Raw genomic sequence first — 111,005 nt, forward strand, 5'->3', positions numbered from 1 at the left:
CGAAGCCACGAAGCTGATCCACACCGAGGGTTCTTCCGGCAGCGACAGCCAGGCGGCGACCTTCCCGCCCAGCCCGACCCACGCCAGGTTGATCCACGCCGCGCACATCAGCCCGATGAAGAGCCGGTCGCCGCGGGTGGTGGCGATCGGCAGGAAGCCCTTGCGCAGCACCGACGGCGAGCGGATTTCCAGGATCGTCATGCCGACCAGCATCACCACGATGCAGCCAAAGAACACCGCCACCGGTGTGGTCCATACCATCCAGCTCAGCATTGGCGCCGTCTCCCAGCAAAGGCTTGCGTTAAACGCGGCCCATCGCGAAGCCCTTCGCGATGTAGTGCCGCACGAACCAGATCACGATGCCGCCGGGCACGATGGTCAGCACGCCGGCCGCGGCCAGCACGCCCCAGTCCATGCCCGATGCCGACACCGTGCGTGTCATGGTGGCGACGATGGGCTTGGCGTTGACCGAGGTCAGCGTGCGCGCCAGCAGCAGCTCGACCCAGCTGAACATGAAGCAGAAGAACGCGGCCACGCCCACGCCGGCCTTGATCAGCGGCAGGAAGATGGTCAGGAAGAAGCGCGGGAACGAGTAGCCGTCGACATAGGCGGTCTCGTCGATCTCGCGCGGCACGCCCGACATGAAGCCCTCCAGGATCCACACCGCCAGCGGCACGTTGAAGACCAGGTGCGCCAGCGCCACGCCCAGGTGCGTATCCATCAGCCCGATGGTGCTGTAGAGCTGGAAGAACGGCAGCAGGAACACCGCCGGCGGCGTCATGCGGTTGGTCAGCAGCCAGAAGAACACATGCTTGTCACCGATGAACTGGTAGCGCGAAAAGGCGTAGGCGGCCGGCAACGCGACGCCAATCGAGATCACGGTGTTCATCGCCACGTAGATCATCGAGTTCAGGTAGCCCGAATACCACGACGGATCGGTGAAGATGGTCTTGTAGTGCTCCAGCGTGAACTGGCCCGGCCACAGCGACAGCGTCGAGACGATCTCCTCGTTGGTCTTGAACGACATGTTGACCATCCAGTAGATCGGCACGATCGCGAACACCAGGTAGGCCAGCAGGAAGCCGGCGCGCCACCAGGCGGCGCGGTTGGCCTGCGCGGGGATTGCGGTGGGGATCACCGCAGGGACTGCCGAAGAGATCTCAGCCATGGGGCATGTCCTCGCTGCCGGCGGTGCCCGCGCGCTGCATCCAGTTGTAGAGGATGAAACACATGAGCAGGATGATCAGGAAGTAGACGATCGAAAACGCCGCCGCCGGGCCCAGGTCGAACTGGCCGACCGCTTTCTGCGTCAGGTATTGCGACAGGAAGGTGGTGGCGTTGCCGGGTCCGCCGCCGGTCAGCACGAACGGCTCGGTGTAGATCATGAAGCTGTCCATGAAGCGCAGCAGCACCGCGATCATCAGCACGCCGCGCAGCTTGGGCAGCTGGATATGGCGGAACACCGCCAGGCGCGAGGCGCCGTCGATCTGCGCGGCCTGGTAGTAAGCGTCGGGGATCGCGCGCAGGCCGGCGTAGCACAGCAGCGCCACCAGCGGCGTCCAGTGCCAGACGTCCATCACCAGCACCGTGATCCACGCGTCGAAGGCGCTGCCGGTGTAGTTGTAGTCGAAGCCCAGCCCTGCCAGCGCGGCGCCGAGCAGGCCGATGTCGGTGCGCCCGAAGATCTGCCAGATGGTGCCGACCACGTTCCACGGGATCAGCAGCGACAGCGCGATGATCACCAGCACCGCCGACGCCTTCCAGCCCCGCGCCGGCATCGACAATGCCAGCAGGATGCCGAGCGGGATCTCCACCAGCAGCACCGCCAGCGAGAAGCCGAGCTGGCGCAGCAGCGCGTCGTGCAGCTCGCCGTCGCGCAGCACGGTGCGGAACCATTCGGTGCCGACGAACACGCGCCGCTCGGGCGAGATGATGTCCTGCACCGAATAGTTGACGATGGTCATCAGCGGCAGGATGGCGGAGAACGCCACGCACGCCACCACCGGCAGCACCAGCAGCCAGGCCTTCTGGTTAACGGGCTTCAGAGGCTTCATGGCACCAGCTCCTCGTTGACGTAGTAGCAGGTATGCCGGTTGAACACCGACAGCCACGCGGTGTCGCCCGCGCGCAGGCCGGCCGCCTCGGCGCCCAGCCGCGCGCGCAGCGTGCCGGCCTGCGCGCCCGCCTCCTGCACCGTGCCGGTCAGCAGCCAGTAGGTGCCGATATCCTGCGCTCGCTGCACCTGCACCGGCACCGCCTGCGTGTCGCGCTCCGGCGCCAGTTGCAGGTATTCGGGGCGCACCCCGATGCGGAAGCTGCCGGCCGCGCGCAGCGCCGCTTCCACCGACGGCGACAGCGGCGGCATATAGCGCCGCCCGGCCACGTCGATGGCGCCGTCGCGCCATTGCCCCGACAGGAAATTCATGCCCGGCGAGCCGATAAAGTGCCCGACGAAGGTATGCGCGGGCCGCTCGAACAGCGCGTCGGCCGGCCCTACCTGCACCGCCTTGCCGCGCGACATCACCACCACCTGGTCGGCAAAGGTCAGCGCCTCGGTCTGGTCGTGGGTGACGTAGATCAGCGTCAGGCGAAACTCATGGTGGATCTCCTTGAGCTTGCGCCGCAGCTGCCATTTGAGCTGCGGGTCGATCACCGTCAGCGGCTCGTCGAACAGGATGGCCGACACGTCCTGGCGCACCAGCCCGCGTCCGAGCGAGATCTTCTGCTTGGCATCGGCGGCCAGGCCGCTGGCGCGGCGCCCGAGCGTTGACGACAGGTCCAGCATCTCGGCCACGCGCCCGACCCGCTCGCGCACCTGCGCCTCCGGCACGCCGCGGTTGCGCAGCGGGAACGCCAGGTTTTCGCCGACGGTCATGGTGTCGTAGATCACCGGGAACTGGAACACCTGGGCGATATTGCGCGCCTGCGGCGTGGCGCCGGTGACGTCGCGGCCGTCGAAGGCGATGGTGCCGTGCGAAGGCCGCAGCAGCCCGGAAATGCAGTTCAGCAGCGTGGTCTTGCCGCAGCCGGAGGGGCCCAGCAGCGCATAGGCGCCGCCGTCCTCGAAAGTGAAGCGCAGCGGCAGCAGCGCATAGTCGTCGTCGGTACGCGGATGGGGCACATACGAGTGCGCCAGGTCGAGGTCGATGCGCGCCATCTCAGCCTCCCGCCGCCGCGGCGCCGCCGGGCACATCAGCCGCGAGCCCGCCGGGCCGGCGCGGCGCATGGATGCGGCGGCCGTCGGCGTCGAACAGGTAGAGCTGCCCGGGCAGCAGGTGCAGCGTCACCGGCGCGCCCAGCTGCAGGTCGAGCACGCCCGCGAACTGCGCCACCAGGTTGCCAACCGCGGTATCGGCGTGCACGAAGGTGTCCGAGCCGGACAACTCGGCCAGCGCCACGCGACCCGGCACCGCGACCGCCCCGGTCTCGCTCGCCAGGCGCAACGCGGAGGCGCGCACGCCAAGCGTTATCGGCCCGTCCTGTGCCGCCACGCCGGGCACGGGCACTTCGATCGCTCCCGGCAGCGCCACTTTGCCGCCCTCAAGCCGGCCCTCGACCAGGTTCATCGGCGGATCGTTGAAGGCGCGCGCCACGCGCAGCGAATCGGGATAGTGGAAGACCTGTGGCGTCGGGCCGTACTGCAGCAGTTCGCCCGCATCGAGCACCGCGGTGTGCCCGCCCAGCAGCAGCGCCTCGCCGGGCTCGGTGGTGGCGTAGATCACGGTGGCGTCGCCGTGCGCGAACAGCTGGGTCAGCTCTTCGCGCAGCTCCTCGCGCAGCTTGTAGTCCAGGTTGACCAGCGGCTCGTCCAGCAGCATCAGCGGGGCTTCCTTGGCCAGCGCGCGGGCCAGCGCCACGCGCTGCTGCTGGCCGCCGGACAGCTCGGCCGGATAGCGCTCCAGCAGGTGGTCGATATGCAGCCGGGCCGCCAGCTCGCGCACGCGCGCGGCGATCTCGCCGGCCGCCGCCTTGCGCCGCAGCCGCAGCGGCGAAGCGATGTTGTCGAACACCCTGAGCGACGGGTAGTTGATGAACTGCTGGTAGACCATCGACACATTGCGCTCGCGCACAGGCATGCCGGTGACATCGTCGCCGTCGGCCAGCACGCGCCCGGCGCTCGGCCGGTCCAGCCCCGCCATGACCCGCATCAGCGAAGTCTTGCCCGCCTGCGTCGCGCCCAGCAGGATGGTGACCGCGCCTGGAACCGGGGCCAGCGTCATCGGATAGAGATACGCCTGCGAACCTGCCTGCTGTGCGACGCCTTCCAAACGTAGCTGCATCCGGTCTCCGTGTTCGATATGCTGCCGGCATCACGGCTTGCGTTCGATGCAGGCGCACCAATCTTGGCTTCACGCTCGTTTTAGCAACAAAACGAACAGAAAACAATAGTGCACCGCATCATTTTGTTTTCGTTTGTGTTTGAACTAGAATCCCCGCATGACCCTCAATCCCCGCCAGACGGCCCTGCTCGAAGAAGTCCGCACCCAGGGCTTTGCCTCCATCGACGAACTTGCGCGCAAGTTCGGCGTCACGCTCCAGACGGTGCGCCGCGATGTCAACATGCTGGCCGAGAACGGCATGCTGGCGCGCTTCCATGGCGGGGTGCGGGTGGAAGACTCCACCACCGAGAACATCGCCTACCGGCAGCGGCAGGTGCTCAATGCCGAGGGCAAGGCGCGCATCGCGCGCGCGGTGGCGGCGGCCGTGCCCGAGGGCTGCTCGCTGATCCTGAACATCGGCACCACGGTGGAAGAGATCGCGCGCGGGCTGGTGCACCATCGCGGCCTGCGCGTGATCACCAACAACCTGAACGTGGCCAACATCCTCGCCGACAACCCCGACTGCGAAGTCATCGTCGCCGGCGGCGTGCTGCGCTCGCGCGACCGCGGCATCGTCGGCGAGGCGACGGTGGAGTTCATCCGCCAGTTCAAGGTCGATATCGGGCTGATCGGCATCTCGGGCATCGAGGCCGACGGCACGCTGCGCGACTATGACTTCCGCGAGGTCAAGGTGGCGCGGACCATCATCGAGCATTCACGCGAGGTCTGGCTGGCGGCGGATGCCAGCAAGTTCAACCGCCAGGCCATGGTCGAGCTGGCGCATGTGTCGCAAGTGGACCGGTTGTTTACCGACGCGCCGCTGGCGGCGCCGTTCGATCAGATCCTGGCCGACAGTGGGGTGAAGTGTGTGGTGGCAGAGCGGGAGTGAGTGCGCCCGGATGCGATATCGGGCTGCCCCGCTGGCGCGGGCACGGCGGGCGTTGAGGCCTGCCTCGCTGATGCGGCAGGCCTGCCCCCTCCGCCGGCGCCTCCCCCACCAGCGCGCGAGGGAAGCAAAGCGGAGGGAAGAAGGATTACTTGAACACCACGGTCTTGTGGCCGTTCAGCAGGATGCGATGTTCGGCATGCCACTTGACCGCGCGCGCCAGCGCCACGCACTCGACGTCACGGCCGACGGCGGTGAGCTGGTCGGGGTCCATGCTGTGGTCCACGCGCTCGATTTCCTGCTCGATGATCGGGCCTTCGTCGAGGTCGGCGGTGACATAGTGCGCGGTGGCGCCGATCAGCTTCACGCCGCGGTCGTGCGCCTGGTAGTACGGCTTGGCGCCCTTGAAGCTTGGCAGGAACGAATGGTGGATATTGATCGCGCGGCCGGCCAGCTTGCGGCACAGGTCGTCCGACAGCACCTGCATGTAGCGCGCCAGCACCACCAGGTCGATCTTCTGCTCCTGCACCACGTCGAACACGCGCGCTTCCTGCGCGGCCTTCTGCTCGGCCGACGCGTTCATCAGCGGCAGGTGGAAGAACGGCACGTCGTACGACGCCGCCAGCTGGTAGAAGTCGCGGTGGTTCGAGACGATGGCCGCGATCTCTACCGGCAGCCCGCCCGCCTTGGCACGGAACAGCAGGTCGTTCAGGCAATGCCCGATCTTCGACACCATGATCATCACGCGCGGCTTCACCGTGGCATCGTTCAGTTCCCACTGCATGCCGAACTGGTCGCCCACCGGCGCGAACGCGGCCTTCAGCGTGGCCAGGTCGGGACCACCGGCGGCCGGGGTGAAATGCACGCGCATGAAAAAGCGGCCGGCGAACTCGTCCCCGTACTGGTCGGAATCGACAATATTGCAGCCGTGCTGGAACAGCAGGCCCGAGACAGCGTGGACGATGCCCGGCTGGTCAGGGCACGAGAGGGTCAGGATGAATCCGGTGTTGCTCATGGTGTGTGGTTCTGTCTGGGTGGCGCGGCGCAGGGCCGGAAAAGCCAGGGGGGCTCGGTCAGTGCAATGGTCGATACGGCAAGCAATACCGGGACAAGCGGCGATGGACCCTGTGGCGGCTCAGACGTGCTGGCCGACATCGAGCCAGCCACGCCGTCCAAGGGCATCCAGCGTCACCAGTGTCGCATCGACCGTCATGGCGCCGGCCGACATGATAGCAAGCAATGGCGCCAGCTCGATGCGCCGGTGCTCGCTGACCTCGCCGTCCTGGTTGCGCGGAATGAAGTCCGGCGGCAGCAGCAGGTCGTAGACGTAGAGCTGCTCCCACTGCACGCCTTCGGGCAGGTCGCGCAGTACCTCGATCATGCCGTGCGCCTGCACCTCCCGCGCCAGTTCGGGCGGGATGCCGGACTCTTCCTCGCACTCGCGCACCAGCGTCGCCAGCGGATCGCTGCCATGGGGCATGCCGCCGGCGACCAGGTTGTCCCACATGCCGGGGTCGACGGCCTTGGCCGGGCTGCGGCGCGAGATCCAAAGGGCCGGCGGGTCGCCCGCAGCGCCGTCGACGATGCCGTTCATGTGCGAGGCAAAGGTCAGCAGGCCCAGGAAGCGGGCCGCGGCGCGCTCGACCACCGCGACCGCGGGCGCGTCGAGCGCGGGCGTGACTGCGAACAGCTCGTCGCGCCAGCCGCGCACATGGCCGGCGTCGGCCAGCCGGCGCGCCAGCGTTTGCAGCGCGGCTGTGCGCGTGCCGAAATCGTCGCAGCCGGGCAGCAGGGCCACGGCCACGGAGCCATCGCCGAGCGCCTGCTCCGGGCCCAGCACGGCGCCGATGCCGCGCAGGATGCCGGCATGCGTGCGCGAAAGCCAGCCGACCTGCCGGCCAGCCGCCATCAGGCGCAGCTTGGCGGCGGCATCGAAGCCGCTGCGCGCCGCCAGCGAGGCGGCGATCCGTGCCGTGACCTCGGCGGCCGGCAAAGAAGACGTTTCAGCCATCAGGATTCCATGCACCGGCCACGCCGGCGCGCAATGTCATTGTCAGGATCGAACGCATGAACCAGCCCGCCGCGCAGGCGCAGCGCCCTGCCACGTCCCAGCTTCCCGCCGAGCCGCAATACGTGCTGGCGCTCGACCAGGGCACCAGCAGCTCGCGCGCCATCCTGTTCGACCGTGCCGGCAACGTGGTGCGCCTGGCGCAGCGCGAGTTCCGCCAATATTACCCACATCCCGGCCATGTCGAGCACGATCCCTACGAGATCTGGCAATCGCAGCTGGCGGTGGCGCACACGGTGCTGGCCGACGCCGGCATCGGCGCCTCGCAGGTGCGCGCCATCGGCATCACCAACCAGCGCGAGACCACGGTGCTGTGGGACCGCAAGACCGGCGAGCCGGTCGGCCGCGCGCTGGTCTGGCAGGACCGCCGCACCGCGCCGATGTGCGAGGCGCTGCAGGCCGCGGGCCACGGCGAGCTGTTCCGCGAGAAGACCGGCCTGGTCATCGATGCCTATTTTTCCGGCACCAAGCTGCGCTGGATGCTCGACAACATCGAAGGCGCGCGGGAGCGGGCGCAGCGCGGCGAGCTCGCCTTCGGCACCGTCGACAGCTGGCTGATCTGGCAGCTGACCGACGGCGCGCGCCATGTCACCGACGTCTCCAACGCCTCGCGCACGATGCTGTTCAACATCCACAGCTTCGAGTGGGACGACGCGCTGCTGGCGCTGCTCGACATCCCGCACGCGCTGCTGCCCGAGGTGGTGCCCTCCAGCGGCGAGGTCGCGCGCACCGCGGCGCGGCTGTTCGGCATGCCGATCCCGATTGCCGGCATCGCCGGCGACCAGCAGGCCGCCACCTTCGGCCAGGCCTGCCTGGTGCCGGGCATGGCCAAGAACACCTACGGCACCGGCTGCTTCCTGCTGATGAATACCGGCGCGCAGCCGGTCACGTCGCGCAACCGGCTGCTGACCACCATCGGCTGGCAGTACCGCGGCCAGACCCAGTATTGCCTGGAGGGCGGGGTGTTCATGGGCGGCGCCACCATCCAGTGGCTGCGCGACGGCCTGAAGATCATCCAGAGCGCGCCCGAGGCCGAGGCGCTGGCGCGCCAGTGCGACGACAGCGGCGGCGTGGTGCTGGTGCCGGCCTTTGCCGGGCTGGGCGCGCCGCACTGGGACGCCTTTGCGCGCGGCACGCTGGTCGGCATGACGCGCGGCACCGGCCGGCCGCAGATCGCACGGGCGGCGCTGGAATCGATCGCGCTGCAAAGCGTGGACGTGCTCGAGGCCATGCAGAAGGATGCCGGCATCGCGCTGGCCGAGTTGCGCGTGGACGGCGGCGCCTCGCGCAGCGACCTGCTGATGCAGATGCAGGCCGACCTGCTCGGCACCCCGGTGGTACGGCCGCGCGTGACCGAGACCACCGCCCTGGGCGCCGCCTACCTGGCGGGCCTGGCCACCGGCTACTGGAGCGACCCGGTGCAGATCGCGCAGCAATGGCAGGTGGAGCGGCGCTTCGAGCCCAACCTGTCGGCCGACGAGCGCGGCCACCGGCTCGCGCGCTGGCACCGGGCGGTCGAGCGCGCACGCGACTGGGCGCGCGAGGACGACTCCGGCCACGGCTGACACCGGCCGGTCAAACCCGTCCCGTGCCGCGCGCGGGCCACCTCAACACCTTAGCCAGCACCCACCACACACCAGCGTCATGCACAGCCTTCCCACCCCGATCCAGCCGCCCGGCCGCGCCGCCCTGCTCGCCACCCTGGAGCGCGAGCCGCGCTGGGACGTGATCGTCATCGGCGGCGGCGCCACCGGCCTGGGCACGGCAGTCGATGCCGCCTCGCGCGGCTACCGCACGCTGCTGGTCGAAGCCGCCGACTTTGCCAAGGGAACCTCGAGCAAGGCCACCAAGCTGGTGCATGGCGGCGTGCGCTACCTGGCGCAGGGCAATATCAGCCTGGTGCGCGAGGCGCTGCACGAACGCGGCCTGCTGGCGCGCAACGCGCCGCACCTGGTATGGCCGCTGGGCTTCGTGGTGCCGGCCTACCAGATGTTCGACCAGCCCTTCTACGGCATCGGCCTCAAGCTCTATGACATGCTGGCCGGCAACCTCAACCTGTCCGGCAGCCGCTGGCTGAACCACCGCGAGGTGCTGGAGGCCGCGCCCAACCTGGCCGAACACGTCGGCGGGCGCCCGCTGCGCGGCGGCAACCTTTACTTCGATGGCCAGTTCGACGATGCGCGGCTGGCGGTGACGCTGATGCGCACCCTGTTCGACGTCGGCGGCACCGCGCTCAACTACATGCGCGCGACCGGGCTGAGCCAGCAAGGCGGCGTGATCAGCGGCGTCACGGTGCAGGACGCGCTCGGCGGCGCCACCTTCCGGCTGCGCGCCGACTGCGTGATCAATGCCACCGGCGTGTGGGTCGATGCCATCCGCCAGATGGAAGACGGTCATGCGCGCACCATGGTCGCGCCCAGCCAGGGCGTGCATCTGACGCTGCCGCGCAGCTTCCTGCCGGGCGACCGCGCCATCCTGATCCCCAAGACCGATGACGGGCGGGTGCTGTTCGTGGTGCCCTGGAACGGACAAACCATCGTCGGCACCACCGACACACCGCGCCGCGACCTGCCGCTGGAGCCCGATGCAGGGGCCGACGATGTCGATTTCATTTTGGAAACGGCGTCGCGCTACCTGGCCAAGGACCCCACCCGCGCCGACGTCACCAGTGTCTGGGCCGGCTTGCGGCCGCTGGTGCGGGCCACCGGCGAAGCCTCCACCGCGTCGCTGTCGCGCGAGCATACGATCCTGGTGTCCAGGGCCGGACTGATCACCGTCACCGGCGGCAAATGGACCACCTACCGCAAGATGGCCGAAGACGTGATCGAGACCGCGATCCAGCGCCAGATGGTGCGCGCGGCGCCATGCGTGACCGCCGAGCTGCCGCTGCACGGCGCCGCCGGGTTGCCGGCCGACCTGCCGCCGCCGGATTCGGGCTCACCGGACCGCTACTACGGCAATGAACTGAGCCTGCTGCGCGCGCTGCCGGGACACGACCGCATGCTCGCCGGCGCGTCCGGCCTGACCGAGGCCCATGTCCGTTTTGCCGCCCGGCATGAGCTGGCGCGCCGGGTCGAGGACGTGCTGGCGCGCCGCAATCGTGCGCTGTTCCTGGACGCCCGCGCGGCCGTCGATGCGGCACCGGCGGTGGCCGCGATCCTGGCCGAAGAGCTCGCCGAGGATGAAGCCTGGCAAGCACGCGAGGTGGAAAGCTTCCGCGCGCTCGCCGCCGGCTACATGCTCGGCTGATCGCTGGGCGCAGCGGCGCTGCCTCGATCCGGCTCCTTCAACCCGAACACCGACTTTCGACCCGACCACGCCATGTCCGATCGCCTGATCCTGTCCCGCACCCGCATCGCTGTCCTGCTGGCCGTCCTCGGTGCCAGCACCGCGGCCCAGGCCGCCCGCGCGCCGGGCATCGACGGCGTGCGCTTTCCCGAGGTGCGCACCATGCGCTACCAGTGCGACGGCGGCAAGACGCTGACGGTGCGTTATTTCAACAGCCCGGACAACCAGGCCGCGGTGTTCCGCATCGACGGCAAGCCGGTGCTGGCGGTCAGCACGGTGTCGGCGTCCGGCGCACGCTATGTCGGCGGCCGCTACGAATGGTGGACCAAGGGCGAATCAGGCACGCTGCGCGACCTGATGCAGCCGGAAACCGCCGCGCCCGCGCTGGCCGGCTGCCACGCCGGGCCATAAGCGGCAGGGTGCCGGCAGGGTCGCGCCGTGCCACCTTTTGAAGCCGCGGCGTTCCGGGCGATAATGCGGGGATTGAATCAGGGAGAACACCATGGACGAGATTGAAGATCTGTCCGATCTGCCGATGCCCCGCTTTATCTGGGGCTTCGCCGTGATCGCAGGCAAGGGCGGCGAGGTCATGCACGACGAGTTCGAGTATCTGACCCACACCCGCAGCCCGCGCTTCACCTGCCGCGTGGTCGAGCTGGAGGACATGCCGGCCGAAAGCGAAGAAGATGCCATCGACGGCCGCATCGTCCATGATGACGACCCGAGCCGCATGTTCTACATCACCGATGCCGGCATGGCGCTGGTCAACTTCCAGCTGTTCGACAAGATGCCGGACAAGCAGAAGTTCAAGCGCATCTGCGACGAAGCCATCGCCAACTGGATGCTGCGCCGCGAATTCCTCGACGACGAGGAAGAGGACTGAGACAACCCCGGGCCAGCGGCGGCGCGGCCGCCGCGCGGCGCTCAGGCCTGGCCCTGCTCCGGCGGCAGCGCGCCGGCCAGCACTTCATTGAGCAGCCCGGTCATGCCGCCCGGGTGATCGGCGGCCAGCGCCTGCAGGCGCTTCACCAGCGCGCCGTCGAGCTTGCACGCGAACGGCACCAGACCCTGCTCCTGGTCCAGCCGGCGCTGTTCGCGCCGGTCCGGACGGGTCGCGGCACCGGGAATGCCGCCCCGCCCCGCCGCCGCCTGCTTCAGGCTGTTGGCGATCTTCAGGCCCTTGTTTTTTTCCAGGTCCGTTTTCTTCACGGCAGTATCCGAAAGTCTGTAGAGGGCGGTATTGTACGCAGCCGCGGCAACCTGCGGCGCGCGCGCCGCGGGGCATAGGCCCGTGGCGGCTCGTTCGTCGCGGTCTATTCGTCGCTGACTTCGATCAGCTCGGCCGCCACCCGCTGGATTTCCGCATAGACCGGAATCGCGTCCATCGGGCCGGTGCAGCCCACCGCCGTGGCCTGGCTGGCATCGGCGCCGGGCGGCAGGAACACAAAGGCCATGCCCGGCTGCCAGCCGGGATGCTTGCGCAGGCTGTCGTTAAGGATGTCGAGATACTGCGCGCGCGTGAAGACGTGCCTTGCCATCGCTACCTCCGGAATCCGCTGCCGATGCGCCGCGCGGGCGCGGGTGTCATGGCGGGGATCGTAGCATGGCAGGGGTGTCCGGCGTCACCGTGCGGCGCCGGGCGGCGCGCTGGTCAGCACTCGCCCTTCTTGGCCTGGCCGGGGGGGCAATGGTTGCCCTTATCGCCCTTGCCGCCCTTGTCCTGGTGGCCTTTGTTGCCTTTGTCCTTGTCCTTGTCCTTGTACCCGCCCTGATCCCAGCGGCCCGGCACCAGCACCCAGCCGTCGCGCGACTGGATCCAGCGCGGCGACTCATAGACATAGCCGGGGCGCTCGCGCTCCCAGCGTCCCTTCTTCCAGGCGTGCTTGCGGTGCTGATCGTCCCAGTCCCAGTAGCCAGGCATCCAGACGTAGCCGGCGCGCGCCGCGGGTACGGCCTCGTAGATCGGCGCCGGCGGCGGCACGCCGATGGCAATGTTGACCGACACCTGGGCCATCGACGCCGCACTGAGGGTCAGGCCCGAGCCAAGCAACGCGGCCAGCAACAGCGCCCTGGCCGGGCGAAGCGCGCAATCCGTCATGGGAGTCCTTTCTTGTGGAGGAACATGCCCATAGTCTAGTGCGCCGTGGACCGCCGGCAAGGCAAGAATCGATATCGGCCGGTTATGGATGCCGGCGCGCAACAGCCCGGTGCAGCCCCGCTTGTGCGCGGGCGGCGCTAGTGATCCTCAGCCATCGCCTTGAGCTGGGCCTCGCCGGCAACGCGCGCGGCATCGGAGGTGGTGAAGGTATCGTCCGACACGATCGCGCGCCTGACCTGCTGCGCGCTGAAATCCACCAGCGCGATGACCCACACGTAGCGCCCGGACTGGGGTGCGGTCTGCACGAAAGCCTTCAGGTTGTGGCGCGATTCATTGGCCATGATCCATCTCCGGTTGAGACGTGCCGCAGCACAGGGGTCAGGCAACTCTAGCACAAGGCCTGCAAGCTCACCGGCCGGCGGCCTCGGTGGCAAAGGCGCGCAATTCGCGCACGCGCGCGGCGGTCATATCCAGCAGGCAGGTCGCGCCGGCCACGCGCGCGGCGCTGCCGCCGGCAGGATTTGACACAAAAGCGCAATTGGCCTGGCGGTACTCGAGCCAGACCCGCTGCGCCACCCGCAACTGCCCGGTGCGCGGCGCCTCGAGCCGCCGCAGCAGCGACTGGTAAGCGCTGTTCAACGCCGTATCCTGGACCCGCGACTCCAGCGCGGCGCAGTTGAGCATGTCGGCGGTCGACACGGCCTTGCCCATGCAGCGGTTATAGTCGGCGCTCAGGCCGCCATTTTCCGCCGCGGCGGCGGGGATAGCCGCCACGGCCAGGCCGACGACGGCAACATATGCGAGAACGCGCATGGCAGCTCTCCGTTTGCGTGGTTGTGACAAGACGAATCGGACCCTGGCGTCGAGCGGGCGCGCTCAGGCGAGCCAGCGGCCCAGCGTCGCCACGGCGATATTGGCCAGCCCCAGCACGAGGTTGGTCCCTACCGCCTGCCGGATGCGGTTCAAGGCGGCACCGGCGCCTGGCCAGTCCTGCGCATCGACCGCCCGGCCCAGCACCCGATAAGGGCCGAACCACACGTAGCAGAAGATGCCGGCCATGACAACGCCGATGCCCAGCATCAGGTGCCAGTTCCGTGGAGCGCCCGCCATGCCCGTTGCCGCCATCATCGCGCCACCGCTCAGCAGGATCGCCACCACCGACGCCCACACCCATGGGAAGAACCGGGCAAACACGCCGCGCCACAGGCGCAGGCGCGGCGGCGGCTCCAGCAGGCTGCCGGCCACCGGCCGCAGGCACAGGTAGGCGAAGAACATGCCGCCGACCCAGACGGCGACGCCGGTCAGGTGCAGCAGGCGGAAAAGAGGATCGGCGGTCATGGCGGCAGGGGCGAGTTGGACGAGTTGGGGCGATGATCACATTCTAAGTGTTGTGTCCGCCACGGCGAAGCCTGGTATGCCGCCACAGCGGTCACGGCGGGGTTCAGGAAAACAACAGCGGGGCCGATAAACATTTCGTATCACGCCGCGCCACGAGCCGGTCTGCGCAGAACCCGCTCGTGCCGCCCGTTATCGCCCGATCCACCGCAAGGCCCGGACGCTTGACCGCCCGGAACCCGGCCCCAGACAATACGCGCGGCCAGACCACAACACGCAACCGGCCGCCACGCCCCCTTCGTTCCAGACCATGGCGCCTGCCCCAGCCAGCCCCCCGCCGATCCCGCCCGCTGCCCGTGCACGACCGCTGCTGCGCCGCGGCCTGACCGCGCTGTTGCTGGCCGTGACGCTGGCGGTGCTGCCGGCCATGCTGCCGCCCGCGGTGACCGCGCAACCCGCGCCGCAGCGGGCCGACCTGGTCGCGCGCGTGGTCATCAGCCTGCTCGGCTACGCGCGCTGGCCGGTGGAGCGCGATCCCGTGCGGCTGTGCGTGGACAACACCAGCCGCTATGCGGCCCGGCTGAGAGAAGGCGGCACGCTCGCCAATGGCCGCACCGTGCAGACCCGCCAGGTCGACGTGCTGGCCGACATGCTGCACCCGGCGTGCGATGCGCTGTACGTGGGCACCATGAACGAACCGCGCCGCAAGCGCCTGTCGGCCGAGCTGACCGGCCGCCCGGTGCTGGTCATCGCCGAAGAAGACTTCGAGTGCGAGGTGGGCAGCATGTTCTGCCTCAACATCCGCGATAACCAGGTCTCGTTCCGCGTCAACCTCGACACCCTCGCCCGCAGCGGCGTGCACATGCACCCCGGCGTGCTGCAACTGGGCCGCCGCAAGGGAGCCCCGTCATGAGCCAGCCCCAGCCGGTGCGCGGACCTGGCGCGCGCCCTACCCTCTACAGCGTGCTGCGCCGCATTCACCTGGGCGTGGCGCTGATCGCGGTATGCACGGCCGGCCTGGCGCTGACCGCGATCGGGGTCACCGCGCTGCGCGTCTACGCCGACCACAACGTGCGGCTGGTGGCGCGCTCCATCGCCTACACGCTGGAAGCGCCGGTGGTGTTCCGCGACCAGGCGGCGACGGCGGAGACGCTGGCCGCGATCGCGGCCTCGGAAGACATCGCCCGCGCCACCGTCTATGACCGCGACCACCACGTGCTGGCGGTGTGGCAGCGCCCCGGCCAGGCGCCGCTGACCGGCCTGCGCCACGCGCTGGTCGAATGGCTGGGCACCGATGCCGTCGAGCAGCCCATCCTGCACCAGGCGCAACAGGTCGGCATGCTGCGCGTCAGCGGCGACCCGCGCAACCTGCTGCATTTCCTGCTACGGGGCGCGCTGGGGCTGCTGGCCTGCCTGCTGCTGACCGCTGTTGGCGCCCACTACCTGGCCAGCCGGCTGCTGGTGCAGCTTATCGAGCCCTTGCGCAACCTGATGCGGGTGGCCCACGCGGTCCGTTCCCAGCGCGATTTCGCGCAGCGCACGCCGCCGGCCACCATCGCCGAGCTCAATGCCCTCAGCGAGGACTTCAACGGCCTGCTCGACGAGCTGCAGACCTGGCAGAACCAGATGCAGCGCGAAAACCGCTCACTCGCCCACCGCGCCAATCACGATGCCCTGACCGGGCTGCTGAACCGCGCCGCCTTCGTCGAAGCGCTGGAGCACGCGGTGCGCCACGCAGCCGCCAACGACGAATATGCCGCGGTGCTGTATCTCGACAGCGACGATTTCAAGCACGTCAACGATCGCCACGGCCATGCCGCCGGCGACGCGGTGCTGGTCGCGGTGGCCCAGCGCATCCGCGCCAGCCTGCGCAGCCGCGACACCGTGGCGCGCATCGGCGGCGACGAATTCGCCGTGCTAGCCACCGCGCTGCGCGCGCCGGACGATGCGATCCAGATCGCCGAGCATATCCTGCAGGCCATGGCCAGCCCCATCGACCTGCCCGACGGCGGCGCGGTGCAAGCCTCGCTCAGCATCGGCCTGGCCGTCTTCCCCGTCCACGCGCAAGGCAGCCAGGCGCTGCTGCACGCCGCCGACGCCGCCATGTACGGCGCCAAGCGGCGCTCCGGCGGCATCTGGCAAAGCGCCGAGCCGCGCCTGGACGTCACGCAGTGAGAAACCACATGCCTGCAAGCCGTTCTCTGGCCGACCACCGATTTCGCTGGCAGTCCTGGCTGGCCGCCGTCATGCTGGCCTGCCTGGCGCTGGCCGGCTGCCAGACCGCGCCGCCCGGCGGCCGGCTGTCGCCGGCGCAGCTGGCGGTGCTGCAGCAGGAGGGCTTCGCGCTGACTGGGGAAGGCTGGGAGCTGGGCCTCACCGACAAGGTGCTGTTCGGTTTCAACGAGGACCTGATCGAAGGGGACCGCGCCGCCAACGTGCGGCGCATCGGCCGCTCACTGAGCGGCGTGGGGATCGAGCGCCTGCGCGTGGACGGCCATACCGACGACGCCGGCCCTGCGGAATATAACCAGTCGCTATCGGTGCGGCGCGCCGAGGCGGTGGCCGCGCTGCTGGCCGATGCCGGCTTTGCCCGGCACAACATCGAAGTACGCGGACTGGGCAAGGCCCGCCCGGTGGCGGACAACCGCACTGCCGCGGGACGCGCCGAGAACCGGCGCGTCGCCATCATCGTTTCGGTGGACTAGCGCCCGTTCAGTCGCCGAAGGGATTGGGCGCGCGGTTCTCCAGTGCCTCGTTCAGGTCGAACTCGTCGCGCACCTTGTCGACCGCCGCGCGCACACTGGCCGCATAGCCGTGCAGCTTGTCGAAGTCCATGTCCCAGTTGCGGCCGCGCGCGTCGCGCGGATGGGGCTGCGGTGACGGCACGCGGATTTTGGCACCGTCTTCGCCGATTTCATCGATCTGCTGGATACGCCGGCTGACCTCGTCCTGCAAGGCACGCCGGCCGCGCTCACGCTTGGCCATGACTGACTCCTGGCTGAATCCCGATGCATCCTAGCACGCGTCGCGAGCGCCTTGCAGGCGCTTACAACGCCGCCTTGGCCGCCTGGTAAGCCGCATACAAGCGCGCGAACACCGGTCCCGGCACGCCCTTGCCGATCGGACGGCCGTCGATGCTGACCACCGGCAGCAATTCCTTGCTGGCCGACGACAGCAGCACCTCGTCGGCGGCAAACACCTCGTCCCTGGCGATCCGGCGCGACTCCAGCGCAATGCCCATCGCCTCACAGATCTCCTCCATGAAGCCGTAGCGGATGCCCTCCAGGATCAGGTTGTCCTTGGGCGGCGCCGATACGCGGCCATCGCGCACCACCCACACATTGGACGCCGACGCCTCGGTCAGCCAGCCGTCGCGGAACTGGATCGCCTCGGTCACGCCCTGCTCCACCGCGTGCTGCGCCGCCAGCACGTTGCCGAGCAGCGAGGTCGACTTGATCTGGCAATTCAGCCAGCGCCGGTCCTCCATGGTCACGCACGCGACGCCCTGCTCGACCATCTGCGCCGACGGCAGCGCCATCGGGTTGGTCATGATCAGCACCGTCGGCACCACCTCCTTCGGGAACGCATGCGTGCGCTTGGCCACGCCACGGGTCACCTGGATATAGACCAGCTGATCCGACAAGCCATTGGCCTTGACCACCTCGCCGACACGCTCCAGCCACTGCGCGGCGCTGTACGGATCGGGAATGCCGATGCCCTCCAGGCTCCGGTGCAGCCGCGCCAGGTGCTGTGCGCCGCGGAAAGGCTTGCCGTGATAGTACGGGATCACCTCATAAATGCCGTCGCCGAAGATAAAGCCGCGGTCCAGCACAGGGATGCGGGCCTCGGAGAGCGGAGTCAGGGTGCCGTTGAGGTGGACGATGGGGTCGGACATGGGATGCATCGGAGGCGTTCGAGAGAGATGCCCGATTCTTTCATGTGCGGCCCGGCAAGGTCATGCAATCTACGCATGAAATCGGCAAGGCGCCGGTCCCTCGTGCTCAGCCTGGCGCCAGCGCTTTGGATAGCAGCACCGTGGTAAAGCCGCTGTCCCAGCTTTCATCGGGATAGAAATCGATCTCGGCATATCCCTGGCGCCGATAGAAGGCGCGGCTCTGCTGGTTGAACGTGTCCGTTTCCAGCCTCGCCTCGCGATGCCCGGCACGGGCGATTTCGGCTTCCGCATGCGCGAGCAGCGCCCCGCCCAACCCCAGCCGCTGCCATGCCCGCCCGACATGCAGTGCCCAGATGAAATTGTTTTCCCAATCCACCATGGCGGCCGGCACGCCGTCCACGCAGGCGACATGGAATTCCTGCAAACGTGCTTCAACGTAGCTGCGGGTCTTGCCTTGCTGTTCGAAGGCGGCTGCGGCGGCCGGCGTCAGGTGCGGCTTCCAGGTGCCGACGTAGGTGTCGATGAGGATGGATTCCACGGCTTGCGCATCTGAAGGCAAGGCGGGGCGGATTTCGAAATTTCTGGCGAGTTTGTTCATGGGTCGAGAGCATAACCGGGACGGGACGGATCGACATTACCCATGGCAACCGGCGAGGGCCGGTTGAGAGACTGCGGACGCCTGCGGACGAAAAGCCCCGGAAAAACGGCAGGTTCGCTTGTTCTTGGGCGCTTCGTGGGCGCTCAGATAGTCTCGGGACCAGAAAGCCTCGCTGGCAGGTTACTTAACATGCGTTAGTCGAACCAAGAACCGTCACGCCGGTGTAGACGCCTGCGCCCCGTAGAACGGTAGGGTTAGTCCCCTAGCAAGATGGGCAGAACTGCCCCAAGTGCGCCTGGGTATCCCAAACGGATGTTGAACACCCCAGACGTAGCGCTGTCACTCCATTTCTCACCGGTGTAGACAACGGTGTACTCCTGTGAGGACGTTCCCACCGGGGCAATTACGCTAAAACGCGCGGTCGTTTCTGATCCAAGCCCGATCAAGTCGTTCCAGCCAGAGGGGCCCGGCGATGAAACGGTCTTGGTTACAGGCGTGTTGTGCTCGCTGATACGGTATCGTCCGATTTCTTTTGGTCCTTCGTACAAGATTAGGTAAGCACCTTGCCCCGACGCTTGCGGATAGATCCACTTAACGAAGAAATATCCAGTCAATTTCGCGGCAATTTCGAATGTTTGCCCCGGCTTGACCGCAGCGGGTCTCGTAACTTCGAGATGTGTCCTATAGACGCCAGCCGTGGCAGCCGACGCCGCCAGCACCAACGGGAGCAATGCCAATAATCTATTTCTTATTCGCATTTTGACTTAGTAGCGATGGTTTAATGTTGCCATGTTCCTCAATTGGTAATAACGATTTCCCGCAAATCCTCACCGTCGCCCCACTTGGTGCATTGATTCGCTCCATCGGCCGTGATCAACTTGTCTGAACTCATCGCCGTCAGCAGAAGAGCTATTTGCTGACGGCCCACGGACGAATTCTCATCTTTAATCATGAAGTACTGAGTGCTTACAGCGCACCCAGGCCGCCCGACCGCAGCGCCGCTTAACGTAAAGTAGACCAGCCCTTCACGAACGTTCAACTTCGTTACCTTTCCTACCGCAGTTCCAGCCATCGCGTGCGATACAATGCCAAATACAGCGAGTACTCCAACTGCAAGAGACTTCAATTTCATGTCGCCCTCAAATTGTAACGATCTGTAAGAGCTCAATACCATACATTGTTACACTGCGGCTGGCGATTTATTTTTTCTTATATCTGACGTCAACAATATTGTGTTCCGCAAGACTGCCTGTGCCGTCACGGGCGTAGCAAAGAAATCATTTGTGCCTTTGTCAGAACTCTTACCAAAGAACTCGCACGGCGCCGTCAGAGTGTAGCAATGACCATCGTTCGAGAGCGGCCTCAATGAAGAGCATGCTGCCGAAACATAGCGCTGGGACCATCACTATGTGATCGGCTGTGTCTGGAGAGTTTCGAGAATATGAAGAAAATTTCGGAAGGTCAGGCTGTCAATGGATCCTGCAGCTGATCAGAAAAAATTCAAGCGAAATAGGTGTTTTGCTGTGGATGCTGTCGAACGAGCCAAGCACGGAAATTTGACAGCGTCCTCCACACAAGCGTCTATGCATGCTTGTGTTGTACAGTACCTTGTCACAGATCTTTTGGCCCGGCCCTGAGGAAGGCCAACGCAGCTTAACACTCAATCCGAGCTCAAAAACCATGCAAAAACAAGCCTCAATTAGCACAAAATACTGCGATCTGCTAATTATTGACGAGATGTTGCCCTGCAATTTCTCAACATTCAGGCTACTGGAATATTCACATTATCTAAGGCATTTCAAATCCTCGATTCTCCTCACAACGGAAGGCTGGCACGGTGGTTACTCTAATCTCGGATTCTCATCGCAGCTGAGTGAGAGTAACTTGCCGGCGGAAGCGAAGTCACGCATTTTCAAGTTCGATGAACTTCGCAATATTGTCCCCAAGTTGGCGTACATTACGTTCTTGAACAACGCCGACCAACTACTCCCATATTTGGAAGAGCGCGCAGTCCCTTTTGTCTTGCAGCTTTACCCTGGAGGTGGCTTTGACCTGCATACGGACATTGCCGACGCCAGACTTCGCCGCGTCGTAAATTCACCCCTGTGCCGAAAAGTTATCGTCTCACAAAATGTCTCGCATACGTACGCGCTCGATATAACCAAGGCTCCACTCGAAAAATTCGAATTCATCTATGGCGGAGTGTACGAGACACACAATGGGTTCGATTTCCACCGAGACAAAAAATTTTATGGACGCAACAAAGATACCCTTGACATTTGCTTCGTCGCGCATCGATATGGCAACGATGTCAGAAAAAAAGGATATGACCAGTTCATTGCCATCGGAAAAGCCTTGGCCCCGTCGTTTCCGGACCTGCAGCTTCACGTCGTCGGTGACTATACGCCGGATCAGATTCCGCTTGATGGAATTACCGACCGCATTATTTTCCACGGCAAGCAACCGAATTCTTTCTTCAAAGAATTCTACCCGAGCATGGATATCATCCTGTCCGTTAACCGACCAGCAAACGAGGGCGGCAGCGGAGCATTTGACGGATTCCCGACTGGCGCGTGCATGGAAGCCGGCTTCAGCGGTGTACTCAACTGCATTAGCGACCCACTCGGCATGAACGTCGCCTTCACCGATGATGTCGATATTATTCTACTGGACTACGAAACGCAAAAATCAGCACAGAAAATATCGAAACTCCTACGAGACCTGGACAAGTTGTACGAGCTCGCCTACCGCAACTGGGAAAAGTATTTGGAAGTTTTTGATAAGAATCAGCAATTGTGGAAGCGCTGCCAACTCATCACCAATGAACTTCTCGCCGAAAAACAGCTGATCGTACGTCCGCCATCTCGGAGGAGTGACATGGACATGTCGCTTTTTAGCGAACTGACAGAAAAGCTAAGGCAGGCAGCAGGTAACCATTTGGACGCAGAACGGCGTCACGATAATCTTTTGGCCGAGTATCGAAAGCTCGCAAGCGGGTTCGAGAGCGTTGTAGAGGAGAACAAGAAGCTAGCGGCTCTACTTTTGGCGCAAGCGGAGGCCGTCGCCCCACCCCCGCCTTTCCCGATGCAGGCCCATGGGCGAGCCGAGGTCATGACGCTACGAGCGTTGCGATCGACGCCATTGAGGCGGGCCCGGGCGATATTCAACCGCATTGCCTCGCATTTCCGCCAGACCGTGAACTAATTCTTAAAAGATCATAAATAATGAAGCCGGCAGAATTCAAAGACTACGTGGCCATACTCGCCAACAATGCGGCTGACCGACATCAGCACAATCTCGTATTCACCAATGAACTAGCCGCATCCTTTGCCAAATACGGTATCGGCACAATCCCCATTGACTATATTGCTCATCCGCGCCAAGTGACAGAAGCAGCGCAAGACCCTCATTGTATATTCTTCGTGTGCTATAACGGTTTCGGCTCGGAGCTTCTTCTCAATGCTGGGCCCGGCGATTTGCGCTCCTTGTTTACCTGCTACAAAAAACAGCTCTTCGATTTGATGCACGATTGCCCAGCCCACGAGTCAATGTCCCACCAAGTCGCCTCTACTGGCGACTACAGGACGTTGCTTATCACTGACTATGGATATGCCAATGTCGCCAAGATGTTGGGAATTCGGCGCGTTTATTTTTCGCCTAGCATAACTTTTCCGCATGCCTCGCCGGATTACATCGAGCCCGTGCATTCAAGGGAGATCGATATTCTCCTGCCCATGGGACTTGCCAGTCCGGAGCTGGTACTCGATCGATATGGGAAGCCACGCAACCACAGACAACGGCTCTTTAGGGAAATTTTTCATGCGGTAACAGAAAAGGCAGTGGATCGACTTGATTGTGACCCGCTGCTCGAGATCTTCCGGGCCCTGTCCGACATGCGCGTGGCAACTACCGTTGACGACCCAGATACTCTCTTTCTCATCACAACAACGCTAGATTTTGTCAAGTTTTCAAGACGTCACAACCTGATCCACGCAATTCGGCACTTACCCGTAACAGTTATCTCCGATCGGAAAATTGACCTCCCTACTGGGGATGGCAGACTTCAGTTCATTGAGGAAAGGACATTTCCGCGACTCATAGAAACCATGGCACATTCCAAGAGTGTAATTTGCCCCCTGCCTCACTATAGCGGTTTTCACGAGCGCGCTCTGGCTGCGTTTACCACCGGAGCCGCGGTCATCGCGGCCCCAAACGAAATACTCGAGACTAATTTTGCTATCAATGAAGAGATGTTTCTATACCGCAGCCTGGAGGATCTGACATATTTTCTGGAGAATTCATTAGCAGGTCAGCACGATCTGCATAGCGTTGCGGAAAATGGCAGAAGAAAAGCAATCGACTATTACCACCCCTCACGCTTGACCAAATTGATGCTCTCTTTGCACGCGTCCATACAATAGGATCAAGAAAGCTCTTGCGTCCGCATCACCGGAGTAGACTCCAGCGACGCCTCTTGCTGGCTGCCGGTGGACGATGGGGCACGAATACGGACGAGCAGCAGAAGAGGTCCCCATGCTATCTCCGTCGAAACAGAAACAAAAAATGCCAGCCACACGGACGGCTTCGGATCACATCACAATGGTCCTGCAGAGAAGGGAGAGCGGCAGTTTTCTGCTGGCGTCGCCGGGAGCATGCGCAAATCAGAAGCACACGTCTAGCACACCATCCCCCGCGGTCACGCTGAGCCTCGGTGCACCAACATCCGCGCACTGCGCCGGTCCGGCATATTTGAGATCGACGCCGGTCACGTGCTTCAGGTACGGGCTCACACTCCACGGCACCGTCATGAGCGGAAACCCGAACTCGAAGCGCAGGCCATCAACCCCGGCATAGTTTGCCGCCTGGACGCGGCTCCAGTTCGCGGTAAGCCGGAAGCTGCCGACCGGGAGGTCCGCCTTAACCGAATCCGCAATCGCCCGGGCCAGCGCGGCGTCTCGCTCGCGCAACTCGTAAGCTTCTGTCAGCAACAGAGTGCCGGCCACGGCGTAGAGCGCAACCACCGCAGCCAGCCCTATGCCGCGCGTGCGCTGGACCAGTGCCGATGTGGCCCGGCCATAGACGAAGGCGAGCAGCAGTCCCGGCACCAAGGCCACATAGAACGAGCTGCGCAGCACCGGCCAGTAGTCCACGCCGACGAGGTTTAGCGGATCCTGAAGCAGCAGCACCAGGCAGCCAGCGAGGATGATGCACAGCACGCCGCGACGGCCGGCACGCACGGCCAGCGCGACATAGCCGAGCAGGCCGAGCACCAGTCCGGCGCCGACGTGGGCCCACTGGTACATCTCGCCCGGCGTCTGGAACAGGGCCAGCAGCGCGCGCGCATGCTCGTCCAGCCGGCGCGCCACCGCAGCGCTGTCACGATAGTCGAGGAACTTGCGCACCATCTCGACGCCAAAGTGGCGCTCGACGAAGCCCTTGACGACCATGTACAGGACCAGGCCGGCAAAAACGATTATGGCATCTCCCACCAGCCGCTTGCCGGTCTCGCGCACCGACATGCCGCCAGCGGCCTCGAACATGGCCTTCAGCACCGCCAGCACCACGATCATCACGGCTGCGGCCTGGTAGGTGGCGAACAAGCAAACGACTGCTGCGACCTGCAGCAGCGCGCGCGGCCAACCTTCGCGCATGTCCTCCAGCGCCAGATACAGGTAGCCGAAGACGAAGACCAGCAGCGCGTGGTGCGGCACCTCCCGGAACGACAGCACATCGAACATGGCCCCGCTGAACAGGAATGTAAAGGCGAAGACCGAAAACAGCGCCAGGGACGGCTCCAGGCCCAGGTACCGCAAATACAGTCGGCGCAGGAACAGCGCCACCATAGGCGCGGTCATGGCCACGTAGACGGGGTAGGTCTCGAACGGATCGAGCTTGACCAGCGAGGCCAGGTAGGCGCCGAGCCCGCTGACAAAGCGCCCCACGATCAACTCGTTGCCGATCAGCGAAAGGAAACGGTTGGGCGCCCCCAGGATCGCGAAGTAGTCCGGCGAATACAGCGGATACAGCAGGCACACCACCGCGAGGTAGACCCCTATTGCGACGGCGAGGAACGCGCGGCCTGATTTTTCCATTCTGCCTCCGCCCTATCGTCGATATGTCCAAAAATTGTGCAGCAGGAAGCTGCACGCCGGCACAGCGACGAGCACCGCCCCGGTAGAGAGCCAGAACCTTCCCGCGCCTAGCAAAGTCGGTAGGCCCGTCGAGATGAGCAGGCCCGCCAGCGACACCAGCATGAAACGCATGAACTGCTGCGGGCTCATTGAGCTGGAGAAGCTCCATAGGGTGTGCAGCACGTACGAAAAGACGTTAGCCACAACGAAGGCGATGCCATTCGCAACATCCGCACGCGGCGTCAGGAAGGAAAAGACCATCCACGCCACGGAGAAATGCACTGCGGTTGCGATGCCGCCGGAGATGCCGAATCTAACGAGTTTCTTCAGCATCCCGACGCTTTCCATACCGGCGCTGCACCAGATAAACCGGGCGTCCCTTCGATTCCATATAGATCCGGCCGATGTATTCTCCGACAATGCCGACGCTGATAAGCTGTACGCCGCCGAGGAACAGAACGACGGCGATCAGAGAGCTGTAGCCGGGCCAGTCGATGCCATGGACCAGGGTGCGGATCACGACGGCCGCAGCGTAGATGAAGGCCAGCAGAGAGACCACGATGCCAGCGTAGGTGGTGAGCCGCAACGGTGCAGTGCTGAAGCTGGTTATGCCTTCAATAGCGAAGTTGATCAGCTTGAGCCCGGAGAACTTGGTGTTGCCGGCCACGCGGCGGTCGCGGACATATTCGATTGTCGTCGACCGGAATCCGACCCAGGCGAACAGGCCTTTCATGAAACGTCGACGCTCCGGAAGCAGCTTCAGAGCGTCGACCACCATGCGATCCATCAGGCGGTAGTCGCCGACATTTTCGGGGATGGGCGTGTCGGAGAGGCGGTTGTGCACACGATAAAACAGCTCCGCGGTGCGGCGCTTAAGGTAGCCATCTGAGGAACGGTCGGCACGCTTGGCCAGCACCACGTCGAAGCCGGCGCGCCACTGCTCCAGCATCACCCCGATCAGTTCCGGCGGGTCTTGCAGGTCAGAATCAATTGGGATGATGACATCGCCGGTGGCTTCGTCGATGCCTGCTGTCAGCGCCGCTTCCTTGCCGAAATTACGGGACAGGTCGACGACCACGACGTGCGGGTCGCGCCGGCTCGTTTCTACCAGTTGGGTTAGGGTGTCGTCCTTACTGCCATCGTTGACGCAGACGATCTCGTAGTCTGTACAGCCAAGCTCGTCGAGGACCGTAGTGACCTTGGCGAAGAAATGCCGGATGGCGTCGGACTCGTTGTAGAACGGGGCGACTATTGAAACCCTTGGGTGCGGCTGGCGGGCTAGCATTTTTGTTCTATGGCGCACATTGATGCGCGCATGTTACAACAATGTCAGCCGGCCGATCTCAGCGTCCGTTACGGAACGCGACTGGTCGAGAACTTCGCAGAACCGAAGTCGCTACTCCCTCGAATTTCTCGAGGGATCTAACGGAAAATGATCAAGACCCTGATATGCCGAGGGGGAATCCGTGGCGGAGAGAGGGGGATTCGAACCCCCGATGGGCTATTAACCCATACACGCTTTCCAGGCGTGCGACTTAAACCACTCATCCATCTCTCCGGGAAGTCCGAGATTATAGCAGAGTTGCAAGGCGAATCCAGTACCTCGTGACCGCCCTACCCTACCCCTTGCGCAGGTAGGTCACCAGCCTGTCGATCACCGGCGCGTTGCGCGGCGTCAGCAGGCTGACCACGATCGCGACCGCGAAGCCGGCCGGGACCCCGAAGGCGCCGGAGGCGATGGGGTCGACGCCGAACCAGCGGTTGCCGAAGATGCCGGTCATGCGCGTGAAGAAGGGATAGTTGACGAAGATGTAGTACACCGCCACGCCGAGCCCGGCGACCATGCCCGCGACGGCGCCGGCGGCGGTGGTGCGGCGCCAGAAGATGCCGAGGATCAGGACCGGGAAGAAGCTGGAGGCCGCCAGCGAGAAGGCGGCGCCGACCAGGAAGAGGATATTGCCGGGCCGCAGCGATGTGACGTACGAGGCGAAAAGTGCTACGGCCAGCAGCACGATCTTCGCGGTGGTGACGCGCCGCTGGTGGCTCGCCTGGCGGTCGACCATGTGATAGAAGACGTCGTGCGAGAGCGCGTTGGCGATGGTCAGCAGCAGGCCGTCCGCGGTGGACAGTGCGGCGGCCAGTGCCCCGGCGGCGATCAGTCCGGATATGACGTACGGCAGGCCGGCGATTTCGGGGGCGGCCAGCACGATCATGTCGGGCTGCAGCAGGATCTCGGCCCACTGCACGATGCCGTCGCCGTTGACGTCGCGCATGCCGAACACCGGTGGATCGACCTTGCGCCATTGCACCACCCACTGCGGCAGGTCGGCGTACGAGGTGCCGACCAGGTGCTCGAAGAACTCGTATTTCACCAGCGCCGCGAGCGTGGGTGCCGAGACATAGAGCAAGGCGATGCAGAACACCGCCCAGGCCACGGAATTGCGCGTTTCCCTGACCGAGGGCGTGGTATAGAGCCGCGTCAGGATATGCGGCAGGCTGGCGGTGCCCACCATCAGGCAGAACACCAGCAGGACAAAATTCAGGCGCTTGGTCCTGCGCTCCTGCTCCGATGCCGCGGGATAGGGTTCGGTGGACGACATCGAATGGCGGCTGCGGGCCAGCGCCTCTTCGCGTTGCTGGTGCCATTGCTGCTGCGCGGCGGCGGCGTCGCGCGGGAATTCCAGCCGTTCGCGCTCCAGCGCCTTGATCTCGCGCAGCGGCGCATTGCGGGCACGCAGGTCTTGCAGCCGCGCGTCCAGCGCGTCGCGCTCCTGCGCGAAGGACTCGGGCAGTCGGGCGATGCGCTCCTGCAGCAGGATGGCCTGCTGCCGGTAGTAGTCGCGCACCGCCTGCTCCGCCGGTTCGCGCTCCAGTTGCTGTTCACGGGCATCCAGCTGCGTCAGCAGTGAACCATAGCTCAGTTGCGGCAGCGGCTCCTGGTGATGTTTCCACGCGATCATCGAGACCGTGACCAGGAATGCCACGATCATCATGATGTACTGCGCCACCTGCGTCCACGTGACCGCGCGCATGCCGCCCAGGAACGAACACACCAGGATGCCGGCCAGCCCGAAGAAGATGCCGACGGCAAATTCGACGCCGATAAAGCGCGTCACCACCAGCCCCACGCCCTGGATCTGCGCCACCAGGTAGACAAACGAGCAAAGCGAGGCGGCCAGCACCGCGATCGCGCGCACCGGCAGGTTGCCGCCGGGCTTGCCGTTGCCGTAGCGCGCGGCGAGGAAGTCTGGGATGGTGTAGCCGCCGTACTTGCGCAGGTATGGCGCCAGCAGGAAGGCCACCAGGCAATAGCCGCCGGTCCACCCCATCACATAGGCCAGCCCTTCGTAGCCGGAAGAAAACAGGATGCCGGCCAGGCCGATGAACGACGCCGCGCTCATCCAGTCGGCGGCAATCGCCATGCCGTTGAACATCGCCGGCACGCGCCGCGACGCGACGTAATACTCGTTGAGGTCCGAGGTGCGGCAGATCAGCCCGATGCAGGCATAGATCGCGATGGTGATGAACAGGAAGACGTAACCCAGCCACAGCGCATCGGCATTGGAGCGCTCCAGCAATCCCATCATGCCGACGAAGCCGAACAGCCCCAGGGTGAACAGGCCGTAGTAGAGCAGCAACCGTCGGCGAAAGCGCGACTGGGCTTCGGGCATGAGGGGACAGTCCGTGTCGGTGGGAAGCTATCGTAACAAACCCGCCGGCGCGCGGGTGCGCGGCGGCGGGTTCAGGTTGTGGCTCCGGCTTGCCGGATACCCGGCGGATTACTGCGCCTGCTTGAGCTGCTCGAGGATGGCCGGGTTCTCCAGCGTCGAGGTGTCCTGCGTAATCTCCTCGCCCTTGGCCAGAGACCGCAGCAGGCGGCGCATGATCTTGCCCGAGCGGGTCTTGGGCAGGTTGTCGCCAAAGCGGATGTCCTTGGGCTTGGCGATGGGGCCGATCTCCTTGCCGACCCAGTTACGCAGTTCAGTGGCGATCTTCACGGCCTCGTCGCCGCTCGGACGCGAGCGCTTGAGCACGACAAAGGCGCAGATCGCTTCGCCGGTCATGTCGTCCGGGCGGCCCACCACCGCGGCTTCGGCCACCAGCGGGTTGGCCACCAGCGCCGACTCGATCTCCATCGTGCCCATGCGGTGGCCCGACACGTTCAGCACGTCGTCGATGCGGCCCATGATGGTGAAGTAGCCGGTGTCCTTGTCACGGATCGAGCCATCGCCGGCCAGGTAGAGCTTGCCGCCGAGTTCCTCGGGGAAATAGCTCTTCTTGAAGCGCTCCGGATCGCCCCAGATGGTGCGGATCATCGCCGGCCAGGGGCGCTTGACCACCAGGATGCCGCCGCTGCCGTTGGGCACGTCATGGCCGGTCTCGTCGACGATGGCGGCCATGATGCCCGGCAGCGGCAGCGTGCACGAGCCCGGCACCAGCGGCGTCGCGCCCGGCAGCGGCGTGATCATGTGGCCGCCGGTCTCGGTCTGCCAGAAGGTGTCGACGATCGGGCAGCGCTCGTTGCCGATGTTCTTGTAGTACCACATCCACGCTTCGGGGTTGATCGGCTCGCCGACGGTGCCGAGCAGGCGCAGGCTCGACAGGTCGTACTGCTTCGGGTGGATCTTCTCGTCGGCCTCGGCGGCCTTGATCAGCGAACGGATCGCGGTCGGCGCGGTGTAGAAGATGCTGACCTTGTGGCGCGCGATCATGTCCCAGAAGCGGCCGGCGTTCGGGTAGGTCGGCACGCCCTCGAACACCACCTGGGTGGCGCCGGCGGCCAGCGGGCCGTAGGCGATGTAGGTGTGGCCGGTGACCCAGCCGATGTCGGCGGTACACCAGAACAGGTCGTCGGGCTTGATGTCGAAGGTCCACTTCATCGTCATCAGCGCCCACAGCAGGTAGCCGCCGGTGCTGTGCTGCACGCCCTTGGGCTTGCCGGTGGAGCCCGAGGTGTAGAGCACGAACAGCGGGTGCTCGGCGCCGACGGGCTCAGCCTCGCAGGTATCGGGCTGGTTGGCGCAGACGTCGTCGAGCCAGCGGTCGCGGCCCTCGGTCCAGCCGACATTGCCGCCGGTGCGGCGGTAGACGATCACGTTCTTCACGGCCTCGCAGCCGCCCAGCGCCAGCGCGTCATCGGCGATGGCCTTCAGCGGCAGCGCCTTGCCGCCACGCATCTGCTCGTCGGCGGTGATCAGCGCCACCGCGCCCACGTCGACCAGCCGCTCCTGCAGCGACTTGGCGGAGAAGCCGCCGAACACCACCGAATGCGTGGCGCCCAGGCGCGCGCAGGCCTGCATCGCGGCCACGCCTTCGACCGACATCGGCATGTAGATCACGACGCGGTCGCCCTTCTTGATGCCAAGCGTCTTCAGCCCGTTGGCCAGGCGGCACACCTTGGCGTGCAGCTCGCGGTAAGTGATGCGCGTCACCGTGCCGTCGTCGGCCTCGAACACGATCGCGACCTTGTCGGCGTTGCCGTTCTGCAGGTTGCGGTCCAGGCAGTTGTACGAGGCGTTGATCTGTCCGTCCTCGAACCACTTGTAGAACGGCGCGTTGCTCTCGTCCAGCACCTTGGTGAAGGGCTTGTGCCAGTGCAGCAGCTCGCGGGCGTGGCGGGCCCAGAAGCCCTCGTAGTCGCGTTCGGCTTCGTCGCACAGGGCTCGGTAGGCATCCATGCTGGGGATGGCTGCCTGGCTGGCAAACGCCTCGGGCGGGTTGAACACGCGATGCTCCTGCATCACCGATTCGATGGCGGACATGGACTGGTCTCCTGATTTTGGACTGGCTTTGGCTGCCACGTTACGCCCGACGGCTTACTTAAACCTGACGATAAATTCCGGCGACCGGCAGGACCAGACACTGCAACTTGTTGCAATGCAGCGGGAAGAATCGGGGGGCGCGCCGCGAAAGTGCAGCCTTCTCCATTAGGCTAGCACAGCTATAATGCCGCGAGCCTGATACCTGAATGCGACGCCGGCCCTTGCCGCGCGGCGCCGCACCGACCAGCACGGACACTTGCCCGTGCACCCCGCCGGCCGGTCGACCGGAAAGTCCCCAAGGCAAGTACCCGTGCCCGCCAACGCTCCTGTCTTCGCTCCCGTCTACGTGCTGTTCCTGGTTGCCTCGATGGCGCTGGTCGGCAGCAACGTCGGACTCGGCAAGTCGATCATCGCGCATGTGCCGGTGCTTCTTTTCGCGCTGCTGCGCTTTGTCATCGCAATCGTCTGCCTGGCGCCCTGGTACCGGCCCGCGCGCATGCGCCGGGTCTCGCGCGGGGAATGGCTGAACCTGTTCCTGCAGGCGTTCTTCGGCACCTTCTTGTTTACGCTGCTGATGCTCAACGGCGTGCGCTTGACCAGCGCCATGGCCGCGGGCGTGATCACCAGCACCATCCCGGCCACCGTGGCGCTGCTGTCCTGGCTGCTGCTGCGCGAACGGCTGTCGCGGCGCACGGTGGTGTCGGTACTGCTGGCGGTGGCCGGCATCGCCGTGCTCAACATCGCGCGCGGCGACTCCCACGGCGCCGGAGGAAGCAGCCAGGCGTGGCTGGGCAACCTGATGATCATGGGGGCGGTGGTGTGCGAGTCGATCTACGTGATCCTGTCGCGCCGACTGACGCAGACGCTGGCCGCGATCGAGATCTGCGCCTACACGCACCTGATCGGCGGCCTGCTGATGCTGCCGCTGGGACTGGTGCCGCTGCTGAACTTCGACGCCGCCGCGGTGCCGGCGCAGACCTGGCTGATGGTGCTGTGGTACGCGCTGTCGGCCAGCGTATTCTCGTTCTGGCTGTGGATGAAGGGCATCCGCCATGTGCCGGCGCAGCTGGCCGGGGTCTTCACCTCGGTGCTGCCGGTGGCCGCGGCCACTTACGGCATCGTCTTCCTGGGCGAGCAGCCGGGCTGGCCGCACGGCGTGGCGCTGGCGTGCGTGCTGGCGGGGATCGTGCTTGCCAGCTGGCCGGGACGGATCACGCGCGGCGCGTGGCGCGGCAAGGCGGCGGGAGCCGATCCGGGCGCGCGGGCCTGATTGGTCTTGCGGGGCAGCGGTTACCGCTGGTAACACAGCGCTGCCATGGTCGCTTGGTACAATCCACGCCGATTTTCAACTCGCCGACCCCGCCCCCCCCGCCATGGCTTCCAACCCGATTCCCAAGCCGCAGCCCCAGACCCTGCGGCCGATCCCGAGCATCATCTTCGCATCGCGCTGGCTGCAGCTGCCGCTGTACCTGGGCCTGATCGTGGCCCAGGGCGTCTACGTCTACCATTTCCTGATCGAAGTCTGGCATCTGCTCGCCCATGTGACCGAGTTCGACGAGAACAAGATCATGCTGGTGGTGCTGGGGCTGATCGACGTGGTGATGATCTCCAACCTGCTGATCATGGTGATCGTCGGCGGCTACGAGACCTTCGTCTCGCGGCTTGGCATCGACAACCATCCCGACGAGCCCGAATGGCTCGACCACGTCAACGCGGGCGTGCTGAAGGTCAAGCTGTCGATGGCGCTGATCGGAATTTCGTCGATTCACCTGCTCAAGACCTTTATCGACGCCGAGCAGCGCTCGACCCATACCATCATGTGGCAGGTGGCGATCCACCTGGCATTCCTGCTGTCGGCAGTGGCGATGGCATGGGTGGACCGCATGGTCACCCACCCTGCCGGCGCGCACGCCAAGCATTGATGGCGGCCCGCAGGGCCAACCCGCTTGTTTCGCCAACGACCGCGGCCATGTGCCGCGGTTTTTGCTTTTGGGCCGGCGCGGTCGCCGGCGGCGGCGTTTGCCGCACATTACGGGCTGTGGACGGATGTATGCAGACGGGCAGAGCGCCGCCGCTCAGTGTATGATTTCGGGCTGTGTTTCACCGCTGCCCACCCCACAAAATGACAGTCATCAAGCAAGAAGACCTCATCCAGAGCGTCGCCGATTCGCTGCAGTACATCAGCTATTACCACCCGATGGACTACATCACCAGCCTGGGCCGCGCCTACGAGCTGGAGCAGAGCCCGGCGGCCAAGGACGCGATCGCGCAGATCCTGACCAACAGCCGCATGTGCGCGGAAGGCAAGCGCCCGATCTGCCAGGACACCGGCATCGTCACGGTCTTCGTCAAGGTGGGCATGGACGTGCGCTGGGACGGCGCCACCATGGGCCTGACCGACATGATCAACGAGGGCGTGCGCCGCGGTTACACGCACCCCGACAATGTGCTGCGCGCCTCGATCGTCAGCCCGCCCGAAGGCGGCCGCAAGAACACCAAGGACAACACCCCGGCCGTGATCCACTATGAAGTGGTGCCGGGCAACACCGTCGACATCCAGGTCGCGGCCAAGGGCGGCGGCTCGGAGAACAAGTCGAAGTTCGTGATGCTGAACCCGTCCGACTCGATCGTCGACTGGGTGCTGAAGACCGTGCCGACCATGGGCGCCGGCTGGTGCCCGCCCGGCATGCTGGGCATCGGCATCGGCGGCACCGCCGAGAAGGCGATGGTGATGGCCAAGGAATCGCTGATGGAATCCATCGACATCCAGGACATCATCGCGCGTGGCCCGAAGGACTGGGTCGAGGAACTGCGCGTCGAGCTGTACGAGAAGGTCAACGCGCTGGGCATCGGCGCGCAGGGACTGGGCGGCCTGGCGACCGTGCTCGACGTCAAGATCATGGCCTGCCCGACGCACGCCGCGTCCAAGCCGGTGGCGATGATCCCGAACTGCGCCGCCACCCGCCACGTGCACTTCACGCTCGACGGCAGCGGCCCGGCCAAGCTGGAAGCGCCGGACCTGTCGCAATGGCCGAAGGTCGAGTGGGCACCTAACACCGAAACCTCCAAGCGCGTCGACCTGAACACGCTGACGCCGGAAGAAGTCGCCTCGTGGAAGCCGGGCCAGACCCTGCTGCTCAACGGCAAGATGCTGACCGGCCGCGACGCCGCGCACAAGCGCATTGCCGACATGCTGGCCAAGGGCGAGAAGCTGCCGGTGGACTTCAAGAACCGCGTGATCTACTACGTCGGCCCGGTCGATCCGGTGCGCGACGAGGCGGTCGGCCCGGCCGGCCCCACCACCGCCACGCGCATGGACAAGTTCACCGAGATGATGCTGGCCGAGACCGGCCTGATCTCGATGATCGGCAAGGCCGAGCGCGGCCCGGTGGCGATCGAGGCCATCAAGAAGCACAAGTCGGCCTACCTGATGGCCGTGGGCGGCGCCGCCTACCTGGTGGCCAAGGCGATCAAGGAAGCCAAGGTGGTCGGCTTCGAAGACCTGGGCATGGAAGCCATTTACGAGTTCGACGTCAAGGACATGCCGGTGACGGTCGCCGTGGACAGCGAAGGCACCTCGGTGCACAAGACCGGCCCCGCCGAGTGGCAGGCCAAGATCGGCAAGATCCCGGTCGCCGCGCTGTAAGCAGCCACGCTCCGGGACGGTAGAATCTGCCGTCCCGCTCGAAAAGCCGGGTTCCGACCCGGCTTTTTTCTGCACTGTTTCCTGTCATCCTCGCATCCCGTGAACCCCGCACCCATCGGCGTCTTCGATTCCGGCCTCGGCGGCCTGTCGGTGCTGCGCGAGATCCGCGCCCTGCTGCCGCACGAGCCGCTGCTGTACCTTGCCGACTCGAAGTACGCGCCCTACGGCGAAAAGCCCGAACGTTTTGTCGAAGCGCGCACGCTGCAGGCCTGCGAGTGGATGATCGGCCAGGGCTGCAAGGCGCTGGTGATCGCTTGCAACACGGCCACGGGCCATGCCGTGGCGTTGCTGCGCGAGCGGCTGCCGGTGCCGATCATCGGCGTCGAGCCCGGCCTGAAGCCCGCCGCCGCGGCCAGCCGCAGCAAGGTGGTCGGCGTGCTGGCGACCGCCAATACGCTCAAGAGCGCGAAGTTCGCGCGGCTGCTGGCATCGCTGGACGGCGAAAGCCGCTTCCTGTGCCAGGCGGGGCTGGGGCTGGTGACCCTGGTCGAGCAAGGCCAGACCGACGGGCCCGCCGTGCGCGAGCGCCTGGAGGCCTACCTTACGCCGATGCTGGATGCCGGCGCCGATACCCTGGTGCTGGGCTGCACCCACTACCCCTTCCTGGAAGGCGCGATCCGCGCCATCGCCGGCAACCGGCTGGCGCTGGTCGATACCGGCAGCGCGGTCGCGCGCCAGCTGGCGCGCAAGCTCGCCGAGCATGCGCTGGCCGCGCCGCCCGACGTCGCGGGGCGTGATCGCTTTCTTTCGACCAAGGATGCCGCGCATTTGCGCGCGATGGTGGCCGCGCTGCTGCAGTTGCAAGCCGATGCGGAGACCGTGGCGATCGAACCGGCGCCGGCGTTCTGACCGGCGCCTGCCATCAGCGCAGGAAGCCCAGCGGCCGGTGCTCGCGCACCTCGGGCTTGATCGCATGTTCCTGGCGCAACTGCGCCAGGAACTCATCGGGCGTCAGCGCCTCGCCCAGCAGCACGCACTGGCGCTTGACCGTGGCAAAGTCGCCGGGCGTCAGGCAATCCATCGCGTCGAGGTCCGCGCGCATGGCAGCGGTCAGGCCGGCGGAGTCGCCGTCGAGCGCCTCGTCGACAAACATCGCCACGCGTTGCGCCGGCTTGAGCGCCAGGAAGCGGATCTTGAACGAGAAGCGGCGCAGCGCGGCCTCGTCGATGCGGTCGAACAGGTTGGTGGTGCAGATGAAGATGCCGTTGAAGCGTTCCATGCCCTGCAGCATCTCGTTGACCTCGGAGATCTCGTAGTTGCGCACCGCCTGCTGGCGGCTCTGCATGAAGCTGTCGGCCTCGTCCAGCAGCAGCACCGCGCCGTCCTCTTCCGCGCGCGCGAACATCGCGGCGATCTGCTGCTCGGTCTCGCCCACGTACTTGCTCATCAGGTCCGAGGCACGGCGGATCATCAGCGGCAGGTCCAGCTCGGCCGCGATATGCTCGGCCAGCGCGGTCTTGCCGGTGCCGGGCGGGCCATAGAAGCACAGCGTGCCGCGCTGGCGCACGCGCAGCGCGTCGACGATCTTGACCACGTCGTAGCGGGTCTCGAGGTGCAGGTTCTCGAGCCGGTAGTGCGTGACCACCGGGCGCGCCTCGGCCTCGGGGCGCAGGCCCATGGCGCGGTCGGCATGCTCGAGCTGGCGCAGGATCAGCGCCTCCACCGGCTCTTCCACATTAGGCCGCGCCAGCTCGACAAAGCGCGCCGCCGATTGCACCTGCGCCGGCGTCAGTGTCTTGCGCCCGGCCAGCCCCGTGATAAAGGCATCGCTGACATCCAGCCCGCCCAGGTGCTTGCGGATGATGTTCTCGCGCACCAGCGGCGGCGGGATCTTCAGCTCGAGGTGGAACTGGAAGCGGCGCAGGTAGGCCGGGTCGATCTGCCGGATCGAATTGGAGATCCAGATCACCGGCACCGGGTTCTGCTCCAGTGTCTGGTTGACCCAGGCCTTGCCGTTGACCGACGCACGCGCGTCCTCCTGGCCGAACAGGCTCATCAGCTCGCGTGCGCTGCCCGGGAACACGTCTTCGACTTCGTCGAACAGCAGCGCGGTATGGGCGCGCCCGCGCAGGAACGCCTGCGACACCTGCAGCGAGCGGTAGCGGTCCTTGCCCGACAGGCTGTTGCCGTCGCGATCCAGGCAATCGACCTCATACAGCTCGCAGCCCGCCTCGCGCGCCAGCAGCCGCGCGAACTCGGTCTTGCCGGTGCCGGGGGGACCGTAGATCAGCACATTGACACCGCTGGCGTGCTGGCGCGTGGCATTGGCCAGCAGCGCGCGCAGGTAGCGCGCGTCGGTCTCCACATGCGGATAGTCGGCGGTGGTCAGCGTGGGCGGCGCGGCCGGGCGGGTGAAGACCGCCATCATCTCGGCCTCGTTGGCGTAGTTGCCGAGCAGCACGTGCAGCAGCCGGTCCGACAGCCGCATCAGGTCGCCCAGGTCGGTCACGCTGTTTTCCGGCAGCGGCTGCTCGATCAGGTTCAGCGTCTCCAGCCGCGAGCCGGGCCGCAGCGACGCCGCCACGTCGGCCGCGCCGGCGCCGGTCAGGCCGGCCAGGATCTGGAACGCCTCCTGGCTGTGCGCCACCTTGCAGTCGACCATCACCGCGCGCAGGTCGCGCTTGTACTTGGCCAGCGCGGCATACAGCAGCAGCTTGCGCTCATGGTCGGGCAGGTCCAGCACGTGGCTGAGCATGTCGATATTGCGCACCAGCAGCACGCGCTCGCCCTCGAGCCGCTGGGCGATGGCCGCGGCCGACGCGTCGAACACGGCGAACATGTCCTTGGCGTGGTGCTTGACGTACTCGTCAAGGTAATAGAACAGCGCGCTTTCGTCGAAGGCGCTGTTCCACTGGCCGTGGCGGTCGAGGAATTCTTCGGGGGTCAGGCGCGCCGCGCCCTTCCAGGCGGGCATGTCGGCGCAGCGCGCGGCCAGGAAGCGCTGCACGCGCAGCACTACGCCGTACGGCCACACCATCTCCTGCGCGCTGACGGTCAGGACATCGTTGATATTGCTGCGCAGGTTGAAGCGCGGCCCCAGCGCACAGACCACGCGCAGCGCAAACTGCGCGCACATCCAGTCCAGCGCCGAGCTTGACGATGCCCCGGGCATGGAGCGCAGCAGCGTCGATCGGTCATCTTCAGCAAAACGTGTGAAGTCCATGAACGGGTCCCCGAGCGCGCGATGCGCAATGGCGGGCCGCGACAGGCGCACCGCCACGTCTGCAGTGTCTTTCTATGCTAGCGCGCTTTCCTGCCCCGCGGGCGCGCCCGTGCGCGGCCGGCGCCGGCCATGGTGGCCTGGGGCACCGATGCGCGGCGCGGTGCGATGGCGTGCCAGCGCGCATGATTCAAGCGAATTGCCCCCTCCTGATTTGCCGCCGGGACTTGCCGGTATAACGCGCGCAGGCGGAAAATTCCAGTTGCGACGCACAAATCACAACAAATAAGAATCATTATCGTTTATACTCCGCAGCTGACACGCTGCCCCAGAGTGGCGCTCCCACGTCAACCCAGTTGAAGGAGCGTTTATCATGGAATTGCTGCTTAGCCTGCTGGTCGGTTGCGGCATCTCGCTGATCCTGTTCTACCGCAAGTGACGGCGCACGGCCGCCGCGGTGCCGCCGCCGGCAGACTTTTGTTGTTGACACATGTTCGACCAACGCTTCTTAAAGATTACGCTCGCCGTCCTGCTGTTCCACGCCGGCCTGCTTTACCTGATCCAGAGCGGCCTGGCCCGCAAGCTCACCGAGGCCGTGATCGCGCCGGAAATCATTGCGCGCATCATTCCGCTGGAGCCACCCAAGCAGGAGGCCCCGCCGGAGCCACCCAAGCCGAAGCCCAAGCAGGAAACCCCGCCCAAGCAGGTCAAGGTGACCACGCCCAAGCCGACGCCGCCGCAGCCCAAGCCGGCACCGCAGCCGGTCGCCGACCTGCCGCCGACGCCTTCGGCGCCTGAAGCGCCGCCGGCCCCGCCGGCGCCCCCGGCACCGCCCGAGCCCGCGCCGGCACCGGTGTCGGCCGCGCCGCGCGCCGTCGGCATCGGCGAAATCCAGTGCACGCCGCCGCAACCGAAGTATCCTTCCCAGTCACGCCGCATGGGCGAGACCGGCAAGACCGTGGTGCGGCTGACTACCGATGAAAGCGGCAAGGTCGTCAAGACCGCCGTGGTGTCGTCGAGCGGCTCGTCGCGCCTTGACCAGGCCGCGGTCGAAGCCGTGCAGGCCATGCGCTGCAAGCCCTATATGGACAACGGCCGCGCCGTTGCCGTCACGGCACAGCAGCCGATCGGCTTCGAGCTGAACTGACCACCCCCGATTTCCGATCTCTGATCTGACCTAAACCAAGCGAACTCACCAGGAAACCAACACATGCAGGACCTCGGACTCACCCACCTCTGGTCGCAAGGCGACTTCGTCATGCGTGCGACCGCCATCATTCTGCTGATCATGTCGCTCGCCTCATGGATCGTGATCCTGACCAAGGCGTGGGATCTGGTGCGCCTGAAGAAGATGGCGCAAGGCGCGGAAAAGCGCTTCTGGCACTCGGACGATTTCGACCACGCGCTGGAAACCCTGGGCGCCGGCGATTCCAACCCCTTCCGCACGCTGGCCATCGCCGGCAAGGAAGCCGCCCAGCACCACCGCGCCAGCCAGCCGCAGCTGCACGACGTGATGGATATCTCCGACTGGCTGACCCGCTCGCTGAAGAGCTCCATCGATGAATCGGTGGCGCGCATGCAGTCGGGCCTGGCCGTGCTGGCATCGGTGGGCTCGACCGCGCCGTTCGTCGGCCTGTTCGGCACCGTGTGGGGCATCTACCACGCGCTGATCGGCATCGGCGCCTCGGGCGTGCCGACCATCGACAAGGTTGCCGGCCCGGTGGGCGAGGCGCTGATCATGACCGCCTTCGGCCTGGCCGTGGCAATCCCGGCCGTGCTGGGCTATAACGCCCTCACCCGCGGCAACAAGTCGGTGATCTCGAAGCTCAACCGCTTTGCCCACGACCTGCACGCCTACTTCGTCACCGGGGCGCGCGTGCGCCCCACCGGTGCCCGCGCCGAGGACGGCACCGTGCGCCTGGCCACGGCACAGCGCTAAACCGCTAGCAAGGAAGTCATCATGGCATTCGGCACTCTCGAAGGGGACGACGACGAGGTGATGAGCGAAATCAACATGACGCCGCTGGTCGACGTCATGCTGGTGCTGCTGATCATCTTCATCATCACCATCCCCGTGATCAACCACGCGGTGAAGATTGACCTGCCGCGCGCCACCAACTCGCCGAACGACCCCAAGCCCCAGAACATCAACGTGTCCATTGATGCAAGCGGCAAGGTCTTCTGGAACCAGGTGGAAGTGGATCAGACCACGCTGGAAAGCAATATTGCGCTGGCCGCGCAGCAGCAGCCGCAGCCTGAGCTGCATCTGCGCGCCGACCGCGAGGTGCGCTACGAGCGCGTGGCCGAGGTCATGGCCGCCGCGCAACATGGCGGCCTGGGCAAGATCGGCTTCATCACCGAACCTAAACAGTAAACCGGCGCCTGCGGGCGCTCCGGGAACGACAAAGGGCACCTTCGGGTGCCCTTTTTGCCATGGTGCCGCCGGCTTGCACATGCGTGCCTGCTTGCGCGGCGGCGCCGGCCATAGTCGGTGCCTGAATCTTAGCGAGAGACTATTGTAATGATAACAATTCTCATTTAATATCTTTCCATTGACTGCGCCAGGCGCGGCATCGCCGCCCCGGATTGCACTTCCCTTACTCTCCTATCGCAGAACGGAGCCAGATGATGAGCACACTTTCCCTGCCGCTGTCGCAACCCCGTGAAGTCACTCGCCGCCGCCTGTCGCTGCGCCGCGTGGACGTGGCCGCGCAGCCGCGCCGAGACGCCGGCGCGAAGACCGCCCCGTCGGCGATCGCCTCGGTCAAGTCTGCCGTAGCCGCCCTGCCCGCGCGCCTGGAAGCGCTGGTGCGCGACAGCCTGAGCTCGGCACCCACCGGCGAGCCGGTGGCGCTGGAAGCCATCATGCGCGGCGCCAACACGCTGCCGATCCTGCACAACGGCGAGGTCTATACGCTGCGCGTGACGCGCTATGGGAAGCTGATCCTGACCAAATGATGCAGCCCCGCGGCGATTCCGCAGGGAGACAACCAAGGGGAAGCCATTCGAAACCCGCGCCAGGCGCGGACGCCACGAACGTGGCAGCAAAGACTTTTGTGGGGACCACCTCGGAACGAGGTGTTGGGCAGTAGCCAGGTATGCGTGCCGCAGGCGGGAGTCAGACCCCACGCCAGGCCGGCCGTACCCAGCCATGCCCTCTTTTATGCCGCCCCGCAGGCCGTGCCTGCGGGGCTTTTTCATGCGCCGGCGCCAGCGCCGGCGCGTGCCTTACAGGCCCAGCGCGGCGATGCCGGCACGCGCGACCTGCGCGTCCTCGGTCGACTTCACGCCCGACACGCCGACGGCGCCCACCACCTGCTCGTTGCAGACGATGGGCACGCCGCCCTCCAGCATGCCCTGCAGCACCGGCGCCGTCATGAACGAGTAGCGGCCGTTGTTGATCATGTCTTCGTAGACCTTCGACTCACGGCGGCCCAGCGCCGAGGTACGGGCCTTTTCCCCGGCGATATAAGCCGAGATCGGCGCGGCGCCGTCCAGGCGCTGCATGGCCAGCATATGGCCGCCGTCGTCGACCACGACGATCGACACGGCCCAGTGATGGTTCTTTGCCTCGGTTTCCGCTGCGGCCATGATCTTCTTCACGTCGTCTGCCGTCAGAACCGTCTTTTGCTGCATGCCACTCTCCTGATCATTGATTTGGATAGAGGCCGAAGTATAGCGCCGCACCTGCGCCACCGTCATGGCAGCCGGCCCGCCGTGCCCTGCTCACCATGCGCACCACGGCAAAATGGCCCGCGAGCGGGCCATTCGTCATGCGATGACTGCAGCGGTGCGGTCAGGCGCCGTCGGTGAACGGATCGGGCTTGCCCAGGCGGGCGCCGTCGGTGTAAGGGTCGGTCTTGCCGACACGCGCGCCGTCGGTGAACGGGTCCGGCTTGCCGACCTTGGCGCCATCGGTGTACGGGTCGACTGCGCCGACCTTGGCGCCGTCGAGATACGGGTCGACCTTGCCGACCGCGGCGAACGATGCGGTGGACGCAGTGCCCAGGAGCGCCAGCGCGGCGGCGGTAATCACGGCTTGTTTGATCTTCATGAGATTCCCCTTGCTTCTTGGTTGGTCACGGCATCGCACGCCAGATGAATCAGCGTCATCGCGATGTCACACAAGTAGTTTAGGGAAAACCCTTATCTTGATGCAGGTGATGCTTTGAGCAGTCTGTTCAAATATTTTGACCTCGATCAAATTGCGCCACTCAGTCCGGAACCAGCCCGGCACCGTTATGTCGCAATGCAGCGCCAAAAGAAAAGGCCCCAGTCGGGGCCCTTCCTTCATGACACGCTGGATCGAAGACAGCGCTCAATCGCGCCACCTGCCGTGACCATGCCCGTGACCATGCCCATGGCGATGGCCGCGGTGATAGCCCGGCGGGCCATAGTAGCCGCGGTGGCCGCCGTAATAGCGGGGCGGGCCGTAATAACCAGGCCCGTAGTAGACCGGGCGCGGCCGAACCACCACCGGCGGCGGACCGTAATAGACCGGGGCCGGCGCCACCACCACGGGCGGCGGGCCATAATAGGCCGGAGCGGGCGGATAATACGCCGGCGCACCGATCACCACGCCCGGAACGCCGACGGACACGCCAACGCTCACATGGGCCATGGCTGCGCCAGACGCCAACCCGGCGGCAATACCGCATGCTGCAAGCCACCAACGTTTCATATCCGCCTCTCAAAGTGGGATGTCTCGTAATGGATATTGTAGGGGTTCGGAAATTTCCAGGTGCAACGGCGCACACGACATTGTTACCAGCCGTAACAGTGTCGTCACTTTTCGCTCGAGGCTGGTCTGAGGGGTCGGGGGTTCGCGCCCCCTGCCCTTTCGTCTTCGCCGCAGCTTGCATCCGGGATGCGGAGCCACCACAATATCGGGCTTGCCGCGCGCTGCGCCAACCGGAGCCGGTCTGGCGCCAACCGAAAAAGACGCAGCGCTCGCGCCCGAGTGGTGAAATCGGTAGACACAAGGGACTTGAAAATTTGAGCCTTCGGGGGGAAACGCCCGAAGTGACGCCCGTCAAAGTCGGCGAACGCCCTGGATGCATGGCATCCGAGCCAACGCCGAGCCAAGCCCAACCGCCATGGTTGGGAAGGTGTAGAGAGCAGACGGCGGGCACCTACGGCCGCGAGGCTATGGTGAAGGCGTGCTCCAGCCCACGAACAGCGCCCGCGCTGGCGGCGAAAGCCGAAGTGGGAAGAAAATCCCTCGCCGCAAGGCGTGCCGGTTCGATTCCGGCCTCGGGCACCAATCCACGGCTGCCACCATTTGCGTGGCAGCAACATCCTGCGGACCGCCGGTCACTGCCGACGGCCGCCAGATTTGCAGCAAAAGAAAAAGGGGGCCATCGCCCCCTTTTTAGCCTGGCTCCTGACTGCTCCGTCACGCCATCGCGTAGCACATCAGCGCCCCCACCCCCATCAGGAACACGAACAGCACCCCGGCCAGGGCCAGCGGCTTGCGGCCGGCGCGCACCAGGTCGCCGATACGGGTGTGCAGGCCGATCGCCAGCATTGCGCAGGCCAGCAGCCAGTTGTCCAGCGCGATCAGCGGCGCCTTCCAGGCAGCGGGCACGGCCCCGGCCGAGTTCACCGCCATCACGGCGACAAAACCCACCGCAAACCACGGCACCGACTTCATGATGCCGCGCAGGCGGCCGGCACCGGCGCCGGACTGGGCCGGTTGCGAGCCGCCCTGCGGCCACAGCGCCATCACCAGCAGCAGCGGGCCAAGGGCCAGCACGCGCACCATCTTGGCCACCACGGCGGCGTCGGCGGTCGGTTCGCTGATCATCTTGCCGGCAGCGATCACCTGCGCCACCTCGTGCAGCGTCGCCCCGGTAAAGATGCCGAACATGCGCTCGCTGACGGCCCAGTGCCAGTGTCCGGTGGCCAGTTCGTACAGGTAGGGATAGAGCAGCATGCCGACGGTACCGAACAGCACCACCGTCGCCACCGCCACGGCAGTCTGCTTGTCGTCGGTGCGCACCACCGACGACACCGCGATTGCCGCAGCTGCGCCGCAGATGGCACTGCCAGAGCTGACCAGGATCGCCTCGCGTCGGCTCAGGCCGAACCAGGCCGTGCCGATCCAGGTGCCGAACAGCAGCGTGGCGACCAGCATGGTCAGCGGCACGGCGATGCCGGGCAGCCCCAGCGCAACGATCGAGGCGAAGGTCAGGCGCAGCCCGTACAGCGCCACGCCCAGCCGCAGCAGGTAATGCCGCGCCACCTGCATGCCGGGGGCCAGCGGCGCCAGCCAATGGCGCGGCAGCGTATTGGCCGCGACCATGCCGGCGCACATGGCCAGGGTCAGCGCGCTGAGTCCGTAGCGCGATACCGCCGGATGCTCGGCCAGCGCAATCGCCAGCCAGGCAATGCCGCCCAGCGGGAGCAGCGTCAGCAATCGCTGCGACCAGGGCGGCGGCAGGGCCGGCGCGGCGGCCGGGGTGGTGCGGGGGCTGGAGACGGAAGACATGGCAGGCTCGGGTCGGTGTGCTTTAGTGACTCAAGCGTAATGGCGCCCACCTAACCCGTAAAACGGGTAATATCGTTATGCCTTATTTATTTTTTCGATATGGACCCGCACCCCACACCACCGGCGGCACCGCGGCCGGAACAACGGCCGCTGCGCTTGACGCTGCGCCAGCTGTCGGTCTTCGTCGCGGTCGCCCAGCATGGCAGCACCATGGCGGCGGCGCAGGCACTGGCGATGTCGCAATCGGCCGTCAGCGCCTCGCTGGCCGAGCTGGAGCGCGCGCTGGACAGTCCGCTGTTCGACCGCATCGCCCGTCGACTCAGCATCAATGAGACCGGCCGGCAATTTTTTCCGCGCGCGCTGTCGCTGCTGGACCAAGCCCAGGAGCTGGAGCGTTTTGCCGGCCAGACCGGGGTCCAGTTGCGCATCGCCGCCAGCAACACCATCGGCAGCTACATGCTGCCCCCGCTGCTGGCGGGTTTCCGCCACTCACGCAGCGGGCCGTGCACGCTGGACCTGCGCATCGGCAATACCCGCGAGGTGCTGCAGTCGCTGCTGCAGTTCGAAGCCGACATCGGCCTGGTCGAGGGCGCCAGCCATGAACGCGACCTGCGCAGCGTGCGCTGGTGCGACGATGAGATGGTGGTGATCGTCGGTCCCTCACATCCGCTGGCCGCGGCGCCCCATGACCTGGTGGCCCTGCGCGATGCCGAGTGGATCGTGCGCGAGCCGGGCTCGGGCACGCGCGAGGTGATCGAGGAGCGGCTGGTGCCGCTGCTGGGTGAACTGCGCTTCGCGCTGGAACTCGGCAATGCCGAGGCCATCAAGCGCGCGGTGATGAGCGGATTTGGCGTCAGCTGCCTGTCGCTGCACGTGGTGCGCGACGAACTCGAGCGCGGCACGCTGGTGGCAATCCGCGACGGTCTGCCACGCATCGTGCGGCCCCTGCAACTGGTGGTGCACCAGGACAAGTTCCCGACCCAGGGGCTGCTGGCGTTTACCGAATACCTGCGCACGATGGCGCCGCGCATCGGCGCCTGAAGGAAGCCACTCAGGCCGGCTGGGGATCCGCGCCGCGGCTGCGGCGCGCGGTGTACACGTCGAGCATGTGGAACAGCACGGGATTGAGCATGATCGACAGCAGCGCGCCGGCCAGGATCAGCGCCTGGCCGCGCTCCGGCAGGATCTTCAGATAGACGCCCAGGCTGGCAAGGATGAACGAGAACTCGCCGATCTGCGCCAGGCTGACGGCAATGGTCATGCCGGTCTGCCCCGAATGCCCGAAGGCGCGCACGATGCCCAGCGCCGCCAGCGACTTGCCGACCACGATGATAAACACCGTCGCCAGCACGCCCCAGGGGTCGTTCACCAGCACCATCGGGTCGAACAGCATGCCTACCGAAACGAAGAACAGCACGGCGAAGGCGTCGCGCAGCGGCAGCGATTCCTCGGCCGCGCGATGGCTGAATTCGGATTCCGCCAGCACCATGCCCGCGAAGAACGCACCCAGCGCAAACGACACGCCGAACAGCGCATAGGCGCCATAGGCCACGCCCAGCGCCGTCGCCAGCACGCCCAGCCGGAACATCTCGCGGTTGCCGGTCCACACGATGCGCTCGAGCATCCAGGGGATAAAGCGGCGGCCGATCACCAGCATCACCGCGACGAACGCCGCCACCTTGCCCAACGTGGCGAAGATCGCCAGCACCACCTCGCCCGTGCCCGGGCCGGCGTCGCCGGAAGGCGCGCCCGCGCCGGCCAGCAGGCCCGCCATCGCCGGCAGTAGCACCAGCGCCAGCACCATCGCCAGGTCTTCGACGATCAGCCAGCCGACGGCGATGCGTCCCTGCGGCGATTCCACCAGGTTGCGTTCCTGCAGGGCCTTGAGCAGCACCACGGTGCTGGCCACCGACAGCGCCAGACCGTACACCAGCCCCTGCCCCCACGACCAGCCGAAGCCCCACGACACCAGCATGCCCATCAGCGTGGCGATGCCGATCTGCACCACCGCGCCCGGAATGGCGATGCGCTTGACCGCCATCAGGTCCTTGATCGAGAAATGCAGGCCCACGCCGAACATCAGCAGGATCACGCCCAGCTCGGCCAATTCCGGCGCCAGCGCCTGGTCGGCGGTGTAGCCGGGGGTATGCGGACCCACCACGATGCCCGCGCACAGATAGCCGATCAACGGCGGCAGGCGCAGCCGGCTGGCGACCGCGCCAAGGATAAAGGCCAGGACGATACCGCCGACGATGGTACTGATAAGCGGGGTGGCGTGATGCATGCGTGCGGGATTCCTCGTGTCAGGGCTGAACGGCTAACCCGCTCCCTTGCTCGGGCAAGGGGCACAGCGCATCCGGCGCGCACCAGCGGTCAGCGCGGGACAGTCGCCGCAACCATCGGCAGCAGCATCGGAACGGGGAAGAACGGGAAATGCCGCAGCGGCCCCGGACACGCCGGCGGCGTGTCACGGATCGGGATGGCGATTGACATGCAGCCCCGCGAGCCAAGCCGCGGAGCCCCCCGAAAAGCGTACGACAGGAGTAATGTAACATGCCCGCCACGTCTGGGCGGCGCAGCCGGTCCATGGAAGCGGTCCGGAAAAACAAAAGCGGCGCCAAGAGGCGCCGCTTTGCTTGCAACTGGAGGCGGAGGTCGGAATCGAACCGGCGTACACGGCTTTGCAGGCCGCTGCATAACCACTCTGCCACCCCGCCAGGTGACGTGCTGCTGGATTGTATCCGCATTCAGTCGAGGCTGCCGCAGCGCTTCGATGCGGCATGCCGCGGTGCGGCGATTCAACCCAAACAAAAAGGGAAGCGCTGCTTCCCTTTGGGGATTGGAGCGGGAGACGAGTCTCGAACTCGCGACCTCAACCTTGGCAAGGTTGCGCTCTACCAACTGAGCTACTCCCGCATACAACTTTCACTGCCAGCCCCGCACCGCGATGACCACGCTGCCGGACCTGATTTGACCTGGAGCGGGAGACGAGTCTCGAACTCGCGACCTCAACCTTGGCAAGGTTGCGCTCTACCAACTGAGCTACTCCCGCAGGGCACCACTAAAATCGAATCAAGGTGTTTTATGCTACAAAACGCCGATATCTCACAACATCTTGCGCCAAACCCACCTTATCTCGCTGCTTTCGCTTGCGTCGTCAGCAACGAGAATGAGATTATGCAAAGAACTGCCCTCCCAGTCAACAACTTTTTCGAATTTCTTTTCATTTCGGCGCGCCTGCGCGCGCCACCACGTTGCTGCGTTCGCGGATCTGCGGCCACGCCAGCTTCATGTAGTAGATCATCGACCACAGCGTCAGCACCGCCGCCACGTAGATCATCCAGGTGCCGAGCAGGTGGGCATTGAAGCCGAACAGGTGGTCGCTGAACAGCAGCAGCGGAATCGCCACCATCTGTGCGGTGGTCTTGAGCTTGCCGAGGAAATTCACCGCGACGCTCTTGGAGGCGCCGATCTGCGCCATCCACTCGCGCAGCGCCGAAATGGTGATCTCGCGGCCGATGATCACCAGCGCGATCAGGTCGGTGACCCGGTCCAGCGCCAGTAGCGACAGCAGCGCCGCGGTCACCATCAGCTTGTCGGCGACCGGGTCCAGGAACGCGCCGAACGACGAGGTCTGGTTCCAGCGCCGCGCGAGAAAGCCGTCGAGCCAGTCGGTCACCGCGGCGATGATGAAGAACGCCGCCGCGGTCAGGTTCTTGGTGTGCATCGGCAGCCAGGCGTCGGGCAGGTAAAAGACCCCCACCACCAGTGGAATCATGGCGACGCGAAGCCAGGTCAGCAGGATCGGGATATTGAAGGGCATGGAACTCGGACGGCGGGGGGACGGTAACCAATCCTGCGATTGTCGCCGATTTCGGGGCCAATCGAGCATTTCCGGCGATTGGCGTGCCGGCCCGCCGCGGGTCGCGGCGGACGCGGTCAGTGCAGCTGCCGGTAGATTTCCTCGGCAAGGCCGCGCGAAATGCCCTCGACGCTGGCCAGTTCGTCGACGCTGGCGGCCATCACGCCGCGCAGGCCGCCGAAGCGGGTCAGCAGCTTCTGGCGCCGGCGCGCGCCGATGCCCTCGATCTCTTCCAGCCGCGAGGTGGTGCGCGTCTTGGCGCGGCGCGCGCGCATGCCGGTGATGGCAAAGCGGTGCGCCTCGTCACGGATCTGCGCCACCAGCATCAGCGCGGCACTGCCCTGGCCCAGTTCCAGTGCGGGGCGGCCATCGGCGAACACCAGCGTCTCCAGCCCCACCTTGCGGCCCTCGCCCTTGGCGACGCCGACCAGCAGGCCGATATCCAGGCCCAGCTCCTCGAACACCTGCCGCGCCACCTCGACCTGGCCCTTGCCGCCATCGATCAGCACGATCTGAGGCACCAGCGCGGCGGCCTCGCTGCCTTCGATGCCGCCGTCTTCCTGGATCTGCTCGACCAGCTTCTGATAGCGCCGCGTCAGCACCTGGCGCATCGCCGCGTAGTCGTCGCCCGGGATGATGTCCTGGATGTTATAGCGGCGGTATTCGCTGTTCTGCATGTCGTGGTGGTGGTACACCACGCACGATGCCTGCGTGGCCTCGCCGGCGGTATGGCTGATGTCGAAGCACTCGACGCGCAGCAGCGCCAGGTCCTCAAGGTCGAGCCCGATGGTTTCCGCCAGCGCCCGCGTGCGCGCTTCCTGGCTGCCCTGCTCGGCCAGGCGGCGCGACAGCGCCAGCGCCGCGCCCTGCTGCGCCATCTCCAGCCAGATCTTGCGCTGGCCCTGCGGCTGGCGCACCAGCGTGACCTTGCGCCCGGCGTGCAGCGCCAGCGCCTCGAGCACCGCGCCATCGTCCGGCACATGGCTGACCACGACGATGGGCGGCGCCGGCTGCTCCAGGTAGTGCTGCACCATGAAGGCCGACAGCACGCGCGTGGCGATGCGGTCTACCGTCAGCGGCAGCGCGGCGTCAGTCTCCTCGACGCTGTCCTCGGCGCGCTCGTCGGCGTCCTCGACGATCATCGCCGCTTCATCCGCATGGGCCGGGAAGTAGGCCTTGTCGCCCAGGTGGCGCCCGCCGCGCACCATCGCCAGGTTGACGCAGGCGCGGCCACCCTCGACCGCAACCGCCAGCACGTCGATGTCGCGCGCCTGGCCGCCCACCTCTTCCACCGCCTGGCGCTTGAGCACGGTCGACAGCGCCGCGATCTGGTCGCGCACCGCCGCCGCCTGCTCGAACTCCAGCCGCTCGGCGTGCTGCTCCATCTTGCCCTGCAGGCCCTCCAGCACCTCGCTCTGGCGGCCCTGCAGGAAGCGCGCCGCGTTGGCGACATCGCGCGCGTAGTCGTCCTCGCTGATGGCGTTGACACACGGCCCGGTGCAGCGGTGGATCTGGTGCAGCAGGCATGGCCGCGTGCGGTTGTTGAAGACGGTGTCCTCGCAGGTGCGCAGCTGGAACACCTTCTGCAGGATCTGCATGCTCTCGCGCACCGCGTAGGCGCTCGGGAACGGGCCGAAGTACTGGTGCTTGCGGTCGGTCGCGCCGCGGTAGTACGCCATGCGCGGGAAGCGATGCCCGGTCAGCTTCAGGAACGGGTACGACTTGTCGTCGCGGAACAGGATGTTGTAGCGCGGCGCCAGCGCCTTGATCAGGTTGTTCTCGAGCAGCAGCGCCTCGGCCTCGGTGCGCACCACGGTGGTCTCGATGCGCGCGATGCGCGACACCATCATCGCGATGCGCGGCGACAGCTGGGTCTTGTTGAAGTAGCTCGCCACCCGCTTCTTCAGGTCGCGCGCCTTGCCCACGTAGAGCACGTTGCCGTTCGCGTCGAAATAGCGGTAGACGCCGGGCAGGCCCGGCAGGCGCGAGATGACGGGACGGGCATCGAAGGGCTCGGCCGGAGCCTCGGCAGGGGCTTCAGACTGCGTTTGCGCTGGCGCGGCAAAAGGCATCTCGGCGTGCGCCTCGGCCGGTACCTCGTCGGCGGGTTTCGGGGAATCGGGTTGCTGGTCTGACATGTGGGGACGGTGACCGCTGCGGACCGGCGCGCGTCAATGCCGCGCGGCCTCTAAAATCGCAAGTTTAGAGCAATTCAACCGCGCGCCCCGCCGGCCACCACCTCTCATGCCTATCCGCTCCTGGGACATCTTCTGCACCGTGATCGACAACTTCGGCGACATCGGCGTCTGCTGGCGGCTGGCCCGCCAGCTGGCGCAGGAGCACGGGCACGCGGTGCGGCTGTGGGTCGATGACCTGGCCAGCTTCGCCCGGCTGGCACCGGAGCTGGATACAGCCGCAGCGGTCCAGCACCTTGCCGGGGTGGAAATCCGCCCCTGGCATCCGTCCGCCGCGGCCGGCGAGGTGGACGGCGAGGTGGACGGCGAAGCGGACGGCACCGCCGGCGCCATGCCGCACGATGCCGTCATCGAAGCCTTCGCCTGCCACCTGCCGGCGACGTTCCTCGAGCGCATGGCGGCGCGTGCGCCCAAACCCGCGTGGATCAACCTGGAGTACCTGAGCGCCGAGCCATGGGTGCGCGAACATCACGCGATGCCGTCGCCCCACCCGCGCCTGCCGCTGGTCAAGCACTTTTTCTTTCCCGGCTTCGAGGCCGGCACCGGCGGGCTGCTGCGTGAATCGATGCTGGGCGCGCAACGCGCCGCCTTCCTCGACGGCGCGGCGGCGCAGGCGTCATTGTGGCACCGGCTGGGCGTGACGCCGCTGACCGACGCGCTGCGCGTGAGCCTGTTCGCCTACCGCAATCCGGCGCTGCCGGCGCTGCTTGAGCAATGGCGCGACAGCACCGAGGCCGTCCATTGCCTGGTGCCGGCCGGCCTGGCGGCAAGCCAGGTGGCAGAGTGGCTCGGCGCCCCGCTGCAGGTGGGCCGGCCGGTCGCGCGCGGCAGTCTGTGCGTGCAGGCCATCCCCTTCGTGCGGCAGGAACACTATGACGAACTGCTGTGGGCCTGCGACCTCAATTTCGTGCGCGGCGAGGACTCCTTCGTGCGCGCGCAGTGGGCGGCGCGGCCGCTGGTCTGGCACATCTATCCGCAGGACGACGACGCCCACCGAGCCAAGCTCGACGCCTGGCTCGACCTCTTCGCGAAGAGCGGCGTGGCGACGGAAGCGGCCGCGGCGCTGGCCGATTTCTGGCACGCCTGGAACGGCTACGGCAATGCGCCCGACTGGCCGCGACTGCGGGCGCAGCTGCCGGCACTTGCGGCGAGCGCGCCGCGCTGGGAGCGGCGTTTGCAGCATCCCGGCGACCTTGCCGCCAACCTGGTGGCGTTTTGCGAAAATCAGGTAAAATAACCGGTTGATCCAAATGGCGACCGGGCCGGAGAACCAGGGTCTTGCCGGGCGTGAAATCACCACGCGAGGCAACGGCCTAAAGCAAGCTGGGCACGGGGTCGCGAGCGCGTGGATCCTGGCTCTCGCGGGCTTACCGCGGGCACGCCGGCAGCGCGCCTTCGCCATTCCAAATTCCTAGACTTTATTTTTCAGGAAATCAGTTCAGATGAAAATCGCACAGGAACTCCGCGTCGGTAACGTGTTCATGATCGGCGGCGATCCGATGGTCGTGCAGAAGGCCGAGTACAACAAGTCGGGCCGCAACGCCGCTGTGGTCAAGATGAAGTACAAGAACCTGCTGACGGACGCACCGGGCGAGTCGGTGTTCAAGGCCGACGACAAGTTCGAAGTGGTGGTGCTCGAGCGCCGCGAATGCACCTACTCGTACTTCGCTGACCCGATGTACGTGTTTATGGACGCCGACTACAACCAGTACGAAGTCGAGAAGGACAGCATGGGTGACTCGCTGAACTACCTCGAGGACGGCATGAACGTTGAAGTCGTGTTCTACAACGACAAGGCCATCTCGGTCGAAATGCCGACCACGCTGGTCCGCGAGATCGTCTACACCGAGCCGGCCGTCAAGGGCGACACCTCGTCGGGCAAGGTGCTCAAGGGCGCCAAGATCAACACCGGCTTCGAGCTGCAAGTGCCGCTGTTCTGCAACATCGGCGACAAGATCGAAATCGACACCCGCACCGGCGAATACCGCAGCCGCGCCAACTAAGGCGCTGGTCTGGCCCCGCTTCAACGCGGGGCGGGCAAAAAAAATGGCAGCCTCGGCTGCCATTTTTTTTGCGCACGACGCGCGGCTCACGCGTTCAGGCGATCAGCCCGTGTTCCTTCAGCGTGCGCAGCGCGGCGCGGTACTCGCCCTCCTGCTGCAGCTTGTTCCAGTCGAGCGGCTTGCGGCGCGCGAACAGCTTGCGGATGCGGCGCTGCGAGGGCTTGTCGATCTCGACGTCGAGCTCGCTCAACAGCTGGTCGGCGCGGTCCGGGTGGTTGCAGATCAACACCATGTCGCAGCCCGCGCCCAGCGCGGCGCGCGCGGCCTCGGTGACGGTGCCCGCGACGCTGGCGCCTTCCATGCTGAGGTCGTCGCTGAAGATCACGCCCTCGAAGCCCAGCTGCGCGCGCAGCACGTCCTGCAGCCAGTAGCGCGAGAAGCCGGCCGGGCTGGGGTCGACCTTGGGATAGATCACGTGCGCCGGCATCACCGACGACAGCGACAGCCCCAGCCATTCATACGGGCGCGCGTCCTGGCCCAGGATCTGGTCCAGCGGGCGTTCGTCGACCGGGATCGCCACGTGCGAATCCGCCTCGACGTAGCCGTGGCCGGGAAAGTGCTTGCCGCAGTTGCTCATGCCCGCCAGCAGCAGGCCGTGGTTCAGGTGGCCGGCCAGCATCGACACCACGCGCGGGTCGGCGTGGAAGGCGCGGTCGCCGATCACGGCGCTGCGGCCATAGTCGAGGTCCAGCACCGGGGTGAAGCTCAGGTCGATATCGCAGGCGCGCAGCTCGGCGGCCAGCAGGTAGCCGCAGGCGACCGCCGCCTTGGTCGCGGCCAGCACATCACGTTCCCACAGTTCCCCCAGGCGATGCATCGCCGGCAGGTGGGTAAAACCGTCGGTCTTGCAGCGCTGCACCCGGCCGCCTTCATGGTCGATGCAGATCAGCACGTCGTCGCGCACCGCGCGGATCGCGCGCGTCAGCGCCTGCAGCTGCGCGCGCGACTCGAAATTGCGCGCGAACAGGATCACGCCGCCGGTGAGCGGATGCGCGATGCGGCGCGCGTCTTCCGCGTCGAGCTGCTTGCCGACGACATCGAGGACCACCGGGCCCGGCCGCTTGCCGGAATTCTTCTTGGACATGGAAGTGGTTGGGTTCACAAGGCTGTAGGTTGAGACGCCGCCGCGCCGCTGCGCTCGGCAATGGCGAAGGCGACTGCGTAATCATGTTCGTCACTGACACTGACCCGCACGACCAGCCCGCGTTCCGCCAGCCACGCAGCGAGCTCGCCATGGCACACCGCGGTGGGCTCGCCGGAGGGCAGGTTCATCAGTTCCATCGCGCGCCACGTCATCGGCCAGCGCATGCCCAGGCCGATCGCCTTGGAGAACGCCTCCTTCGCGGCGAAGCGCGTCGCCAGGAACGCCAGGCCGCGCTTTTCCGAACGCGCCTTGCGGGCATGGTACTTGGCCAGCTCGTCGGGGCCCAGCACCTTTTCGGCGAAACGGCCGTTGGTGCGCGTCATCACGCCCTGCACGCGGGCGATCTGGATGATGTCGGTGCCGACGCCGTAAATCACGCCGAGGTGCCCCCGGCCGGATATTGCGTGCCCAGGCGCGCGGCCACCATGATCGCCTTCATCTCGCGCACCGCATTTTCCCAGCCTGCGAATACCGCGTGCGCGACGATGGCGTGGCCTATGTTCAGCTCCTTGATGCCCGGCAGCGCCGCGATCGGCTGCACGTTGGTGTAGTGCAGCCCGTGGCCGGCATTGACCACCAGGCCGTGCTTCTGGCCGGCATCGGCGCCGTCGGCAATACGGCGGAACTCGGTGGCCTGTTCGTCAGGCGTATGCGCGTCGGCATAGCGGCCGGTATGCAGCTCGATCACGGGCGCGCCGCAGGCCGCGGCCGCGGCGATCTGGTCCACGTCCGGATCGATGAACAGCGACACGCGGATGCCGGCGCCGGCCAGCTGCGCGCACGCCACCTTCACCTGCTCGAAACGCCCGGCCACGTCGAGCCCGCCTTCGGTCGTCACCTCTTCGCGGCGCTCCGGCACCAGGCACACGTCCTGCGGGCGGATCTCGCAGGCGATGTCGAGCATCTCCTGCGTGATTGCGCATTCCAGGTTCATGCGCGTGGCCAGCTGCGGGCGCAGCGCATGCACGTCGGCATCGCGGATGTGGCGGCGGTCTTCGCGCAGGTGCAGCGTGATCAGGTCGGCGCCGGCCTGTTCGGCCAGCAGCGCGGCGCGAATGGGATCGGGGTACACGGTGCCGCGCGCGTTGCGCAGCGTGGCCACGTGGTCGATGTTGACGCCAAGGTCGATGACGCCCGGATTTGCGTGGAAGATCATGCGAGCAGGTGCAGGAGTGAGTCGGAGGTTCTTGTCAGAGGTACTGCAGGTCGATCAGTATCTGGCGCGTCTTCAGGGGTGCGCCTTGCAGATAATAATGCAGCAGGAAACGCATCAGCGCGCGGCTTTGCGCGGCGGTCTGCGCGCGGCTGTAGTCGTCCTGCGCCATGTCCAGCAGGGTCTGGCCCGACACCACCGGCCAAGTCGACGGATCGCTCGGCTGGGCGCGGCGCACGCCGCGCTCGGGCTGGTAGACATAGTCGAGGCCCGGCAGCACCCGCTCGCCGGTGCTCAGGCACTGGTCGAACGCCACCGCGAAACCGGTTTCCTGCAGCAGCACGCGCTCGAAGCCGCGCAGCACCAGCCCGGCCGGCTCGCCGTGCGCCAGCCGCGTCAACGTCGACAGGTAATGGCGGAACAGCACCGGATGGGCGTCCTCGCGCGGGCAAAAGCGCATCAGCAGTTCGTTCAGGTAGAACGCCGACAGCAGCGCGTCGCCGGCCAGCGGGGGCATGCCGCCGACCCACTCGGCCTTGGTCAGGGTCTTGACCTCGCCGCGGCCGCTCCATGACACCGAGACCGGATGGAAGTGCTGCAGCACCGCGCGCAGCGCCGAGTGCGGGCGCTTGGCGCCCTTGGCCACCATCGAGATGCGGCCGTAGTCGCGCGTGAACACGTCCAGGATCAGGCTGGTCTCGCGGTAGGGCCAGGCGTGCAGCACGAACCCCGGCTGCTCGGCCACGCGCGACTCGGGCCGCGCCGGCACGATGCGCATGGCACGATCCATCATCGCGCGTGCGGCGGCGTCGGCCATGCCGGGCAGCGCGCCGCTGTCGAGCAGTTCGGCGGCCTCGTCGACCACGGGGTCGGCGCGCCGGCCCTTGGGCGCGGGCGCGCGCGCGATGTCAGCGGTCTTGCTCACGGGGCGCTCGCTGGGGGCTCGCTGTCAGGTTGGGCGTCGGGACCGTTGCCGGGTTCACTCGTAGCCGTACGCGCGCAGGCCGGCTTCATTGTCGGCCCAGCCGCTCTTCACCTTGATCCACATTTCCAGGTAGACCTTGCCGTCGAACAGCTTTTCCATGTCCAGGCGCGCCTCGGTCGAGATCTGCTTGAGCTTGCTGCCCTTGTTGCCGATGATCATGGCCTTGTGCGCATCGCGCTCGACCAGGATGGTGGCAAAGACGCGGCGCAGGCGCCCTTCGGTCTCGAACTTGTCGATGATCACGGTGCTGGTGTAGGGCAGTTCGTCGCCGGTCCAGCGGAACACCTTCTCGCGGATGATTTCCGAGGCCAGGAAGCGCTCGCTGCGGTCGGTCATGGCGTCGGCGTCGTACATCGGCTCGCCTTCCGGCAGGTAAGGCCGGATGATGTCGAACAGCCGCGCGATGTGGTCGCGGGTCTTGGCCGACATCGGCACCACTTCGCGGAACGGGAACAGCTGGCCCATCTTTTCCAGGAAGGGCATCATCACTTCCGAGCGGTTCTCGCCGATGCGGTCGAGCTTGTTGGCCACCAGCAGCACCGGCGTGTTCTTCGGCAGCAGCGACAGCACCTTCTCGTCGTCGGCGCCGTAGTAGCCGGCCTCGACCACGAACAGCACCAGGTCCACCGACGACAGCGTGGACGTGACCGCGCGGTTCAGCGAGCGGTTCAGCGCGCTGGCATGGCGGGTCTGGAAGCCCGGCGTGTCGACGAACACATACTGCGCGTCATCGGTGGTCTGGATGCCGACGATGCGATGCCGCGTGGTCTGCGCCTTGCGCGAGGTGATGCTGATCTTCTGGCCGACCAGCGCGTTCATCAGCGTGGACTTGCCCACGTTGGGGCGGCCGACGATGGCCACGGTGCCGCAGCGGAACGCCGCGGCCGGGGTATCCGCCGCGTCTTGCTGCGGATGGGTAGATTCGGTCATTCCTTCAACCTGAGAGACAGCTGCGGGTCCTGCGGCTGGGGTTGCTTGCGGGTCTTGCCGGTACGCTCGGCGCGGCTGCGCTTGAGCAGCTGCGGCACCAGCTTCTGGACTTCGTCCAGCGCCAGCTTGGCGGCGGCCTGCTCGGCGGCGCGCCGTGACGCGCCGGTGCCGAACACCCGGACTTCCAGTTTAGGCACGGTGCACTCGACTTCAAACTGCTGGCTGTGCGCGGCGCCGTGTGTGGCGATTACGTTATATTGCGGCAGGGCAATCTTGTGGCCCTGCAGGTATTCCTGCAGCAGGGTCTTGGCGTCCTTGCCCAGCGTGCGCGGGTCGACCTGCTCCAGGATCGGGATATAGAGCTTGCGGATCAGCGCGCGCGCGGCATCGAAGCCGGCGTCGAGAAACACCGCGCCGACGATGGCTTCGAGCGCATCGGCCAGGATCGACGGGCGGCGGAAGCCGCCGCTCTTCAGCTCGCCCTCACCCAGGCGCAGGGTGTCGGACAACTGCAGCATCTGGGCGATCTCGTACAGCGCCTGCTGCTTGACCAGGTTGGCCCGCACCCGCGACAGGTCGCCCTCGTCGAGCTTGCCGAACATGCCATAGAGCATGTCGGCCACGGCGCAGTTGAGCACCGAGTCGCCGAGGAATTCCAGGCGTTCGTTGTGCTGGGCGCTGTGGCTGCGGTGCGTCAGCGCCTGTTGCAGCAATTCGGGCTTGCTGAATCGGTAGCCGAGTCGTTGCTGCAAGGCGTCGAGGTTCATATCAGTGCTGCGTTCCTGAATAGGTAATCAACAGGCTCAGGGGTCCGTAGACAGGCACCTCGGTGCGGTACGAGAAATCGACCGACTGGATGGTGCCGTTATCGTCTTCCCGGATCAGCAGGTTCTCGCCCTTGACCGCGGTAATGCGGTCGATGGCGGCCTGCTTCTCGAAGAATTCGACCACTTCACGTTTGTTGGCGGCGCGCTGCTTGGCATAGCCGGCGGCGCGCTTGACCGAAAAATATTCCACCAGGCTCGGGATCGCGCGCAGCGCCGGCAAGGCCACGCCGACCACGAACACCACGATCACCAGCAGCGTCCAGACGGAAAACCCGCCGGCGCCACCCCGGCGCCATGCCGGATGGTTTCCTGCCCCCACCTTCCCAAATCGACCCATCGCGCCTGCCCTCGTTTTGTTGAGTGTTCTTGCGCCGCGGAGATGCTTATTTAAACGATCCCACGCGTCCGAAATTGCCAAGGTTCATCCAGATCACGAACGCCTTGCCGACGATGTTCTGGTCCGGCACGAACCCCCAGTAGCGGGAATCGAGGCTGTTGTCGCGGTTGTCGCCCATGACGAAATAGTGACCTGCAGGTACCTTGCAAGTCACACCCTGTTGATTGTAGGTGCAGTTGTCCCGGTACGGAAAATCCGGATCCGCGCCGGCGATAAAGGCCGGGCGGTCGGCGTCGTTCAGGATGCCATGGTCGACGCTGCCCGGGAGCTTTTCGCGGAAATGACGCGAATAGGCCAGGCGCTCCTCGTCGAGGAAGTCAGGCAGCGTGGTGTACTCGGCCGGCTTGCCGTTGATGGTTAGCCGCTTGTTGGCGTACTGCACCACATCGCCCGGCACGCCGATCACGCGCTTGATGTAGTCGAGCGACGGATCTTTCGGGTAGCGGAACACCATCACGTCGCCGCGCTGGGGCTCGCCCATGTCCATGATCTTCTTGTTCACCACCGGCAGGCGGATGCCGTACTCGTACTTGTTGACCAGGATGAAGTCGCCGATCAGCAGCGTCGGGATCATCGAGCCGGACGGGATCTTGAACGGCTCGACCACGAACGAACGCAGCACGAACACCGCCAGGATCACCGGGAAGAAGCTGGCCGAATATTCGAGCCACCACGGCTGTCGCAGCTTTTCCTCGGCCAGGCGCTTGCGCGTGGCATCGGCATCGGCCGTGCCGAAGCTGCCCTGCAGGCGGCCCTGCTGCGAATCGAACTCGGCCAGCGCGAGCCGCGCCGAAGAGCGGCGCTGCCGCTCGAACACGAGCTTGTCGGCCACCCACGCCACGCCCGTAATCACCACCAGCACAAAAAGGATCAGTGCAAAATTCATGACGGCTTCTGGTTCTTGGAAATCCTGGTACAGCCTGTTCTGTCACCACGCCGGCAAGGCTGCAGGACATGGCCCTGCCCCTGCCCTGCGCGCGGCAATTATTTGTCGTCGACTTGCAGGATGGCCAGGAAGGCCTCCTGCGGAATCTCGACGGTACCGACCTGCTTCATCCGCTTCTTGCCCGCCTTCTGCTTTTCCAGCAGCTTTTTCTTGCGCGAGATATCGCCACCGTAGCACTTGGCCAGCACGTTTTTGCGCAGCGCCTTGACGTTTTCGCGGGCGATGATATTGGAGCCGATCGCGGCCTGGATCGCCACGTCGTACATCTGGCGCGGAATGATCTCGCGCATCTTGGCCGCGACTTCGCGCCCGCGGTATTGCGAATTGGAGCGGTGCACGATCACCGACAGCGCATCGACCTTGTCGCTGTTGATCAGGATATCGACCTTGACCACGTCGGACGGACGATATTCCTTGAACTCGTAATCCATCGACGCGTAGCCGCGCGACACCGACTTCAGGCGATCGAAGAAGTCCATCACGATTTCCGCCATCGGGATCTCGTAGGTGAGCTGCACCTGCTTGCCGTGGTAGCTCATGTTGATCTGCGAGCCACGCTTCTGCGTACACAGCGTGATCACCGAGCCCACATACTCCTGCGGCATATACAGATTGACCGTGACGATCGGCTCGAGGATCGCCTCGATCTTGCTGGGGTCCGGCATCTTCGCCGGATTTTCCACGGTGACCGTGGTGCCGTCGCGCATCTCGACCTGGTACACCACCGTCGGCGCGGTCGTGATCAGGTCCATGTCGAACTCGCGCTCCAGGCGCTCCTGCACGATCTCCATGTGCAGCAGCCCCAGGAAGCCGCAGCGGAAGCCGAAACCCAGCGCCTGCGACACTTCGGGCTCGAACATCAGCGAGGCATCGTTGAGCCGGAGCTTTTCCAGCGACTCGCGCAGCGCCTCGTACTGGTTGGCTTCGACCGGGTACAGGCCGGCGAACACCTGCGGCTTCACTTCCTTGAAGCCCGGCAGCGGCGCTTCGGCCTTGCGCTGCACGGTGGTGATGGTATCGCCCACCTTGGCGGCCTTCAGTTCCTTGATGCCGGCAATGACAAAGCCCACCTGCCCGGCGGTCAGCGCGTCGCGCTGGATCGACTTGGGCGTGAACACGCCCACCTGCTCGACCAGGTGCTGCGAGCCGGTAGCCATCAGCAGGACCTTGTCCTTGGGGCGCAGCGTGCCGTTGACCACGCGCACCAGCATCACCACGCCGACATAGTTGTCGAACCACGAATCGATGATCAGCGCCTGCAGCGGTGCGTCGGCATCGCCCTTGGGCGGCGGCACCTTGGCGATCAGCGCCTCGATCACGTCCTGCACGCCCTGGCCGGTCTTGGCCGAGCACGGCGTGGCGTCCTGCGCATCGATACCGATGACGTCCTCGATTTCCTGGATCGCGTTGTCCGGGTCGGCCTGCGGCAGGTCGATCTTGTTCAGCACCGGCACCACTTCCACGCCCAGCTCGATCGCGGTGTAGCAGTTGGCCACGGTCTGGGCCTCGACGCCCTGCGAGGCGTCGACCACCAGCAGCGCGCCTTCGCAGGCGGACAGCGAGCGGCTGACTTCATAGCTGAAGTCGACGTGTCCCGGGGTGTCGATCAGGTTCAGGTTATAGACCTTGCCGTCGCGCGCCTTGTAGCTCAGCGCGGCGGTCTGCGCCTTGATGGTGATGCCGCGCTCTTTTTCGATATCCATCGAATCGAGAACCTGCGCTTCCATCTCCCGATCCGACAGCCCTCCACAAAGCTGAATGATCCGGTCGGCCAGGGTGGACTTCCCATGGTCGATGTGGGCAATGATCGAGAAATTACGGATATGGTCCATCTAGTGTTCAGGGAAGCGCCGGCTGAAAGCCCGGGCGGCAACAAGCAGTGAAGCGGCCCGGCGCCGCGCGCCGCAAGGCGAGCGCGGGCGTACCGCGGGTTCGGGGGGTGCAATTTTTGCGCCAATCCGCAATTTTACCGGATTTTCAATGACTTCCGGGTCGTCATATGGTGGCGTGGCGCGGATGCCGGCGGCGTTCAGCGATCGGTGCGCGCGGCGCCATGTGCGGCAAGCCATACCCTTGTCGCCGCCTCGTCGAGGAAATAGTGACAAAGGGGCGCGGCATTCGCCGACGAGTCTGCCGACAAGTCCGCCGGCGTGCCGGGCATCAGCACCGGTACCAGCTCGCCAAAGCGCGCCTCCAGCGCGGCATCGGCGTCGACATCGACTTCATGAAGGATGAAAGAAAAATCGCGCCGGAGCGTCTCCAGCGCGACTTTCATGTCTTCGCAAAGGTGGCAGTACGCCCGGCCGTACAGCGTCAGCGCGGGCGTGCCAGCCATGGCGGATCAGCGCGCCGAGGCGGCGCCGGGTCGCAGCGTCAGCACCTGGGTGGCGTCGCCGCGCCGCACGAACACCGCGGCGATCCGGCTCTTGTCCAGGCCGCGCACCAGCTCGTTGAACTGGCGCGCGTTGGTCACGTCGGTGTCGCCCAGGCGCAGGATGATGTCGCCCGGACGGATGCCGGCCCGCAACGCCGGGCCGTCGGCCACTTCGACCTCGACGCCGGACTTGAGCTTGAGCTCCTTCAGGCGCGCCTCGGGCAGGTCGCTGACCACCAGGCCGAGCGCGTTGGGCTTGCCGGCCTGCGGCGCGCTGTCGTCCTTCGGCGTTGCCCCGCTGCGGGCGCGGGCCTTGCCGTCCGGCTCCAGCTCGGTGACGGTGATGCTGACCTCGCGGGTCGCGCCCTTGCGCCACAGCTGCAGCGGCACGCGCGTGCCGGGCTTGGTCTCGCCGACCATGCGCGGCAGGTCCGAGGCCCGCTCGATATCGCGGCCGTTGAACTTCAGGATGATGTCGCCCGCCTCGATGCCGGCCTTTTCGGCAGGACCGCCCGGCTCGACACTGCCGACCAGCGCGCCGCGCGCCCGGCCCAGGCCCAGCGAATCGGCAACTTCCTTGGTGACGTCGCCGATCGCCACGGCAATGCGGCCGCGCGTCACGCGCCCGGAGGACTTGAGCTGCTCCGACACGCGCATGGCCTCGTCGATCGGAATCGCGAACGAGATCCCCATGTAGCCGCCGCTGCGGCTGTAAATCTGCGAGTTGATGCCGATCACTTCGCCGCGCAGGTTGATCAGCGGCCCGCCGGAGTTGCCGGGATTGACCGCCACGTCGGTCTGGATGAACGGCAGGTAGTCGCCGGTGTCGCGGCCCTTGGCCGAGACGATGCCGGCGGTCACGCTGTTGTCCAGCCCGAACGGCGAGCCGATCGCCAGCACCCACTCGCCGGCGCGGACCTTGTTGGAATCGCCCAGCGGCAGGCGCGGCAGCCCGCTGGCCTCGACCTTGAGCAGCGCCACATCAGTGCGCTTGTCGGAGCCGATCAGCTTGGCCTTGAACTCGCGCTTGTCCGGCAGCGTCACGTAGATGGTCTCGGCGTCGGCGACCACGTGCGCGTTGGTCATCACATAGCCATCCTGGCTGATGATGAAGCCCGAACCCACGCCGCGGCTCTGCTCTTCCTGCTGAGGCGGCTGGCCGCGGCGCGGCGGAGTGCCCGGCGCCGGGGCGCCGGGCATCGGCACGCCGAAGAAGCGGCGGAAGAACTCGGCCATCTCGTCGTCGCCGCCCGGTACGCCGCGCTGGCGCACCAGTTCGGTGGTGCGGATATTGACCACGGCCGGGCTGGCCTTCTCCACCAGGTCGGTGAAGTCAGGCAGGTTGTAACTGGAGGCAGCGGCCTGGGCGTGGCTGACTTCGGCAACGGTCGGGCCGAGCAGCATCATGGCAGCCATGACCACGGCCCGCGCCAGGGCTGGAGATCTGAACATCATCGACAACTCCCGGGATTCAGCGAAAAGAAGAAAAACCGACTGGATGTGATCCCGTGGCGGGGGACCCCTGCGCAGGTTTCATGGAGCCGGCCTCGGACGAAATCCGGGCACCGGCTGCACCTGCTCACGCTCAGTGTACCGTCTTGGGCGGACGGTACTCTACGGCCGTCGCAAACTGGCGCACGGTGCTCGCCGGCACCTCGCCCACCACCGTGATCCAGAAATCGGCAACCCGGCGCACCACGACCTGGGTCGCGCCGAGCGCGGCCACGCCTTCGCGGCGCGCACGTTGCTCGGAAACTGGTTCAATGAAGACCGACAGGCCGGTCAGCCCGTCGCTGTAGACCACCTGCAGCACTTCGAACACCTGCCCGCGGGCATTGCCGGCAGCCGGGGCGCGCAACTCGCCGAGCGGGCGGCGCACCTCGCGGATCTTCTGGAACCCCTTGAGCGGCACCGCGATCGTCCAACCCTCGTCGGCGATGTTGGTGGGCTGGTAGGTCACCTCGTAGTGATTCCAGCTGCTGGAATTCTTGATCGCACCCAGGATGCGCTGCTTCTCGGACGGCACGCCGATCTGCACCTGCGAGAACGACACCTGCTCCAGCACCTTGCCGCCGTCGCCGATGGTCTGCGCGCGCATCAGCAGGCCGGAGTTCTTCTCCGCCCACAGGCGCACCGCGTAGCGCGCGGCATCGTGCGGTTCCAGCGCAAAGACCTCGCACTCCATGCCGGCCACGCGCTCGGCGGGCATCTTGCGCATGTCGTACAGGTCCAGCACATCGTTCTTGTTGGTGGCGAGCAGCGCCGGGAAGCGGTCCTTGGCTTCCTGCTTTTCCACCACCACCAGCTTGGCTTCGGGGATCAGGCTGTGGACCACGTCGTTCTGCCGCAGCACTTCGCGCGGCTTGCCGTCGAGGGTTTCCAGCCGCTCGTATTCGTTGTGGACGAGGTCGCTGTAATGCTGGATACGCGAGGCGTGCATGACGCTGCCGCGCTGATAGATCAGCGTGCCGACATAGTTCTCGCGCTGTGCGGCTTTATGGATCTTGTTGAGCCAGGCAGTGGCGTCGCGTCGGTTCAGCGTACTGTCCGCGGGCTGCGCGGTGGCCGCTGCAGCGCTCAGACACAAGGCCAGAAAAAAGGACCTACGCAGGGCCCTAATTCTCTGCGCGCCCGCTACATAGGCGGACGAACCTCCTTTATGCATGTCCGGCATTATTCCTGCGTATTTTCCTGAGTGAAGTTTGCACCGTTGGCAACCGTGCGCATGGTCGGCACGAAAGCATCCGTTGCCACTGAAGTGCGATGCGCACGCAGGTATTCGTCCAGGCGCGGGTCGCGGATCATCTGCGGCGCGTCCGCGGCAACCGTGACGATGCCGGCGGCCTGGCCGGCGGCCGGCTGCTCGGCACGGGCCACCACGGCGTCAGGCGTTCCGACCGTGGCCGGGCCGCGCATCTGCGGCACCACCACCCAGCTCACCGCGGCTACGGCGGCGGCGATCGCGGTGCCCGGCATCACGCGGCGCACCCACGACGGCCTGACCAGCAGGCGATGGCGGGCCCCGGCCTGCGCCACCGCCGGCACCAGCACGTGCGGCTCGGCTTCCAGGCGCGCGGAGAAACGCGAGAGAAAATCGGCGGTCGACCCAGCCTGCGTCAGGTCTTCGGAACGCAGCGCGTCGCCGATCAACTGGTATGTGGTCCAGTCGGAAAGGCCGGCCTCGCTCTTTGCGAGATCCAGCACGGCATCGACTTCGTGCGGTGCCAGTTCGCCATCCATCAATACGGAGATCTGCTCCGCTGCTTCCACTACATGAACCGACTGCTTATGAGCCTGACCCATTTCCCACCCCAAGACATTCCATTGAACACCGATAATCCCGTTACTGCTGTCGCTTATCGATGCAGGAATAGGCTGCAACGCTGGCCGCACGACATTCTTCTCTACAACCTGAACCGCCACTTACCACCGCTTGCCCTCTGCCGTTCCCAGCAGCGGGCGCAATCGTTCGGCAATCGCCTCGCGCGCACGGAAGATCCGCGAGCGCACCGTGCCGATCGGGCATCCCATCGCTTCGGCGATTTCCTCGTAGCTGAGGCCCTCGATCTCGCGCAGCGTGATGGCGGTCCGCAATTCTTCCGGAAGTGCTTCCATCGCGCGGTTCACCGTCTCGGCGACTTGCCGCGTGTGGAGCATCGACTCCGGCGTATTGATATCCCTTAGTTGTTCACCGTCCGCAAAAGTTTCAGCCTCTTCCGCATCGATGTCGCTGGACGCTTCCGGGCGGCGGCCCTGGGTGGCCAGGTAGTTCTTGGCGGTGTTGACGGCAATCCGGTACAGCCACGTGTAGAAGGCCGACTCCCCGCGGAACTGGGGCAAGGCGCGGTATGCCTTGATGAAGGCATCCTGCGCCACATCCTCGACTTCAGCGGGATCCCTGACCAGGCGCGAAATCAGGCGAATGATCTTCCGATGGTATTTGGTCACCAGAAGTTCAAAGGCCCGCTTGTCGCCCTGCTGGACGCGTTCAACTAGGAGCTGATCGGCTTCGCGTTCGCTCACGTATGGCTCACCTGCAGTGTATCTCTTGGTTTGGTCGTCACGACAAACGTTGTATTTTACCTACGATTCTCAGCCCGCCCGGTGAAGCAACGCGCATCCTGTGACCGCAAGCTAACAAAATCGTTCCCTGAGCCGGTACCAGGTTGCACCCGCAGTGCAACTCGTGCGGACCGTCGCAGCCATCGCGCCAGTTCGGGGCCGGCTGCCTGCCAGGGGAGAAGAATGACGCCGGGCATGGCGGGGCCGCCCGGGGCAAGGCACACCACTGTGGCGCCGCCGATCTGCCAGCACTGCCGCACGATGGCCTCGCGCCGCGCACCGCCCGGTGCCTCCAGCCAGATACGCAGAGGTCCTTCGGCGTCGGCGTCCTGCACGGCAGTACAGGTCCAGCGCAGGCCGCGCCACCATGCCGGCCAAGCGCGCAGGGTCGCCACGGCGGCCAGCGCGAGGCCCGCGCCCGCGGCGAGGTGCCACCACGGGAATCCGGCCCGGCTGCCGGCGATGGCGTCGGCCAGCGTGCGCGCCAGCAGCGCGAGCGCCAGCAATTCGCCGGCACAAAACACGAACAGGGCCCACCCCAGCGGGTGGACCCTGCCATGGCGCAGCCCGGTGCGGGCCCGCCTCAACCACGGATCAGGCGCGGCGGAAAACAAGCGTGCCGTTGGTGCCGCCGAAACCGAAGTTGTTCTTCACCGCCACGTCGATCTTCATCTCGCGCGCCGTGTTGGCCACGTAGTCCAGGTCGCATTCGGGATCCTGGTTGTCGAGGTTGATCGTCGGGGGCGAGACCTGGTGGTGCAGCGCCAGCACGGTGAAGACCGATTCCAGGCCACCGGCGCCACCCAGCAGATGGCCGGTCATCGACTTGGTCGAGTTCACCACCATCTTGTAGGCCTGGTCGCCGAATGCCGCCTTGATCGCATCGGACTCGTTCTTGTCGCCCAGCGGCGTGGAGGTGCCGTGCGCGTTCAGGTAGTGCACCTGGTCGGTGTTGATGCCGGCATCCTTGAGCGCGTTGACCATGCAGCGGCGCGGGCCGTCCATGTTCGGTGCGGTCATGTGGTAGGCGTCGCCGCTCATGCCGAAGCCGATCAGCTCGGCATAGATGCGGGCGCCGCGCGCCTTGGCCGACTCGTACTCTTCCAGCATCATCACGCCGGCGCCCTCGCCCAGCACGAAGCCGTCGCGGTCCTTGTCCCACGGACGCGAGGCCGCCGCCGGATCGTCGTTGCGCGTCGACAGCGCGCGCGCGGCGGCGAATCCGCCGATGCCCAGCGGCGACACGGTCGATTCGGCACCGCCCGCGAGCATGGCGTCGGCATCGCCGGCCTGGATCAGGCGGGCGGCGAGGCCAATGCTGTGCAGGCCGGTGGTGCACGCCGTCACGGCTGCCAGGTTCGGGCCCTTGATGCCGTGGATGATCGACAGGTGGCCGGCGATCATGTTGATGATCGAGCCCGGCACGAAGAACGGCGAAATCCGGCGCGGACCCCGCTCGCTCAACACGGCATGGGTATCCTCGATCATCGGCAGGCCGCCGATGCCCGAGCCGACCAGCACGCCGATGCGCTCGGCATTGGCTTCGGTCACTTCCAGGCCGCTGTCCTTCAGCGCCTGCGTCCCGGCCGCGATGCCGAAATGGATAAACGTATCCATGTTCCGGGCTTCCTTGGCCGGGATGTAGTCCTCGGCATTGAAACCCTTCACCTCGCCGGCGAAGTGCACGGACAGCGCGGAGTGATCGAATTTGGTGATGGTGGCGATGCCGGACTTGCCGGCTACCAGGTTGGCCCAGCCTTCGGCAACCGTGTTTCCGACCGGAGACACAAGGCCAAGCCCAGTGACGACGACGCGACGACGGCTCACTATGTTTTCCTACGGGTGCGTGAAACGGGAACGGAACGCGGAGTTGCCCGCCGCCGGCCCAGCAGGCCGCGCGGCGAGGCTCATTCCATTCTGCTTCTTCGAACAGACGAAAGCCACAGAAAACAGCAAGGCGCGGCCGCAACGGCCCGCCCACCTGCCTTCTGTGGCTCGGAATGCAGAGACGACGGGCTTAGGCCTTGACGTGCGCGGTGGCGTAGTCGATAGCCTGTTGCACGGTCGTGATCTTTTCGGCTTCCTCATCAGGAATTTCCATGCCGAATTCATCTTCCAACGCCATCACGAGTTCAACCGTGTCCAGCGAGTCCGCACCGAGATCGTTCACGAACGAGGATTCGTTCTTGATGTCTGCCTCGGCCACGCCAAGCTGTTCTGCCACGATTTTCTTGACGCGTTGTTCGATATTGTCCATGTAACCCTCCAGGGAAGTTCGACAAAAAGTGGGCGCATTTTAGCAGGTTTGGGACAACAGAAATGCTGCCTGCCAAGCTTTGCAAGAATCGCGCCCGATTGGTTCGGAAAACTACGACTTCCGGCAGCTTCTTCGGGCTTCTTGGCCGAAAAACCACGCCAGAAAACCATTAATTCATGTACATACCGCCGTTCACATGCAGGGTGGTGCCGGTGATGTAGGCGGCTTGCGGACCGGCCAGGAAGGCGACCGCATTGGCGATATCCTCGGGCTGCCCGAGCCGGCCCAGCGGGATCTGCGTCTTGAGCGAAGCATGCTGCTCTTCGGACAGCGCCTTGGTCATGTCGGTATCGATAAAGCCCGGTGCGACGCAGTTGACGGTCACGTTGCGGCTGCCGATCTCGGCGGCCAGCGAGCGGGTCATGCCGGCCACGCCGGCCTTGGCCGCGGAGTAGTTCATCTGGCCGGGATTGCCGACCGAGCCCACCACCGAGGTGATGTTGATGATGCGGCCCTGGCGCGCCTTCATCATCGGGCGCAGCACCGCGCGCGACAGCCGGAACACCGAAGTCAGGTTGGTCTGGATCACGGCCAGCCAGTCCTCGTCCTTCATGCGCATCGCCAGCTGGTCCTGCGTGATGCCGGCATTGTTGACCAGCACGCCGATGCCGCCGTGGCTCTTGACGATCTCGTCGATGAGCGCATCGCAGGCAGCGGCGTCGTTGACGTTGAGCACGGCGCCCTTGCCCTTCAGGCCTTCGGCGCCGAGGTAGTCGGTGATGCCGGCCGCGCCGGCTTCGCTGGTCGCGGTGCCGATCACGGTGGCGCCCTGCCGGGCCAGTTCCAACGCGATGGCGCGGCCGATGCCGCGCGAGGCGCCGGTGACCAGCGCAACCTGGTTGTCGAGTAGTTTGGTCATGCGGTTGTCCTGTTGCTTACTTCAGCAATGCCAGCGTGTCCTGCAGCGAGGCCGGATCGAAGATCGCGCCGCCGCTCAGGTTGCCGTCGATGCGCTTGGTCATGCCGGCCAGCACCTTGCCCGGACCGCATTCGATCACGTGGGTGATGCCTTCGGCGGCCATCTTCTGCACGCACTCGACCCAGCGCACCGGCGCGGCGGCCTGGCGTACCAGCGCATCCTTGATCGCCTCCGGATCGTTGGCGATGGCGACGTCGACGTTGTTCACCAGCGGGATCGACGGCGCCGAAAAAGCCAGGCCGGCCATGCGCTCGCGCAGGCGGTCCGACGCCGGCTTGAGCAGCGACGAGTGGAACGGCGCCGACACCGGCAGCGGCAGCGCGCGCTTGGCGCCCTTGGCCTTGGCGATTTCGCAGGCCTTCTCGACCGCGCCCTTGTGGCCGGCGATCACCACCTGCGACGGCGCGTTGAAGTTGACGGCTTCGACCACGCCCGCGGCCGACGCTTCGGCGCACGCGGCGCGCACGTCGTCATCCGACAGACCCAGGATCGCGGCCATGCCGCCCTCGCCCACCGGCACGGCTTCCTGCATGGCCTGCGCGCGGAAACGCACCAGCGGTACGGCGTCGGCAAACGGAATCACGCCGGCGGCAACCAGCGCGGAGTACTCGCCCAGGCTGTGGCCAGCCACCAGTGCCGGCGCCGGGCCACCGGCATCGAGCCAGGCGCGGTAGATCGCCACGGCGGCGGTCAGCATCACCGGCTGCGTATTGGTGGTCAGGTTCAGTTCTTCGGCAGGGCCTTCGGCGATCAGGCGGCCCAGATCCTGGCCGAGCGCAACCGAGGCTTCTTCCACGGTGGCGCGCACCACGGCGTTGTCAGCGAAGGCATTGAGCATGCCGACCGACTGCGAACCCTGGCCGGGAAATACGAAAGCGAATTTCATCGGATGGAAACCCTAACAAGAAATCGGGGGCCGGCGCCGGGGCAGGTCGTGCCTGCGCGGCACGCCCCGGCACCGGCCGCGTATTACATGCGCAGCAGCACCGCGCCCCAGGTGAAGCCACCGCCCACGCCTTCCATCAGCACGGTGTGGCCCGGGCGGATGCGGCCGTCGCGCACGGCGACGTCCAGCGCCAGCGGGATCGAGGCGGCCGAGGTGTTGCCGTGCTCGTGCACGGTCGCGACCATGCGCTCGGCCGGCAAGCCCAGCTTCTTCGCCGTGCCTTGCATGATGCGGATATTGGCCTGGTGCGGAATCAGCCAGTCGACCTGGTCAGGCGACACGCTGGCGGCTTCCATCGCTTCGCGCGCCACCTTGTCCAGCACATTCACGGCAAGCTTGAACACTGCCTGGCCATCCATGTGCAGGAACGGGTTGCCGGTGATGTTGCCGCCGGCGACGTTGCCCGGCACGCACAGGATGTCGACATGGCTGCCGTCCGAATGCATGGCGCTGGACAGGATGCCCGGCTCGTCGGACGCCGACAGCACCACCGCACCGGCACCGTCGCCGAACAGCACGCAGGTGGTACGGTCGTTGAAGTCCAGGATGCGCGAGAACACTTCGGTGCCGATCACCAGCACGTTGCGGTGCGAGCCGCTGCGGATGAACTTGTCGGCGGTGGCCAGCGCGTAGACAAAGCCGGAGCACACCGCCTGCAGGTCGAAGGCCGGGCAATGGTTGGTGATGCCCAGCTTTTCCTGCACGATGCAGGCGGTGCTGGGGAACACGAAGTCCGGCGTCGAGGTGGCGACGATGATCAGGTCGATGTCCTGGCGGTCGATGCCAGCGGCCTCGATGGCCTGCTCGGCGGCCTTGACCGCCAGCGTGCTGCTGGTCACATCGGGCTCGGCCCAGTGCCGCGCCGAGATGCCGCTGCGCGAGACGATCCACTCGTCGCTGGTCTCGATACCCTTCTCGGCAAGCTGCGCGGCCAGGTCATGGTTGGTCACGCGCCGCGGAGGCAGGTAGCTCCCGGTACCGATGATTTTTGCGTACTTGGTCATGTATTGTCGGATCGTATGGCCCGCGGGCACCCTCGACCGGCGCGCGTGGCGCTCAGGCGACGTGGGGGCTGGGATGCGCGCCGGGCGCCTCTGTCTCCGGGGCGGGCTGGGCACCGCCCGCGGCGCTGGATTTATCGGCGAAAGCCCGGGTAATGCGGGCGATCACGCCATTCTTGGCGGCATCATACCCGCGTTTGATAGCCCACTCAAAAGAATGGGCATCGGCCGAGCCGTGACTCTTGATCACCAGCCCGCGCAGGCCCAGCAGCGACGCGCCGTTGTAGCGCGCCGGGTCGAGCCGCTTGGCCAGGCGCGACAGCACCGGCATGGCGACCGCGGCCAGCAGCTTGGTGAACCACGAGCGGGTGAATTCTTCCTTGATCATGCTGCCGATCATCTTGGCCAGTCCCTCGGTGCTCTTGAGCGCCACATTGCCGACGAAGCCGTCGCAGACCACGATGTCGGTGGTGCCCTTGAAGATGTCGTTGCCTTCCACGTTGCCGTAGAAATTCAGCTCCGAGGCGCGCAGCAGTTCGCCGGCGCGCTTGACCACCTCGTTGCCCTTGATGACTTCCTCGCCGATGTTGAGCAGGCCCACCGTGGGGTGTTCCTTGTGATCGACGACGGCCACCATGGCCTCGGCCATGCGCGCGAACTGCAGCAGGTGCTCGGGCTCGCAGTCGGCGTTGGCACCGAGGTCCAGCACCGTGGTGCCCCAGCCCTGCTCGTTGGGGATGGTGGTGGCGATGGCCGGCCGCTCGATGCCTTCGAGCGTCTTCAGCACGTAGCGCGATACCGCCATCAGCGCCCCGGTGTTGCCGGCGGAGATGCAGGCCCCAGCCAGGCCTTCCTTGACCTGGGTGACGGCAACGCGCATCGAGGAGTCGCGCTTCTTGCGCAGCGCCACCTCGACCGGGTCATCCATGGTGATGACCTCGGTGGCCTCGACGATGCTGACGCGCGGATGGTCCAGCGCGTGCAGCTTCTTCAGCTGCGCCCGGATGGCGTCGGGCAAGCCGACCAGCACCATCTCGGCATCATCGTGGCGGGAAAGAAAACTGATCGCCGCAGGCACCGTCACGGAAACTCCGTGATCGCCGCCCATGCAGTCGATAGCGATTTTGATCGTCATTGTTCCTGGTACGGATAGCGCGGCGGCGCACGCCACGCCCGGCGGGAATCCCGAGCGCCCAACAAAAAAGCGGCAACGATCTTGCCGCTTTTTTGTGTCTGACCGATTATTGTCCGACCCACAGGCATGCGCGAGCGAGACGCAACGTCACGCCTAGCGAAGCTATCAGTCGTTCTTGGTCTTGATGACCTTGCGACCACGGTAGTAGCCGTTCGGGCTCACGTGGTGGCGCAGGTGGGTTTCGCCGGTGGTCGGCTCGACTGCCAGCGGCGCGGCCGACAGGTGGTCGTGCGAACGGTGCATGCCGCGCTTGGACGGCGACTTCTTGTTCTGTTGAACAGCCATGATGACTCCTTCGAGAATTTTTCAATATTAACACACGCATCCCGCCCAAGGCGTAGCCGGGGCCCGGCCGGATGCTTCAGATTCACCTGCAAGACCCTGCAGGCCGCGCGCTGGCGGCTTCAGTGCCGGGTCTTCAGGCCGGCCAGCGCCGCGAAGGGCGAAGGCCGCTTTTCTTCCTCTGGCTCAGCTTCAGGCTGGGCCTCGCCGTCCGATCCGGTCACGAGGCTTTCGTGCACCGTCGGGCAGACGTCATGCTTGGGTGCCACCGGCAACGCCAGCAGCACTTCATCTTCAATCAGTTCCAGCAGCGAGAACCGCTTCGAGCCGGCGATCACGTCGACTTCGTCGTCGTCCATCGGCGCGGCGTCGGCCGCTTCTTCGCTTTCTACCACCTCGAAACGCGTCGCCGCATCGATCGGCTGGGCATAGGGCGCCAGGCAACGCTGGCAATCCAGCCACATCCGGCCCTGCACCGTCACGTCGAGGAACAGCCGCTGCGCCACCGGGGCGCCGGGCTCGGCCGCCTCCTCGCGCACGAAGCCGGTGGCCGTATAGGCGAAGGTCTCATCGGGTGCCGAGGCTGGCGCTTGCGCGGCGGTCTCGGCTAAGATGCGCGGCAAATCCCGCACCGCCACGTCGCCGGCCAGGCTTTCACCCTTTCGGCACATGGCGAAGAGGTCAAGCGCGCGCAGGTCGATCGGCTGGGTCATGTGCGTGGCTCCTGTCGCAAATCAATGACGGGTTCGCCACATTCCTTGCCTGACGGACTGCGGGCCGCGCACATTGGCGGCACTGCGCCCGGGTGCGGATGCGGCTAAACGCGCGATTATACGGTGTAAACCTACCCGAGGTCAAAGGCCTTGCTCCGGAAGCCACACGGCTTCCTGCCCTGATTCTATTACTTATGTCTCCAGACCCACGCCCCCGGCTTATTCTCGGCTCCGGCTCTCCCTACCGCCGCGAACTGCTGGAGCGGCTGCGCATTCCTTTCGAAGTCGCGGTGCCGGACATCGACGAGACCCCGCTGACCGGCGAAGCGCCCGAGGCCACCGCGCTGCGGCTGTCGCAGCGCAAGGCCGAGGCCATCGCGGCGCGCCACCCCGGCGCGCTGGTGATCGGCTCCGACCAGGTGCTGACGCTGGACGGCGCCCAGATGGGCAAGCCGGGCACGCATGACAACGCCGTGGCCCAGCTGCGCCGCATGCGTGGCCGCACTGCGACCTTTCACTCGGCACTGTGCCTGCTGGATTCCCGCACGGGGGCCGCGCAGCTGGCCGACGTGCAGACCCGCGTGACGATGCGCGATCTCAGCGACGCCGAAATCGAGACCTATCTGCAGCTGGAGCGCCCCTACGATGTGGCCGGCAGCGCCAAGTCCGAGGGACTCGGCATCACGCTGCTGGCGCGGGTCGAGTCCGACGATCCCACCGCGCTGGTCGGCCTGCCGCTGATCGCGCTGACCGGCATGCTGCGCCAGGCCGGCTACCCTCTCCTTTCCGCATGACCTGCACCCACCGCACCTACCCACGATGAGCGGCACCCTGTACCTGATCCCCAATACCCTCGGCAAGCGCGACGAAGCCGACCCGCTGGCCGACGTGATCCCGGCCGGCGTGCAGCAGGTCGCAGCCGGGCTGGACTACCTCGTCGCCGAGAACGCCAAGACCGCGCGCGCCTTCCTGAAAAAGCTGGGCGAAACAACGCCGCTGGCGCGCCCGATCCAGCAGATCGAGATCCAGGAACTGAATGTCAATACGCGCGCCGACGCCCTGGCGGCGCTGCTGGCGCCGCTGCAGGCCGGCCGCGACGGCGGCCTGCTATCAGAGGCCGGCGTGCCGGCGGTGGCCGACCCGGGTGCCGACCTGGTGCGGCTGGCGCATGCGCGCGGCATCCGCGTGCGGCCGCTGGTGGGTCCCAGTTCGATCCTGCTGGCGGTGATGGGCTCGGGCCTGAACGGCCAGAGCTTTGCCTTCAACGGCTACCTGCCGGTCGATGCCAACGAGCGCGCGCAGCGGCTGCGCGAACTGGAACAGCGCTCGCGCAAGGCCAGCCAGACTCAGGTCTTCATCGAAACGCCGTACCGCAACGGCGCGCTGCTGGAGGCCATGCGCCAGCACTGCGCCGGCACCACGCTGCTGTCCGTGGCGGTGGACCTGACCCTGCCCGGCGAGACCATCGTCACGCTGCCGCTGTCGGACTGGCGCCCGGAGCGGATCGCGCTGCACAAGCGCCCGGCGATCTTCTCGCTTCTCGCCCTATAAGGAGTAAACAGCGGGACAGCAAATGACAAAAGGGGCGTCCGCGCCCCTTTTTTCAATCGCTGCCGCGGCAGGCTTCAGCGCATGCCCTGCATGCCGGTGCTCCACAGCATGGTTTTCATCGCCGCGGCGCCCACGGCCGCGCCGAAGCGCTTGGCCACGCGTTCGGCGATGTTCTCCTTGACCGTGTAGTCGACGATGTCCTCGGCCTTGAACAGGTCGCGCGCGACATACTCGGCACTGCCCAGGCCGTCTGCCAGCCCCAGCGCGACGCTGCGCTCGCCCGACCAGAACAGGCCGGAGAACAGCTCCGGATCGTCCTTGAGCCGGTCGCCCCGGCCTTCCTTGACCACGTCGATGAACTGCTGGTGGATCTGCTTGAGCATGGCTTCGGCAAAGGCCTTCTGCTTCGGCACCTGCGGCGAGAACGGGTCGAGCATGCCCTTGTTGGCGCCCGAGGTGTAGAGCCGCCGTTCGACCCCCAGCTTGTCCATCAGCCCGGTAAAGCCAAAGCCGTCCATCAGCACGCCGATCGAGCCGACGATGCTGGCCTTGTCGACATAGATCTTGTCGGCCGCCGCCGCCACGTAATAGCCGCCGGAAGCACAGATTTCCTCGACCACCACATACAGCGGCTTGGACGGGTAGAGGCCGCGCAGGCGGTGGATCTCGTCGTTGATGATGCCTGCCTGCACGGGCGAGCCGCCGGGCGAATTGATCTTCAGGATCACGCCGGCGGCATTGCTGTCGGCAAAGGCCGCCTGCAGCGAGGCGTTGATCGCTTCGGCGCTTGCCGGCGTGCCGGCGGCGATTTCGCCTTCGAGCGTGACCATCGCGGTGTGGCGGCCCGAGGCGCTGATGGCGCCGTCACCCTTGAAGTCGAACACCGCGAACAGGATCAGCGCCAGCAGGCCCAGGGTCACCAGCCGGAAGAAGATGCGCCAGCGCCGCGCCGCGCGCTGTTCGCGCAGCGAGGCGGTCAGCACCTTTTCCAGCACATCGCGCTCCCAGCCGCCACCCACCTGCGCGCCGCCGGTGGCGCCGGCCAGGCGCGCCTTGCGCTCGCGCGCTTCGCGCCGCGCGGCGTCATCGCCCGCGCGAAGTTCGTCTTCCAGCGGGAACTCGGCGCGCGGCGCGGTCACTAGGCGCTCGGACTCGGGCACGGGGGCCGCGCCGGCCTCGCCGGCGGGCTTGCGCGGGTCCGGCTGCCCCGGTTCGTTAGGCTCATCCGAGGGCGGTTTCTGTTGTTCTGTCATGCAAATCGCTCGTGGAAATCGATTCAGGCGTCGCCGGAGGGCCCGGGCGCGCGGTACGGGGTCCGCGGCAGCCAGTAGACCTGGCCATCGCGTTCTTCGACCTGCAGCTTGGCCAGCGCGGCCCCGCGGCAGGGACCGCCAACGCACTCGCCGCTATCCGGCGCGTACACCGCGCCATGAGTGGCGCACATCAAGTATAGGCCCGAGGCATCGAAGAACCGGCCCTCCTGCCAGTCCAGCTCCATCGGCACGTGCGCGCACTGGTTCAGGTAGGCATGGGCAACGCCATCGAAACGCACCACAAAGGCACCGATCTCGCGCTGGTCGAGCGCCACCGAGAAGCGCACGCCGAGCCCGCCGTCCTGCAATGCCTCGGCGGCGCACAGCCGCACCGGCGCCTGGCCGGAGGCGGCGTCAGGCATGGGCCAGCAGCCACTCGGTCAGGTCCGGGATCGAACTGGCGCAGTGCACCGGCGCCATGGCGCGCAGCGACTCGGCCGGATGCGCCCCGTAACAGACCCCCAGGCCCTTGGCGCCGGCGTTGGCCGCCATCTGCAGGTCATGGGTGGTGTCGCCGATCATCACCGTGCGCGCCACGTCCTGGCCCAGTTCGCGCGTCAGTTCGTGCAGCATGGCCGGGTGCGGCTTGGAGAAGGTCTCGTCGGCACAGCGCGTGGCGTCGAACAGTGCGGTCAGGCCGCTGGCTGCGAGCGCGCGCTGCAGGCCAACGCGGGTCTTGCCGGTAGCCACGCCGAGAAAGTAGTGTTCCGCGCGCAGCGTCTCAAGCATTTCGCGCACGCCGTCGAACAGCACGAGGTCGGCGTCGCGGGTCAGGAAATGGTAGCGATAGCGCTCGGCCAGCCGCGGATAGTCGGCGGGATCCAGCGTCGGCACCGCATACGACAGCGCATCCTTCAGCCCCAGCCCGATCACGTGGCTGGCGGCGCTGTCGTCGGGCACCGGCAAGCCCAGGTCCCGGCTGGCGAGCTGGATGCACTTGGCGATGGTCGGGGTCGAGTCCATCAGCGTCCCGTCCCAGTCGAAAACGATCAGGTCAAACTGTTGCCTGGCCATGGAAGTCCTTGTGGCGTTTGAGGCACTACCCTACTCCGGGGCGTGCAGTTCTCGCAATTGTTGCAGGAATCCGACGCATTCGTCAGGCAGGGGCGCCTCCACGGACAGCGGCTCGCCGGTGGCCGGGTGGATAAACACCAGCCGGTGCGCGTGCAGGAACATGCGCTTGATGCCGGGCTTGGCCCCGGAACGCGCCAGCGACTTGTTCAGTGTGAAATCGCCATACTTCTCGTCGCCGACAATCGGGAAACCCGAATGCGCCAGATGGACGCGGATCTGGTGCGTGCGGCCGGTCTTCAGTTCGGCCTCCAGCAGCGTGAAACCCCGGAAGGCCTCGATCCGGTTGAACACGGTATGCGAGGCCAGGCCGTCGGCCTGGACCCGCACCCGGCGCTCCCCCTCCGGCGTGCTGTATTTATATAGCGGCAGCTTCACGTGCTGGCGGGCGTTCAGGAATTCGCCGGCGACGCAGGCGAAATAACGCTTGTCCATGGTGTTGCCGCGCATCTGCTCATGCAGGTGGACCAGCGCCGCGCGCTTCTTCGCCAGCACCAGGATGCCGGAAGTCTCGCGGTCCAGCCGGTGCACCAGTTCCAGGAACTTGGCCTGCGGCCGTGACCGGCGCAATTGCTCGATCACCCCGAAGGCGACGCCCGAGCCGCCATGCACGGCGACGCCGGCCGGCTTGTTGATGACCAGCAGGTGCGCATCCTCGAACAACACCGGGAATTCCCCGGCCGGCACGGACGCCCCGGATTGCGCCGCACTCGCCACCCGCATCGGCGGGATGCGCACCACATCGCCGGACTGGAGGCGATAAGTGGCGTCGATACGCCCTTTATTGACACGGACCTCGCCCGAACGGAGCACCCGGTAGATATGGCTCTTGGGTACCCCCTTGGCCACCTTCAACAGGAAGTTGTCGATGCGCTGGCCTTCGGAGCCTTCGTCAATCGTGACATACGCCACCTGGGGGCTGACCGGCGCAGCTTCGGCAGCCTTTTCAATTTGATGGCGTAACTCATTCATTTTCAATATAATTTCCTCGCTGTTCCGGCTCGTGGCCGGCAGCGCAAGACCTGTGTAAGCGATGGATCTTCGAGTTTTATTCGATTTTTCGCATTCTACACTTGGGGTTGCCGTCGACCCCGCCCGTCTCCCGCAATTCGCGTTACGCCAAGCGCCAGACGGGCAAATGGCAGCAAAAAGCAGCACGCACGGTGCCGCCGGCATGCAGGAAGTCGCCCAAAGGTGGCTTCGGCACGGGCAGGCGGTGACGTGGGAACTGAGTGTTCAGGTAAAACAGAATTTAAAGGCGGATGCCGCAGCCGGCATCCGCTTCGGTGAGAGAAGTCCCGCCCGCACCGGGAAACGGTGCCGGCCGGCAGGTTGACCTGCCGCCTGACTGGAAATTACCGGCGCCCGGTCGCAGAACTCCAAGAAGTAGTAGGTGCGCCCGCCAGGAGAAGTCAGGCAGCAACGGCAACCATGCCGTGTCCGAAAAATTTGCTCTTTGACGCGTCTAGGCCTTCCGCGGCCGGCCGCGATGCCGCCGGCGCTGGTTGCGCCGGCCCCAGCATCGCCTCCGGGATGGGAATGCGCCGGATGTCTGCGCAAGAGCAGCCTCCGGTGTTCTCTCCTGCCCTGCGGTCGTTACCCCGACGTCATCGCTCTCTTTCACCCGCGCCCAGCCGCTCGCATGTCTTGCGCAGCGGCGCTTTCCGGCAATTCTCGCGCCTCGCTCGCTCCCTCGCGTGCTCCATGGATCGCCGCGGACACCGCCCAGACGGTGCCACCCGCGACACTGGAGTGAGGTATTGCGATGAAACGCATGCTGTTCAACGCGACGCAACAGGAGGAATTGCGCGTCGCCATCGTCGACGGTCAGAAGCTGATCGATATCGACATCGAGACTGCCGGGCGCGAACAGCGCAAGGGCAACATCTACAAGGGTGTCATCACCCGCATCGAACCTTCGCTGGAAGCCTGCTTCGTCAATTACGGCGAAGAGCGCCACGGCTTCCTGCCGTTCAAGGAAGTCGCGCGCGCCTTCTTCAAGGAAGGCATCGACGTGCGCAACGCGCGCATCCAGGACGCCCTGCATGAAGGCCAGGAACTGATCGTCCAGGTCGAGAAGGAAGAGCGCGGCAACAAGGGCGCGGCCCTCACCACCTTCATCTCGCTGGCCGGCCGCTACCTGGTGCTGATGCCGAACAACCCGCGCGGCGGCGGCGTGTCGCGCCGCATCGAGGGCGAAGACCGCCAGGAACTGCGCGAGACCATGGCGCAGCTGACCGTGCCGGAAGGCATGAGCATCATCGCCCGCACCGCCGGCATCGGCCGCTCGGCCGAGGAACTGCAGTGGGACCTGAACTACCTGCTGCAACTGTGGAAGGCCATCGACGGCGCCGCCGGCGACAACAAGGCGCCGCTGCTGATCTACCTGGAATCCAGCCTGGTGATCCGCGCCATCCGCGACTATTTCCAGCCGGATATCGGCGAGATCCTGATCGACACCGACGAGATCTACGAACAGGCCCGCGCCTTCATGAGCGTGGTGATGCCTGACAACATGAACCGCGTGAAGAAGTACCGCGACGACGTACCCCTCTTCTCGCGCTTCCAGATCGAGCACCAGATCGAATCCGCGTACTCGCGCATGGTGATGCTGCCATCGGGCGGCGCCATCGTGATCGACCACACCGAGGCGCTGGTCTCGGTGGACGTGAACTCGGCGCGCGCCACCAAGGGCGCCGACATCGAGGAAACCGCGCTGCGCACCAACCTCGAGGCCGCCGACGAGATCGCCCGCCAGCTGCGCCTGCGCGACCTGGGCGGCCTGATCGTGATCGACTTCATCGACATGGAGTCGGGCAAGGCCCAGAAGGACGTGGAAACGCGCCTGAAGGACGCGCTGCGCCACGACCGCGCGCGCGTGCAGATGGGCAAGATCAGCCGCTTCGGCCTGATGGAGCTGTCGCGCCAGCGCCTGCGCCCGTCGCTGTCCGAGGGCTCGCACATCACCTGCCCGCGCTGCAACGGCACCGGCCATATCCGCGATACCGAATCGTCCGCCCTGCAGGTGCTGCGCATCATCCAGGAAGAGGCGATGAAGGAAAACACCGCCGCTATCCACTGCCAGGTGCCGGTGGAGGTTGCCGCCTTCCTGCTGAACGAGAAGCGCCAGGAAATCAACCTGATCGAGCTGCGCTTCAAGGTCAACGTGCTGCTGATTCCCAACAAGCACCTGGAGACGCCGCACTACAAGCTGGAGCGCCTGCGCCACGACGACCCGCGCCTGGAAGACAGCACCGCCAGCTACAAGATGGCCGAGGCCGCCGCCAAGGAACTGGAAGCCGACACCAGCTACAGCAGCCGCCGCAAGGAAGAAGCCAAGCCGCGCCAGGAAGCCGCGGTCAAGGGCATCACGCCCGAGCAGCCCGCCCCGGTCTCGGTGCCGCGCCCCGAGCGCGCCGCGCGCCCGGAAGCCGCTCCGGTGGCCCCGCCCGTGCCGGCCACCAAGCCGGTGGAAGCCGGCGGCTTTATCGCCTGGCTGAAGGGCCTGTTCGGCGCCCGTCCGGCCACCCCGCCGGTGGTGGAGCCGGCCAAGCCGGCTGCCGCCGCGGAAACCCGCAGCGCCGATGGCCGCCGTGAGCGCGGTCCGCGTGGCGAAGGCCGCGGCCAGCGTGGCGAGCGCGCAGAACGTGGCGAGCGTGGCGAACGCACCGAGCGCGGCGAACGTGGCGAGCGCGGCGAACGTGGCGAGCGCCAGGCACGCGGCCAGCGCGGTGAGCGTGGCGAACGCGCCGAGCGTGGCGAACGCCAGGCCGCGGAGCGCGCCGAGCAGCGCGAGGGCCGTGGCGAACGCCAGGGCCGCCAGCCGCGCCAGCAGGGTGAAGGCCAGGCCACGCCGGCCGTGGCGCGCCAGGCCGAGGCCGTGCCCGGCGAACGCGCCGAGGCGCGCCAGGAAGGCCGTCGCGACCGCAACCAGGAACGCCGCGAGCGCCAGCGCGAACGCCAGCGCGAGCGCAGCGAACTGCGCGAAGCCGAAGCCGGTGAAGCGCCGCAGCCGGAAGCCATCGCTGCCGCCCAGGCCCTGGGCGTGTTGCCCCAGGCCTTGACCGAAGACACCCAGGCGCGCGCCGACCTGCCGGAAGGCGCCGAAGGTGTCGCCGAGACCGCGGAGACCGCCGAGGGCGAGGAACGCCGCCGCCGCAACCGCCGTGGCCGCAACCGCTATCGCCGCGAACGCGACGAGTCGGTGCAAGGCGTGGCGGGTGAAGACGAAGGCGCCGCCGCCGAAGGCTTCGCCCCGGCCAGCGCCGAAAGCGGCGCGCCGGCCGAGCCTGCGCCGCAGGCGGCCGTCGCCGCGCAGGCCGCGACCGAACCCGTCGAAGCCATCCGCATCGCGGTGCCGGCAGACGTGACGCCGGCCCCGGCGGCGCAAGCCACCCCGGTGGTCCAGCCGGTGGCCGCGCCAGCTGCCGAACCTGCCGAAGCTGTCACGCCGGTGCCCGTGGCGGTGACCGAGGCCGTTGCTGCGGAAGCCGTCTCCGAGCCTGCGATCAGCGCGGCAGTCGAAACCGCTGCGCCGGTCGTGCCGGCCGCTGCCCCTGCCCCGGTACCCGCACCGGCGCCCGTGCCGGCACCGGTCGCGGCAACCGCTGCGGCGGCCGAGCCGGTCGTTTCGGTCCCGGCCCCTGCCCCGGCTACGGTCCCTGCCGCAGCGCCGGCGTCGCTGGAAAACCTGGAGCCGATGCTGGCCACCGCCGGCCTGCAATGGGTCCATACCGACAGCGACAAGCTGCGCTCGGCCCAGGAAGCCGCCGCCCGCATCGTGCCCGCCCCGCGCGTGCCGCGCGAGCGCAAGCCGCTGCCGCCGCTGCCCCAGGGCCCGATGATCCTGGTGGAAACCGGCAGCCGCGAAGTGCAGATGGCATCGCAGCAGTAAGCGGCGCCGCTGCGCTGCAGCCAAAGCAAGAAGGGGACGGCCTGGCCGTCCCCTTTTTTCATGGGCAAACGGGCGCGAGGCAAGCGCGGTGAATCCCCCTCATCACCGCGGGATGCGGATGCTCCGCCCCGGCCTCGGCTAGAATGGCAGCAGAATGCATCCGGTCCCCGAGCGCCCGCGCCACATCGCTTCTTGCGTTGCCGTCGCGCTCCCCGGACGCCGTGCCACCCACAGGCCATGACCGAATCCGTCATCCCGATTTTCGACCTGCGCGACCATCGCTACCGCTCGATGAAGCCCAGCATTCCAGGCGACCTGGTTGCGCCGACCGGCCTGGTGGCCGACCGCCGCGGCCGGCCGCTGCACGACCTGCGCATCTCGGTGACGGACCGCTGCAACTTCCGCTGCGTCTACTGCATGCCGAAGGAGGTGTTCGACAAGGACTACACCTTCCTGCCGCATTCCGAGCTGTTGAGCTTCGAGGAGATCGAGCGCACCGCACGCCTGTTCGTTGCCCACGGCGTCGAAAAGATCCGCCTGACCGGCGGCGAACCGCTGCTGCGCAAGAACATCGAGCATCTGGTCGAGATGCTGGCGAAGATCGAGACCATATCGGGCAAGCCGCTGGACCTGACCCTGACCACCAACGCCTCGCTGCTGGCACGCAAGGCGCGCGCGCTGCGCGACGCAGGCCTGACCCGGGTCAGCGTCAGCCTGGACGCGATCGACGATGCCACCTTCCGCCGCATGAATGACGTCGACTTCGCCGTCGCCGACGTGCTGCGCGGCATCGAAACCGCGCAGGCCGTGGGCCTGGCGCCGATCAAGGTCAACATGGTGGTCAAGCGCGGCACCAACGACCAGGAAATCGTGCCGGCGGCGCGCCACTTCCGCCATAGCGGCATCATCCTGCGCTTCATCGAGTTCATGGACGTCGGCGCCAGCAATCACTGGCAGATGGACGAAGTACTGCCGTCGGCCGAGGTGGTGAAGCGCATCGACGCCGAATTCCCGCTCGAGCCGGTGCAAGCCAACTATACCGGCGAGACCGCCGAACGCTGGCGCTACCGCGACGGCGCCGGCGAGATCGGCGTGATCTCCAGCGTCACCCACGCCTTCTGCGGCGACTGCAGCCGCATCCGGCTGTCCACCGAAGGCCGGCTCTACCTGTGCCTGTTCGCCACCGAGGGCTTCGACCTGCGCGCGCTGCTGCGCGGCGGCTACAGCGACCTGGAAATCTCCAACGCGATCGCCCAGGTATGGCAGGGCCGCACCGACAACTATTCCGAGCAGCGCAGCGACCCGTCCGTGCGCGCCAGGCGCGCCGAGCGCAAGATCGAGATGTCCTATATCGGCGGCTGAACCCGCCGCACAACCCATCCATGATTGCACGCGACGACATCACCGGCCTGATCCTCGCAGGCGGCAGGGGCAGCCGCATGGGCGGCACCGACAAGGGCCTGCAGCCGCTGCAGGGCACGCCGATGGCCATGCACACGATGATGCGGCTGACGCCCCAAGTGGGCGCGCTGATGATCAACGCCAACCGCAACCTGGCGGCCTATGAGTCCTTCGGCGTGCCGGTCTACACCGACAGCGTGCCCGACTTCGCCGGCCCGCTGGCCGGGATGCTGGCCGGCCTGGAACAGTGCAGCACCCCATGGATGGTGACGGCGCCGTGCGACTCGCCGTTCCTGCCGACCGACCTGGTGGCGCGCCTGGCGCAAGCGATCGAGGCCGAAGGCGCCGAGCTGGCGATCCCGGTCACGCTGGACCAGGACGGGCAGCGCCAGACCCAGCCGGTGTTCTGCCTGATGCCGGTCAGTGCGCTCGACAGCCTGGTGGCTTATCTTTCCGGGGGCGGCCGCAAGATCGAGACCTGGGCCGCCTCGCACCGGCTGGCCGAAGTGCTGTTCGACGACGCCGCGGCCTTTGCCAATATCAACACCCTGGACGAACTGCGCGCGCACGAAGCACGCTGAATCCCTGCCCCAGCCATCGCCGACCGCCGAGCCGCCATGCCATCGCTGCAATCCGTCATTTCCTGCCTGTCCGACTACGACCCCACCGCGCTGCCGGTGGACCAGGCCAACCGCATCATTGGCGAGGTGGTCGAGCCGGTACGCGGCATCGAGCAGCTGCCGATACGCAGCGCGCTGGACCGGGTGCTGGCCGAGGACATCGTCTCGACCATCGACGTGCCGGCGCATGACAACTCGGCGATGGACGGCTATGCCTTCCACGGTGCGGCCCTGGCCGCGGCGCAGACCGCCACGGTCGAGCTCGAGGTGATCGGCAGCGCGCTGGCGGGCGCTGCCGGCGCGCTGGCCCCCACCGCCGTGCAGGCGGTGCGCATCATGACCGGCGCGGTGATGCCGGCCGGCTGCGATACGGTGGTGCCGCAGGAATTTGTCGAAACCGTCGCCGGCGGCGCGCGCATCCGCTTTGCCGCGGACTGCGTCCGTATCGGCGACAACCGGCGCCTGCGCGGCGAAGACCTGGCCCGTGGCCAGGCGGCGCTGCAGGCGGGTCGGATCCTGCAGCCGGCCGACCTCGGCCTGCTGGCGTCGCTGGGCGTGGCCGAGGTGCGCGTGCGCAGGCGCCTGCGCGTGGCGTTCTTCTCCACCGGCGACGAGCTGCGCTCGATCGGCGAACCGCTCGACCCCGGCTGCGTCTACGACTCCAACCGCTACACGCTGCACGGCATGCTGCGCCGGATGAACGTGGACCTGCTCGACATGGGCGTGGTGCGCGACGATCCCGAGTCGCTCGAAGCCGCTTTCCGCACCGCCTGCGAGAGCGCCGACGCGGTCATCACCTCGGGCGGGGTCTCGGTCGGCGAGGCCGACTACACCAAGCAGATCATGGCGCGCCTGGGCGATGTCACGTTCTGGAAGATCGCCATGCGCCCGGGCCGGCCGATGGCCTTCGGGCGCATCCAGGCCGACGGCGCGGGCGCGCACTCGGCCCTGCTGTTCGGCCTGCCCGGCAATCCGGTGGCGGTGATGGTCACCTTCTACCATTTCGTGCGCGCGGCGCTGCACCGGCTGATGGGCGCGACGGTGCCGCCGCTGCCGCTGCTGCGCGTGCGCAGCGCGCAGGCGATCCGCAAGAAGCCGGGGCGCACCGAGTACCAGCGCGGCATCCTGGCGCGCGCCGGCGACGGCGAGTGGGAAGTGCGCATCACCGGCCAGCAGGGCTCCGGCGTGCTGCGCTCGATGAGCGAGGCCAACTGCTTTATCGTGCTTGGCCACCAGCAGGACTCGGTCAAGGCCGGCGACGCGGTCGAGGTAATGCTGTTCGACGGGCTGGTTTGAGCGGTACGGCGGGGGCCGCGGGCAACCATTCGCTACGCGATCGTAGCAATGTGTCGTTTTTGTGCTGCACATTTGCCGCCACGGCACCGTTGCCGCCGGGCTTTCGGCAGCCCCGCGGCCGCCGGGCTATGCTTGGCATCGGCCAATCGCTACACTTGGCGCACGATTCAGAAACATTCGAGTATCCCCCGTCATGAATCAGGAGATTGCGTACCTCCACCCCGTCAAGACCGCCCGCGCGCTGGTGCTGGTCTACCTGTGCTTCTCCCTGCCGATCGTGTCGCTGGGCCTGTTCGTCACCTTCGTCCGCTATGGTGACCTGCCGGCGATCACGGTCTTCAGCGCGATCATCCTCAATGCGCTGATCGGCTTCGGCCTGCTGTGGCTGGCTTGCAAGGCCTACAACTGGGTGGCCGCCCGCTTCGGCGGCATCGAAGTCCACGTGCGCGAGCTGTCTCCCGAAGAAGACCGCTGAACGGCCCCCTGCCGGTGCCGGCCGGGCGCCAGACCGGCCGCTTTTCCAGCTTTCCCCCGACACCTGCCCGGCCCGCTCAGGCCCGGCTGTTTTCCGCGTTATCGGTGCTTGCCACGCTTTCCGACGTGCCGTCCGCCGCCGCTTCCAGGCCGAGCCCGAGCAGCTGCTGCGCGGCTTCACCCGGCAGCGCTTCCACCGTGCGCAGCTTGCGCGCCATCTGCCGCGTGCGCACTTCCGCCTGCTCGATATTGCGCGCGGCGCGCTCGAGCGTATCGCGGGTCTTGGCCAGCACGTCGCCGAACTTGCCGAATTCGGTCTTGACGGCGCCCAGCACTTCCCACACCTCGCTCGAGCGCTTTTCCAGCGCCAGCGTGCGGAATCCCATCTGCAGGCTGTTCAGCAGCGCGGTCAGCGTGGTCGGGCCGGCCACGGTCACGCGATAGTCGCGCTGCAGCTGATCGGTCAGGCCAGGACGGCGCAGCACCTCGGCATAGAGCCCTTCGGTCGGCAGGAACAGGATGGCGAAGTCCGTGGTCTGCGGCGGCGCCAGGTATTTTTCAGCGATGGTCTGGGCTTCGCGCCGCAGTGCCGTTTCGAGTTCGCGGCCGAACGCCAGCACGCCGTCCGGATCGCCGCGCTCCTGTGCGTCGACCAGGCGCTCGTACTGTTCCTTGGGAAACTTGGCGTCGACCGGCAGCCAGACCGGCGCGTTGTCCGCGCCCGCCGCCTTGCCGGGCAGGCGGATGGCAAACTCCACGCGCGCGCCCGAGTTGCGCACGGTCTCGACGTTCTTGCCGTATTGCTCCGGCGTCAGCATCTGCTCCAGCAGCATCTCCAGCTGCACCTCGCCCCAGGTGCCGCGCGACTTGACGTTGGTCAGCACCTTCTTCAGGTCGCCCACGCCCTGTGCCAGCACCTGCATCTCGCCCAGGCCGCGATGCACCTGCTCGAGGCGGTCCGACACCAGCCGGAACGATTCGCCCAGCCGCTGCTCCAGCGTCGCGTGCAGCTTCTCGTCGACGGTGCGGCGCATTTCCTCGAGCTTGGCGGCATTGTTGGCTTCGATGTCCTGCAGCTTCTGCTCCAGCGTGGCGCGGACCTCGGCCAGGCGCCGCTCGTTGGCCTCGGACAGCTGCGCCAGCTGCTGCTGCAGGCCGTCGCCGAAGCGGCGCAGCGTGCCGGCCTGCTCGTCGCGCGCCTGCTGGGACTGCAGCATCAGGTGCTGGCGGACCTGTTCCAGTTGCTGGGTGTTGGTCTCGGTCAGCTTGGCCAGCTGCTGCGCGAAGGTGTCGATCTGGTTGTTCTGCAGGGTGGCGATGCCGGTCAGCTGCGACGACAGCGCCTGCTGGAAGCGCAGCATCTGCTGCGCCGACTCGCCGCGGCTGCCGCGCGCGGCCTCGGCCACCTCGGTGCGCACCTCGCGCTCCAGCCGCTCCATGCCGCGCGCGTGCTCCAGCCGCATCTCGTCGAGCTGCCGCGCCATGCCGGCGCCGGATGACCCGGCCTGCTGGCGCAGCAACACGATGACCAGCAGCACGACCGCGAGCAGCGCCGCGGCCAGCGTCAGGAACGGAATCAGGGTCATGCGAAAACCTCAGCGGCGATGCGCCATCACTTCAGGGTTGATCACGGTGGGCGGATGGCCGGCCTGCGGGCCCTGGTCGAGCGCCGCGATCAGGTTGTCGGCCGCAAGCATGGCCATGGCGCGGCGGGTTTTCTCGGACGCGCTGGCGATATGCGGCGTCAGTACGACGTTGGGCACCGTCAGCAGGTCCGGATGGACGGCCGGTTCGCCTTCGAACACATCCAGGCCGGCGCCGAAGATGCGCTTGTCGCGCAGTGCCTGTGCCAGCGCGGCATCGTCGACGATGCCGCCCCGCGCCAGGTTCACCAGCGTCGCGGTGGGCTTCATCAGCGCCAGCTCGGCGGCGCCGATGGCATGGTGGCTCTGGGGGCCGTACGGCAGCACCAGCAGCAGGTGGTCGGACTGGCGCAGCAGGTCTTCCTTGCTGACATAGCGGGCGTTGAGCGCACGCTCGGTCTCCGCCGGCAACTGGCTGCGGTTGTGGTACAGCACCTGCATGCCAAACCCTCCCGCACGCCGTGCCAGTGCCTGGCCGATGCGGCCCATGCCCAGGATGCCCACGGTGCTGCCGTACAGGTCCATGCCGACCAGCATGTCGTAGCTCCAGCGCTGCCACTTGCCGGCGCGCAGGTAGTGCTCGGCCTCGGTGACGCGGCGCGCGGTTGCCATCAGCAGGGCCCAGCCGAAATCGGCTGTGGTCTCCGTCAGCACATCCGGCGTATTGGTGGCGACGATGCCCGCGGCCGTCAGCGCCGGCAGGTCCAGGTTGTTGTAGCCGACCGCCATGTTGCACACCGCGCGCAGCGCCGGCAGCCCGGCGATGACGCCGGCGTCGATGCGGTCGGCGGCATTGGCCAGCACGCCGGCCTTGCCCGCCAGCCGCGCCTTCAGCGCGGCGGCGTCGAGCACCGCGTCCTGCTGGTTGTCGTCGACATCGAAATACTGCGCCAGGTGCGCGATGACTTCGGGATAGATGGCGCGGGTAACCAGGACGGACGGCTTCATGGCATCAGATATGGAAGAAGAGGAAGGTCATGATGACGAACAGCGGCATCAGGAAAATGCCCGAATACAGCATGTAGCCGAAAAAGCTCGGCATGCGCACGCCGCGGTTTTCGGCGATGGCCTTGACCATCAGGTTGGGCGCATTGCCAATATAGGTGTTGGCGCCCATGAACACCGCGCCGGCCGAGATCGCGGCCAGCGTCGAGGCATCGCGCGTCATCAGCGTGGCGGGGTCGCCACCGGCGGTATTGAAGAACACCAGGTAGGTCGGCGCGTTGTCGAGGAAGGACGACAGCACGCCGGTCGCCCAGAAATACATGCTGTCGACCGGCTGGCCGTTGGCGTCGCTGACCGCGCGGATCACTCCCGAGAAGGCACCGTCGGTACCCGCCTTCAGCATGGCGATGACCGGGATGATGGTCAGGAAGATGCCGGCGAACAGCTTGCCCACCTCGAGAATGGGCTCCCAGTTGAATTCATTGCCCACGCGCGCCGCCTGCGGCGTGACCAGCAGCGACACCACCGCCACCACTACCAGCAGTGCGTCGCGCACCGCGGCCTGCAGCGGCACCTCGGTGCCCATGAGGTCGAACGAGATCCCCGGCTTCCACAGCCCGCTCATCAGCACCAGGCAGACCACGGCCAGCAGCAGTACGAAGTTGAACTTGCCTTCGATCATGATGCTGCCCGAATCCGGGGTCGGATCGACCGGCAGTTGCTCTTCCTTGTTGCGGTAGTAGTGCCGGTCGACCAGGTAGAACACCAGCAGCAGCACCGCGCAGATAAAGAGCGTTTCCGGGAAGATGTTGCGCAGGGTCCAGAAGAAGTCGACGCCCTTCAGGAAGCCCAGGAACAGCGGCGGGTCGCCCAGCGGCGTCAGCGAGCCGCCGGCGTTGGCCACCAGGAAGATAAAGAACACCACCACGTGCGCCACGTGGCGGCGGTTGTCATTGGCGCGCAGCAGCGGCCGGATCAGCAGCATGGCCGCGCCGGTGGTGCCCATGAAGCTCGCCAGGAACGTGCCCAGCGCCAGGATGCCGGTATTGAGCCCGGGCGTGCCGTGCAGGTTGCCGCGCACGCAGATGCCACCGGCAACGATATAGAGCGTGGTGATCAGCGCGATGAACGGAATGTACTCGGCCAGCAGCGCGTGCACGGTGCTGACGGCGGCGGCATGCGCGCCGAACACGAACGCGAACGGCAGCAGGAACAGCAGCCCCCACCCGGCGGCGATCTTGCCGTAATGGTGGTGCCAGAACTTCGGCCCCAGCAGCGGCCACAGCGCGATCGACAGCAGGATGCCGGCAAAGGGCAGCCCCCACAGCGGCGACAGCGACGCCCCGTCGAGATCGGCGGCATGGCCTGCGGCGGGAAAGGCGGCCAGCATGGCCAGCAGTGGCAACAGCACGGGGGCACGTCGCATCAGGCAGGATCTCCTCGAACAATGCAGCGGTCATGGGCGCGCGCGGCGCGATGCCAAAGCGCGCGGGCAAGCCTGCAAGTGTAATGCAAGGCCCTGCCGCGCTTCCCCTTGCGGCGTGCATTTTCGGATTGCGGCGCGCCGGGTTCGCGCCACGCAGATCAGGCCGACTCGACCAGGATCACATGCACACGGTACGGGCCGTGGGCGCCCAGCACGATGGTCTGCTCGATATCGCCGGTGCGCGAGGGTCCGCTGATGATGTTGGTGGCGCGCGGAAGTTCGCCGCGCTCGCTGCGCACCAGCGCAAACGCATCTTCCAGCCCGGCGACGATGCGCGAGCGCGGCACCACCGCGACATGGGTCTCGGGCAGCAGCGCGGCCGAGGCGAAGGTGGCCGGGCCGGACAGCAGCATCAGCGAGCCGGTCTCGGCAATCGCGCAGAAGCAGCCGGTAATGCCGACCAGGTCGCCATGCTCGCGGTCGGCCACGGCATCGCGCACCGGCGGGCGGCACTCCACCGCCAGCCCTGCGTCCTGCCACGGCAAGCGGTCAAATTCATCCCACGCGACCGCGCGGCGCACCAGCCCCAAGCTGTCGAGATATCGCACCGTGGCGGCGGGCACGTCGGCCAGGGTCGCGACGCGGTCCACGGTCGAGGCCATGCGCTGCGCCTGCGCCAGGAAGGCTTCGGCCAGGTCGGGCGCGGCGGCCGGACGCGGGCCCTGCGGGTGGCGGGCCAGGTAATCGGCAACGGCGCCACGCTCGCCCGCGCTCGGCCGGGCCGCCCTGCCCTGGGCGGCTCGGATACGGGCAAAGATGCGGTCGCGGGCGTCGTTGGTTTCCATGGGGCCTGGCTTGGGGTGGCAGTGCGCAAAGGCGCGATGCGGCGATTATAGGGGCGATACAGCGGTACGCTGCAGGGGCGATACAGCGGCGCGCCGTGCAAAAGCCTGCTACGCGGCGGGCTGCACCGAATACACCTGGCGCAGGTAGGCCAGGTAGCCGGGATCGTCGCACATGGTCTTTTCCGGCGTGTCCGACAGCTTGGCCACCGGCTGCCCGTTACAGCGCACCATCTTCAGCACGATCTGCAGCGGCGTGTAGCCCAGGTCGTTGGTCAGGTTGGTGCCGACGCCGAACGCCAGCCGGCAGCGGCCATGGAAGCGCTGATACAGCTCGATCACGCGCGGGATGTCGAGGCTGTCGCTGAAGATCAGCGTCTTGGTGCGCGGGTCGACGCGGTTGGCGGCATAGTGGGCCACCATGCGCTCGCCCCACAGCACCGGATCGCCGGAATCGTGGCGCACGCCGTCGAAGAGCTTGCAGAAATACAGGTCGAAGTCGCGCAGGAAGGCGTCGAAGCCATAGGTATCCGACAGTGCGATACCCAGGTCGCCGCGGTACTCGCGCGCCCAGCGCTCCAGCGCGAACACCTGCGAGTCGCGCAGCCGCGGCCCCAGCGCCTGGCAGGCCTGCAGGTATTCATGTGCCATCGTGCCCAACGGCACCATATTGTGCAGGCGCGCGAAGTGGACATTGCTGGTGCCGGCCAGTTGCGGGCCCAGCAGGCGCCGCATGGTCAGCAGCACCTCTTCCTGCCAGTCGCGCGAGAAGCGCCGGCGCGTGCCGTAGTCGGCGATCACGCAGTCGCCCAGCTCGGGCGTCTTCAGCAGCGCCAGCTTGGTTTCCAGCCGGCGGCGGCCTTCGGCCAGGTCAGGCTGGGGCTGGGTGCGGCGGAAATAGACTTCGTTGACGATGGCGAGCACCGGCACTTCGAACAGGATGGTGTGCAGCCACGGGCCGGTGATCGAAATCTCGATCTCGCCGTTGCCCTGCGCCGACGGGCGCACCGACACATATTTCTCGTTGAGGTGGAACAACCCGAGGAAATCGACGAAATCGCTCTTGATGAAGCGCAGGCCGCGCAGGTAGGCCAGCTCTTCCTCGGTGAAGCGCAGCTGGCACAGGTGCGCCACCTCGGCGCGGATCTCGTCGATATATGGGGTCAGATCGATGCCCGCGTTGCGGCACTTGAAGCGGTACTCCACTTGCGCTTGCGGAAACTGATGCAGCACCACCTGCATCATCGTGAATTTGTACAGGTCGGTGTCGAGCAGAGACTGGATGATCATAGCGGGCCAGACGGCGATGCCGGGTCAGAACGCCATGCTACCCGAAGTCTGCCCACTGCCGGCTGGCCGGGTGCTGCCGCGCAGCATGCCGGCGAGCAGACAAAGCCGCCAGCCGACCACCATGCGTTAAATCAAAAGTACATAAAGAAATAAGAAAACTATCTGATCCGGCTATATAGACCGGCTATCCTTGCCAGAAGGCTCGGCTACAATATCGGTTTCCGAAAGGCCTCGGCCGGCGCTCGCCCAGCCCATGCTGCCCCGCGGCACGCGGGCATTCGCATGTGATGGATGCGGCGCGTCACGCCGGCAAGAAGCGGCCCCACAGTTTCCCATTAAAAGCCGACCCGTTTTCCTGGAACCGAAATGACTCACGTTGTCACCGAATCCTGCATCCGTTGCCGCTACACAGACTGCGTTGACGTGTGTCCGGTCGATTGTTTCCGCGAAGGCCCCAACTTCCTGGCCATCGACCCGGATGAGTGCATCGACTGCGCCGTGTGCGTGGCCGAATGCCCGGTGAACGCCATTTACGCCGAGGAAGACGTACCGGGCGACCAGCAGCAGTTCATCGAGCTGAATGCCGAGCTGGCGCGCGCATGGCCCTCCATCACCAAGACCAAGGCCCCGCTGGCCGAGGCCGAGGAGTGGAAGGACGCCACCGACAAGCTGCAGTACCTGGAGCGCTGAGCGCACCGGGCAGCAAAGAAAGCCGTCCCCACGCGCTTTCCGCAATGCCGGGCACCCGCGTGCCCAACCAACGTATCAGGACGAATATGGACTTGAGCATTCCAAATCCCGTTGCCGACACGACCAGGCAGGTCGAGGGCGGCAGCCCCGCAGGCGGCCAGCCGCTGGAAATCGACGCGCTGATCGTCGGTGCCGGCCCGGTAGGTCTGTTCCAGGTGTTCGAACTGGGCCTGCTCGAAATCAAGGCCCACGTCATCGATTCCCTGAAGGTCGTTGGCGGCCAGTGCGTCGAGCTGTATCCGGACAAGCCCATCTACGACATCCCGGCCGTGCCCAGCTGCACCGGCCAGGAACTGACCGACAACCTGCTCAAGCAGATCGAGCCGTTCGAGCCCACCTTCCACCTGGGCCAGGAAGTGTCCGTGGTCGAGCGCCGTGAAGACGGCCGCTTCTTCGTCGAGACCTCGCTCGGCACGCGCTTCATCACCAAGACCATCTTCATCGCCGCCGGCGTGGGCTCGTTCCAGCCGCGCACGCTGAAAGTCGATGGCATCGACAAGTTCGACGGCAAGCAGCTGTTCTACCGCGTCAAGGATCCGAGCCGCTTCCACGGCCGCAACCTGGTGATCGTCGGCGGCGGCGACTCGGCGCTGGACTGGACCCTGGACCTCGTCGGCAAGGCCGAGTCGGTGGTGATGATCCACCGCCGCGACGGCTTCCGCGCCGCGCCGGCGTCGGTCGCCAAGATGAAGGAACTGTGCGAGCAGATGGAAATGCAGTTCCTGGTCGGCCAGATCAGCGGCTATGAAGAGAAGGACGGCGTGCTCACCGAGATCAAGGTGTCGGGCGCCGACGGCGTGACCCGCCGCCTGCCGCTCGACGACCTGCTGGTGTTCTTCGGGCTGTCGCCCAAGCTGGGCCCGATCGCCGAATGGGGCCTGGACCTCGAGCGCAAGCAGATCAAGGTGGACACGGAGAAATTCCAGACCAATATTCCCGGCATCTTCGCGGTCGGCGATATCAACACCTACCCCGGCAAGAAGAAGCTGATCCTGTCGGGCTTCCACGAGGCCGCGCTGGCCGCGTTCGGTGCTGCGCCGTATATCTTCCCCGAGAAGAAGATCCACATGCAGTACACCACCACCTCGCCGAAGCTGCACAAGGTGCTGGGCGTGGAATCGCCGGTGTTCGACTGACCTGCTGCCGATCCCGCGGAAAAAAACCGCCGCGAGGCGGTTTTTTTCTGGCACAAAGGGGGAAGCGTCGCTATAATGCGGCCTCGCTGTTCAGCGCCACGGTCGCGAAGCCGGCAACCCGCCCCTTTGCACCGCCGTCCGGCAGCAAGCCAGCCTTCCCCGCACCCATGACAGGAACTAGATGTCGAAAGGGTGTTGACGAAGAAAAGAGAAACTGGCTATAATTTCTTTCTCAGCTGTTCCCCGATAGCTCAGTCGGTAGAGCGACGGACTGTTAATCCGCAGGTCCCTGGTTCGAGCCCAGGTCGGGGAGCCAACCGATACGGAAGCCCGGTGCAAACGCACCGGGCTTTTTCGTTTTACGGTTGTTCCTGTCAGGCCTGATGCGGAGCGCCACGGCCGATCCGGCCGCAACGCCCTCCTCTCCCTCTCTTCCCCTACCCTTGCAGTGACGGTGCCGCGGCCTCCAGCGCCGCGATGATGCCCTGCGCATTGATTTCGACCCGGTGCAGCGGCCCCGCCACCGACAGGCCATAGGTTACGCCGCCGATCGTCACCGGCACGGCGATGGCGCCAAGGTCGGGAAACGATTCGCCGAAATTCGGATACCAGCCCTGCTTCTGCCAGCCCTGCATCGCCGCTTCCAGCGCCTGCGCCGAGCTGATGGTGCGCGGCGTGCGCGCCGCAAAGGACACGCCCGACAACAGCTCGGCGCGTGCGCCCGGCGTCAGCGTGCCCAGGATGGCGCGGCCGATCGAATTGACATGCGCATCGCGCAGCTCGCCTGGCGCGGCGATATAGCGCACCGGGTTGGGGGATTCGCGCACTTCCAGATACAGCACGCGCCCGTCGTCCTGCAGCTTGCCGAACACCACGGTCTCGCCGGTGGTGTCGCGCAGCGATTCCAGCACCGGCTGCACGCGCTCCAGCAGCGGGTCGTTGCGGGCGATGCGTTGCGCGATATCGAGCAGCCGGCGCGTCGGATAGTAGCCCTGGCGGCGCCCGGTCTCGTACAGATACCCCAGCGAAGCCAGCGTGCGGATCAACCCCAGGCAGCTCGACATCGGCGCGCCCAGCAGCTTGGCCAGCTCGGTCAGCGTCAGCGAGCGGCCTTCGCGCGCATAGATTTCCATGATCTCGATCACGCGCAACGCCGTCTTGACGCTGCCGTAACCGGACTTCTCCGCCGCTTCGTTTGCTGCCATCGTTTGGCTTCCTCGACTTCAGTATCCGTTGGCCGGGATTGTACGCGGCGGCAGCGCGGGTCAGTCCTCCTGAGGCGCGGCTGGCGGCAAGGCCTGCGGCCAGCTGCGGATATTGCCCGGCGTGCGCGAGAAGCGCGTGGGAATGCCCACGCCGCGCAGGCGCCCTTCACTTGGATGGTCATACTCGAACATCATGCCGGTGGCGCGCAGGTGGGGGTCGTCGGCGAGGCTGTCGAAGTGCGGCACCTCGCTGTGCGGGATGTCGGCATCGCGCAGCAGCGCCAGCCATTCGGCGGTGGTGCGCTGCGCGACGATCTCGGCCAGCGTGGCATAGAGCGCGTCGATATTGGCGCTGCGCGCGGCCGGCGTGGCATAGCGCGGATCACTGGCCAGCGACGCATGGCCGGAGACATCGAAGAAGCGCTGCCATTGCGCGCTGGTGTACGGCAGCAGCGCGATATGCCCGTCGCGGGTGCGGTACGGCTTGCGGTGCATCGACATCACGCGCGGATAGCCGGCCGGACCGAGCGGCGGCACGAAGGTCTGCCCGGCCAGTTGCTCGGTCGCCAGGAACGACACCAGCGTCTCGAACATCGGCACCTCGATGGCCTGGCCGCGGCCGGAGCGCTCGCGTTCGTACAGCGCCATCGGAATCGCATAGGCCACGGTCAGCCCGGCGACCTTGTCGGCGAGGATGGTGTTGACGTACTGCGGCCCTTCGTTCGAATTGGCGCCCTGGAACTGCGCCATGCCGCTGCGCGCCTGGATGATGTCGTCGAACGCCGGCGCGCCGGCGTACGGCCCAGACTCCGAATAGCCATAGGCGCCGCAGTAGATCAGCCGCGGATGGTCCGCGCACAGCGAGCCATAGTCGAGCCCGAGCTTGCGCAGCGACTGCGGCCGCACGTTCGAGACAAAGACATCGGCGCCGGCGATCAGCGCCTTCAGCGCCGCCAGGTCGTCGGGCTGCTTCACGTCCAGCACCACGAACTGCTTGTTGCGGTTCAGGTTGAGGAAGCTCGCGCCCATGGCGGCGTGCCGCGCCGGCTCGGCGTGACGGAACACGTCGCCGGCGGGCGGCTCGACCTTGATCACCTCGGCGCCCATGTCGCCGAGAATCTGCGTGGCATACGGCCCCATCGCCACCGAGGTCATGTCGATCACGCGGATCCCGGCCAGCGGCCCGGTCGGCGCACTGGCCTGCACTGGCTTGTCTTGCATCGGCGCTCCCGCTCAGTAGGACTTGGGCAAGCCCAGCACGCGCTCGGCGATAAAGCACAGGATCAGCTGCGGGCTCACCGGCGCGATGCGCGGGATATACGATTCGCGCAGCAGCCGCTCGACGCGGTACTCGCGCGAATAGCCCATGCCGCCCAGCGTCAGGATCGCGGTCTGGCAGGCATTGTGCCCGGCCTCGGCGGCGAGGTACTTGGCGGCATTGGCCTCGGCCCCGCACGACTGGCCCGCGTCGTAGCGCGCCGCAGCCTTGAGCATCATCAGGTTGGCCGACTCCAGCTGCATCCACGCCTGCGCCAGCGGATGCTGCACGCCCTGGTTCATGCCGATGGGGCGGCCGAACACCACGCGCTCCTTGGCATACTGCGTGGCGATGGCCAGCGCCGCGCGACCCAGCCCGATGGCCTCGGCGGCGATCAGGATGCGCTCCGGGTTGAGCCCATGCAGGATGTACTCGAAGCCCTTGCCCTCTTCGCCGATGCGGTCCTCGTCGGGGATGAACAGGTCGTCGATGAACAGCATGTTGGTGTCGACGGCGGCACGGCCCATCTTGTCGATCTCGCGGATCTCGATCTTGCTGCGGTCGACCCTGGTGTAGAACAGCGACAGCCCCTCGGTCGATTTCTTCACCGACTCCAGCGGCGTGGTGCGCGCCAGCAGCAGCATGCGGTCGGCCACCTGCGCGGTCGAGATCCAGATCTTGCGCCCGCTCACCGAATAGCCGCCCGGCACCTTGCGCGCAAAGGTCTTGAGCTTGGTGGTGTCCAGCCCTGCGTCGGGTTCGGTCACGCCGAAGCAGGCCTTCTCCTGGCCGGCGATCAGCGGCGGCAGGAAGCGGCCCTTCTGCGCGTCGGTGCCGAACACCACCACCGGATTCAGGCCGAACACGTTCATGTGCACCGCCGAGGCGCCAGTCATGCCGGCGCCCGACTGCGAGATGGTCTGCATCACCAGCGCCGCTTCCAGGATGCCCAGCCCCGCGCCGCCGAAGGCCTCGGGCATGGCCACGCCGAGCCAGCCGCCTTCGCACAGCGTCTTGTAGAACTCGTGCGGATAGGTGCCGGACTTGTCGAGGCGGTCCCAGTATTCCATGTCGAATTGCGCGCAGACCTGCTGCACCGCCTCGACGATGGAGGCCTGTTCTTCGGAGAGATCGAAATTCATCGCGTTACCTGCTTGCTGTCGTTGTCGGTTCGATGGTGTCTTATTCCGGCTGGATGCCCGCGTCCTTGACCAGCCGCGCCCACTTCTGCAGCTCGGCCACGACAAACTGGTTGAGCTCGGCCGGCGTGCTGCCGAAGGGCTCGAAGCCGAGCGCGTGGAACTGCGCCGCATGCTGCTTGCTGGTGGCGATCGCCACCAGCTCGCGGTTCAGGCGCTCGACCACCGGGGCCGGCACCCCGGCCGGGGCGAACACGCCGTTCCACGAGGTCACGTCGAAGCCCTTCAGTTCCGGCACGCTCGCCAGCGGCGGCAGGTCCGGCAGCAGCGCACTGCGTTGCGCGGTGGTCACCGCCAGCGCGCGCAGCTTGCCGGCGCGCACGTTGGCGATGCCGGCGGCGAAGTCGACGAACATCGCCTGCACCTGGCCGCCCATCACGTCGGTCATCGCCGGCGGCGTGCTCTTGTACGGCACGTGCAGCATCTTCAGCCCCGCCATCTTCGACAACGTCGCGCCCGAGACGATGCCGGTGCTGTTGCCGCTGGCATAGGTCAGTCCCGGATGCGCCTTGGCGTAGTCGACGAACTCGCGCAGCGTCTTGACCGGCAAAGCCGGGTTGACCACCAGCATGAACGGCAGGTTGCCCATGCGCGAGATCGGCGTGAAATCCTTGACCGGGTCATAGCGCAGCTGCTTCATCAGCGACGGGTTGGCCGAATGCGTGGTGTTGGTGGTCATGAACAGCGTATAGCCGTCGGCGGGCGCCTTGGCCACGAACTCGGCGGCGATGGTGCCGTTGGCGCCGGGCTTGTTGTCGACCACCACCGGCTGCTGCAGCGACTCGCCCAGGTACTTCGCGGTCAGGCGCGCCACCGCATCGGTGCCGCTGCCGGCGGCAAACGGCACCACCAGGCGCAGTGGCTTGGCGGGGAATGCATCGGCGGCCAGCACCGGGGTGGCGGCCAGCGCCGCGCTGCAACCCAGCACCAGGCCGGCAAAAGCGTTCTTGAAGGACTTCACGGTGGTTGTCTCCTGTAGTTTTTGTGTCCTGCCCGCGACCGCCGCCTGTCAGGCAGGCCGTATCACGCGTTCAGGGGATTCCTCGTAAGGCGGGGAATAGATCACCAGAATCTTCGCCGGCTCGTCGCTGACCACCGTGAAGACGTGCATCTGGTCCGGCGGGAAGAAGCAGCAGTCGCCCGGACCCAGTTCGCGGCGCTGGCCGCCGACCTCGGCAATGGCGCGGCCTTCCAGCATGTAGCAGACCTGTTCGATGCCGGGATGCGCATGCGGCAGCGCGCCCTTGCCCTTCTCTATGGTGCCGTGGATCACTTCCAGATGGCGCGAGCCGACGGTCTCCGGCGCGATCAGCCGGCGGTTGAGGGTGCCGACGTGGTTGGCAGGGTGGTAGCCCTCGACCTCGGCGGTCGAGACGAAATACACGGGTTGGTCCGCCATGCGGGTCTCCTGCATTAATTCATGTTTATGAATATTAGTTTATACACATGAATTCTCCCGTCAAACGTTTTCGACAGGATTGCGGGTTTACCGGGAGCGGACGGCATGGACGAGCGCCGCCCTCACGCCGCGCGTGATCGGTCGGTAACGGATGTTGTGAAGCGGCTTCCGGAGCTCAGCCGGCGAAGCGGTAGCCCACGCCGACCTCGGTCAGCAGCCACGCCGGCTGGGCCGGGTCGGCCTCCAGCTTGTGGCGCAGGTGGCCCATGTAGACCCGCAGGTAGTGGCTGCTGTCCGCATGGGACGGCCCCCACACTTCGCGCAGCAGTTCGCGATGCGTCATGACCTTGCCACGGTGCGCCAGCAGCACGGCAAGCAGGCGGTATTCGATCGGGGTCAGGTGCACCGCCTCGCCCCCGCGCGTGACCTGCCGGTTGGCGAGGTCGACGGCAACATCGCCGAACGCCACCTGCGCCCGCCCCTGCGCGCCGGCGCGCGCATGCCGGCGCAACAGCACGCGCAGCCGCGCCACCAGCTCGCCCACGCCGAAGGGCTTGGTCAGGTAGTCGTCGGCGCCGGCGTCGAGCGCGCGGATCTTCTCGGTCTCGTCGGTGCGCGCCGACAGCACCAGCACCGGCACTTCGGTCCAGGTGCGCAGCTCGCCGATCATCGAGACGCCATCGCCGTCGGGCAGGCCCAGGTCCAGGATCACCAGGTCGGGCTGGCGCGTGCCGGCCTCGATCAGGCCGCGCTGCAGCGTATCGGCCTCGTGCACGGCGCAGCCCTCGTCCTGCAGCGCCGCGCGCACGAAGCGGCGAATATGGGGCTCGTCTTCCACCAGCAGCACCGTGGGCGAAAACTCGAATGGCATGACGCGTTGCTTCCTTGCAAGTTGGGCGGGTTCAGGCCGGCACGCCGGCCGCTTCGGGCTCCAGCACGGGCGGGGTGCCGCGCGGCAGCGTGACCACGAAGCGCGCCCCCGCTGCCCCGGCCTGCGCCGGATGCACCGGCTCGACCCGGATGCTGCCGCCGTGCGCCTGCACGATCGCGTCGCACACAGCCAGGCCCAGGCCTACGCCAGTTGTGGCGGATTCGCGCTCGCCGCGCGTGAATTTCTCGAACACCTGGCGCGCCATCGCGGCCGGCACGCCAGGGCCGTCGTCCTCGACGATCAGGTGCACAGCGGTTTCGGTCACCTCGCCGCGCAGCCGGATCTCAGTGCCCGGCGCGGTGTACTTGGCCGCATTCTCGAGCAGGTTGCACAGCACGCGCTCGATCAGCACGCCGTCGCACTCCACCAGCGGCAGCGCCGACAGGTCGGCCACCACCACGCGGTGCCGCGCCAGCGCGTCGCGCAGCGACGCCAGCGCCGCGCCGGCCAGTTCCTCGAACGACTGCCAGGTCTTGCGCAGCGCCACGTTGCGGCTCTGCAGCCGCGCCATGTCGAGCAGGTTGGCCACCATCGCGTGCATGCGCCGCGCCTGGTCGCGCATGACGCCGACCGTTTCGGCCACCTCCGGTGCCAGCGGCGGGGTGCCGCGCTGCAGGGTCTCGGCCATGCCGATCAGGCTGGTCAGCGGCGTGCGCAGGTCGTGCGAGACCGCCGCCAGCAGCGAGCTGCGCAGGCGCTCGGACTCCATCGTCAGCAAGGCCTGCTGCGCGACCTCGACGTAATGCAGCCGCTCCAGCGCAATCGCGATCAGCGTGGCGAAGACATCGGCCTGCCGCCGCAGCGCGGGCTGCGCCAAGGCACGCCAGGCGCGCGGCTCGACCGCGAGCACGCCGCGCACCTGCATCGGCGCTTTCAGCGGCAGGTACAGCACCGTGCCCGCCGGCAGCGTGTCGGTGCCGGTGCCGGCCGGCTGGCCGTGGTCGAACACCCATTGCGCCAGCACATGGTCGATGGCGTCGCTCTGCGCGGCGACGCCGGCTTGCGCATCGCTCTCGGCATCGTTTGCGGCAGGCAGCAATCGCCCTTGCGGGCCGGCCAGGAAGAACGCCGCGCGCGCGTCGAACGCCGCCCGCAGGAAGCGGCTGCCGATGGCGACGATCTGCGCATCGGTCAGCGCCGCCGACAGTTCGCGCGCCAGCTCGTACAGCGTGCGCGCATCGGTCTCGCGCTGGACCGACACGCGCGCCTGCTCGCGCAGCCCGGCGGTGAGCTGACCGATCACCAGCCCCACCGCCAGCATCACCAGGAAGGTCACCAGGTATTGCACGTCGCTGACCGCGAACGACAGCTGCGGCGGAACGAAGAAGAAGTCGAACGCGCCCACCGCCACCAGCGCGGCCAAAGCGCCGGCGGTGCGTCCGTGGCGCAGCGCCACCCCTGCCACCGCCAGCAGGAACAGCATGGCGATATTGACCAGGTCGAACCATGGCCGCGCCAGCACCGACAGCGCGGTGGCGCCGGCGCACCAGGCCACCGCCCACAGCAGGCCGGGCCACTGGGCCGGACCGGCCTCGTCAACCTGCGGATCGATGCCACGCGCGCTGCGGGCGGCAACGGGCGCGTCGTGCCGGACTCCGTCGGCCGCGACGCGGATCACGTCGACCTCCGGACACGCGGCCGCCAGCGCATCGGCAAAGCTGCTGCGCCCGAACAGCCAGGCGCGCGCGCCCAGCCACGGCGCGAGCAACTGCGCCAGCCACGCATGCAGGCGGCCCCGCAGCGCACCGCCGCGGTCACGCCAGCGCGCCGGCGTGCGGCCGACCAGGACCTTGGTCAGGTTGTGCCGCCGCACATAGCCGGCCACCGCCGCCACCATGTCGCTGCCGGCCAGGGTCTCGGTGCGCGCGCCCAGCGACTCGGCCAGGCGCATGGCCTCGTCGAGCTGCGCGCGCAGCGGGTCCGGCACCGGCGCCAGCCGCGGCACCGACACCGTCACCACATGGCAGTCGCAATCGAGCTGCGCGGCCAGCCGGCGCGCGCTGCGCACCACCTGCGCGGCATCGCTGCCCAGGCCGATGCAGGCCAGCACCGCTTCGCGCGTGCGCCACACCGGCTCGATCGACGCCTGCTGGCGGTAGGCGCGCACATCGTCGTCGACGCGGTCGGCGGTGCGGCGCAGCGCCAGCTCGCGCAGCGCGATCAGGTTGCCCTTGCGGAAGAAGTGCTGCACCGCGTGGCGGGCCTGTTCGGGCACGTACACCCGGCCTTCGCGCAGCCGGCGCAGCAGTTCGTCGGCGGGCAGGTCGACCAGCACCACTTCGTCGGCCTCGTCGAAGACCGCGTCGGGCACGGTCTCGCGCACGCGGATGCCGGTGATGCCGGCCACCGCCTGGTTCAGGCTGTCGAGGTGCTGGACGTTGACGGTGGTCCAGACGTCGATGCCGGCCGAGCGCAGCTCGGCGATGTCCTGCCAGCGCTTGGGATGGCGGCTGCCGGGCGCGTTGCTGTGGGCCAGCTCGTCCACCAGCACCAGCGCCGGCCGGCGCGCCAGCGCCGCGTCGAGATCGAATTCCTCCAGCGCGCGGCCGCGGTGCTCGAGCGCGCGCCGCGGCAACTGCTCGAGGCCTTCGGCCAGCGCCTCGGTCTCGGCGCGGCCATGGCTTTCCACCACGCCCACCACGACATCGCCACCCTGTTCGCGCAATGCGCGCGCCGCCGCCAGCATGGCAAAGGTCTTGCCGACGCCGGCCGAGGCGCCGAAGTAGATGCGCAGGCGTCCGCGCGCGGCGCGTTCGCCGTCGGCCTGCATGCGTTGCAGCAGGTGGTCGGGATCGGGGCGGAGGTCGTCGGCTGGGCGCACGGGCATGGTGGGCGCGCTCACGTTGCGGCGGCGCGAGCGCAGCCAGATTGTGCCATGCAGGCCGGCACACGGCCCGCCGCCTCAGCGCGCCGGCAGCGCATCCAGTGCCAGGTTCAGCTGCAGCACGTTGACGCCGGCCTCGCCCAGCACCGGCAGCAGCGGCTTGTCGGTATGCGCGGCGATCAGCGCGCGCACCTGCGCGAGCGGCAGGCCCCGCGCGCGCGCCACGCGCGCCGCCTGGTACTCGGCCGCGGCCACGCTGATATGCGGATCCAGGCCGCTGCCGGATGCGGTCACCAGGTCCACCGGCACCGGCGCGGTGTTGCCGGGATCGGCCGCGCGCAGCGCGTCGAGGCGCGCGCGTGCCGCGTCGGCCAGCGCCGGGTTCGAGGGCCCCAGGTTGGAGCCGCCGGAAGCTCCGCCGTTATAAGGCATCGGCGCGGTCGCCGAGAGCCGGCCCCAGAAGTCGCCGGGCGCGGAGAACGGCTGGCCGATCAGCTCGGATCCCAGCACCTTGCCGTCGCGCACGATCAGCGAGCCGGCCGCCTGGTGCGGAAAGGCCGCGCCGGCAATCATCGTGATCGCCGCGGGGTACAGCAGGCCTGTCAGCAGCGACAGCGACAGCAGGACGACCAGCGCCGGGCGCATCAGGCCGCCCTGCCCTTCGGTTTGCGCGGCGTGCGCGGTGTCGGCAGTGATTGGATTGGACATGGTTGCTCCGAACATTGTTTGGGGTCGGTCAGGCCCAGCCCATGGCGGCCAGACCCAGGTCGATCAGCTTGATGCCGGCAAACGGCACCGCGATGCCGCCCAGCCCGTACACCAGCAGGTTGCGACGCAGCAGCGCGGCGGCGCCGAGCGCGCGGTAGCGTACGCCACGCAACGCCAGCGGGATCAGCACCACGATGATCAGCGCGTTGAAGATCACCGCCGACAGGATTGCCGAGGCCGGCGTGGCCAGGCCCATCACGTTGAGCAGGCCGAGTTGCGGATAAGTGGTGGCAAAGGCCGCGGGAATGATCGCGAAATACTTGGCCAGGTCGTTGGCCACGCTGAAGGTGGTAAGCGCGCCGCGGGTCATCAGCATCTGCTTGCCGATGCCGACGATCTCGATCAGCTTGGTCGGGTTGCTGTCGAGGTCGACCATGTTGCCGGCCTCGCGCGCGGCCTGCGTGCCGCTGTTCATGGCGACCGCGACGTCAGCCTGCGCCAGCGCCGGGGCGTCGTTGGTGCCGTCGCCGGTCATCGCCACCAGGCGCCCTTCTGCCTGGTACTGGCGGATCAGCGCCAGCTTGGCTTCGGGCGTGGCCTCCGCCAGGAAGTCGTCGACGCCCGCCTCGGCGGCGATCGCGGCGGCGGTCAGCCGGTTGTCGCCGGTGATCATCACGGTGCGGATGCCCATGCGGCGCAGTTCGCCGAAGCGCTCGCGGATGCCGCGCTTGACCGTGTCCTTCAGCTCCACCACGCCCAGCACGCGCACCTCGGCCCCGGCCAGCTCGGCCACCACCAGCGGCGTGCTGCCGGCCCGCGCCACGTCCTCGACCGCGTGCGTGACCGCATCCGGGAACTTGCCCGCATGCTCGGCCACGTAGCGGCGCACGGCGTCGGCCGCGCCCTTGCGCACGCTGCGCCGCGACGCGCCCTCGCCGAGGTCGACGCCGCTCATGCGCGTCTGCGCGCTGAACGGCACGAACACCGGCCGCGCCGCACCCATGCCGGGCGCCTCGGCGCCGGCCTGCTGGCGCGCCAGCGCCACGATGCTGCGGCCCTCGGGAGTTTCATCGGCCAGCGACGACAGCCACGCGGCGGCCGCCAGCTGGCGTTCGCCCACGCCCGGCGCCGGCAGCAGCCGCGCGGCCTGGCGGTTGCCGAGCGTGATCGTGCCGGTCTTGTCGAGCAGCAGCACGTCGACGTCGCCGGCCGCTTCCACCGCGCGGCCCGAGGTGGCGATCACGTTGGCCGCCATCATGCGGCTCATGCCGGCCACGCCGATCGCCGACAGCAGCCCGCCGATGGTGGTCGGGATCAGGCACACCAGCAGCGCCACCAGCACGGTCACGGTGACCGGCAGCCCCGCGCCCGTCGCCAGCACGCTGTAGGCGGAAAACGGCAGCAGCGTGGCCGTAGCCAGCAGCAACACCATCGACAGCCCGACCAGCAGGATGGTCAGCGCCAGCTCGTTGGGCGTCTTCTGGCGCCGCGCGCCTTCGACCATCGAGATCATCCGGTCGATAAAGCTCTCGCCGGGATTGGTGGTGATGCGCACCACGATCCAGTCGGACAGCACGCGCGTGCCGCCGGTAACGGACGAGAAATCGCCGCCGGATTCGCGGATCACCGGTGCCGATTCCCCGGTAATGGCGCTTTCGTCGACCGAGGCCACGCCTTCGATGACCTCGCCGTCGCCGGGGATCATGTCGCCGGCCTCGGCCAGCACCACGTCGCCGCGGCGCAGCGTGGTGGCCGGGCGCACCTGCACGGCGCCATCGCGGCGGCCCTCGCTCAGCACGCGCGCGCTCGCGGTGCTTTTCAGCCCGCGCAACGACGCCGCCTGCTGGCGGCTGCGCCCTTCGGCCAGGGCCTCGGCAAAGTTGGCAAACAGCACGGTGACCCACAGCCAGATAGTGACCGCGACGATAAAGCCGGCGCTTTCGGTGGCATGCGGCAGCGGCGACACCATCGCGCGCACGGCCAGCAGCGTGGTCAGGATGGCGCCGGCGTAGACGACGAACATCACCGGGTTGCGCAGCTGCTCGCGCGGCGACAGCTTGCGCAGCGCCGCGAGCAGCGCCGGGCGCACCAGTTCGGGCGACAGCATGCGGCGCGGCGAGCGCGCGGGATCGTGGGCGGCGCCGTCCTCGGCGCGCTCCGGGGCGGCCTGGGGCCGCGTGGTCAGGGTATCGGGTTGCATCATGGAGACAGGTTCGCGATTGGCGGTTCGTCAGGACAGGCGTTCAGCGCGCGGCGCCGGCCAGCACGCCCTGCAGGTGTTCGGCAACGGGGCCCAGCGCCAGCGCCGGGACATAGGTCAGCGCGCCCACCATCAGCACGGAGCCGGCCAGCAGCACCACGAACAGCGCGCCGTGCGTGGGCATGGTGCCGCCGGTGGCCGGCAGCTTCGGCTTGGCCGCCAGCGAGCCCGCCAGCGCCAGCACCGGGATCACGATCCAGAAGCGGCCGAACCACATCGCCGCGGCCAGCAGCGTGTTGTAGAACGGGGTGTTGGCGGACAGCCCCGCGAACGCGCTGCCGTTGTTGTTGGCCGCCGACGACAACGCGTAGAGGATCTCGGAAAAACCGTGCGTGCCCGGGTTGAGCACGCCCGCCCGGCCCGCGCCCGCCATCACCGCCACCGCCGTGCCCAGCAGCACCAGCAGCGGCGTGACCAGGATCACGATCACGGTCATCTTCATCTCGAAGGCCTCGATCTTCTTGCCGAGGTATTCCGGCGTGCGGCCGATCATCAGGCCGGCGATGAACACCGCCAGCACCGCGTAGACCAGCATGCCGTACAGGCCGGAGCCGACCCCGCCGAACACCACCTCGCCCAGCTGCATCAGCAGCATCGGCACCATGCCGCCCAGCGCGGTGAAGGAGTCGTGCATGGCATTGACCGCGCCGCACGACGCCGCCGTGGTGATCGCCGCGAACAGCGCGGAGGCGGCCACGCCGAAGCGCGTTTCCTTGCCTTCCATATTGCCGCCCGCCTGCAGCGCAGAACCCGCGTGATCCAGCGGCAGCGCGGACAACACCGGTCCGGCACGTTGCTCGGCCAGCGCGGCCAGGCCGGCCATGGCCACGAACAGCAGCGTCATCGCCGCCAGCACCGCCACGCCCTGGCGGCGGTCCCGCACCATTTCGCCGAAGGTGAAGCAGAGCGCGGCGGGAATCAGGAAGATCGCCAGCATCTCGATCAGGTTGGACAGCGCGGTCGGGTTCTCGTACGGATGCGCCGAGTTGGCGTTGAAGAAGCCGCCGCCGTTGGTGCCCAGCATCTTGATCGCTTCCTGCGAGGCCACCGGCCCCATCGGCAGCGTCTGCGTGTGCGCCGTGGCCGGACGCGTCAGCGCCTGACCCTGCGCATCCACGACCGGGGCGCCGGCGGCGTCCGTCACCGGCTGGCTGTAGGCCACCGGACGCAGCAACGCTGCGTCGCGGTAGCCGCTGAAGTTCTGGATCACGCCCTGGCTCGCCAGCATCAGCGCAATTGCCGATGCCAGCGGCACCAGCACGTACAGCGTGATGCGTGTCAGGTCGACCCAGAAGTTGCCGATGCTCCCCGCGCGCTGGCGCGCAAACCCGCGGATCAGTGCGAACACCACCGCGATTCCCGTGGCCGCGGAGACAAAGTTCTGCACCGTCAGCGCCAGCATCTGCGTCAGGTAGCTCATGGTCGATTCGCCGCCATAGCCCTGCCAGTTGGTATTGGCGACGAAGCTGACGGCGGTGTTGAAGGCCGAGTCCGGCGACACCGCGCCGAAGCCCTGCGGGTTCAGCGGCAGCCAGCCCTGAAGGCGCTGCAGCGCATAGACCGCCACCGCGCCGAGCAGGTTGAAGGCGAGCACGGCCAGCGCGTAGCGCCGCCAGCCCATCTGCGCGCCGGGCTGCACGCCGGCGAGGCGGTACAGCGCGCGCTCGAGTGACCGGCCCCAGCCGGTCAGGCGGTAGTCGTCGTCTTCGACCGCGCGGCGCAGGTAGCGGCCCAGCAATGGGGCCAGGGACAGCAGGATGGCCAGGTACAGGGCCAGCAGGCCCGGGAAATCGGTCGGCATCAGAACTTCTCCGGACGGCACAAGGCAATCAGCAGGTAGAGGAAGATGGCAACGGCAAGCGCGCCGGCCAGCAGTTCGGTCCAGTCCATCAGCGGTCTCCGCCGGTGGTGGCGTCCGGCTGCGGCCGGTCCGCGGCAGATACCGGCCGCGCCGGGCCGCACAGCCATGCGCACAGCGCTATCAGGGCGACGCTGGCGGCGCCGAAGGCAATCAGAACGAGCAGGAACATCGCATCCATGGCGAGCAGAATCGTGAGTGGCAGACGTCACCCAGATTAGGGATGCGCGGATAAAAACGGGGTAGAAAGGCCCGCCGCAGCCATAAAAACGGTATAAAGACAGCCCGCGGTCCGGCGTGGACGCCGCGGCGCGCATGAAGTGGCCTGGCGATAACTTTCAGGCCGGGCCGCCGCGCGTACGTTGCACTGCATTCTTGACAGCGCCGTCGTATACATGCCATAGTTACGGGCGTATAGCATTCATGGAAACCGGTACTGTCAGGCTCCAGTTATGTTCGGACCTGGCGCTATCACCCCTGACACTGGTTGCACGGACTGAAACGTCCACATCTTTCAGGTTCGCGGGGGCGCACCAGGGCATCGCCCGGCGTGCAATACCAGTCGCTCCGGCGACCGCAGTTTCCCCCCGTTTGAACCAGCCGCCCCGGCGGCAATCCCCTAAAGGACTGAATTGACTAAGATCGTCTTGAAACCCGGTGAGCCCGTTGAAGTTGCAATGCGGCGTTTCCGTCGTGCCATTCTGCAGACTGGCCTGATCGTTGAACTCAAGAGCCGCACCGCTTACGAGAAGCCGACGACCGAGCGCAAGCGCAAGAAGAAGGCCGCCGAAGCACGCCTGCGCAAGCGCCTGCGCATGCAGATGCTGCCGAAGAAGATGTACTGATTCCGGTACGCTTCGCTGCCTGGTCGCCAGGCAAGAAAAACCGCCAGTTCGCTGGCGGTTTTTTTATACCCGCGCCTGCTGCAATGCGCCAACTGAGGCCGGCGCGGATGACCGGCATAATGGCGGATATTGCGCCGTTGCGGCGCCACACCGGACCCTGCCTTGACTGCCATCCTCGAGTTGCGCAAGGTGCGCAAGCAATACGGCGACACGGTCGTGGTCGACGACCTCGACCTCCAGGTTTTCCGCGGCCAGTGCTTCGGCTTGCTGGGCCCGAACGGCGCCGGCAAGACCACCACGCTGCGGCTGCTGCTAGGCCTGACCACGCCCATGGCGGGCACGCTGACGCTGTGCGGCGAGCCCATCCCCGAACGCGCGCCGCAGGCGCGCATGCGCGTGGGCGTGGTGCCGCAATTCGACAATCTTGACCCGGACTTCTCCGTGATCGAGAACCTGCGCATCTTCGGGCGCTATTTCGGGCTGTCATCGGCCGAGATCGAGCGGCGCGTGCCGCGGCTGCTGGAATTCGCGCGCCTGGAAAACCGCGCCGACGCGCAAGTGCGCGACCTCTCCGGCGGCATGCGCCGGCGCCTGACCGTGGCGCGCGCGCTGATCAACGACCCGGACCTGCTGGTGATGGACGAACCCACCACCGGCCTCGACCCGCAGGCGCGCCACCTGATCTGGGAGCGGCTGAAGTCGCTGATGGCCAGCGGCAAGACCATCCTGCTGACCACGCACTTCATGGAAGAAGCCGAACGGCTGTGCAACTACCTGTGCGTGATCGACGGCGGCCGCAAGATCGCCGAAGGCAAGCCGCACGAACTGATCGACAGCCAGATCGGCTGCGACGTGGTCGAGGTCTATGGCGATGAACTGGACACGCTGCGCGGTACGCTGACGCCGCTGGCGCAGCGCACCGAAATGAGCGGCGAGACGCTGTTCTGCTACGTGCGCGAGCCCGCCCCGCTGCTGGCGGCGCTGCACGGCAGGAGCGGCGTGCGCTACCTGCACCGCCCCGCCAACCTCGAGGACGTGTTCCTCAAGCTGACCGGCCGCGAGATGCGGGATTGAATGCGGGACTGAACCAAGGGACGACATGAGCGAACAGGACCCCCGCGCGGACGCCGCCGACGCCTCCGCTGCCGCCGGCACCGCGGTGCGGCAGACCTATCCGCAGCCGCTGCTGCCGCGCAACCTGCGCAACTGGATGATGGTCTGGTACCGCAACTACATGGTGTGGAAGAAGCTGGCCATCCCGTCGATGATCGGCAACCTGGCCGACCCGATGATCTACCTGTTCGGCCTCGGCCTTGGGCTGGGGCTGATGGTGGGCCAGGTCGACGGCGTGTCGTATATCGCCTTCCTGGCGGCCGGCACCACCGCGTCGAGCGTCATGATGTCGGCCAGCTTCGAGTCGATGTATTCGGCATTCTCGCGCATGCACGTGCAGCGCACCTGGGAAGCGATCATGCATGCCCCGCTGACGCTGGGCGACGTGGTGCTGGGCGAAATCGCGTGGGCCGCCAGCAAGGCGGTGCTGTCGGGGCTGGCCATCATGCTGGTGGCGGGGGCGCTCGGCTATGCGCAGATGCCGGGCGCGCTGCTGGCGCTGCCGGTGATCGTGCTGGCCGGGATCGCGTTCGCCGCGCTGGCGATGATCGTCACCGCGCTGGCGCCCAGCTACGACTTCTTCATGTTCTACCAGACCCTGGTGATGACGCCGATGCTGCTGCTGTCGGGCGTGTTCTTCCCGCTGGAACAATTGCCCGAAGGCGTGCAGGCCGCCACCGAGGCGCTGCCGCTGGCGCACGCCGTGGCGCTGATCCGGCCGCTGATGCTGGGCCGCCCGGTCGATGACGCGGGCCTGCACCTGGCAGTGCTGGCCGTCTATGCCGTGGCCGCGCTGGTGGTGTGCCTGGTGCTGCTGCGCCGCCGCCTGCTGCGCTGACTCCGCCCCATGCCAGGCTCAACCACTACCAAGAGTTCCATGCCGTCTTTATTTCCCCGCTTGCGTCGCAACCTGCGCAACGATAGCGAAACCTCCGCCACCCTGCCGCGCGTCGCGCTGATGCTGGCGGCCGCCTGCGCCGTCGCGACGCTGTCCGGCTGCATGGTGGTTGGTGCGACCGTGGCGGTCGGCAGCGCCGCGGTGTCGACGGTGGCGACGGTAGGCTCGGCCGCGGTCAGCGTGGCCTCGACCGCGGTCGAGGCGACCTACGACGTCACCGCGGCCGGCGTGAAGGCGATGGCGGGCAGCGATGAGCCTGCTCCGCAAGCGCCGGCACCGCAAGGGCCGACCCTGCAAGAACCGGCCCCGGTGGCCATGGCGACAGAGTAGCGCCTCAGTCGCCCAGGCCGCGCAGCAGGTCTGCCTTCAGGTCCTCGACCGACTCCAGCCCCACCGCCAGGCGGATCAGCCCTTCGCCGACGCCCGCGGCCGCCTTGGCCTCGGGGCTGACGCGTGCATGCGTGGTGGTGTACGGGTGCGTGATGGTGGTGCGGGTGTCGCCCAGGTTGCCGGTGATCGAGCACAGCCGCGTGTTATCGATCACGCGCCAGGCATTGGCGCGCTGCTGCCCGGGCGTCGCGCCCTTGAGCTCGAACGACACGATCGCGCCGCCGCCGCTTTGCTGGCGCATGGCGATCTGGTGCTGCGGGTGCGACGCCAGCGCCGGGTGGAACACGCGCGCCACCGCCGGGTGCGATTCCAGGAACTGCGCCAGCGCCAGCGCGCTGGCCGAATGGCGCTCCATGCGGATCGCCAGCGTCTCCATGCCCTTGAGCAGCACCCACGCATTGAACGCCGACAGCGTCGGCCCGGCGGTGCGCACGAACGGGAACACCTTGCCCATGATGAAGTCGTGCGTGCCCAGCACCGCGCCGCCCAGCACGCGGCCCTGGCCGTCGATATGCTTGGTGGCCGAGTGCACCACGATGTCGGCGCCGAACTTCATCGGCTGCTGCAGCGCGGGCGAGCAGAAACAATTGTCGACCACCAGCAGCGCGTTGGCATCGTGGGCAATGTCCGCCACCGCCGCGATGTCAGCCACCTCGGTCAGCGGGTTCGATGGCGTTTCCAGGAAGAACAGTTTGGTGTTCGGGCGGACTGCCGCACGCCACGCTTCCAGGTCGGTCGGATCGACGAAGGTGGTCTCGACGCCGAACTTGCCGAAGATATTGTTGAACAGCGTCATGGTCGAGCCGAAGATCGCGCGCGAGCTGACCAGGTGGTCGCCGGCCTGCATCGACGACAGCACCACCGACAGGATCGCGCTCATGCCCGATGCCGTCGCCATGCAGGCCTGCGCCCCTTCCAGCGCGGCCAGGCGCGACTGGAACATCGACACCGTCGGGTTGGTGAAGCGCGAATAGGTATAGCCCTCTTCCGAGTTGGCAAAGCGCTCGGCGGCTTCTGCGGCGCTGTTGAAGCAGAAGCTCGAGGTCAGGTACATGGCCTCGGAGTGCTCCATGAACTCGCTGCGCAGCGTGCCGGCGCGCACGCCGAGGGTATCGATGCCGAGCGATTCAGGGTTGAGCGGTTCGTTCATGCTGGTGGCGCGGTCGTACCCGCGCGAATGCAATGGTTGTGGCCTGCCGCGGCAAGGCGGCCGGCCATGAAAAAAGCCCGTGCGATCGAATGGTCGGATCGACGGGCTTGCTGTTCTGCGGAGGCCTTCGGCAGGCTGTGGCGGTTGGGCGGCCAGTTGCGCAGGCACTGCGCGGACTGGCAAACACTGCAACCACCATCTCTTTAGCTGTTTCGGGCTGGACCCGCGTCCGCAAGCTGACTATCAAATCGACGCCCGGCCATGTTAC

Annotated in this window: 109 protein-coding genes and 5 tRNA genes (1 of these 114 cut by a window edge); 35 read left to right on the forward strand and 79 right to left on the reverse strand. The window is 66.7% G+C overall.

Annotation, left to right across the window (positions count from 1 at the left end; translation table 11 throughout):
* The 5 genes in view from GA0116996_RS08690 to GA0116996_RS08710 are tightly spaced (at most 28 nt apart) and all read right to left on the reverse strand, a layout consistent with a single transcriptional unit that may run on beyond the window.
* Positions 1–273 carry the 5' portion of a DUF2160 domain-containing protein gene (locus tag GA0116996_RS08690; protein WP_092309459.1) on the reverse strand. It extends 36 nt beyond the left edge of the window, so 273 of the gene's 309 nt are visible here — the first part of the coding sequence; its start codon is at positions 271–273; its stop codon lies off the left edge, out of view.
* A gap of 28 nt (positions 274–301) precedes the next feature.
* Positions 302–1,168 (reverse strand): carbohydrate ABC transporter permease, encoded by an 867-nt coding sequence (locus GA0116996_RS08695; RefSeq protein ID WP_092309462.1) that lies wholly within the window; start codon positions 1,166–1,168, stop codon positions 302–304.
* Entirely contained in the window at positions 1,161–2,054 is an 894-nt protein-coding gene (locus tag GA0116996_RS08700) for a carbohydrate ABC transporter permease (RefSeq protein ID WP_375790477.1), read from the reverse strand. The genes GA0116996_RS08695 and GA0116996_RS08700 overlap by 8 nt, the downstream gene beginning before the upstream one ends.
* Positions 2,051–3,157 carry an ABC transporter ATP-binding protein gene (locus tag GA0116996_RS08705; protein WP_092309805.1) on the reverse strand — a complete coding sequence of 369 codons (1,107 nt, stop codon included), beginning with the start codon at positions 3,155–3,157 and terminating at the stop codon, positions 2,051–2,053. The genes GA0116996_RS08700 and GA0116996_RS08705 overlap by 4 nt, the downstream gene beginning before the upstream one ends.
* A gap of 1 nt (position 3,158) precedes the next feature.
* A complete protein-coding gene (locus GA0116996_RS08710; RefSeq protein WP_092309465.1) occupies positions 3,159–4,280 on the reverse strand; it encodes an ABC transporter ATP-binding protein in 1,122 nt (373 codons plus the stop codon).
* 157 nt (positions 4,281–4,437) lie between these two features.
* Between GA0116996_RS08710 and GA0116996_RS08715 the strand changes: the two genes are divergently transcribed.
* A complete protein-coding gene (locus GA0116996_RS08715) occupies positions 4,438–5,208 on the forward strand; it encodes a DeoR/GlpR family DNA-binding transcription regulator (RefSeq protein ID WP_092309468.1) in 771 nt (256 codons plus the stop codon).
* Between the two features lie 145 nt (positions 5,209–5,353).
* On the opposite strand, the gene purU is transcribed toward GA0116996_RS08715, so the two are convergent.
* A complete protein-coding gene (purU, locus tag GA0116996_RS08720) occupies positions 5,354–6,220 on the reverse strand; it encodes a formyltetrahydrofolate deformylase (RefSeq protein WP_092309471.1) in 867 nt (288 codons plus the stop codon).
* A gap of 120 nt (positions 6,221–6,340) precedes the next feature.
* Positions 6,341–7,216 (reverse strand): NUDIX hydrolase, encoded by an 876-nt coding sequence (locus GA0116996_RS08725; protein ID WP_092309474.1) that lies wholly within the window; start codon positions 7,214–7,216, stop codon positions 6,341–6,343.
* 56 nt (positions 7,217–7,272) lie between these two features.
* On the opposite strand from GA0116996_RS08725, the gene glpK reads away from it, so the two are divergent.
* The 4 genes from glpK (at position 7,273) to GA0116996_RS08745 (ending at position 11,444) form a co-directional block, all read left to right on the forward strand.
* Complete coding sequence (glpK, locus tag GA0116996_RS08730; protein ID WP_092309477.1) at positions 7,273–8,838, forward strand: glycerol kinase GlpK; 1,566 nt, start codon at positions 7,273–7,275, stop codon at positions 8,836–8,838.
* Between the two features lie 79 nt (positions 8,839–8,917).
* Entirely contained in the window at positions 8,918–10,522 is a 1,605-nt protein-coding gene (locus GA0116996_RS08735; RefSeq protein WP_092309480.1) for a glycerol-3-phosphate dehydrogenase/oxidase, read from the forward strand.
* Positions 10,523–10,594: 72 nt separating this feature from the next.
* On the forward strand, positions 10,595–10,972 hold the full coding sequence (locus GA0116996_RS08740) for an MliC family protein (protein ID WP_092309483.1): 378 nt from the start codon (positions 10,595–10,597) through the stop codon (positions 10,970–10,972).
* Between the two features lie 91 nt (positions 10,973–11,063).
* Positions 11,064–11,444 carry a hypothetical protein gene (locus GA0116996_RS08745; protein WP_012353264.1) on the forward strand — a complete coding sequence of 127 codons (381 nt, stop codon included), beginning with the start codon at positions 11,064–11,066 and terminating at the stop codon, positions 11,442–11,444.
* A 41-nt stretch (positions 11,445–11,485) separates the two neighbouring features.
* Here GA0116996_RS08745 and GA0116996_RS08750 read toward each other — a convergent pair whose 3' ends face one another.
* From GA0116996_RS08750 to GA0116996_RS08775, 6 genes are all read right to left on the reverse strand, one after another.
* Positions 11,486–11,770 (reverse strand): hypothetical protein, encoded by a 285-nt coding sequence (locus GA0116996_RS08750; protein ID WP_092309486.1) that lies wholly within the window; start codon positions 11,768–11,770, stop codon positions 11,486–11,488.
* 104 nt (positions 11,771–11,874) lie between these two features.
* Positions 11,875–12,099, reverse strand: a complete 225-nt coding sequence (locus tag GA0116996_RS08755; protein ID WP_012353266.1) for a hypothetical protein — start codon at positions 12,097–12,099, stop codon at positions 11,875–11,877.
* A gap of 113 nt (positions 12,100–12,212) precedes the next feature.
* A complete protein-coding gene (locus GA0116996_RS08760; protein ID WP_092309489.1) occupies positions 12,213–12,659 on the reverse strand; it encodes a YXWGXW repeat-containing protein in 447 nt (148 codons plus the stop codon).
* A gap of 137 nt (positions 12,660–12,796) precedes the next feature.
* Positions 12,797–13,000, reverse strand: a complete 204-nt coding sequence (locus tag GA0116996_RS08765) for a hypothetical protein (protein ID WP_092309492.1) — start codon at positions 12,998–13,000, stop codon at positions 12,797–12,799.
* Positions 13,001–13,067: 67 nt separating this feature from the next.
* Complete coding sequence (locus GA0116996_RS08770) at positions 13,068–13,472, reverse strand: lysozyme inhibitor LprI family protein (protein ID WP_092309495.1); 405 nt, start codon at positions 13,470–13,472, stop codon at positions 13,068–13,070.
* A 63-nt stretch (positions 13,473–13,535) separates the two neighbouring features.
* Positions 13,536–13,997, reverse strand: coding sequence for a CopD family protein (locus GA0116996_RS08775; protein ID WP_092309498.1), 462 nt, complete (start codon positions 13,995–13,997; stop codon positions 13,536–13,538).
* A 307-nt stretch (positions 13,998–14,304) separates the two neighbouring features.
* On the opposite strand from GA0116996_RS08775, the gene yfiR reads away from it, so the two are divergent.
* From yfiR to yfiB, 3 genes are read left to right on the forward strand one after another with little or no spacing between them, the layout of a single operon-like run.
* Positions 14,305–14,907: a regulatory sequestration protein YfiR gene (gene yfiR, locus GA0116996_RS08780; protein WP_092309501.1), complete on the forward strand. Its 603-nt coding sequence runs from the start codon at positions 14,305–14,307 to the stop codon at positions 14,905–14,907.
* On the forward strand, positions 14,904–16,169 hold the full coding sequence (gene dgcN / locus GA0116996_RS08785; protein ID WP_092309504.1) for a diguanylate cyclase DgcN/YfiN: 1,266 nt from the start codon (positions 14,904–14,906) through the stop codon (positions 16,167–16,169). The genes yfiR and dgcN overlap by 4 nt, the downstream gene beginning before the upstream one ends.
* A gap of 8 nt (positions 16,170–16,177) precedes the next feature.
* Complete coding sequence (gene yfiB, locus GA0116996_RS08790) at positions 16,178–16,699, forward strand: outer membrane lipoprotein YfiB (protein WP_092309508.1); 522 nt, start codon at positions 16,178–16,180, stop codon at positions 16,697–16,699.
* 7 nt (positions 16,700–16,706) lie between these two features.
* Here yfiB and GA0116996_RS08795 read toward each other — a convergent pair whose 3' ends face one another.
* The 4 genes from GA0116996_RS08795 to GA0116996_RS08810 all read right to left on the reverse strand — a co-directional run bounded on the left by GA0116996_RS08795 (position 16,707) and on the right by GA0116996_RS08810 (position 19,619).
* The gene (locus tag GA0116996_RS08795) at positions 16,707–16,979 is read right to left on the reverse strand and encodes a hypothetical protein (protein WP_092309510.1); all 273 of its coding nucleotides are present in this window, start codon (positions 16,977–16,979) and stop codon (positions 16,707–16,709) included.
* A 61-nt stretch (positions 16,980–17,040) separates the two neighbouring features.
* Positions 17,041–17,889, reverse strand: a complete 849-nt coding sequence (locus tag GA0116996_RS08800) for a D-amino acid aminotransferase (RefSeq protein WP_092309808.1) — start codon at positions 17,887–17,889, stop codon at positions 17,041–17,043.
* 106 nt (positions 17,890–17,995) lie between these two features.
* Complete coding sequence (locus GA0116996_RS08805) at positions 17,996–18,487, reverse strand: GNAT family N-acetyltransferase (RefSeq protein ID WP_092309513.1); 492 nt, start codon at positions 18,485–18,487, stop codon at positions 17,996–17,998.
* 796 nt (positions 18,488–19,283) lie between these two features.
* Positions 19,284–19,619, reverse strand: a complete 336-nt coding sequence (locus tag GA0116996_RS08810) for a hypothetical protein (RefSeq protein ID WP_092309516.1) — start codon at positions 19,617–19,619, stop codon at positions 19,284–19,286.
* A gap of 548 nt (positions 19,620–20,167) precedes the next feature.
* Between GA0116996_RS08810 and GA0116996_RS28240 the strand changes: the two genes are divergently transcribed.
* Positions 20,168–21,691: a glycosyltransferase family protein gene (locus GA0116996_RS28240; RefSeq protein ID WP_167355483.1), complete on the forward strand. Its 1,524-nt coding sequence runs from the start codon at positions 20,168–20,170 to the stop codon at positions 21,689–21,691.
* A 20-nt stretch (positions 21,692–21,711) separates the two neighbouring features.
* Entirely contained in the window at positions 21,712–22,908 is a 1,197-nt protein-coding gene (locus GA0116996_RS27945; RefSeq protein WP_141693722.1) for a glycosyltransferase family protein, read from the forward strand.
* Positions 22,909–23,148: 240 nt separating this feature from the next.
* Here the strand turns inward: GA0116996_RS27945 and GA0116996_RS08820 are convergent, their stop codons facing one another.
* The 6 genes from GA0116996_RS08820 to acs form a co-directional block, all read right to left on the reverse strand.
* Positions 23,149–24,579, reverse strand: a complete 1,431-nt coding sequence (locus tag GA0116996_RS08820) for a hypothetical protein (protein ID WP_092309522.1) — start codon at positions 24,577–24,579, stop codon at positions 23,149–23,151.
* Between the two features lie 12 nt (positions 24,580–24,591).
* The gene (locus tag GA0116996_RS08825; protein ID WP_167355484.1) at positions 24,592–24,951 is read right to left on the reverse strand and encodes a GtrA family protein; all 360 of its coding nucleotides are present in this window, start codon (positions 24,949–24,951) and stop codon (positions 24,592–24,594) included.
* Entirely contained in the window at positions 24,932–25,903 is a 972-nt protein-coding gene (locus GA0116996_RS08830; RefSeq protein ID WP_092309528.1) for a glycosyltransferase family 2 protein, read from the reverse strand. Before GA0116996_RS08830 ends, GA0116996_RS08825 begins: the two co-directional genes overlap by 20 nt.
* 182 nt (positions 25,904–26,085) lie before the next feature.
* Positions 26,086–26,176 (reverse strand) — tRNA-Ser (locus tag GA0116996_RS08835).
* 61 nt (positions 26,177–26,237) lie between these two features.
* Positions 26,238–28,289 (reverse strand): VC_2705 family sodium/solute symporter, encoded by a 2,052-nt coding sequence (locus GA0116996_RS08840; protein ID WP_092309531.1) that lies wholly within the window; start codon positions 28,287–28,289, stop codon positions 26,238–26,240.
* Between the two features lie 108 nt (positions 28,290–28,397).
* On the reverse strand, positions 28,398–30,380 hold the full coding sequence (gene acs / locus GA0116996_RS08845) for an acetate--CoA ligase (RefSeq protein WP_092309534.1): 1,983 nt from the start codon (positions 30,378–30,380) through the stop codon (positions 28,398–28,400).
* 310 nt (positions 30,381–30,690) lie between these two features.
* Between acs and GA0116996_RS08850 the strand changes: the two genes are divergently transcribed.
* The 4 genes from GA0116996_RS08850 to murI all read left to right on the forward strand — a co-directional run bounded on the left by GA0116996_RS08850 (position 30,691) and on the right by murI (position 34,935).
* A complete protein-coding gene (locus tag GA0116996_RS08850) occupies positions 30,691–31,650 on the forward strand; it encodes a DMT family transporter (RefSeq protein ID WP_092309537.1) in 960 nt (319 codons plus the stop codon).
* Positions 31,651–31,753: 103 nt separating this feature from the next.
* Positions 31,754–32,302, forward strand: coding sequence for a TIGR00645 family protein (locus GA0116996_RS08855; protein ID WP_092309540.1), 549 nt, complete (start codon positions 31,754–31,756; stop codon positions 32,300–32,302).
* A gap of 200 nt (positions 32,303–32,502) precedes the next feature.
* On the forward strand, positions 32,503–34,026 hold the full coding sequence (locus GA0116996_RS08860) for a fumarate hydratase (protein ID WP_092309543.1): 1,524 nt from the start codon (positions 32,503–32,505) through the stop codon (positions 34,024–34,026).
* Between the two features lie 99 nt (positions 34,027–34,125).
* Positions 34,126–34,935 (forward strand): glutamate racemase, encoded by an 810-nt coding sequence (gene murI, locus GA0116996_RS08865; RefSeq protein WP_092309546.1) that lies wholly within the window; start codon positions 34,126–34,128, stop codon positions 34,933–34,935.
* 13 nt (positions 34,936–34,948) lie between these two features.
* Here the strand turns inward: murI and GA0116996_RS08870 are convergent, their stop codons facing one another.
* On the reverse strand, positions 34,949–37,249 hold the full coding sequence (locus tag GA0116996_RS08870) for an AAA family ATPase (RefSeq protein WP_092309811.1): 2,301 nt from the start codon (positions 37,247–37,249) through the stop codon (positions 34,949–34,951).
* Between the two features lie 487 nt (positions 37,250–37,736).
* On the opposite strand from GA0116996_RS08870, the gene GA0116996_RS08875 reads away from it, so the two are divergent.
* The 4 genes from GA0116996_RS08875 (at position 37,737) to GA0116996_RS08890 (ending at position 40,204) form a co-directional block, all read left to right on the forward strand.
* Positions 37,737–38,393, forward strand: coding sequence for an energy transducer TonB (locus GA0116996_RS08875; RefSeq protein ID WP_092309549.1), 657 nt, complete (start codon positions 37,737–37,739; stop codon positions 38,391–38,393).
* 63 nt (positions 38,394–38,456) lie between these two features.
* Positions 38,457–39,185, forward strand: coding sequence for a MotA/TolQ/ExbB proton channel family protein (locus GA0116996_RS08880; RefSeq protein ID WP_012353288.1), 729 nt, complete (start codon positions 38,457–38,459; stop codon positions 39,183–39,185).
* Positions 39,186–39,206: 21 nt separating this feature from the next.
* Positions 39,207–39,620, forward strand: a complete 414-nt coding sequence (locus GA0116996_RS08885) for an ExbD/TolR family protein (protein WP_092309552.1) — start codon at positions 39,207–39,209, stop codon at positions 39,618–39,620.
* A 254-nt stretch (positions 39,621–39,874) separates the two neighbouring features.
* A complete protein-coding gene (locus GA0116996_RS08890; protein WP_092309814.1) occupies positions 39,875–40,204 on the forward strand; it encodes a hemin uptake protein HemP in 330 nt (109 codons plus the stop codon).
* Between the two features lie 270 nt (positions 40,205–40,474).
* Here the strand turns inward: GA0116996_RS08890 and GA0116996_RS08895 are convergent, their stop codons facing one another.
* The 4 genes from GA0116996_RS08895 to GA0116996_RS08910 form a co-directional block, all read right to left on the reverse strand.
* Positions 40,475–40,882: a heme-binding protein gene (locus tag GA0116996_RS08895; RefSeq protein ID WP_062800826.1), complete on the reverse strand. Its 408-nt coding sequence runs from the start codon at positions 40,880–40,882 to the stop codon at positions 40,475–40,477.
* A 160-nt stretch (positions 40,883–41,042) separates the two neighbouring features.
* Positions 41,043–41,300, reverse strand: coding sequence for a hypothetical protein (locus GA0116996_RS08900; RefSeq protein ID WP_092309555.1), 258 nt, complete (start codon positions 41,298–41,300; stop codon positions 41,043–41,045).
* Positions 41,301–41,564: 264 nt separating this feature from the next.
* Positions 41,565–41,927 (reverse strand): hypothetical protein, encoded by a 363-nt coding sequence (locus tag GA0116996_RS08905; protein ID WP_092309558.1) that lies wholly within the window; start codon positions 41,925–41,927, stop codon positions 41,565–41,567.
* Positions 41,928–42,641: 714 nt separating this feature from the next.
* Positions 42,642–43,736, reverse strand: a complete 1,095-nt coding sequence (locus GA0116996_RS08910; protein WP_092309561.1) for a YeiH family protein — start codon at positions 43,734–43,736, stop codon at positions 42,642–42,644.
* A 99-nt stretch (positions 43,737–43,835) separates the two neighbouring features.
* Here GA0116996_RS08910 and GA0116996_RS08915 point away from each other — a divergent pair, with 99 nt between their 5' ends.
* Complete coding sequence (locus tag GA0116996_RS08915; RefSeq protein WP_092309564.1) at positions 43,836–44,777, forward strand: LysR family transcriptional regulator; 942 nt, start codon at positions 43,836–43,838, stop codon at positions 44,775–44,777.
* Positions 44,778–44,787: 10 nt separating this feature from the next.
* Here the strand turns inward: GA0116996_RS08915 and GA0116996_RS08920 are convergent, their stop codons facing one another.
* The 6 genes from GA0116996_RS08920 to uvrC all read right to left on the reverse strand — a co-directional run bounded on the left by GA0116996_RS08920 (position 44,788) and on the right by uvrC (position 49,670).
* Complete coding sequence (locus GA0116996_RS08920) at positions 44,788–46,020, reverse strand: cation:proton antiporter domain-containing protein (protein WP_092309567.1); 1,233 nt, start codon at positions 46,018–46,020, stop codon at positions 44,788–44,790.
* 359 nt (positions 46,021–46,379) lie between these two features.
* A tRNA-Cys gene (locus GA0116996_RS08925) sits at positions 46,380–46,453 on the reverse strand.
* Between the two features lie 123 nt (positions 46,454–46,576).
* Positions 46,577–46,652, reverse strand: a tRNA-Gly gene (locus GA0116996_RS08930).
* A gap of 60 nt (positions 46,653–46,712) precedes the next feature.
* Positions 46,713–46,788: transfer RNA gene (locus GA0116996_RS08935), tRNA-Gly, on the reverse strand.
* Positions 46,789–46,959: 171 nt separating this feature from the next.
* Positions 46,960–47,559, reverse strand: a complete 600-nt coding sequence (gene pgsA, locus GA0116996_RS08940) for a CDP-diacylglycerol--glycerol-3-phosphate 3-phosphatidyltransferase (protein WP_092309570.1) — start codon at positions 47,557–47,559, stop codon at positions 46,960–46,962.
* 116 nt (positions 47,560–47,675) lie between these two features.
* Positions 47,676–49,670, reverse strand: coding sequence for an excinuclease ABC subunit UvrC (gene uvrC, locus GA0116996_RS08945; protein WP_092309573.1), 1,995 nt, complete (start codon positions 49,668–49,670; stop codon positions 47,676–47,678).
* Between the two features lie 172 nt (positions 49,671–49,842).
* Here uvrC and earP point away from each other — a divergent pair, with 172 nt between their 5' ends.
* The gene (gene earP, locus GA0116996_RS08950; protein WP_092309576.1) at positions 49,843–51,030 is read left to right on the forward strand and encodes an elongation factor P maturation arginine rhamnosyltransferase EarP; all 1,188 of its coding nucleotides are present in this window, start codon (positions 49,843–49,845) and stop codon (positions 51,028–51,030) included.
* A gap of 205 nt (positions 51,031–51,235) precedes the next feature.
* A complete protein-coding gene (gene efp / locus GA0116996_RS08955) occupies positions 51,236–51,796 on the forward strand; it encodes an elongation factor P (protein WP_010814696.1) in 561 nt (186 codons plus the stop codon).
* A gap of 94 nt (positions 51,797–51,890) precedes the next feature.
* Here efp and nagZ read toward each other — a convergent pair whose 3' ends face one another.
* The 23 genes from nagZ to GA0116996_RS09070 form a co-directional block, all read right to left on the reverse strand.
* Positions 51,891–52,940: a beta-N-acetylhexosaminidase gene (gene nagZ / locus GA0116996_RS08960; RefSeq protein WP_092309579.1), complete on the reverse strand. Its 1,050-nt coding sequence runs from the start codon at positions 52,938–52,940 to the stop codon at positions 51,891–51,893.
* A 14-nt stretch (positions 52,941–52,954) separates the two neighbouring features.
* Entirely contained in the window at positions 52,955–53,377 is a 423-nt protein-coding gene (acpS, locus tag GA0116996_RS08965; RefSeq protein WP_092309582.1) for a holo-ACP synthase, read from the reverse strand.
* On the reverse strand, positions 53,374–54,156 hold the full coding sequence (pdxJ, locus tag GA0116996_RS08970; protein ID WP_092309585.1) for a pyridoxine 5'-phosphate synthase: 783 nt from the start codon (positions 54,154–54,156) through the stop codon (positions 53,374–53,376). The genes acpS and pdxJ overlap by 4 nt, the downstream gene beginning before the upstream one ends.
* A 34-nt stretch (positions 54,157–54,190) precedes the next feature.
* Entirely contained in the window at positions 54,191–55,078 is an 888-nt protein-coding gene (gene recO / locus GA0116996_RS08975) for a DNA repair protein RecO (RefSeq protein WP_092309588.1), read from the reverse strand.
* A gap of 54 nt (positions 55,079–55,132) precedes the next feature.
* Positions 55,133–56,068: a GTPase Era gene (gene era, locus GA0116996_RS08980; RefSeq protein ID WP_092309591.1), complete on the reverse strand. Its 936-nt coding sequence runs from the start codon at positions 56,066–56,068 to the stop codon at positions 55,133–55,135.
* Positions 56,065–56,835 carry a ribonuclease III gene (gene rnc / locus GA0116996_RS08985; protein ID WP_012353305.1) on the reverse strand — a complete coding sequence of 257 codons (771 nt, stop codon included), beginning with the start codon at positions 56,833–56,835 and terminating at the stop codon, positions 56,065–56,067. Before rnc ends, era begins: the two co-directional genes overlap by 4 nt.
* 1 nt (position 56,836) lies before the next feature.
* Positions 56,837–57,232, reverse strand: coding sequence for a DUF4845 domain-containing protein (locus GA0116996_RS08990; protein ID WP_092309594.1), 396 nt, complete (start codon positions 57,230–57,232; stop codon positions 56,837–56,839).
* Between the two features lie 46 nt (positions 57,233–57,278).
* On the reverse strand, positions 57,279–58,178 hold the full coding sequence (gene lepB / locus GA0116996_RS08995) for a signal peptidase I (protein ID WP_092309597.1): 900 nt from the start codon (positions 58,176–58,178) through the stop codon (positions 57,279–57,281).
* Positions 58,179–58,276: 98 nt separating this feature from the next.
* On the reverse strand, positions 58,277–60,070 hold the full coding sequence (gene lepA, locus GA0116996_RS09000; RefSeq protein WP_092309600.1) for a translation elongation factor 4: 1,794 nt from the start codon (positions 60,068–60,070) through the stop codon (positions 58,277–58,279).
* A gap of 197 nt (positions 60,071–60,267) precedes the next feature.
* Complete coding sequence (locus GA0116996_RS09005) at positions 60,268–60,573, reverse strand: glutaredoxin family protein (RefSeq protein WP_092309603.1); 306 nt, start codon at positions 60,571–60,573, stop codon at positions 60,268–60,270.
* A gap of 6 nt (positions 60,574–60,579) precedes the next feature.
* Positions 60,580–62,067: a DegQ family serine endoprotease gene (locus tag GA0116996_RS09010; protein WP_092309606.1), complete on the reverse strand. Its 1,488-nt coding sequence runs from the start codon at positions 62,065–62,067 to the stop codon at positions 60,580–60,582.
* Between the two features lie 130 nt (positions 62,068–62,197).
* Complete coding sequence (locus GA0116996_RS09015; RefSeq protein WP_092309816.1) at positions 62,198–63,277, reverse strand: MucB/RseB C-terminal domain-containing protein; 1,080 nt, start codon at positions 63,275–63,277, stop codon at positions 62,198–62,200.
* Between the two features lie 8 nt (positions 63,278–63,285).
* Positions 63,286–63,915: a sigma-E factor negative regulatory protein gene (locus GA0116996_RS09020; protein ID WP_092309609.1), complete on the reverse strand. Its 630-nt coding sequence runs from the start codon at positions 63,913–63,915 to the stop codon at positions 63,286–63,288.
* A gap of 120 nt (positions 63,916–64,035) precedes the next feature.
* The gene (rpoE, locus tag GA0116996_RS09025) at positions 64,036–64,635 is read right to left on the reverse strand and encodes an RNA polymerase sigma factor RpoE (RefSeq protein WP_012353313.1); all 600 of its coding nucleotides are present in this window, start codon (positions 64,633–64,635) and stop codon (positions 64,036–64,038) included.
* Between the two features lie 56 nt (positions 64,636–64,691).
* Positions 64,692–65,288, reverse strand: coding sequence for a hypothetical protein (locus GA0116996_RS09030; RefSeq protein ID WP_244159787.1), 597 nt, complete (start codon positions 65,286–65,288; stop codon positions 64,692–64,694).
* Complete coding sequence (gene fabF / locus GA0116996_RS09035) at positions 65,269–66,501, reverse strand: beta-ketoacyl-ACP synthase II (protein ID WP_092309612.1); 1,233 nt, start codon at positions 66,499–66,501, stop codon at positions 65,269–65,271. Before fabF ends, GA0116996_RS09030 begins: the two co-directional genes overlap by 20 nt.
* A gap of 190 nt (positions 66,502–66,691) precedes the next feature.
* Entirely contained in the window at positions 66,692–66,931 is a 240-nt protein-coding gene (acpP, locus tag GA0116996_RS09040) for an acyl carrier protein (protein WP_008644813.1), read from the reverse strand.
* 169 nt (positions 66,932–67,100) lie between these two features.
* Complete coding sequence (fabG, locus tag GA0116996_RS09045) at positions 67,101–67,850, reverse strand: 3-oxoacyl-ACP reductase FabG (RefSeq protein ID WP_092309615.1); 750 nt, start codon at positions 67,848–67,850, stop codon at positions 67,101–67,103.
* A gap of 16 nt (positions 67,851–67,866) precedes the next feature.
* Positions 67,867–68,796, reverse strand: a complete 930-nt coding sequence (gene fabD / locus GA0116996_RS09050) for an ACP S-malonyltransferase (RefSeq protein WP_092309618.1) — start codon at positions 68,794–68,796, stop codon at positions 67,867–67,869.
* Between the two features lie 83 nt (positions 68,797–68,879).
* Positions 68,880–69,860 carry a beta-ketoacyl-ACP synthase III gene (locus GA0116996_RS09055; RefSeq protein ID WP_092309621.1) on the reverse strand — a complete coding sequence of 327 codons (981 nt, stop codon included), beginning with the start codon at positions 69,858–69,860 and terminating at the stop codon, positions 68,880–68,882.
* A gap of 52 nt (positions 69,861–69,912) precedes the next feature.
* Positions 69,913–70,992 carry a phosphate acyltransferase PlsX gene (plsX, locus tag GA0116996_RS09060; protein WP_062800881.1) on the reverse strand — a complete coding sequence of 360 codons (1,080 nt, stop codon included), beginning with the start codon at positions 70,990–70,992 and terminating at the stop codon, positions 69,913–69,915.
* Positions 70,993–71,157: 165 nt separating this feature from the next.
* A complete protein-coding gene (gene rpmF / locus GA0116996_RS09065; RefSeq protein WP_010814675.1) occupies positions 71,158–71,337 on the reverse strand; it encodes a 50S ribosomal protein L32 in 180 nt (59 codons plus the stop codon).
* A gap of 119 nt (positions 71,338–71,456) precedes the next feature.
* Positions 71,457–72,047: a DUF177 domain-containing protein gene (locus tag GA0116996_RS09070; protein WP_092309624.1), complete on the reverse strand. Its 591-nt coding sequence runs from the start codon at positions 72,045–72,047 to the stop codon at positions 71,457–71,459.
* Between the two features lie 194 nt (positions 72,048–72,241).
* Here GA0116996_RS09070 and GA0116996_RS09075 point away from each other — a divergent pair, with 194 nt between their 5' ends.
* Complete coding sequence (locus GA0116996_RS09075) at positions 72,242–72,841, forward strand: Maf-like protein (RefSeq protein WP_092309627.1); 600 nt, start codon at positions 72,242–72,244, stop codon at positions 72,839–72,841.
* A gap of 25 nt (positions 72,842–72,866) precedes the next feature.
* Positions 72,867–73,598, forward strand: a complete 732-nt coding sequence (locus GA0116996_RS09080) for an SAM-dependent methyltransferase (RefSeq protein WP_092309629.1) — start codon at positions 72,867–72,869, stop codon at positions 73,596–73,598.
* Between the two features lie 74 nt (positions 73,599–73,672).
* Here GA0116996_RS09080 and GA0116996_RS09085 read toward each other — a convergent pair whose 3' ends face one another.
* Genes GA0116996_RS09085 through GA0116996_RS09100 form a run of 4 tightly spaced genes read right to left on the reverse strand, consistent with a single transcriptional unit; the run spans position 73,673 to position 76,954 of the window.
* Positions 73,673–74,851 (reverse strand): S49 family peptidase, encoded by a 1,179-nt coding sequence (locus GA0116996_RS09085; protein WP_092309632.1) that lies wholly within the window; start codon positions 74,849–74,851, stop codon positions 73,673–73,675.
* Between the two features lie 23 nt (positions 74,852–74,874).
* Positions 74,875–75,273 (reverse strand): Rieske (2Fe-2S) protein, encoded by a 399-nt coding sequence (locus GA0116996_RS09090; protein WP_092309635.1) that lies wholly within the window; start codon positions 75,271–75,273, stop codon positions 74,875–74,877.
* Positions 75,266–75,925, reverse strand: a complete 660-nt coding sequence (locus tag GA0116996_RS09095; protein ID WP_092309638.1) for an HAD-IA family hydrolase — start codon at positions 75,923–75,925, stop codon at positions 75,266–75,268. The genes GA0116996_RS09090 and GA0116996_RS09095 overlap by 8 nt, the downstream gene beginning before the upstream one ends.
* A gap of 30 nt (positions 75,926–75,955) precedes the next feature.
* Positions 75,956–76,954 (reverse strand): RluA family pseudouridine synthase, encoded by a 999-nt coding sequence (locus GA0116996_RS09100; protein WP_092309641.1) that lies wholly within the window; start codon positions 76,952–76,954, stop codon positions 75,956–75,958.
* 793 nt (positions 76,955–77,747) lie between these two features.
* Here GA0116996_RS09100 and GA0116996_RS09105 point away from each other — a divergent pair.
* The 5 genes from GA0116996_RS09105 to GA0116996_RS09125 all read left to right on the forward strand — a co-directional run bounded on the left by GA0116996_RS09105 (position 77,748) and on the right by GA0116996_RS09125 (position 84,668).
* Positions 77,748–80,876, forward strand: a complete 3,129-nt coding sequence (locus tag GA0116996_RS09105) for an Rne/Rng family ribonuclease (RefSeq protein ID WP_092309644.1) — start codon at positions 77,748–77,750, stop codon at positions 80,874–80,876.
* 237 nt (positions 80,877–81,113) lie between these two features.
* Positions 81,114–82,238, forward strand: a complete 1,125-nt coding sequence (gene moaA / locus GA0116996_RS09110) for a GTP 3',8-cyclase MoaA (RefSeq protein ID WP_092309647.1) — start codon at positions 81,114–81,116, stop codon at positions 82,236–82,238.
* A 20-nt stretch (positions 82,239–82,258) separates the two neighbouring features.
* Complete coding sequence (gene mobA, locus GA0116996_RS09115) at positions 82,259–82,858, forward strand: molybdenum cofactor guanylyltransferase MobA (RefSeq protein WP_092309650.1); 600 nt, start codon at positions 82,259–82,261, stop codon at positions 82,856–82,858.
* A gap of 36 nt (positions 82,859–82,894) precedes the next feature.
* Positions 82,895–84,193 carry a molybdopterin molybdotransferase MoeA gene (moeA, locus tag GA0116996_RS09120; protein ID WP_092309653.1) on the forward strand — a complete coding sequence of 433 codons (1,299 nt, stop codon included), beginning with the start codon at positions 82,895–82,897 and terminating at the stop codon, positions 84,191–84,193.
* A gap of 193 nt (positions 84,194–84,386) precedes the next feature.
* Entirely contained in the window at positions 84,387–84,668 is a 282-nt protein-coding gene (locus tag GA0116996_RS09125; RefSeq protein WP_018005172.1) for a hypothetical protein, read from the forward strand.
* A 76-nt stretch (positions 84,669–84,744) separates the two neighbouring features.
* Here GA0116996_RS09125 and GA0116996_RS09130 read toward each other — a convergent pair whose 3' ends face one another.
* From GA0116996_RS09130 to pncB, 5 genes are all read right to left on the reverse strand, one after another.
* A complete protein-coding gene (locus tag GA0116996_RS09130) occupies positions 84,745–86,253 on the reverse strand; it encodes a DNA recombination protein RmuC (RefSeq protein ID WP_092309656.1) in 1,509 nt (502 codons plus the stop codon).
* A 9-nt stretch (positions 86,254–86,262) separates the two neighbouring features.
* Complete coding sequence (locus tag GA0116996_RS09135) at positions 86,263–87,258, reverse strand: 2-hydroxyacid dehydrogenase (protein ID WP_092309659.1); 996 nt, start codon at positions 87,256–87,258, stop codon at positions 86,263–86,265.
* Positions 87,259–87,262: 4 nt separating this feature from the next.
* Complete coding sequence (locus GA0116996_RS09140) at positions 87,263–88,681, reverse strand: sodium:proton antiporter (protein ID WP_092309662.1); 1,419 nt, start codon at positions 88,679–88,681, stop codon at positions 87,263–87,265.
* Positions 88,682–88,839: 158 nt separating this feature from the next.
* Positions 88,840–89,526 carry a LutC/YkgG family protein gene (locus GA0116996_RS09145; protein WP_092309665.1) on the reverse strand — a complete coding sequence of 229 codons (687 nt, stop codon included), beginning with the start codon at positions 89,524–89,526 and terminating at the stop codon, positions 88,840–88,842.
* Positions 89,527–89,634: 108 nt separating this feature from the next.
* Positions 89,635–90,813: a nicotinate phosphoribosyltransferase gene (pncB, locus tag GA0116996_RS09150; RefSeq protein WP_092309668.1), complete on the reverse strand. Its 1,179-nt coding sequence runs from the start codon at positions 90,811–90,813 to the stop codon at positions 89,635–89,637.
* A gap of 366 nt (positions 90,814–91,179) precedes the next feature.
* Here pncB and fdxA point away from each other — a divergent pair, with 366 nt between their 5' ends.
* The 3 genes from fdxA (at position 91,180) to GA0116996_RS09165 (ending at position 93,015) form a co-directional block, all read left to right on the forward strand.
* Positions 91,180–91,503: a ferredoxin FdxA gene (gene fdxA / locus GA0116996_RS09155; protein ID WP_012353337.1), complete on the forward strand. Its 324-nt coding sequence runs from the start codon at positions 91,180–91,182 to the stop codon at positions 91,501–91,503.
* An 86-nt stretch (positions 91,504–91,589) separates the two neighbouring features.
* Positions 91,590–92,699, forward strand: a complete 1,110-nt coding sequence (locus tag GA0116996_RS09160; RefSeq protein WP_026164075.1) for an NAD(P)/FAD-dependent oxidoreductase — start codon at positions 91,590–91,592, stop codon at positions 92,697–92,699.
* 240 nt (positions 92,700–92,939) lie between these two features.
* Positions 92,940–93,015: transfer RNA gene (locus GA0116996_RS09165), tRNA-Asn, on the forward strand.
* A 121-nt stretch (positions 93,016–93,136) separates the two neighbouring features.
* Here GA0116996_RS09165 and GA0116996_RS09170 read toward each other — a convergent pair.
* The 12 genes from GA0116996_RS09170 to GA0116996_RS28245 all read right to left on the reverse strand — a co-directional run bounded on the left by GA0116996_RS09170 (position 93,137) and on the right by GA0116996_RS28245 (position 106,522).
* Complete coding sequence (locus GA0116996_RS09170; RefSeq protein ID WP_092309670.1) at positions 93,137–93,904, reverse strand: IclR family transcriptional regulator; 768 nt, start codon at positions 93,902–93,904, stop codon at positions 93,137–93,139.
* 60 nt (positions 93,905–93,964) lie between these two features.
* On the reverse strand, positions 93,965–95,125 hold the full coding sequence (locus GA0116996_RS09175) for a CaiB/BaiF CoA transferase family protein (RefSeq protein WP_092309673.1): 1,161 nt from the start codon (positions 95,123–95,125) through the stop codon (positions 93,965–93,967).
* A gap of 12 nt (positions 95,126–95,137) precedes the next feature.
* Positions 95,138–96,304, reverse strand: coding sequence for an acyl-CoA dehydrogenase family protein (locus tag GA0116996_RS09180; RefSeq protein WP_092309676.1), 1,167 nt, complete (start codon positions 96,302–96,304; stop codon positions 95,138–95,140).
* A gap of 40 nt (positions 96,305–96,344) precedes the next feature.
* The gene (locus GA0116996_RS09185; protein WP_092309678.1) at positions 96,345–97,322 is read right to left on the reverse strand and encodes a Bug family tripartite tricarboxylate transporter substrate binding protein; all 978 of its coding nucleotides are present in this window, start codon (positions 97,320–97,322) and stop codon (positions 96,345–96,347) included.
* Positions 97,323–97,370: 48 nt separating this feature from the next.
* Entirely contained in the window at positions 97,371–97,760 is a 390-nt protein-coding gene (locus GA0116996_RS09190; RefSeq protein ID WP_092309681.1) for a cupin domain-containing protein, read from the reverse strand.
* A gap of 175 nt (positions 97,761–97,935) precedes the next feature.
* A complete protein-coding gene (gene kdpE / locus GA0116996_RS09195; RefSeq protein ID WP_092309684.1) occupies positions 97,936–98,631 on the reverse strand; it encodes a two-component system response regulator KdpE in 696 nt (231 codons plus the stop codon).
* A 31-nt stretch (positions 98,632–98,662) separates the two neighbouring features.
* Positions 98,663–101,518: a DUF4118 domain-containing protein gene (locus GA0116996_RS09200; RefSeq protein WP_092309687.1), complete on the reverse strand. Its 2,856-nt coding sequence runs from the start codon at positions 101,516–101,518 to the stop codon at positions 98,663–98,665.
* 75 nt (positions 101,519–101,593) lie between these two features.
* Positions 101,594–102,223, reverse strand: a complete 630-nt coding sequence (gene kdpC, locus GA0116996_RS09205; RefSeq protein WP_092309690.1) for a potassium-transporting ATPase subunit KdpC — start codon at positions 102,221–102,223, stop codon at positions 101,594–101,596.
* A gap of 28 nt (positions 102,224–102,251) precedes the next feature.
* The gene (gene kdpB, locus GA0116996_RS09210; protein ID WP_243419609.1) at positions 102,252–104,330 is read right to left on the reverse strand and encodes a potassium-transporting ATPase subunit KdpB; all 2,079 of its coding nucleotides are present in this window, start codon (positions 104,328–104,330) and stop codon (positions 102,252–102,254) included.
* A 136-nt stretch (positions 104,331–104,466) separates the two neighbouring features.
* Positions 104,467–106,284: a potassium-transporting ATPase subunit KdpA gene (kdpA, locus tag GA0116996_RS09215; protein WP_092309693.1), complete on the reverse strand. Its 1,818-nt coding sequence runs from the start codon at positions 106,282–106,284 to the stop codon at positions 104,467–104,469.
* Positions 106,284–106,373 (reverse strand): potassium-transporting ATPase subunit F, encoded by a 90-nt coding sequence (locus tag GA0116996_RS09220; RefSeq protein ID WP_062800936.1) that lies wholly within the window; start codon positions 106,371–106,373, stop codon positions 106,284–106,286. Before GA0116996_RS09220 ends, kdpA begins: the two co-directional genes overlap by 1 nt.
* Positions 106,373–106,522 carry a hypothetical protein gene (locus GA0116996_RS28245; protein WP_165835127.1) on the reverse strand — a complete coding sequence of 50 codons (150 nt, stop codon included), beginning with the start codon at positions 106,520–106,522 and terminating at the stop codon, positions 106,373–106,375. Before GA0116996_RS28245 ends, GA0116996_RS09220 begins: the two co-directional genes overlap by 1 nt.
* A gap of 451 nt (positions 106,523–106,973) precedes the next feature.
* Between GA0116996_RS28245 and rpsU the strand changes: the two genes are divergently transcribed.
* The 4 genes from rpsU to GA0116996_RS09240 all read left to right on the forward strand — a co-directional run bounded on the left by rpsU (position 106,974) and on the right by GA0116996_RS09240 (position 109,527).
* Entirely contained in the window at positions 106,974–107,186 is a 213-nt protein-coding gene (gene rpsU / locus GA0116996_RS09225; protein WP_010814647.1) for a 30S ribosomal protein S21, read from the forward strand.
* Between the two features lie 162 nt (positions 107,187–107,348).
* A complete protein-coding gene (nodI, locus tag GA0116996_RS09230) occupies positions 107,349–108,260 on the forward strand; it encodes a nodulation factor ABC transporter ATP-binding protein NodI (protein WP_092309696.1) in 912 nt (303 codons plus the stop codon).
* A gap of 25 nt (positions 108,261–108,285) precedes the next feature.
* Entirely contained in the window at positions 108,286–109,137 is an 852-nt protein-coding gene (locus GA0116996_RS09235; RefSeq protein WP_092309699.1) for an ABC transporter permease, read from the forward strand.
* Between the two features lie 39 nt (positions 109,138–109,176).
* Positions 109,177–109,527, forward strand: a complete 351-nt coding sequence (locus GA0116996_RS09240; RefSeq protein WP_092309702.1) for a hypothetical protein — start codon at positions 109,177–109,179, stop codon at positions 109,525–109,527.
* A 4-nt stretch (positions 109,528–109,531) separates the two neighbouring features.
* Here the strand turns inward: GA0116996_RS09240 and GA0116996_RS09245 are convergent, their stop codons facing one another.
* Positions 109,532–110,737 carry an O-succinylhomoserine sulfhydrylase gene (locus GA0116996_RS09245; protein WP_092309825.1) on the reverse strand — a complete coding sequence of 402 codons (1,206 nt, stop codon included), beginning with the start codon at positions 110,735–110,737 and terminating at the stop codon, positions 109,532–109,534.
* Between the last annotated feature and the right edge of the window lie 268 nt (positions 110,738–111,005).

The organism is Cupriavidus alkaliphilus, assembly GCF_900094595.1.
Taxonomy (GTDB): domain Bacteria; phylum Pseudomonadota; class Gammaproteobacteria; order Burkholderiales; family Burkholderiaceae; genus Cupriavidus; species Cupriavidus alkaliphilus.

What these genes read in the sequence shown, in the direction of transcription:
- GA0116996_RS08695 (WP_092309462.1), bottom strand. Translation starts at nt 1,168, where the DNA reads ATGGCTGAGATCTCTTCGGCAGTCCCTGCGGTGATCCCCACCGCAATC.
- GA0116996_RS08700 (WP_375790477.1), bottom strand. Translation starts at nt 2,054, where the DNA reads ATGAAGCCTCTGAAGCCCGTTAACCAGAAGGCCTGGCTGCTGGTGCTG.
- GA0116996_RS08705 (WP_092309805.1), bottom strand. Translation starts at nt 3,157, where the DNA reads ATGGCGCGCATCGACCTCGACCTGGCGCACTCGTATGTGCCCCATCCG.
- GA0116996_RS08710 (WP_092309465.1), bottom strand. Translation starts at nt 4,280, where the DNA reads ATGCAGCTACGTTTGGAAGGCGTCGCACAGCAGGCAGGTTCGCAGGCG.
- GA0116996_RS08715 (WP_092309468.1), top strand. Translation starts at nt 4,438, where the DNA reads ATGACCCTCAATCCCCGCCAGACGGCCCTGCTCGAAGAAGTCCGCACC.
- purU (WP_092309471.1), bottom strand. Translation starts at nt 6,220, where the DNA reads ATGAGCAACACCGGATTCATCCTGACCCTCTCGTGCCCTGACCAGCCG.
- GA0116996_RS08725 (WP_092309474.1), bottom strand. Translation starts at nt 7,216, where the DNA reads ATGGCTGAAACGTCTTCTTTGCCGGCCGCCGAGGTCACGGCACGGATC.
- glpK (WP_092309477.1), top strand. Translation starts at nt 7,273, where the DNA reads ATGAACCAGCCCGCCGCGCAGGCGCAGCGCCCTGCCACGTCCCAGCTT.
- GA0116996_RS08735 (WP_092309480.1), top strand. Translation starts at nt 8,918, where the DNA reads ATGCACAGCCTTCCCACCCCGATCCAGCCGCCCGGCCGCGCCGCCCTG.
- GA0116996_RS08740 (WP_092309483.1), top strand. Translation starts at nt 10,595, where the DNA reads ATGTCCGATCGCCTGATCCTGTCCCGCACCCGCATCGCTGTCCTGCTG.
- GA0116996_RS08745 (WP_012353264.1), top strand. Translation starts at nt 11,064, where the DNA reads ATGGACGAGATTGAAGATCTGTCCGATCTGCCGATGCCCCGCTTTATC.
- GA0116996_RS08755 (WP_012353266.1), bottom strand. Translation starts at nt 12,099, where the DNA reads ATGGCAAGGCACGTCTTCACGCGCGCGCAGTATCTCGACATCCTTAAC.
- GA0116996_RS08760 (WP_092309489.1), bottom strand. Translation starts at nt 12,659, where the DNA reads ATGACGGATTGCGCGCTTCGCCCGGCCAGGGCGCTGTTGCTGGCCGCG.
- GA0116996_RS08765 (WP_092309492.1), bottom strand. Translation starts at nt 13,000, where the DNA reads ATGGCCAATGAATCGCGCCACAACCTGAAGGCTTTCGTGCAGACCGCA.
- GA0116996_RS08770 (WP_092309495.1), bottom strand. Translation starts at nt 13,472, where the DNA reads ATGCGCGTTCTCGCATATGTTGCCGTCGTCGGCCTGGCCGTGGCGGCT.
- GA0116996_RS08775 (WP_092309498.1), bottom strand. Translation starts at nt 13,997, where the DNA reads ATGACCGCCGATCCTCTTTTCCGCCTGCTGCACCTGACCGGCGTCGCC.
- yfiR (WP_092309501.1), top strand. Translation starts at nt 14,305, where the DNA reads ATGGCGCCTGCCCCAGCCAGCCCCCCGCCGATCCCGCCCGCTGCCCGT.
- dgcN (WP_092309504.1), top strand. Translation starts at nt 14,904, where the DNA reads ATGAGCCAGCCCCAGCCGGTGCGCGGACCTGGCGCGCGCCCTACCCTC.
- yfiB (WP_092309508.1), top strand. Translation starts at nt 16,178, where the DNA reads ATGCCTGCAAGCCGTTCTCTGGCCGACCACCGATTTCGCTGGCAGTCC.
- GA0116996_RS08795 (WP_092309510.1), bottom strand. Translation starts at nt 16,979, where the DNA reads ATGGCCAAGCGTGAGCGCGGCCGGCGTGCCTTGCAGGACGAGGTCAGC.
- GA0116996_RS08800 (WP_092309808.1), bottom strand. Translation starts at nt 17,889, where the DNA reads ATGTCCGACCCCATCGTCCACCTCAACGGCACCCTGACTCCGCTCTCC.
- GA0116996_RS08805 (WP_092309513.1), bottom strand. Translation starts at nt 18,487, where the DNA reads ATGAACAAACTCGCCAGAAATTTCGAAATCCGCCCCGCCTTGCCTTCA.
- GA0116996_RS08810 (WP_092309516.1), bottom strand. Translation starts at nt 19,619, where the DNA reads ATGAAATTGAAGTCTCTTGCAGTTGGAGTACTCGCTGTATTTGGCATT.
- GA0116996_RS28240 (WP_167355483.1), top strand. Translation starts at nt 20,168, where the DNA reads ATGCAAAAACAAGCCTCAATTAGCACAAAATACTGCGATCTGCTAATT.
- GA0116996_RS27945 (WP_141693722.1), top strand. Translation starts at nt 21,712, where the DNA reads ATGAAGCCGGCAGAATTCAAAGACTACGTGGCCATACTCGCCAACAAT.
- GA0116996_RS08820 (WP_092309522.1), bottom strand. Translation starts at nt 24,579, where the DNA reads ATGGAAAAATCAGGCCGCGCGTTCCTCGCCGTCGCAATAGGGGTCTAC.
- GA0116996_RS08825 (WP_167355484.1), bottom strand. Translation starts at nt 24,951, where the DNA reads ATGCTGAAGAAACTCGTTAGATTCGGCATCTCCGGCGGCATCGCAACC.
- GA0116996_RS08830 (WP_092309528.1), bottom strand. Translation starts at nt 25,903, where the DNA reads ATGCTAGCCCGCCAGCCGCACCCAAGGGTTTCAATAGTCGCCCCGTTC.
- GA0116996_RS08840 (WP_092309531.1), bottom strand. Translation starts at nt 28,289, where the DNA reads ATGCCCGAAGCCCAGTCGCGCTTTCGCCGACGGTTGCTGCTCTACTAC.
- acs (WP_092309534.1), bottom strand. Translation starts at nt 30,380, where the DNA reads ATGTCCGCCATCGAATCGGTGATGCAGGAGCATCGCGTGTTCAACCCG.
- GA0116996_RS08855 (WP_092309540.1), top strand. Translation starts at nt 31,754, where the DNA reads ATGGCTTCCAACCCGATTCCCAAGCCGCAGCCCCAGACCCTGCGGCCG.
- GA0116996_RS08860 (WP_092309543.1), top strand. Translation starts at nt 32,503, where the DNA reads ATGACAGTCATCAAGCAAGAAGACCTCATCCAGAGCGTCGCCGATTCG.
- GA0116996_RS08870 (WP_092309811.1), bottom strand. Translation starts at nt 37,249, where the DNA reads ATGGACTTCACACGTTTTGCTGAAGATGACCGATCGACGCTGCTGCGC.
- GA0116996_RS08875 (WP_092309549.1), top strand. Translation starts at nt 37,737, where the DNA reads ATGTTCGACCAACGCTTCTTAAAGATTACGCTCGCCGTCCTGCTGTTC.
- GA0116996_RS08880 (WP_012353288.1), top strand. Translation starts at nt 38,457, where the DNA reads ATGCAGGACCTCGGACTCACCCACCTCTGGTCGCAAGGCGACTTCGTC.
- GA0116996_RS08885 (WP_092309552.1), top strand. Translation starts at nt 39,207, where the DNA reads ATGGCATTCGGCACTCTCGAAGGGGACGACGACGAGGTGATGAGCGAA.
- GA0116996_RS08890 (WP_092309814.1), top strand. Translation starts at nt 39,875, where the DNA reads ATGAGCACACTTTCCCTGCCGCTGTCGCAACCCCGTGAAGTCACTCGC.
- GA0116996_RS08895 (WP_062800826.1), bottom strand. Translation starts at nt 40,882, where the DNA reads ATGCAGCAAAAGACGGTTCTGACGGCAGACGACGTGAAGAAGATCATG.
- GA0116996_RS08900 (WP_092309555.1), bottom strand. Translation starts at nt 41,300, where the DNA reads ATGAAGATCAAACAAGCCGTGATTACCGCCGCCGCGCTGGCGCTCCTG.
- GA0116996_RS08905 (WP_092309558.1), bottom strand. Translation starts at nt 41,927, where the DNA reads ATGAAACGTTGGTGGCTTGCAGCATGCGGTATTGCCGCCGGGTTGGCG.
- GA0116996_RS08910 (WP_092309561.1), bottom strand. Translation starts at nt 43,736, where the DNA reads ATGTCTTCCGTCTCCAGCCCCCGCACCACCCCGGCCGCCGCGCCGGCC.
- GA0116996_RS08915 (WP_092309564.1), top strand. Translation starts at nt 43,836, where the DNA reads ATGGACCCGCACCCCACACCACCGGCGGCACCGCGGCCGGAACAACGG.
- GA0116996_RS08920 (WP_092309567.1), bottom strand. Translation starts at nt 46,020, where the DNA reads ATGCATCACGCCACCCCGCTTATCAGTACCATCGTCGGCGGTATCGTC.
- pgsA (WP_092309570.1), bottom strand. Translation starts at nt 47,559, where the DNA reads ATGCCCTTCAATATCCCGATCCTGCTGACCTGGCTTCGCGTCGCCATG.
- uvrC (WP_092309573.1), bottom strand. Translation starts at nt 49,670, where the DNA reads ATGCCTTTTGCCGCGCCAGCGCAAACGCAGTCTGAAGCCCCTGCCGAG.
- earP (WP_092309576.1), top strand. Translation starts at nt 49,843, where the DNA reads ATGCCTATCCGCTCCTGGGACATCTTCTGCACCGTGATCGACAACTTC.
- efp (WP_010814696.1), top strand. Translation starts at nt 51,236, where the DNA reads ATGAAAATCGCACAGGAACTCCGCGTCGGTAACGTGTTCATGATCGGC.
- nagZ (WP_092309579.1), bottom strand. Translation starts at nt 52,940, where the DNA reads ATGTCCAAGAAGAATTCCGGCAAGCGGCCGGGCCCGGTGGTCCTCGAT.
- pdxJ (WP_092309585.1), bottom strand. Translation starts at nt 54,156, where the DNA reads ATGATCTTCCACGCAAATCCGGGCGTCATCGACCTTGGCGTCAACATC.
- era (WP_092309591.1), bottom strand. Translation starts at nt 56,068, where the DNA reads ATGACCGAATCTACCCATCCGCAGCAAGACGCGGCGGATACCCCGGCC.
- rnc (WP_012353305.1), bottom strand. Translation starts at nt 56,835, where the DNA reads ATGAACCTCGACGCCTTGCAGCAACGACTCGGCTACCGATTCAGCAAG.
- GA0116996_RS08990 (WP_092309594.1), bottom strand. Translation starts at nt 57,232, where the DNA reads ATGGGTCGATTTGGGAAGGTGGGGGCAGGAAACCATCCGGCATGGCGC.
- lepB (WP_092309597.1), bottom strand. Translation starts at nt 58,178, where the DNA reads ATGAATTTTGCACTGATCCTTTTTGTGCTGGTGGTGATTACGGGCGTG.
- lepA (WP_092309600.1), bottom strand. Translation starts at nt 60,070, where the DNA reads ATGGACCATATCCGTAATTTCTCGATCATTGCCCACATCGACCATGGG.
- GA0116996_RS09005 (WP_092309603.1), bottom strand. Translation starts at nt 60,573, where the DNA reads ATGGCTGGCACGCCCGCGCTGACGCTGTACGGCCGGGCGTACTGCCAC.
- GA0116996_RS09010 (WP_092309606.1), bottom strand. Translation starts at nt 62,067, where the DNA reads ATGATGTTCAGATCTCCAGCCCTGGCGCGGGCCGTGGTCATGGCTGCC.
- GA0116996_RS09015 (WP_092309816.1), bottom strand. Translation starts at nt 63,277, where the DNA reads ATGCATAAAGGAGGTTCGTCCGCCTATGTAGCGGGCGCGCAGAGAATT.
- GA0116996_RS09020 (WP_092309609.1), bottom strand. Translation starts at nt 63,915, where the DNA reads ATGGGTCAGGCTCATAAGCAGTCGGTTCATGTAGTGGAAGCAGCGGAG.
- acpP (WP_008644813.1), bottom strand. Translation starts at nt 66,931, where the DNA reads ATGGACAATATCGAACAACGCGTCAAGAAAATCGTGGCAGAACAGCTT.
- fabG (WP_092309615.1), bottom strand. Translation starts at nt 67,850, where the DNA reads ATGACCAAACTACTCGACAACCAGGTTGCGCTGGTCACCGGCGCCTCG.
- fabD (WP_092309618.1), bottom strand. Translation starts at nt 68,796, where the DNA reads ATGAAATTCGCTTTCGTATTTCCCGGCCAGGGTTCGCAGTCGGTCGGC.
- GA0116996_RS09055 (WP_092309621.1), bottom strand. Translation starts at nt 69,860, where the DNA reads ATGACCAAGTACGCAAAAATCATCGGTACCGGGAGCTACCTGCCTCCG.
- plsX (WP_062800881.1), bottom strand. Translation starts at nt 70,992, where the DNA reads ATGACGATCAAAATCGCTATCGACTGCATGGGCGGCGATCACGGAGTT.
- rpmF (WP_010814675.1), bottom strand. Translation starts at nt 71,337, where the DNA reads ATGGCTGTTCAACAGAACAAGAAGTCGCCGTCCAAGCGCGGCATGCAC.
- GA0116996_RS09070 (WP_092309624.1), bottom strand. Translation starts at nt 72,047, where the DNA reads ATGACCCAGCCGATCGACCTGCGCGCGCTTGACCTCTTCGCCATGTGC.
- GA0116996_RS09075 (WP_092309627.1), top strand. Translation starts at nt 72,242, where the DNA reads ATGTCTCCAGACCCACGCCCCCGGCTTATTCTCGGCTCCGGCTCTCCC.
- GA0116996_RS09080 (WP_092309629.1), top strand. Translation starts at nt 72,867, where the DNA reads ATGAGCGGCACCCTGTACCTGATCCCCAATACCCTCGGCAAGCGCGAC.
- GA0116996_RS09085 (WP_092309632.1), bottom strand. Translation starts at nt 74,851, where the DNA reads ATGACAGAACAACAGAAACCGCCCTCGGATGAGCCTAACGAACCGGGG.
- GA0116996_RS09090 (WP_092309635.1), bottom strand. Translation starts at nt 75,273, where the DNA reads ATGCCTGACGCCGCCTCCGGCCAGGCGCCGGTGCGGCTGTGCGCCGCC.
- GA0116996_RS09095 (WP_092309638.1), bottom strand. Translation starts at nt 75,925, where the DNA reads ATGGCCAGGCAACAGTTTGACCTGATCGTTTTCGACTGGGACGGGACG.
- GA0116996_RS09100 (WP_092309641.1), bottom strand. Translation starts at nt 76,954, where the DNA reads ATGAATGAGTTACGCCATCAAATTGAAAAGGCTGCCGAAGCTGCGCCG.
- GA0116996_RS09105 (WP_092309644.1), top strand. Translation starts at nt 77,748, where the DNA reads ATGAAACGCATGCTGTTCAACGCGACGCAACAGGAGGAATTGCGCGTC.
- moaA (WP_092309647.1), top strand. Translation starts at nt 81,114, where the DNA reads ATGACCGAATCCGTCATCCCGATTTTCGACCTGCGCGACCATCGCTAC.
- mobA (WP_092309650.1), top strand. Translation starts at nt 82,259, where the DNA reads ATGATTGCACGCGACGACATCACCGGCCTGATCCTCGCAGGCGGCAGG.
- moeA (WP_092309653.1), top strand. Translation starts at nt 82,895, where the DNA reads ATGCCATCGCTGCAATCCGTCATTTCCTGCCTGTCCGACTACGACCCC.
- GA0116996_RS09125 (WP_018005172.1), top strand. Translation starts at nt 84,387, where the DNA reads ATGAATCAGGAGATTGCGTACCTCCACCCCGTCAAGACCGCCCGCGCG.
- GA0116996_RS09130 (WP_092309656.1), bottom strand. Translation starts at nt 86,253, where the DNA reads ATGACCCTGATTCCGTTCCTGACGCTGGCCGCGGCGCTGCTCGCGGTC.
- GA0116996_RS09135 (WP_092309659.1), bottom strand. Translation starts at nt 87,258, where the DNA reads ATGAAGCCGTCCGTCCTGGTTACCCGCGCCATCTATCCCGAAGTCATC.
- GA0116996_RS09140 (WP_092309662.1), bottom strand. Translation starts at nt 88,681, where the DNA reads ATGCGACGTGCCCCCGTGCTGTTGCCACTGCTGGCCATGCTGGCCGCC.
- GA0116996_RS09145 (WP_092309665.1), bottom strand. Translation starts at nt 89,526, where the DNA reads ATGGAAACCAACGACGCCCGCGACCGCATCTTTGCCCGTATCCGAGCC.
- pncB (WP_092309668.1), bottom strand. Translation starts at nt 90,813, where the DNA reads ATGATCATCCAGTCTCTGCTCGACACCGACCTGTACAAATTCACGATG.
- fdxA (WP_012353337.1), top strand. Translation starts at nt 91,180, where the DNA reads ATGACTCACGTTGTCACCGAATCCTGCATCCGTTGCCGCTACACAGAC.
- GA0116996_RS09160 (WP_026164075.1), top strand. Translation starts at nt 91,590, where the DNA reads ATGGACTTGAGCATTCCAAATCCCGTTGCCGACACGACCAGGCAGGTC.
- GA0116996_RS09170 (WP_092309670.1), bottom strand. Translation starts at nt 93,904, where the DNA reads ATGGCAGCAAACGAAGCGGCGGAGAAGTCCGGTTACGGCAGCGTCAAG.
- GA0116996_RS09175 (WP_092309673.1), bottom strand. Translation starts at nt 95,125, where the DNA reads ATGCAAGACAAGCCAGTGCAGGCCAGTGCGCCGACCGGGCCGCTGGCC.
- GA0116996_RS09180 (WP_092309676.1), bottom strand. Translation starts at nt 96,304, where the DNA reads ATGAATTTCGATCTCTCCGAAGAACAGGCCTCCATCGTCGAGGCGGTG.
- GA0116996_RS09190 (WP_092309681.1), bottom strand. Translation starts at nt 97,760, where the DNA reads ATGGCGGACCAACCCGTGTATTTCGTCTCGACCGCCGAGGTCGAGGGC.
- kdpE (WP_092309684.1), bottom strand. Translation starts at nt 98,631, where the DNA reads ATGCCATTCGAGTTTTCGCCCACGGTGCTGCTGGTGGAAGACGAGCCC.
- GA0116996_RS09200 (WP_092309687.1), bottom strand. Translation starts at nt 101,518, where the DNA reads ATGCCCGTGCGCCCAGCCGACGACCTCCGCCCCGATCCCGACCACCTG.
- kdpC (WP_092309690.1), bottom strand. Translation starts at nt 102,223, where the DNA reads ATGTCCAATCCAATCACTGCCGACACCGCGCACGCCGCGCAAACCGAA.
- kdpB (WP_243419609.1), bottom strand. Translation starts at nt 104,330, where the DNA reads ATGCTGTCGCCCGAACTGGTGCGCCCGGCGCTGCTCGCGGCGCTGCGC.
- kdpA (WP_092309693.1), bottom strand. Translation starts at nt 106,284, where the DNA reads ATGCCGACCGATTTCCCGGGCCTGCTGGCCCTGTACCTGGCCATCCTG.
- GA0116996_RS09220 (WP_062800936.1), bottom strand. Translation starts at nt 106,373, where the DNA reads ATGGACTGGACCGAACTGCTGGCCGGCGCGCTTGCCGTTGCCATCTTC.
- GA0116996_RS28245 (WP_165835127.1), bottom strand. Translation starts at nt 106,522, where the DNA reads ATGGATGCGATGTTCCTGCTCGTTCTGATTGCCTTCGGCGCCGCCAGC.
- GA0116996_RS09235 (WP_092309699.1), top strand. Translation starts at nt 108,286, where the DNA reads ATGAGCGAACAGGACCCCCGCGCGGACGCCGCCGACGCCTCCGCTGCC.
- GA0116996_RS09240 (WP_092309702.1), top strand. Translation starts at nt 109,177, where the DNA reads ATGCCGTCTTTATTTCCCCGCTTGCGTCGCAACCTGCGCAACGATAGC.
- GA0116996_RS09245 (WP_092309825.1), bottom strand. Translation starts at nt 110,737, where the DNA reads ATGAACGAACCGCTCAACCCTGAATCGCTCGGCATCGATACCCTCGGC.